The following is an 82,627-nucleotide window of genomic DNA, read 5'->3' as shown; positions in this document are numbered from 1 at the left end:
TTTAGAATTTTCAGGGTTTTACATACTGTCTAATCTTCAATTATCAAGGTTCTTTGTTGTTGACTGTCTCAGCAGCAACTTTGATAGTTTATCATATTTGCAACTGTTTGTCAACAACTTTTTTTATTTCTTTTTCGTTGTCTGTTTCAGCAGCAACTTTTATATATTACCATATCGGTTACTGTTTGTCAACGACTTTTTCAACTCATTTTCCAGAGTTGTCCCACCGTTTTTCGCGGTGGACCTTTAATATATCACTACTTTCTCAACTTGTCAAGGGAATTTGTGCCATTTTTTTATACAATTTTCAACTTTATTTTCGCGCCACTAAATGTGCTTAATTTTTCTGTATTTCTCTATATTTTGTGGTTAATATAAAAATCGCTGTTTACAGATGTTTCCATCCCCTCCCAGCGATTTGTTTTAATTATATATATTAAAGGAACAATTATATTTTTTTCTTCTATAGAATACCCCGGATAATGCCGCCCAGTACAATATTAATCAGATTATACTGATATATAAACCGCAGCCAGGTACTTGCGTTGATCTGTTCCTCCAATGTCATTCCCAGAGGTGTTGCCGCAAAGATTCCTACTAAAAAACAGCCAATCCACAGAAACAGCAGTCCCTGGATCAATCCCAGGACAGCACCTGCTATGTGATTCAATCCATACAGTATGGGCAGCCGCGCTATGAGATCCAGCCACCGCACCACCAGATGAATCAGGATATAGACGACTGCAAACAGGATGATGGAGCTGACTGCATTGATAAGAATATCAGCCAGATATGTGCTGACGTATTCCGCAAACTGGTCCACTCCCAGCATATGATAAAACTCGCTGTTATTGTTTTCAAGCAGCATTTCCTTTACGGATTGGGGCAGGTTAAGGTTCTCAATGGCAATGCGCTGCGCTGCCGGAAGCTCCGTGTTTTCCGTGGACGGTTCCTCCCAGCCAGCTGCATTCAGTATGGCCTCTGCCGCACTCTGGCGTATGGAGGGATTATCCTTGATAAAACCCGTCATATACGGAGTGGCAACCTTTACCAATATAATGGTAAGTAACAGCGCTCCCAGGGAAACGCACTGCTTCAGCGCCCCCCTGTAATGCCCATACAGCACCATGCCAATGAGAAAAACACCTGCACCGGCAGACAGCCAATGTTCTAATATCATGTCCATATAATTTCAGTCTTTCTTTTAGTTGAATATCAGGAGTTCTATAGCGTCCGCAACTCCATCCTCGTCATTTGTCAGAGTAATCCGATCTGCCGCGTTTTTAGCTATGTCCAGTCCATTTCCCATGGCAATGCCCACTCCGGCTGCTACCAGCATGGAGATATCATTTTCCCCATCACCAAATGCCATGGTGGCCTCAGGGGCAATCCCAAGATAATCTGCCAGCCACATGAGCGCAATACCCTTTGTGGCTCCCAGGGCATTGATTTCCAGATTATTATACAGGGATGAACTGATGACAATGCCTTCTACCGTGGAGAGTTCCTTTCGCAGCGGCACTATGTCATTCACATCAGCCAGATATACGTTGACCTTCTCAACATCCTTCTTACAATCTGTCACGTACTGCAGGATATTAGGCACAACATCCCTGGTGGAGAGTACCATCTTCTGAATCACAGGACTCAGGCCGTAGTCTTCCATATGTTCGATGAACTCAGGCTGCGAAATCCCCCTTCCATCTATATACGGATCATACATTGCCCTGTACTTTTTCACGATATCCATGACTTCCAGCGCCTTTGCATTGGACAGTGTACACCGCTTCAGACTGATTCCCTTAACAAGGTCCGCCACCGTTCCGCCGTTGGTGGTTATGGCGTAGTTGACCCCCGGCAGGGACCGTACTGCCTGCGTGATACCATCCACTGCCCTGCCCGTGGTCGGTACAATCTGTATGCCCATACGGGCACAGCGCTCCAGCGCCCTGCGGTTGCGCTCTGACAGGTTCTTCTGGCTGTCCAGCAGAGTACCATCAAGATCCAGTGCAATCAAACCTATGGTCATCATATAAAATGCTCCTCTTTCAATATCAGAAGACCGTCCCTGTCATACTTGGACGAGAATATTCCTGTAATCCGCTTAAAGAAGGATGGATTCTCCGCCTTATCAGCAGCTTCCTCTATTAAGTCTTCAGCATTTACCTTTGTAAGAGGTACGCCGTCCTCCTCCATAATTTCAATCCGCTCATAGAGGGCCAGCATGCTCTTTCCTGAAATAGTGCAGTCAATGTCGCTGGCATATTGGCATGCATATTGAGCAAATTCATCAATATCCATCTCCTGCTGGTCATCATAATCCGGTTCATCCGGCTGAGGCAGGACCGGTGGGTTTTCCACCGCCTTTAGAGGAACTTCTTTCTTAGGAGGAGCTGTCTTTGCCGCATCTGGCTTCTGCTCTGCCTCTGGTTTTGGCAGGCTCCTGGGTGCGGCTGGTTCCGGTACAGGCTGAACCTTACTAGCGGCTGGTTCTTGGGACCGGCCCTGGACCTTCCTGGGCACAGCCGGTTTTTCTGTCCTGCGAAGCTGCACAGGACGCACGGGGCGGTCATCTCCTTCCGGCCCCACATAGGCAGCCTCTTCCGGCCCCATCTTCCCTACATATTTAAACCGTTTGGCTAATCCCGGATATACCTTATGGATACGGGTCAGATTACCCGCCACATCTATAAGGACTACATTCATGCCGGTCTCATCCCTGGCCATCAGCTGATTCAGCTCCTGAAGGGTGGATTCCTCCATGGCGCCCGCCTGTTCAATAATCAGGTCCTTGCCTGTCAATTTGTCCGCAATGGCAAATACGCCTTTGCTGTTAAGCCTTTCTCCTGTTATCTTGGCAGCCTGGTTCTTAGCCCCTGTCTCCTTATGAATCTTCTTAAGAAGTTCAATGGCCCGGTCCAGACCCGAACTGGAATACTCAGCTTCTATCATGAAATGATGCGATTCCCGGACAGATGACTCTCTCCCCAAATCCTTTATGTCGGTCAGCACCCGCGTCTGGGCAGATGTTGTCTCCGGCCTGTGACGTCCATCTGATATCCCGGACATCTCCTTGGCCAGATTTGCCTGAACCTCCGCCTCATGCATCCTGGCCCGCACTGCTTCATCTGACAGAATCCGGGGCTTCTCCGGCATCCATCGGGACTGTGTCTCCATTACAGGCTCCTCTTCTTCATCCGAATCCTCAGGCTCTATGGTAACCCGGACGTGTGCGCCCTCATCCTCATATGGTTCCTCATCCCCGGCGGCATTCCCGTGGTGTTCCTCCGGGTACCCGGCTTCAGCGCCGTCTTCTGTGTCTTCCTGCAGGTTCTGGTCCGGATATTCATTTCCGTAATGGTCCCGCTGTCCATATGCCTCCTCGGAACCATCTTCATCCGTATAGGCATCTTCCTGATATGCCTCTGCCTGATATCCGTGTTCCGTATATCTCTCCTCCGGATATTCGTCTTCCGCGTATCCGCCTTCCTGATATCCGCTTTCTGCGTATCCATTTTCCCGGTATCCGTCCTCCGGGTACTCAGCTTCCGGCTCCATGACAAAAGCGGCCTCCTGGCGGGCCATATAGGACTGGGGAGAGACTTCCGTTTTCCTCTCAGGCATGGGTTCATAGTCCGCGGGCCGTTTTCCGGCGCGATACTCCTGCTCCACTGCCTTGAGACGGGCCTCATACTTATCCCTGTTTTCCACCAGATCCATCTGATACTTTGTCAGAGGCGCAAACTGTATCTTAAGCTCCATGGCCTTCTCTACATATTTCCCAAGGCCGAACATAAGCATAATCTTGTCGCAGGCCATGATGCAGAGTTCTCCCATACCAGCCTCCGCATACAGCTCTGCCAGCTCATAGAGCCATTTTTCATCCAGTTCAATGTTACAGTACTGCTCCAGGGTATGAATCAGCTGCTCTGCGGGCGCTCCCTTTGCCCCAAGAATCAGGTAGCGCAGAATATACTGCCTGGGGTCATCCGGCGCAAGGTCACAGAACTCCCTGTAGTAATCCTCTGCCTCCTGAAAGCTGCCCTCCTTGATAGCCAGCTCCGCCAGCTTGAACAGCAGGCGCTTTCCTATGGGTGCCCGTTCAAATGCCAGCAGCAGAATATCCTTGGCCTCCTGGTACTCTTGGTTCTTCTCATAGATGGTTGCCACCATGGACAGGATGTTTACATTCCGAACTCTGCGCCAGTCTATGGTATCGGCTATCTTCATGGCCGTTTCATAGTCGCCGCGGCTTACCATCTTCTTAATCTGCTCAACTTTTATGTTAAACTCGTATTTATCCATCTTTTGCATCTCCCTATCGCTAGTTCCCGGTATGGAAATCTGCTGTCTAAAGTTCCGTCCTGCCTTCCAATGCCCGAAGAAGTGTTACTTCGTCTATGTATTCCAAATCTCCGCCAACGGGTACTCCGCTGGCAATTCTGGTCACTTTAATCCCTGTAGGCTTTATCAGCTTGCTTATGTACATAGCTGTGGTCTCGCCTTCCAGGCTGGAATTGGTCGCAATGATGACTTCCTCTACATCCGACTGGAGCCTCTGCATCAATTCCTTCAGCTTTATATCCCCCGGGCCAATCCCCAGCATAGGAGAAATGGCTCCATGCAGCACATGATAAACCCCATCGTATTTGCCAGTTTTCTCATAAGCAGCCAAATCCCTGGTATTCTCCACCACCATAATGGTCTTATGATTCCGCCTGTCACTGCTGCAGATAGGGCACAATTCCTTATCCGTCAAGGTGAAGCATTCCTTACAATAGCGCACGTTATTCCTGGCGCTCGTCATGGCTCCTGCCAGCTCCTCCACCTGCTCCTTTGGCATGTTGATGATATGGAATGCCAGGCGCTGGGCCGACTTGGCCCCAACTCCGGGGAGCTTAGACAGTTCCTCTATTAACTTGGTAATCTGACTGCTATAGTAATCCATTAGAAGGGGAAACCTCCGCCCAGTGCTCCGCCTAAGCCGCCTGTCAGCTTAGACATGGCCTCGCTGCTCTCAGCCTCCATCTGGCGGAATGCCTCATTGGCAGCCGCCACAATCAGGTCCTCTAACATCTCGATATCATCCGGGTCCACTACATCAGGAGACAGCTTAACGGATACCACTTCCTTTTTGCCGGACACGGTCACGCTGACCGCACCGCCGCCGGAAGCAGCCGTGTATTCTTTATTCTCAAGCTCCTTGGTGGTCTCCTCCATCTGGCGCTGCATGCGCTGCGCCTGCTTCATAAGATTATTCATGTTGCCAGGCATTCCGCCTGGAAATCCGCCACGTTTTGCCATGGTGTATTATCCTCCTATCATTTCCACTTATTAATCTTTATATTATTCATCCTCATATGTAATATCCATATGAATCTTTTCTTCCAATTCTTCCTGGGTCACGTAAATTGTATTAAGGCGCTCCCCCCGGCCGGCCAGTCTTGTCTTAAAGTAAATGGACCTGCCGAAATTAGCTTCCACATAGCGCTCCAGTTCCCCTATAACAGTAGGCCGCTTACCCATATCGTAGTTCATGGGATCCATAAACACGATGGTCAGGCAGCCTTCTCCCCCAGGCTCCACCACGGTGTCCCGCAGATATGACCTGGCGCCGCCTCCCATGCTGCGGACTATCTTGGCCCATTCGTTTCTCACCAGCTTTAAGTCTTCCAGCTGGGCCTGGGGAAGAGCCACCTTTTCCGGCATAACCCCCGGCTCTGGCTGAAGTCCCGGAGCATAAGGCACCGCTGCCTGGGGTACTGTTCCCCCATCCTGCCCTGGGCCTGCCCCTGTCTGGGGCACCTGTCCGGCAGGCGCGCTGCCTGCCGCCTGATAGGATGTCATGGGGATGGCCATACGGCCTGCCTCCAAATCCTCCATCTGAGCTTCCAAATCTCCTAAACGCTGCAGGATGGCATCCAGGTTGGGCTCCATGGAAGGATGCGTCAGCTTGATAAGAGCCACTTCCACCAGCACCCGCTTCTGGCTGGCATAGCGCAGCTGGTTGGACAATTCGGAAAAGATACGGATAAACCGCATCAGCGTGGTTCCGTCCGCCTTGCCTGCATCGCTTCTCAGCTGCTTTAAATTCTCCTCCGACATATCCACCAGGCCCTCTGCATCGTCAGCGCTCTGGATTAAAAGGAGGTTTCTCATATACCATATAAAATCAGTGACAAACTGGCCCAGCTCCCGGCCCTGAATAACAATCTCCTCCAGGCTGCATATACAGTCCTTTGTCCTGCCCTCCACAATGGCGCCAAACATCCGGCTGAACACGCTGGAATCCACTGCCCCCAGAACCTCCAGGGCATTGTCATAGGTCAGCACCTTCCCGTAATGAAAGGCCACGCACTGGTCCAAAAGGCTTAAGGCATCCCTGAGGGAGCCGTCCGCTGCCTTTGCCACATAGAGAAGCGCTTTGTCCTCCACCTGTATCTGCTCGGCCTGAGTCAGCTCCCTCAGGCGGTCCGCTATGGTCTCTAGGGATATGCGCTTAAAATCATAGCGCTGACAGCGGGACAGAATCGTAATGGGAATCTTATGCACTTCGGTGGTGGCCAGTATGAAAATCACATAGGACGGCGGTTCCTCCAGTGTCTTTAACAGAGCGTTAAAGGCGCCTATGGAAAGCATATGGACCTCGTCAATGATATAGACTCTGTACCGTCCCTCTGTGGGAGGATACTGCACCTGATCCCTTATATCACGTATGTTCTCCACACCGTTGTTGGATGCAGCATCGATTTCCACCACATTCATGGAGGAACCCGACTGAATGGACCTGCAGGTGGGACACTCATTGCAGGGACTCCCATCCACCGGATGTTCGCAGTTCACTGCCCTGGCAAATATCTTGGCTATACTGGTCTTACCTGTTCCCCTGGTACCGCAGAACAGGTAAGCATGGCCGATACGCTCCGACGTTATTTGGTTTTTCAGTGTCTGCACAATCGGGTCCTGGCCTTTAACATCCTCAAAGGAAACAGGACGCCATTTGCGGTATAACGCCGTATATGACATATTAGGCAACTCCTATTATTATATCTTGTTCATATAAATTTATTTTCAAATAAACGTTCATTTTCATCATCATGCAATTATTCATCGCCAAAGCTGATGCCCACCATCTTGGCTTCCTTAATCATGGAACACTCCGGGTCCACGGTCTTAAGCCTTCCCGCAACCTCAGAGAGGGGTACCTGGGTAATATCGTTGTTTTTCACCGCCACCATGTAGCCATACTGCCCCTGGGCAATCAGTCTGGCTGCCGCAGCTCCCAGCCTGGTTGCCAGCACGCGGTCATAAGAGCATGGCTCGCCGCCGCGCTGCATATGGCCCGGAACCGTAACCCTTACCTCGCTGCCGATGACTTCCTGTATCTTGGCCCCGATTTCATAGGCCACAGACGGATATACCACTCCGCTTTTCTTCTTTTCCTTCAGTTCCTTCTTGCTCATCTTGGCATCTTCCTTGGAAATGGCGCCTTCGGCCACTGCCAGTATGGAGAAGCGCTTGCCTGCCTTGGACCGCTTGGTCAGGGCATCGCACACAATATTGATATCATATGGTATCTCCGGAAGAAGTATGATGTCCGCCCCGCCTGCAAGACCCGCATACAGGGTCAGCCAGCCCACCTTATGTCCCATGACCTCCACGATGAATACACGCCCGTGGGACGCAGCCGTGGTATGAATGCAGTCAATGGCATTGGTGGCCACATCCACCGCGCTCTGGAACCCAAAGGTCATATCTGTGCCCCACAGGTCATTGTCAATGGTCTTTGGAAGCGATACCACATTGAGTCCTTCTTCGCTGAGCATGTTGGCTGTTTTCTGGCTGCCGTTTCCGCCCAGCACCACAAGACAGCTGAGCTTCAGCTTTTTGTAGGTGTGCTTCATAGCCTCCACCTTATCCAGTCCATTCTCATCAGGAGTACGCATGAGCTTGAAAGGCTGGCGAGAAGTGCCGAGAATGGTACCGCCCTGGGTGAGAATCCCTGAGAAATCTGATGATTTCATGATTTGATAATCTGCATACATAAGTCCCTTATATCCGTCTTCAAAGCCAATTATTTCCACGTCGTCAAACATATTATATAAGGACTTTGCCACACCTCTCATGGTGGCATTCAGTGCCTGGCAGTCTCCGCCGCTGGTCAGCATTCCAATTCTTCTCATATTGCACTTCCTCCTTATAGAGCTTCTTCGCTTTCTGTTATGTTTCCTGGGAATGGTTCTATTATACCCATTTTGTAATTATAACGCAAAGGTGTTTTCGGGGCAAGTATAATTTCGGGCAACCGGCCATTCTGCAATTGCCCCGCCTGCAACAGGCCAGAACCGGCACACGCCATGCAGAAATACAAATGGGACATAAATCCGGTGATACAGTAACGTATCCTCAGATTTATATCCCATTTTTTAATTCCACGCACCTTGCTTTGTGCTGCTGCCACGAACGTTACTCATGCAGTTAACTCAATCCAGGCTGCCTCACGGCACACGGGAGGTTCCGCTTAGTGCTGCTGCATTCCTGCCCTGACACGGTTCACAGATTCCCGTTGCGTAAGACCCAGACGTCAACGCCACTTACACAAGGCAGCTTCGCAGCAAACAGCCCGAGGCAAGGTATCACCCCTGCTGGAGCGGATTGCAGGTACAGGGCACCGCTATCTCCCCGGCTGCGTGGAAACTTTATGACATATTAGGCCGTACATACGCAGATGTATCAACAAATGCCGGCATGGGCAGTTGTTGCAAACTGCCTGTTAAGTATAACCTGCCGGGACGCTTTTGTCAAGGCTGTGCCTCCACCAAAAATAACCTGGACAGATAATCTCCCTGGGGCACCGGACTGGTCCGTACGCCGCTGGCCCCGTCCGAAAGAATCAGGCCCGTGCTCATTAGTTCGTCCCCATACGTGGTATAGTCCATCTTATGCTCTGGACTCCCTGGTGAAGTCCATGGCAGTCCACCAGCCGCGTCCATGCTCCCTTGCATTGAGCCAGGTATAATTGGGATATACCCCAAGCCAGGGCGTCCCCTCTGTGAATCCTGCCTGCTCCGTATCATCCCACTGCATGGGCGTCCTTGCATTGTCTCGTCCCATGTGGCTGATGCAGCGTATCATCTCCTCATGGGAAATACGTCCGCTGCCCACCATCTCACGGTATACATTAAGGATTTCTATATCCTGGAAATCCTCTATGCTCTGCCCTGAAAATTCGTCATTCCCAATTCCTGTCCCTCATAGATATAGGGTGTCCCCTTCATCATATAGAGACAGACTGCCAGCATTTGGCAGACACCTCCCAGAACCTTGGGCCGTCATTGCCAAAGCGGGACACCGGGGAACGATAGCATTGTAATAATGCTCGTACTCTTCCCCAGGTCATTGACCTCCTGACTTCCCACATAGATGCCCTTGCCGTTCTTTACTTCCAGTACGTTCCTGGCTTCCAGAGGCGGTCACCGGGTTTTAAACCATTTTCCTGGATGTAATTCTGTATATATCGGATTATCTCTGATTGAAGAGTTGTACGCTGTATTTTACTGTCCATTCTGCTCACTCTCATGATGTTTTTGTTCAAGTTTATTAGATTAACATATTGCACAATTATCTATTTCTTTTTACGTTCACGCAGGTTCTGGAAGAAATCCGACATCAGCTTTGAACATTCCTGTTCAAGCACCCCCTCCACCACCTCTGCCTGATGGTTAAATCCCGGCACATGGAGCATGTCCAGTACGGACCCCGCACAGCCGGCCTTGGGATTCATGCATCCCATTGCAATCCTGGGTATACGTGCCTGCACAATCGCCCCGGCACACATGGGGCATGGCTCCAGTGTCACATACATGGTGCAGTCCTCCAAACGCCAGTCGCCCATTTTTTTGCATGCCTTTTTAATGGAGATGATTTCAGCATGGGACAGCACACTCTTATCCGCGTTACGCCGGTTATATCCCCTGGCGATGATCCTGTCCCCGCGGACAATCACGCATCCTATGGGCACGTCCCCGATAGCGGCCGCCTTTTTGGCCTGGCGAAGAGCCTCTCTCATAAACCCAACATCCCGCTTTCTCTGCTTCAAACGCTGCTCCTCTGCCGCAAGAGCTGCAAGGCGCTGCTTCTCCATTCTCTTTTCATAATTCCTGCGCCGTGTTTCCTGCCCCTTTAAACGGGCTGCTTCTGTTTCTGCTGCTTTTCTGTTGTGATTTTCCTGGTTTGGTATTAGGATTTGCTGGTTTGGTTCTAGGGTCTGCTGGTTCGATGTTAGGGTTTGCTGGTTTGATTCTATGGGTTCCTCGTTTGATGCCATATCTTCCTGATTTAATACCATATTTTCCTCTCCTATATCAAATGGCCCTTTTGCCATGATTTGATTCCTCTTTTTTTAAAGCTTCATGTGTGTTATACTTTTTTATTATACAGAATAAATCAAAAATTGAAAAGGGACAGGTTAAGAGGCCATGAAAATATGCGGACTGCAAAAGACTACGCTGCTGGACTTTCCGGGCAGGGTGGCCGCAACTATATTTACAGGAGGGTGTAATTTCCGGTGTCCCTTCTGCCATAACAGCGGACTTCTGGGTTCAGACGCAGAAGAATATGAAACCCAGGAGGATATCCTGGCGTTTCTGGAAAAACGCAAGCGGGTACTGGAAGGAGTCTGTATCACCGGAGGGGAGCCTACCCTGCAGCCGGACCTGGAGGATTTCATACGGATGGTGCGAAGCCTGGGTCTGGCTGTGAAGCTGGATACCAATGGCTACATGCCCGGAATATTGAAAGATTTGTGCGCCAAAGGGCTTTTGGATTGTGTTGCAATGGACATTAAGGCTGGACGGAATCACTATGAGAATGTAGCCGGAGTATCCGGCCTTTCCATGGAACGGATAGATGAGAGCATCGAATTTCTGCTGTCAGGCAGCATTCCCTATGAATTCCGGACCACCGTTGTCCGCGGTCTTCACACATCTGATGATTTCAGACAGATTGGACCGTGGATTAAGGGTTGTCCTGAGTACTACCTGCAGTGCTTCACGGAATCCGGAGAAGTACTTGTCCCCGGAGTCTATTCAGACTATACAAAGGATGAAATGATGGCGTTTGCTGATTTGGTTCGCCCCTATGTGGGGCAGGTTTCCCTGCGGGGAATTGATTACTAAGCCGAATATAGGATATTGGGGAAATTCAGTACAGAAATAAATTAATTGTATCGCCCCTTTCGGCGCGGTCTGACTGCGCCGGAAGGGGTGAAGTATTCTAATCCTGGTTTTCTAACCGCACATCCGTATACCAGTATCCAAAGCGGCCGTTCTGTGACGGCTGTTTTCTCGCCAGCACAAAATGCGGGAAGCCGAACATGGATGCCATGTATTTTTCATTGCTGTAATAATTGCCGGGGACCCCAAGTATATAACGGGTGCGCCCCTTTGTCTCATCACCGATGCGGGCTAATATCAGATAGCGGTAATTATAATATCCGTGCAGCAGGAAGCTGTTATTACCATAATTCCAGTTCTCCCTTGGAAGCAGTCCGATATCCTGAGGCTTAATTGTCAGAATCTCACACCCATTGGCGCTGTCAAATGCCTGTATCTTGGGATACCGCTTGCGGAAGCCATCCCACAGCCTGCCCGGGAAGTCAGACTGCTGCTCTTCCTGCTCCAGCCGTTCTAACCCCTGGGGATTTCCCAGTATCAGGGTTTCCTCGCCTGCATCAACCACAGGTACTCTTTCCTCTGCCTGCCCAGCCGCTTCGCCGCTGTCACCTGCCTCCGGCCCGGCCGGCCGCTGCCTGCCCTGGGATGCCTGCTGGTTTCCCGGACGCCGTTTTTGCATCGGCTGCTGGTTTGACATTGGCTGCTGGTTTGGCATTGGCTTCTGGTTTGGTACCGGCTGACGGTTTGGCATTGGCTGCTGGCCCGGCATCGGCTGCTGGCCCGGCATCGGCTGCTGGCCCGGCATCGGCTGCTGGCCCGGCATTGGCTGCTGGCACGGCATCGGCTGCTGGCACGGCATCGGCTGCCGATTTGGAACTGGCTGCTGGCTCATCGAACTCTGGCCCGGTGTATGTTGACGTGACGGCATTATCTGATTGCCCGGCATCAGCTGGCGGGGCGGCCTTGGCTGTTGATTAGACATTGGCTGCTGTCCTGACATTGGCTGCTGTCCTGACATTGGCTGCTGTCCTGACATTGGCTGCTGCCCTGACATTGGCTGCCGATTCGATGTTGGCTGTTGACCTGGCATTGGCTGCTGCCCTGGCATAGACTGCCGGCTCCGCATTGGCTGCTGATTCATCGGCCCCATGCCCTGGTATGGCTGCTGATTCATCGGATACTGGTCTATCAGCCGCTCCTGGTCCAACTTTCCCCCGGAGGAACCCGTATGCACTGTTCCCGCAGGCATATGCCTGCGTGGCATCCCAGGCCTGGTCATAATGTTTGGTCTGGGAACCGTCCTGTTTTCCGGCATATTATCAGGCTGCAGGGGAATACGGGTATCAGGAACCATACCTTCCTGCCTGGGCTCTCCCATATTCAGCGGGTCATGGGCGGTCTGAAGCTCACGGGGCATGCTTCCATTTTCCTGATAAAGCTGTTTTCTGATAGATGTCACATTCTTTTCATCCCAGCTGTCCTGAGGCTGCTGCTCCCCAAAATCCCATTTGCCATTCCAGGCTCCACGGTCTGGTTCCTGCTCTCCACCCGAGTTAGGCGTCATCATGCCATCCGTCTGTTCCATATCTTCTATTGGCGTGATACCTGCCAGACCTCTATTTCGTAAAACTACCGTTTTCTCCGACTCCGCCGCTTTCTTCGATTGGCACTCTAATTGGGAATCCGGAATGCCTCCTGATTCCTGTGCTTCCTCTATTCCATCCGGCATTTCGTCCGGCAGGGATTCCGGCTCCAGCTCCATACTGCATTCTGCATCAGGTAACAGCTCCGGTTCCAGCGCCAAACCGTCCCTGGCCTCCGGATTCCCAAAAGCCTCCATCTGATTTACAGATTCCTCTGACTCCTGATTGATTTGCAGGCCGCTGTCATCCTCCTGATTGGACATTCCGGCCGGCTCTGCCTCTACTGACTCCGATAAAATTTCTTCTGCCCCGACTACTTTTTCCGCTATCTGATCCGATGCTTCTGCCGTTTGATTGGCTTCTGCCGTCTGATTAGCTTCTGCCGTCTGATTAGCCTCATCCTCCGCCCGGAACACCTCCTCTGACGTTCCGGCCGATACCTCTGCCTCCTGAACGGCCTCCGCAGTCCCCGCACCCCCATGACTGTCAGACATTTCCGAGGAATCACCCATCATTCCACTGTCCGCAGCCCGTTTTAAAGAGGAATTCTGAATCCCGCTCTGTTTGCCGGCAGCACGCATCTGACGCGCTCCTGCCGGAGAGCTGCTGAGCACAGGGCCATCCCCGTCTTCTGCTGCTTTTTCCCCAGACCGCAGCTCCTGATTCAGTTCTTCCACTTTTCTATGTATCTGAGCCTCTGCATCTCCCACTTTACTGGAGGTCACATCCGCCAGCTCCACTTCCGCCGCATGGGCTACTGCATCCTCCCAGATGGTTGTATATGCCCGCCATGTATCCCCCTGTTCATGTATGGTCAGGCCATAGCACTGGTCCATGCTGCAGCCGGAATCAGCGGCATTTTCCACATTTACCACGGCACGGAACTCACCGCCGCCGCTGCGGATAAATATACTGCCCAGGAAAATCTCCTTTCCCGGAGCCAGCAGATAAACCCCCAGGTCGCTGCTTCCAACGTAAACTTTCTTTACATTTACGCTGAGTTTGCATTGCCCATTCCGGGATTCCAGCTTGGCAAACCCAATATTCTTTCCTTTTACCTCGCCTTCATAGGCGTAGATATAAGATATCAATCTCCGATAATTGGTCATACTTTCACTCCTCGCACCCATAATCTGCAGCTGCCCTGTACACGGCCTATCTGCTTTTATAAATATTTTATGCATTTACCCCTTGAAAGTATGTTAGGAAAATGTTATCCTATATTTAAAGATTAATAGAAATTTTTTTCAAAACAGTGACCTTCTGGATATCCGGGGCACCGCAACTACTAATAATGTATGGAAAGGTGGCAATTATTATGAAAATCTACAAAGCAAAAGATTACGAAGAATTAAGCCGCAAGGCAGCCAGCATCATCGCTTCCCAGGTACTGATGAAGCCTGACTGTGTCCTTGGCCTGGCAACCGGTTCCACCCCAATCGGCACTTATAGGCAGCTGATTGAATGGTACAACAAAGGCGATTTGGATTTCTCCAGTGTAAAGAGCGTGAACCTGGATGAATACAGAGGTCTTACCAGGGATAATGACCAGAGCTACTACTACTTCATGTATAACAATCTCTTCAAGCACATTAACATCAACATGGATTGTACCAATATTCCCGACGGCACCCAGTCTGACAGCGATAAGGAATGCTCCCGCTATGAGGACGTGATTAAGAGTCTGGGCGGTATTGACCTGCAGCTTCTGGGCCTGGGACATAACGGCCACATCGGTTTTAACGAGCCAGACGAAGAGTTTGCCAAGACCACTCACTGTGTGGACCTGACCCAGAGCACCATTGAGGCCAATAAGCGTTTCTTTGCTTCCATTGATGAGGTTCCGAAGCAGGCTTATACCATGGGTATCGGAACCATTATGAAGGCTGAAAAAATTCTTCTGGTTGTCAGCGGCTCTGACAAGGCTCAGATTCTCCATGATGTGCTCTGCGGCCCTGTAACCCCTCATGTTCCTGCATCCGTACTTCAGCTACATAACGATGTGATTGTTGTTGCAGACGAAGCGGCCATGGCTAAATTATAATCAGGCCTGCTTATCACCGGCATACTTAATAATGATATTTTATCATCGGAAATCTTATATTATAAAAACCATGCCTCTCCCCCCGACCGGAAAGAGGCATGGTTTTTTAACTTCACATCACATATCAACAAAGCTCAAGACGGCTGCTCCTGGCCAATCTGTTCCTGGCTCATCTGCTCCTGAGCCAGCTTATTCCGGGACAGCTTCATGCATCCCAGGCCCCGCCAGGGTAAATGCCATCTGGCCTTGGTATCGGGAAACGTCTGGCCTCAGCGGCTGTCATGCCAGTAACCTGCGCATCTTCCTCTCCCGGCTGAGACAAAAGCTTTACAGTTCCCTCCAGGGCATCCTCATTCTCCTTTAGCATTCTGGCAGCTCCCAACTCACGGCGGCCAACACCAACCGCTTCCTCAACGCCCTTCAGCAGAATGGCTTCGCCCTGCCTCTTTCACTTATTTATTCAACAGACTCATAGTCTGCATTATAGGTAAGATAATCATTATCTCCCTGCTTAATGTCATCGCCTTCATAGTTGGCGCCGTTCACCTTAAGCTTAAGCTTGGACAGCTCAAAGTTCTCCGTAAAGGTATTGCCAATCTCAGTGAGGAACATCTTGTCGGAACAGCCCTCTGCGCTCTCAGCCTGATTTAAATCCAGGGTTCCAACCGCGTTCTCATCCTTGCCCTCAACGTCAAAACCAAGGACCTCTGTGCCGTCAGTCAGCACGCCGTATTCAATCAGCTTGTCTACCAGAAGCTGTGCGTCCAGCCCTTCCGTGTCAAGGGAATCCATATCCTGCACCAGGCTTCCTCCGCCGCCGTGATATACGGAAATCACAGCTACCGGCATAACGTTGGGGTCCGGAACTTTATCGCTGGCTCCGCCTGTGCTTGGCGGTATCATATCCTCCTGGGATTTAGCAGCAGCGGTGGTTTCTTTTTTCTGTTTTTCAGTGGTAGGTGTACAGGCTGCCAGGGATACTGCCATCAGGACGGTCATAACACCAATCAACCATTTTTTCATAATTGTAAAGCCTCCTTAAATAATCCTCTTAAAAGCTTCTGAACCAGTTATTGAGCTTTGTCAGCGCCTTTACCAGGGCCTCCAGCTCTTCCTCTGTCAGTTCTTCTACTACGCTGTCTATCATCTGTTCATGGAACTTCTTATGATGATAATATGCCTTAACTCCTTTTTCTGAAAGGGATATGAACACGACCCTGCGGTCCTCACTGCTGCGGTTACGGACTACATAGCCCTTTTTTACCAGGCTGTTCACGGATATAGTCAATGTTCCCACCGTAACCGACAGTTCCCGGGCTATGGATGACATGTTCTTTGGCCTGTCTATGCCTATAACGTCTATGACATGCATATCGTTATTGGTAATATCACTAAACTCCGAGGTGATAATTGCCTTCTGCTCTATATCATTGACATCGCGGAACAGGCTAACCAAAACTTCATTCAGCGTCTCGTAAGCTCCCACGTTTCTCCCTTTCACTTTCTGCTTCAAAAGCTTCTTACTGATTGTACAGTATTTTAAGTGTTCGCACAACCCCCTAAATCCTTATAAAATTCTTAAAAGGTTGTGATTTTTTTGTTTCTTTTACATGTTTATCCTGATTTACTTTTTAAATACAAGACGTGAAAATGTTTCTCCCCGTTCCTCAAAATTCCTGAAGATGCCATAGCTGGCAGCGGCCGGTGACAGCACGCAGCTTGTACCGGGCCTCGTTATCTGACGCGCCCGCTTGACCCCGTCCTCCAGATGCTCCGCCAGTATAAGCCTGGCCCTGTTCTTAAATTCAGGATAATATTTATGTATCTCCTGGTATATCCTCTTGCCCGTGGCCTCCATCAGGATAATATGTGGCACCGGACATTCCGACAGATACTCAATCAGTTCCCTGTAGTCGATTCCCCTGTCCATGCCGCCTATGAGTACTGTATCCGTATCCTTCAGCGTCTTAAGGGCCTGGATGGTGGTGTCGCAAATCGTGGAGATGGAGTCGTCATAATATTTCACGCCCTCCTGCTCCCCAATATACTGCAGCCGGTGGGGAAGGGGTTCGTACGTCTTAAGCCCCCGGGCAAATACCTGGTCATCCATTCCCAGTATGCTGCACACCCCATAGGCCACGCCGATGTCAAAATAATTATGCTGTCCCAGCAGCTTGATTTCATCCGTGGGTATACAAAAGGCCCTTCCCCGGAAGTGAACCCAGATGCCGTCCTGCTCCTGAACCACATCCAGCTCTTTGCCGCTGCCGTCCATACCAGCCCTTATCAGCCTGGAGGGACAGGTTCCCTCCTTTGGCAGGCACTGTACGTTGCAGATCAGGATGTCATCCGGGCGCTGGTTTTTAAAAATATGATGCTTGGCCTCCACATACTTTTCCATGGTGCCGTAATGGTCCAGATGCTCCTCATGGATGTTCACCAGAATTCCTATATGGGGTGAAACCGTCATATACTCCAGCTGATGGCAGGAAAGCTCAAACACAATCCTGGTGTCCGGCTTCACTTCCTCCATATGGTCCAGGGCCGGTATGCCTATATTCCCCACCAGAAGGGCATCCATGCCCGCCTGCTTAAGCAGGTGATACAGAAGGGTCGTGACCGTACTCTTACCCTTCGTTCCTGTGATTCCGATAATCTGATCCCGGAAACACTGGAAAAACACCTCTGTCTGCGACAATATACTGCACCTGTATTCTTCCGCAGGCCGCTCCAGGACAATGCCCGGACTTTTAAATACAACATCGTAGTCATCCATACATTTCTGGTAATCCGGGCCGGTATGCCACACCGTACCGTCTTCAGGCCTGGCGGCCGGAGCCTTTAAATCCGCTATATCCAGGACTTCATATGTTCCCAGCTGTCTGAGGACATTCCACGTGGACTGCCCTTCCCTGCCATAGCCCAGAAGCAGTATGCGCTTCCCCTTAATCCAGGGCTCTATCTTCTCTATCACGTTTGTTCTCCTTATAAGCCATCTGCACAGTATTTCCTCACCAGCCGTGCCAGGTCATCCGGAACCATGTTATTCCCGTCATAAAAGGATGAGTACTGGTCTCCCTTGGCCTCATAGGTCCCGTACAGGTCCGTGGTTCTATAATAGGAAAGAAGACGCGGCAGCGCTTCACCTGCTTCCTCCAGCCCCTTGATTGTAAGCACTATGGCCGTATTTATTTCATCGCGGCTGCCCACACACTCAAACGGTTTCTCTTCCTTTATCCCAATCAGCTGGTCCAGGGTTTCCTTCATGTCCCAATCGTCCAGCATGTTCCGGCCAAAGATATCCATGACCTCCTGCGGCGTAAGAAAGGGCGACAGAATCAGGTACACAAACAGGCACTTGGGGCAGTGTCCGCACCAGGAATCAGTCTTGCTTCCGGCATTACAGCTTCGGAATATGCCGTGGTACTGCTTCTGTCCCGCAAAATACCTGGCAATCTGGAATTCGCTCAAAGGGCGCAGCATACTGAAGTAGTACGCGCTCCCCTTCAGATATGTGGTCTGATAATAGTTGAAATCCTCCTCAAACTTAAAGCTCTTGGAATACTGGTGGTTTACCGTGCTTCCCTGGACCGTGCTCTCGTTGGCACTGGATTCATTGGACAGGGCCACCATGGACAGGCCATGCATCCTGGCCGCTATGATGCCGGAAAATGCCACCAGCGCGGAAAACGGCGTATGCCCATTCAGATATCCCTGCCGGTTGAGCTCCAGCATGTTGGAGTCCAGGGTACGCTTTGCACTTATGACATGGGCCGCGTCCAGGCCCGCCGCCTCGGTGGTGTGTATGGTAGCTCCCCTGGGATTGATGATATAGGCGTAGATGGTCTTTCCCGCCAAGCGCAGAAGCTCCAGCGTCACCGCGGAATCCTTTCCTCCGCCAATGGGAACCAGGACCCCGTCGGATGCCAGGGAATCACTGTTTACGGCGCTGATGCCCGCCGCTTTCCCATTCCCATCTATTTCCGCACCGCATGCTGCATGCCGCTCTTTACATTGGCCTGCACACCGCTCTTCACATTGGCCTGCACACCGGATATTCATAAAATGATTGGGATCCGCTTCCTCTATGCCATTCACATAGAAAAATTCACCCAATCCGTTAAAATACAGATCCTTCCACCAGTCAATCTGGTCCTGGTTCAGCCATCCGGCCTCCACTGCCACTGTGGGCGGGCAGGCAATTTTCCAGTAGCTCACCAGCTCCACCATTCCCAGGGAAAATATCATGTCCTGCATGAGCCTGTCTTTTGACCATCTGTGACAGTCCCCCTCTGCCTTCGGAAACACCCACACCGGCGCAAACTCGGACAGTCCCACTGTCTCAAACCGGTATGTGATCCTCAGACAGCTGTCATTTTCCTCTATCTCATATCCTCTGTAAGCAAAGCGGGGATACTGCTCCCGCAGGCTCAGATACTGTTTCATTCCTTATTCCTCTTCTCTTCACAGCATAAACCCGCTGTACGATAGCATATGTCCGGATCGTCCAGCCGGAATGTCCATTCCAGCTGCCCGCAGGCACACCCTAAGGCCCTGATATAATCATATACAGGGCGCACATACAACGGATTCCCTTTTTCTATGGCTATTATAGTCAATAACCCTTGATATTGCAATGTTTTTTTATGCTCCGGACAGCACCGGCCGCAGCTTTATCTAACCGCACCGGCCAGTACCACGCTGGCCGCCACTCCCGCCGCCGTGGCAATCATCCCCCCGGCCAATGCGTACCTGGTCCTGGTAATGCCTACACTGCCAAAATATACGCTCAGACAGTACAGCACTGTCTCCGTACTGCTCATGAGCACGGATGCAATAAGTCCCAGAGAGGAGTCTGTACCGTACTCCTTAAATATGTCCAGCACCAGCCCTGTGGCCGCTGAGTTGGATACCAGACGCACCAGGACCACAGGTACGATTTGGGGAGGTATATGCAAAAGGGCCGCAGGCATCTTAAGCAGCTCTCCCAGAAAATCCAGAAAACCGGATGCCCTGAGGACTCCCACCGACACCATAAGTCCCACCAGGGTTGGCAGGATACCGGCTACTGTCTTCATGCCGTCCTTTGCCCCGTCGATGAAATCGTCCAGCACCGGACGCCCGGACAAAAGGCCAAAGCCCACAATATAAAAAATCATCAGAGGGACCATTGCCTCTGACAAAAAAATCAGGAATTTCATATATCAGTTCCAGGTCCGTTTGTTTATTACATCTTATTCCATTGATGTTTGTTTCATGACGGGAAAAGACTGCCCGCTTGGACCACCTTATCCTTGGGCGCCGGGGCCGTCACAGCGTCCGGCGCATCCGCAAACCGTGTGATTCTTATTAATATCTAATCCTGATTACTCCACAAACAGCGCTGTGGAATAATACCTGTCCCCGCTGTCAGGAAGCAGCACGACAATGGTCTTGCCCTCATTCTCAGGCCGTCTGGCAACCTCAATGGCTGCGTACAGGGCTGCTCCCGATGAAATTCCGGTCAGAAGTCCCTCTGTCCTGGCCAGCATCTTCGCAGTGGCAAAGGGCGCCTCATTGTCCACGGTTATTATTTCATCATATATATGGGTGTCCAACACCTTGGGAATGAACCCGGCTCCGATTCCCTGAATCTTGTGGGGGCCGGCGCTTCCTCCGGAAAGAACCGGTGATGTGGATGGCTCCACGGCTATAACCTTGATGCGGGGATTCTTTTCCTTCAAATATGTTCCGGTACCTGTAAGGGTTCCTCCTGTTCCCACAGACGCCACAAATATATCTACCTGCCCGTCCGTGTCATGCCAGATTTCCGGCCCCGTACTCTCCATATGCGCCCTTGGGTTCACCGGATTATCAAACTGCCCAGGAATGAAGCTGTCCGGTATCTCCCTTGCCAGCTCCTCCGCCTTTTGAATGGCCCCGCTCATTCCCTTCTCACCGGGTGTCAGAACTATTTCGGCCCCGTATGCCTTCAGTATATTGCGGCGCTCCACGCTCATGGTATCGGGCATGGTCAGTATCATCCTATAGCCCTTGACCGCAGACACAGCAGCCAAGCCAATGCCTGTATTGCCTGACGTGGGCTCAATGATGACAGAACCCGGTTTCAGCCTGCCGGTGCGTTCCGCATCCTCAATCATGGCTTTCCCAACTCTGTCCTTAACGCTCCCGGCCGGATTGAAGTATTCCAGCTTCACCAGAAGACGCGCTTTCAGCCGCTCCTTCTTCTCGATATTGGTCACCTCTACCAATGGGGTGTTGCCTACCAGTTCAATGGCTCCCTTATAAATCTTAGACATAGCTTCCACCGTTCCCTCACAGGCGTGCAGGGCCTTTCTTTTTTATTCATAGTTAATCACTAGGTTTTCTAGGATTATATGACCGCCGCAGGGATTTGTCAAGCATTAATTCCCTGCGCCGGCTAAAAATTAGAAAACTGTTGGCGGCAGGCTATATATTGATATAAAGGCGTTTGGCCAGTTCAATAAAATCATTGGCAAAAGATGGGAGATAACTGTTTTTGCGGGTTGCAACGACTAATGCGGAGGTAGTCCGCGGTTCTCCGAAGCTGAAGCATGAGATGGGATTTTTAAAATTATGATGTAATATATGAGGTTCAAATAAAAAGCTGACACCATATCCAACAGAAATAAGCTCCATGATTGCAGGAATGTTGCTGGTATGCAGGATATTTTCAAGAACAACGCCCTGCTGGTGAAGATACTGGTCGATAATCTGGCGGGTCCGTTGATTTTTCAGCATTAGCAGAATGGTTTCATTTTGCAGCAGGCGAACATCAAGTCTGGGATATTTGCTGGCAGGATTTGGCTGGGCAAAACGTTCCATAGGGTGGCCTTTTTTTACACAGATCAGAAGTTCTTCTTCTCCGAGAATTTCTGTCTGGATTAATGGATTGGTGTCTCCAAAACGCTGGTTATAAAAAGCAAGATCCACTTCCATGTTTAACAGTTTTTTGTCAAGCTCAGCGGAAGGTCCTTCCACAATCTGGATTTTTACATTGGGATACATCTCCTGAAATGCGGGAAGAATGGCTGGCAGCATATAGGTACAGCGCATGGTGGGAAAACCAAGACGTAATACGCCTACATTTCTTTTAACGATATCAGCCAGTTCCACATCCAGATCGGATTTTAACTGCAGGATCTGCTCTGCTTTTTCCAGATATCGTTCTCCGACATAGGTCAGGTGATATTTATGACCGGCTTTGCGAAAAAGGCTGACGCCAAGTTCGTCTTCCAGATTTTTGAGAAACTTGCTTAATGTAGGCTGTCCGATATACAGAGATTCGGCAGCTTTTGTTATATTCTGATATTTGGCAATTGCGATGACATATTGAAATTCCCGAAATTCCATAGAAAAACCTCCTTTTCAAAAGTATAACATACCTAAAAACGGAATTCAATAAATATTCCTTTTATGAATGAAAAATATAAAAAATATGAATATTAGTGAAAGCGCAGGACTTGGATAAAAAAAACTTAGGAATTCTGATATAAAAACACAATTTTTGTGAGTTTTACATAAAAAATAGATAAATGTTTGTAAACATTCCACATAATAAATGAGTAAAATGAATGACTTTTATGAATACTATGAATTTGATTATCAAATATTGTTTTGTTATGATGGATTCATAGGCAAGGTACCTTTGCAGTCAGGGAATTGTGCACTTCCCGGATAAACGTACAGTAAAGGAGAAAAACCATGATTAAGCTTTATGATGAAGGCGTCTATCTTTTGAACGGCAATACATTGGTTCCGGAATCTCAGGCAGCTCCTGAATTGATGAGAAAAAAAGAAGATGCTCATAAAGGAACTATTTCTTACAGTATCTTACAGGCTCATAACGTCAGTGGAAATGAAGAACAGTTAAAAATCAAATTTGATTCTATAACCAGTCATGACCTGACTTATGTGGGAATTATACAGACAGCGAAAGCTTCCGGTCTTGAAAAATTCCCGCTTCCATATGTACTGACCTGCTGTCATAACAGTCTTTGTGCAGTTGGAGGAACAATTAATGAGGATGACCACTTATTCGGTCTTTCTGCATGTAAAAAATATGGTGGAATTTATCTGCCGCCGCATATGGGGGTTATTCATCAGTACATGCGTGAAAGCATGGCTGGATGCGGAAAAATGATTCTTGGTTCGGACAGTCACACTCGCTATGGTGCACTGGGAACGATGGCAGTCGGTGAAGGCGGCGGTGAGCTGGTTAAGCAGCTGTTGGAACAGACCTGGGATGCAGAATATCCGGAAGTTATCGCCGTGTATCTGGATGGAAAACCAAATCCGGGTATCGGACCCCAGGATATTGCAATTGCCGTTGTAAGTGCCGTATTTAAAAACGGCTATGTAAAAAATAAAGTTATGGAATTTGTAGGACCTGGAGTTTCTTCCATGTCAACAGATTATCGTAACGGTATCGATGTTATGACAACGGAAACAACCTGTTTATCCAGTATCTGGCGCACGGATGAAGATACAAAAGCGTATCTGGACAAACATGGCCGCCCGGAAGATTACAGACAGCTTGATCCGGCACAAACTGCCCATTACGACGGATGTATTTACATAGACCTATCCACTATTCACAGCATGATCGCTCTTCCCTTCCATCCGTCAAATGGGTATGAAATACGTGAATTAAATGAAAATATGGATGATATTCTTCATGAAGTTGAAGAATATGCTTCTAAACTGATTAAAAATCCGAACCTGCGGCTGAATCTCAGAGATAAGGTGCGAAACGGAGCGCTTTATGCTGATCAGGGAACTATTGCAGGATGTGCCGGAGGTACATACAGCAACATTATGGAAGCGGCACATATTCTGAAAGGCAAGAGTACCGGAACGGATGAATATGCACTTGGAATTTATCCAAGCAGTCAGGCCGTTATGCTGGAATTGACACGAAATGGAGCACTGGCGGATCTGATTGAAGCAGGAGCAACCATTCGGACAGCATTCTGTGGCCCATGCTTTGGAGCAGGTGATACACCAGCACATAACGGACTTTCTATCAGACATACCACCAGAAATTTCCCGAACAGAGAAGGTTCTAAACCAGGTAATGGACAGCTGGCAAGTGTTGCATTGATGGATGCACGTTCCATTGCAGTTTCTTCAGCAAATGGAGGACGGATTATGGCAGCGGATGAAGCTGGTTATGAGTTTGAATGTCCGGAATATCGTTATGATCCAAAAGCATATCAGCATCGTGTGTTCCAGGGTGTGGGCAAAGGGTGTTCAGAAGAAACCGTTATCTGTGGACCGAACATTAAAGACTGGCCGGAACTTCCGGAATTAAACGACCATATGCTTCTGAAAGTATGTGCATATATTACAGATCCGGTTACTACTACGGATGAATTGATCCCTTCCGGTGAAACAGGTTCTTTCCGTTCCAATCCGATGGGACTTGCAGAATTTACACTCAGTCGCCGTGTTCCGGAATATGTGGGAAAAGCAAAAGCGGTAATGGAAAATGAAAAGGCAAGAAAAGCAGGAAATTGTCCGGCAGAAGTTGCAGATATTATTTCCAGGATTCGAAATATTTCCGGATTTGAAGAAATTCAGGAAGAAAAAATTGATCTTTCCAGTACGATTTATGCTGTAAAGCCTGGCGATGGAAGTGCCAGAGAACAGGCTGCTTCCTGTCAGAGAGTTCTTCTTGGCGGAGCAAATATTACCGTGGAATATGCAACTAAAAGATATCGTTCCAATCTGATCAACTGGGGCATGATTCCGTTTATCATGAATGGAAATCCTGACTTTGAAGACGACGATTATATCTTTGTCCCGGATATTAAAAAAGCACTGGATGGTGACATGAGTGATATTCCGGCATATGTAATCGGAAAAGAAATAAAGAAGCTTTCCCTTGCAATTGCACCTTTGACAGATGAAGAAAAAGAAATCATTCAATGTGGTTCTCTGATCAATTATAACAAAGCTCATAAAGCATAGACATGGGAGGGAAGAAAAATGTACAATGAAGATAAAAACAGATTCCTTCTTCCGGCTATGATTATTCGCGGAGGAACAAGTAAAGGTGTTTACCTTCTGGAAGAAGACCTTCCGGAAGATAAGAGCCAATGGGATTCCCTGCTTCTTAGCATGATGGGAAGCCCTGATAAAAAACAGATTGACGGACTTGGCGGTGCGCAGTCCGTTACCAGCAAAGTTGCAATTGTAAAAAAATCCTCAAGAGAGGATGCGGATGTGGATTACACATTTGCACAGGTTTCGGTAGATAAGGACCTGGTAAGTTATAAAGGAAACTGTGGAAATATTTCTTCCGGTGTGGGACCATTTGCCATTGAAAAAGGTCTTATTCAGACAAAAGAGGGAACAACTCCGGTAAGAATTTTTAACACAAATACCAATAAAGTCATTATTGCAGATGTTCAGACAGAAAAAGGCAGTGTGGTGTATGATGGTGATTTTGCCATTGCCGGTGTTCCGGGCACAGCGGCTCCGATCAAACTGAAGTTTGTTGAACCGGCAGGAACTCTTGGAAACGGACTTCTTCCCACAGGAAATGTAGTGGATATTCTGGAGGTTCCCAATTTTGGAAAAGTAGAGGTATCAATCGTAGATGCAGCCAATCCGCTTGTATTTGTAAAAGCGAAGGATCTGGGGATGACAGGTCTTGAACTTCCGGAAGAAGTAAATGCAGATGCGGATAAGCTTGCTTTACTGGAAACAGTAAGAGGACTTGCAGCTGTGATGATTGGTCTGATTGAAGATTACACCCGTTCCGCCTGGGAAACTCCAGGGATTCCGAAAATGACATTTGTTGCTGAGGCAGCAGATTATGTGACAGCAGAGGGTGTTTCTATTTCCAAAGAAAACGTTGATCTGCTTTCACGAATGATGTCTATGCAGAAAGCACATCCAAGCTATGCCATGACGGGGGCCATGTGTACAGCAGCTGCTGCGGTTGTTCCGGGAAGTGTTGTTAATCAGGTGCTTTCTGAAAATGTGGATACACAGTTTATCCGTATCGGACATCCCAGCGGTGTTCTGGAGTGTGGCGTAGATTATGAGGAAAACGGCGCAGAGCCGGTTGTAGCAGATACATTTGGATTCCGTACAGCAAACCTGCTGATGGACGGAACCGCACATATTAAATAGGGGGAGTTCATCATGAATCTTGCAATTATTAGTTTGATCGTATTGGTGATGGTTGTTGCTATTGGATTTATTAAAAAAGTTAATCTGGGTTTTCTTTCTTTAGGGGTAGCATTTATTTTAGGTACCATAGGTGATATGAGTGCAAAAGAAATCTCTAATGGTTTCAGCAGTTCTATGTTTGTAACACTTGTTGGTGTCACCTTTTTGTTTGGTATGGCGTCGAATAATGGAACGCTGGAACTGTTTTCAAAGAAAATTGTAGCACTTGTAGGAAAAAAAACCGTATTGATTCCAATCCTTATGTTTGTACTGTCCGCTTTTATTTCCGCAATCGGACCGGGACATATTGCAGCCGGAATCCTAATGACTACATTTGCAATGTATCTTGCATTTGAAATGAAAATCAATCCAATTGCTACTGCGTTGTATGCAAAACTGGGTGCGAATGCAGGATGTGCATCACCGTTGTCTTTGACTGGTGTTCTTGCAAAAAGTCTTTCTGATCCGTTAGGATATTCCGGATTTGGCCTGCACCTGTTTCTGAGTACACTGATTTCCGGTTTTATCTTTACTTTGATTTTATATGTGGCATTTAAAGGTTATAAAGTAAAAGCAGACAACCCTCTGAAGCTTTCTGAAATTCCTAAATTTAATCGTGAACAGAGATATACCATTATCGGCATTATTGTTATGGTAGTTTGCTGTATCGGATTTAAATTAGATACAGGTCTTTTTGCCTTTGTTGTAGCTGCAGTACTGATTCTTCTGGGATGTGCAGATGAAAAGAAAGCCATTAAGAGCATTCCATGGGGAACACTGGTATTTATCTGTGGCGTAGGTACACTGATCAATGTAATCAACACACTTGGCGGTATCGAACTGATTTCAAATTTCCTGACAGGAATGATGAATGAAAAAACAGCAACTCCGATCCTTTCTGCAACTTCCGGTATTTTATCCTGGGTAAGTTCTACAACAGGTGTGGTTATGCCGGCATTGTTCCCGATCGCAGCAGATGTAGCAGCCTCTTTTGCAGGCAGTGTAAACTATGTGGAATTGATTTCCGCAATTGTAGCGACTTCCTTTGCAGCAGCAATCAGCCCATTATCAACAGGCGGTGCGATTATCATGTCTTCCTATTCTGCAGCAAAAGAAACAACAAATGACGAGCTGAACAAAATGTTTAAACAGCTGTTTCTTCTTTCAGTTGGAAACGTATTGCTGAATGTTGTTTTATCAGCTCTTGGCCTCTTTAATCTGGGCGGACTGTTTTATTAAGAAAAGGAGATTTTATCATGGAAATTATCAGGCCGGCAATAGCCGGAACATTGGAATCCAGTGACTGTCAGGTTACTGTAGAGGCTGGAAACGGCAGTATCGAGTTTGAACTGGAAAGTTCTGTGCTGAACCAGTATGGAAATCAGATTAAAAAAGTTACAATGGAAACATTAAAAAATCTTGATATTGACAGTGTGAAAATCAAAATTGTGGACAAGGGTGCATTAGACTGTACCATCAAAGCCCGTATTGAGGGTGCTGTATATCGTTCTATGCAGCAGTTTAAGGATTTGCCATGGGGAGGTGCGATCAGATGAATTGTCCAAATAAAAAACGTCTGAGAAGAACCATGATGTTCTTAAATGCTCAGAAACCAGGTCTGATTAAAGACCCGTATATTTATAAACCGGATTCCATTATGCTGGATCTGGAAGATGCAGTAGCAGAAAATCAGAAAGACGCAGCAAGATTTTCCCTGTACCATGCGCTGAAAACACTGGACTATCATGGATGTGAAAGAGTTGTCCGTATTAACGGTCTCGATACAGAACTCTGGAGAGAGGATATCCGCTGTGCAGTGGCAGGTGGCTGTGATTCCATTCGTATTCCGAAAACTGAATGTCCGGAAGATGTGGCAGCAGTGGAAAAGGCGATTGTAGCCGCTGAAAAGGAATTTGATCGTCCGGAAGGAAGCGTTTTGATCATGGCTGCTATTGAATCCGCAAAAGGTGTTCTGAAATCCTATGATATCTGTACTGCTTCTGAAAGATTGTTTGGTATTGCGCTTTCCGGCGGAGATTATACAAAAGATCTTCAGACCAACATTACAGGTACCGGAATTGAGCTGATGGGAGCCCGTTCTCAGATGGTGATTTCTGCGAGAGCTGCCGGCGTACAGTGCTTTGACACTGTTTACACAGATCTGGATAATATGGAAGGTTTCCGTAAAGATGTAGAAGGAATTCACTTAATGGGCTTTGATGGAAAATCTATTATTAATCCACGTCAGATCAATATTGTACATGAAATTTTTACACCATCTCAGAAAGACATAACCTTTGCACAGAAGGTTGTTAATGAAATTGAAACCAAGAAGGCACAGGGCATCGGGGTGTTTACCGTAGACGGCAAGATGATCGATATTGCATTTTATGATGGTGCAAAACGTACACTGGAGCTGGCTAAGGCATCCGGCGTGTATAAGGAGGTGCAGTAAAATGATTAATGCAGTAGGAAGAGACATTCCGGAACAAATTCTGAAAATTACCGGAAAAGAAGTATTCCAGGGCAATCATTATAAAGATGGTGTGGAATTTAAAAAAGTAGGTTCTAATGTAAAACCGATTATGAATAACACCGAGAGTAAACTGGCAGATTCCATTCATGATGTTCTTGTAAAATGTGGAGCACATGATGGAATGACAGTCAGCTTCCATCATCATTTCAGAGATGGAGATAAAGTTGTAAATATGGTAATGGAAGAAATTCATAAAATGGGACTGAAAGACATTACTATTTGTGCGAGCTCTCTTGGAAAAGCGCACGCTCCGCTTGTTCCGATGATTGAAGACGGAACGGTTACCAATATTGAATCATCAGGTGTGCGTGGTGCGATCGGTGAAGCTATTTCACAGGGAAAACTGAAAGGTCTTGCAATCATGCGTTCTCATGGCGGTCGTGTAAGAGCCGTAATTACAGGTGAAGCGCACATTGATATTGCATTTATCGGTACACCGACCTGCGACGATTATGGAAACTGTCGTGGTATCGGCGGTAAAGCAGACTGTGGTGTTCTTTCTTATTCTCATGTTGATGGAAACCATGCAGATAAAGTAGTTGCGATTACGGACTGTCTTGTGCCGTTTCCGAATTATCCGGCACATATACCGATGCAGAGAGTGGATTATGTATGTGTTGTTGATGAAATCGGTGACCCTGCAAAAATTGCAACAGGAGCGGCAAAACCGACAACAGATCAGAGAAAGCTTCTGATGGCGGAATACTGTACACAGGTAGTTGCCAATACTCCTTATTTTAAAGATGGTTTTTCCTATCAGACAGGTGTAGGCGGTGCTTCGATTGCTTCTACGATTTCTCTTACCAAAATAATGGAAGATCGTGGAATCAAGATGGGCTTTGGTGTAGGCGGTCTGACAAAACCTATGTGTGATCTTCTGGAACGCGGTATGGTTCGCTGTCTGCTGGATACACAGGATTTCGACCTGGATGCGATCAAAAATGTGAAGAATCCGAATCATTTCAGAATCAGTGCGGGAGCGTATGCAAATCCGTTCAACAAAGGTTCTTTTGTTAATAAACTGGATTATGTAATTCTGGCGGCACTGGAAGTGGATGTAAACTTTAACTGTAATGTAGTAGTAGGGTCTGACGGTGTCATTACAGGAGCACAGGGAGGACATCCGGATACAGCTGCCGGAGCAAAATGTACGATTGTACTTGCTCCGCTTCTGCAGGGAAGAATCCCGGCAATCTGTTCTGATGTTACCACTGTTACAACACCGGGAGAAAGCATTGATATTGTGGTTACAGATTATGGTGTGGCTGTTAATCCGCGCAGACCGGACCTTCTGGAAGCGTTGAAGGCAGCAGATTGTATTCCGTTAAAGACGATCGAAGAATTGCGCGACATCGCATATTCTATTGTCGGAGAACCGGAAAAGGTTCAGTTTGCAGACCGTGTAGTAGGTATAATTGAAGCACGTGACGGCACAATTATGGATGTGGTTCGCCAGATCAAACCATTTGAATTTGCAGAATAATTTAAATCGTATCTGTTACAAAAAGCAGAGTGGTCCGTCCTCCTATCGGACCCTCTAAATAAGAAACCGGAAACAATGTGAAAAAGGAGACGACAAAATGACAGGAAAAGAAGTTTCACTAATGGAAATGCTGGATGCAAGAGAATTGCGTGTGCATCGTCAGCTGTCTTTGCAGCAGAAATATGCTTCTGTTCTAATCTGCTTTACTATGAATATTGCCGGACCGGTTAAAAATAACAGGTTAATATACCGGGCGTTTGAATATGGCTGTGATATTTTAAGACATCAGCTTGTAAGTGCAGGAATAGAATGTCTGCATCAGGAATGTTATTCCGAAAATACGGGAAATGTATGTTATTATTGTGTAAAAGGCAATGCTGTGGAGATAAAAAAAATAACAGTGGAAATAGAAAATAATCTGTCGGTTGGGCGTCTCTTTGATATGGATGTTCTTGATGAAAATGGCAATCATATAGAGCGTATGGAAATCGGCGAAAGTCCGAGAACCTGTCTGCTCTGTGGTAACCCGGCAAAGGAATGTGCCAGAAACAGAACCCATTCTGTTGCAGAGCTTGAGCAGACCACAAAGGAACTCCTGCTGAAGGAATTTCAGGAGCAGGATAGCCGGAAGATTGCAGAACTGGCTTGCAGAAGCCTGTTGTATGAAGTGTGCACTACTCCGAAACCGGGGCTTGTGGATCGGAGAAACAGTGGAAGTCATAAAGATATGGACTGCTTTACTTTTATGTCCAGTACAGTTTCTTTATGGCCTTATTTTCAGAAGTGTGCACAGATGGGAATGGAAACAGCCCAGGAACCTCCAAAAGAAACTTTTCGCAGACTGCGCTGGGCAGGAAAAATTGCTGGTTATGATATGAATCAGGCTACAAATGGTGTAAATACACATAAAGGTGCGTTGTTTTCTATTGGAATACTTTGTGGTGCTCTTGGTCGTCTTCCCCGGGAAAAATGGAAAAATGTCAAAGTTGTATTGGGGGAATGTGCAGCGATGACAAAAGGAATTGTTGAACATGATTTTCGGGGAGTGACAGAAGAAAATGCCGGAACAACAGGAGAAAAACTGTATGTAAAATATGGAATCACAGGAATCCGCGGTCAAGCGGAAAAAGGGTTTCCGGCAGTTATGGAGGCTGGATTACCGGCTCTGGAAAGAGGACTGAAAAAAGGTTTATCTCTGGAACAGGCAGGGTGCATAGCTTTGTTGGCATTGATGGTATCTACGGTAGATACAAATCTGATTGCACGAAGCAATCGGGAAACTCAGCTTCAGGTGACAGAAGAAATAAAAGAAATTCTGGAAAGAAATCCTTATCCGGAGGAAGATATGCTGGAGATTCTTGACAGGGCATTTATCAGTAAAAATCTTTCGCCCGGAGGAAGCGCGGACCTGCTGGCCTTTACATACTTTTTGTATTTCTTAAAGGAGCAATAGATTATGGGATTTGTGATTTCACAGATTTATCCAAATGACCATCGGGGGATAAAACAGGTAAAAGTGTTACTGGAAAATGAAGGAATTACTTTGGATAAAAATCTGGATTATACATGTTGTTTATATGATGACGACTATAATCCTGTTGCAACAGGAAGCTGCTTTGGAAATACCTTACGTTGTTTTGCAGTCAGCAAAGCTCATCAGGGAGAAGGACTGCTGAACCAGGTGGTGAGTCATTTGATTCAGATTCAGTTCGAACGGGGAAATTATCATCTGTTTCTTTATACGAAATGTGATTCAGCAAAATTTTTCGGGGATCTTGGTTTTTATGAGATTGCAAGGGCAGACAACCGTGTTGTATTTATGGAAAACCGTCGGACGGGATTTCGTGATTATTTAAAAAAGTTGGAAAAACCTGTCTTTGAGAGCAAAAAAGCAGCAGCGATTGTGATGAATGCCAATCCTTTTACGCTGGGACATCAATATCTGGTGGAAAAAGCGGCAGAAGAAAATGATATTGTGCATTTGTTTGTAGTCAGTGAAGATGCAAGTTTGGTACCGTTTGCGGTTCGGAAGAAACTGGTGCAGGAGGGTGTGGCGCATCTTCCAAATGTAGTGGTGCATGAAAGCGGTCCGTATATCATCAGCAACGCTACGTTTCCAAGTTATTTTCTAAAGGATGAGGAAACGGTTATGGAAGGTCATGCCAGACTTGATTTGGCAGTGTTTTTTCAGATAGCCCGGGAACTGCAGATCTGTCGCAGATATGTGGGTGAAGAACCTTTCAGTCAGGTGACGGGGATTTATAACCGGATTATGATGGAAGAACTGAAGAAAAAAGATATTGACTGCATTGTGGTACCGAGAAAAGAAAAGGAAGGAACAATTATCAGTGCATCAACAGTGCGTCAGTATATAAAAAATATGCAATGGGAAGATTTAAAAAAGATAGTTCCGGATACAACCTGGAATTACTTTACTTCAGCAGAAGCACAGAAAATAATTGCGGCAATTCAGAATTCGGACAACGTAATACATTATTAAATCAGCAAAAGTGCAGCGGCGGTGGTCGGGGAATGGGAATTGGATTTTCGTTGATGTCCATCATACAGGCTGTGGGGATATGGCTTCCCATAGAGCCGTTCCCACAGCCTCCCTTCATCTGTTGTATCCAGTATAGCGTTTCTTTCGTCATACTTCAATGCACCGCCCGCACCTACCGGTCCATAACCCTGCAGAATATCACCGCAACCACTGTGCTGATAAAGGTAGCCGCCAGGGCCGGACCTACAATGGCAGTAGGATTCACGCTTCCGTACTGGCTCCGGTATGCAATCATGTTCATGGGTATAAGCTGCAGGGAGGATATGTTGATAATGAGAAATGTACACATCTCATTGCTGGCAGTCCCCTCCCGCCCGGCCGTATCTTTCTGCCCGGCCGCACCTCCCTTCCTGCGCTCCTCCTCCACCTTTTTCAGCTCCTCCATGGCCTTTAAGCCGGCCGGCGTTGCGGCCCACCCCAGGCCCAATATGTTTGCAATCATATTGACGCTTATCTGCTTCCTTGCCTCTCCGTCCGGGTCCAGCCTTGGAAAAAGGAAGGTGAGTACCGGTCCCATTCTTCTTGCCAGCTGTTCCACCAACCCGGAGCGGTGTCCGATCTCCAGCACCCCGGTCCACAGGGTCATGACGCCCAGCATGGTGATGCACAGAGTCACCGCCTCCTTTGATGCCTGGATTGCCCCATCGGTCACAGCCGTCATCTGACCGTGAAGCGCCCCCCAGAGTATTCCCGTCAGTGTCATTCCTGCCCATAGATAATTCAGCATGTTTCTCCGCCTGTTTCATGGCATTCTTATTCCATTCTATTCCCGGTCCAGTGGCATATGCCCATACAGTACTACAAGACAGACAGCAAGGGCAGAATCGTGGATTCCGGCACGGAAAAGCTGGACTGATAACGGTCTGTGAAGTCCCCACTTGACAGCCCCCGGGGTACATGAGGTATACTGGTACTACAGCATAACAGGGCGGCCCGGAATCCCTTGGATTCCCGGACCGCCCCTAACCGGTTTTATAACCCATTTACAGAAAGGACGTTTTATTATGAAGCAGCTGAAGAAGCTGGCTTGCCGCGCTGTACAGGAATTATCCTTAACCTTTCACCCAAAGACTGTGTTATCCATCATCCTGGGTACAGCCATTACCACCTTTGGCATTTACAATATCCACCAGCAGGCGGATATAACGGAGGGAGGTATTCTGGGATTGATTCTGCTCTTTCATTTCTGGTTTGGCATGTCATCTTCCATACTGTCACCTGTGCTGGACGCCTTAAGCTATGCCCTGGGCTTTCGTTTCCTGGGCAGGGAATTCCTTAAGACCTCCGTCTTTGCAACCTTATGTATGGCCGGATTCTTCCGGCTCTGGGAACTGTTTCCCCCGGTACTTCCAAGTCTGGCTGATTACCCCCTTCTGGCGGCTCTGGCAGGCGGATGCTTCATCGGTACCGGCTGCGGCCTTGTGGTCCGCCAGGGAGCTTCCTGCGCCGGGGACGATGCCCTGGCCCTGGTCATCTCCAAGGTAACGGGCTGCCGTATATCCAGGGCATACCTGCTGACGGACGTATCCGTGCTGGTGCTGTCCCTGTCGTATATCCCGGCAGTACGTATCGTATACTCACTTATAACAGTGATCGTATCCTCCTTTATGATTGACTTCATACAGAACTTCGGCGTTCACAAGGAGGATGAGAACAGCGGCAAGGAAACACTGGCTGATAACGGGTAAGGATAAAGATACGGGCAAGAACCCTTACCAGTATCATACCGGCGACGCAATCCTCTTAAAAGGCATGTAGATTTCCAGACAGTACGTAGTCTTGTCCTTTGCGAAAAAGGAAGTCATATCATTGGCGTATACGCGCTCCATGGGCTCCAGGCCATGTTTATGGGCCCACTGGACCATCTTGTGAATCATGTCAAAATCCGGATGAGTATACTCTGATTCAATAATGGTATAGATACATTCCGGCTCCTCCGTCATAGAATACAGACTCCGGTTAAACTCCTGGCCCAGCCCCTTCTCCAGTCCCTCATAGAGCAGAAGCTGGGTTTCTTTTTCTTCCAGATCCTGTCCCGTGTAGGTGAGTACATTATAAAAATAAGCCATATCCAGTCCCGGAATGGTAGAGGACAGCTTAAACCACGTTCCTAACCCCTCCTGCAGGTCAGAACAGTTGGCAATCACATATGCTTTGGGGAATTTCCTTATGGAATACCTGCCCATGCACGCCTCTATGCGGCTTATATCCTTTTCAAACAGCTTAAGCCTCATAATTGCCTGGTTGTGCCGCCTGAGGGCTTCCTCCTCCTCGGCCATGCGCTGCCTGACATGCTGTCTCATAGCGGATGTGGAGTTCTGCCCGCTCATAAGGCCCCCTATCTCTTCCAGGCTGGTATTCATCTTTCTGTGATAAAGTATATACATCAATCTGTAGATATCGGCCTCTGAATAATATCTGTATCCGTTTTCCTTCTTATCTGCATGGATGATTCCCTTTTTCTCATAAAAACGCAGGGCATCCCTGCTCAGGCCAACCATATGGGCAACGTCGCCTATGAGATACCCCCCTGTTTTCTCCGCCAACGCTTTTTCCATCTTCACCCCCTCTGTTTCATTCAGTTTCTTCATAGCTACATTTTAAGATCTTCCCTTTTGAGGGTCAATGGGCAGAGGGAAAATGAAAGAGAACCGTAATAAAAATGACAGATAGAATGGCCATGGCACAGCTCCGGATATCCGGTGGTGGATAATGTGGATATCTTGTGGATATCTTTGTTAATTATCTGGGGATAAGGGTTGTCCGGCTGTTCCCGGCAGCGGAAATTCCTTGTAAAATAAGGAAAAAAGAGCCGGCATTAAGCCAGCTCTCCTGTTAATTCCTTCATGACGTTATCCACAGTATCAATTTTCTCCGCACGGTAAGCATTGCTTCCGCAGAATAAAAGGCCATGGTCTGTATCCCCCTCTGCCGCATTTACCAGCGCCATGGTAATGCAATAGGGAATGGTCCTGATGTCACAGTGCTCAAGACACTGGAAACAGGACTTGATAGCCGGCCTGCCGCCGCCCTTTATCTGGCTTAAGAAAGGATTTAAGATTGCCCTTCCAGGCATGCCCACAGGACTCTGGGTGATGACAATATCTTCCTTGCCGGCATTTATATAAGCCTGCTTATAGGCGTCAGAGGCATCACACTCCTCGGTCGTCACAAACCTGGTGGCAACCTGGACGCCGTCAGCTCCCAGTTCAAGCTGGTGCATCACGTCCTCGTGGGTGTAGATGCCGCCTGCAGTGACCACAGGTATATGCCTGCCGTACTTGGCTCCATATTCCTCCACTACCTTTATGACAGCCTTTACTTCCCTGTCATAGGCATCCCGGTCATAGGTGGCCGGCACATCGGCGGTGTCTGCGCCATAGGCGGATAACTGGTCCGGTGAGAATCCCAGATGGCCTCCGGCCAGCGGTCCTTCCACCACAACCAGATCAGGGGCAATGTGGCATTTTCTGTCCCACATCTTGCAGATGACCATGGCCGACTTGGCGGACGACACAATGGGCGCCAGCTTAATCCTGCGGGCCGGCTTTTCCTCCATCTCAGCATAGGCAGCTTCCACGTATTCAGGCAGGGATACAGGAAGTCCGGCACCTGATATGATGATGTCGGCGCCTGCCTTCACAGCCTCCTTAACCCACATGTCATAGTGCTTGGTAGCCACCATGATGTTGAAACCAATCGCTCCCTGGGGTGCGATTTCCCTGGCCAGCTTCATCTCCCTGCGGATGGACCTTAGGTTTGCTTCCACGAAATTGGTGGTGAAATCCGGCTCCCTGAAACCAATCTGGGCGGCAGATATGATGCCCATGCCGCCGGCCTTTGCCACGGCTCCGGCCAGCCTGTGCAGGCTGATGCCCACGCCCATTCCTCCCTGGATGATTGGTTTTTCAACTACTAAATCACCGATTACCAATGGTTTTAACTCACTCATTACATTCTCCTAAATCTCTGGTACCTGTGCTCCCTAAGCTCCTCATCGCTCATGGCGAGATACGTTTTAAAGAACTCTGCCATGGCGCTGTCCATATATTCAGCGAGACGGTAGAGATTATCCGTGCATGCTGGTTCTTCCTCAGGCACGATACGTTCAATCAGCTTAAGCTGTAAAAGGTCCTTAGCCGTCACCTTCATGACCTTGGCGGCATCCGGCGCCTTCTTGCTGTCCTTATACAGAATGGAGGCAAATCCCTCCGGTGAAAGGATGGAGTAAATGGCATTTTCCAGCATCCACACCTCGTCGGCCACAGCCATGGCCAATGCGCCGCCGCTTCCGCCCTCTCCGATTACAATGGAGAGCACCGGCACCTTGAGGTCGGATATCTCGAAGAGGTTCCTGGCAATGGCCTCGCCCTGTCCCCTCTCCTCCGCCTCCAGTCCGCAGAAAGCTCCCGGCGTATCCACAAAGCAGATGACCGGACGTCCAAAGGTTTCTGCCTGCTTCATCAGACGCAGCGCCTTGCGGTAGCCGTCAGGGGACGGCATTCCGAAGTTGCGGATGATGTTGTCCTTGGTGTTCTTGCCCTTCTGCTGTCCGATGACCGTCACAGGCATGCCGTGGAACATGGCAACGCCGCCCACAATGGCGCCGTCATCCTTAAAATACCGGTCCCCGTGTAATTCGATAAATTCATCAAACAGGGCGTTGATATAATCCGTGGCAACGGGACGGTCGGACTTCCTGGAGAGAAGGACCGTATCCCAGGCAGTTTTTCCACCATCCGCCTGTGACTTAGATGGTTTATCCACAAAAGTCCCGGCTGTCTCCACCGGATTCTTTAACTCTATATTCATCTTGTGGCTGCGGTGCATATACAGAATCTGTCCAATGACCCTTTTCTGGTCCTTCCGCTCCACAATCTTATCCACAAATCCATGTTCCAGAAGGAATTCAGAACGCTGGAACCCTTCCGGCAGCTTCTGCCCAATGGTCTGCTCAATGACCCTGGGACCCGCAAAGCCAATCAGCGCGTGAGGCTCTGCCAATATGATATCGCCCAGCATGGCAAAGCTGGCCGTGACACCTCCTGTGGTAGGGTCCGTAAGTACGCTGATAAACAGCTGCCCTGCCTCGTGATGGCGCTTTAAGGCAGCGGAGGTCTTGGCCATCTGCATCAGGGATACGATGCCCTCCTGCATCCTGGCTCCGCCTGAGCAGGCAAAGAGGATAACCGGCAGTTTTTCCCTGGTGGCGCGCTCTATGGCGTCGGTGATTTTCTCACCCACCACATGGCCCATGCTGCTCATGATAAAACGGGCATCGCAGACGCCGACTACAGCAGGATTTCCGTCAATTCTGCATTTGCCGGTGACAATGGCCTCGTTGAGGCGGCTCTTTTCCCTGGCAGCCAGAACCTTTTTCTCATATCCCGGAAAGTTCAGGGGGTTGGAGAAAGGCATTTCCTTGTTCCACTCTTCAAAGGTTCCCTCATCCGCCAGCATCTCGATACGGCGGTATGCATGAACACGGAAATAGCCGTTGCACTTTGGACATACGTAGTAATTGTTCTTTACGTCTTCCACATAGATTGGCTGCCCGCACTTGTTACATTTGCGCCATAATCCTTCCGGGATTGCCGGCTCCTGTCCGGAACCGGCCTGGGGCTTATATTTCGTATCTATTTTCGTATACGTTTTTTTGAACATGTTCCGCAACATAGCGATTTCCTTTCTGCATTGAGCACTTAGCGATACTTAGCGAGGTCTTTTCGGGCTTAGTATCGTCGAAGTTTCCTTTCCGCCAGGGGACCAAAATCACCGCACATAGTCCGGGAAATGCTTCTCAATAAAGCTGGTATCTGTATCTCCCTGCTGGAATGCGTCATTTTCCAGGATTTCGTACTGGAAGTTGATATTTGTCTCAATTCCCTCTATGATTACCTCGCCCAGGGCGCTGCGCATCTTGGAGATGGCTGCCTCCCGGTCCTTGTCATACACTATCAGCTTCATCAGCATGGAGTCATAGTTTGCAGGCACCTTATAATCATTGTAAATATGGGTGTCCACACGGACTCCGTTGCCTCCGGGAATGTGTACATTGGTGATGCGTCCCGGACAGGGCATGAAGTTCTTAGCCGGATTCTCTGCATTGATACGGCACTCAATGGCATGGCCTTCAATTCTCACATCCTCCTGGCTGACGCTTAAGGGTTCCCCTGCCGCCACCCGGATTTGCTCCTTAATCAGGTCCATTCCCGTGACCATCTCAGTAACAGGATGCTCAACCTGAATCCTGGTATTCATCTCCATGAAATAGAAGTTCTTATCCTTATCCAGAAGGAATTCAATGGTTCCCGCGTTCTCATATCCCACTGCCTTGGCTGCCTTTACAGCGGTGTCGCCCATGGCTTTTCGCAGGCCGGGGGAAATCACATCACAGGGGGCTTCCTCCAGCACCTTCTGGTGGCGTCTCTGGATGGAGCAGTCACGCTCTCCCAGATGTACCACATTGCCGTGCTTGTCGGCCATGATTTGGAATTCCACATGCCTTGGCTTTTCAATGTATTTCTCAATATACATGGTGTCGTCGGAAAATCCCTTCACCGATTCCATCTGAGCCGCGTTGAACAGCTCCGTAAAGTCCTCCTGGCTCCTGGAAATCCTCATGCCCTTACCGCCGCCGCCGGATGATGCCTTAATCATCACCGGGAAGCCGGTTTCTTTTGCCATAGCCAGACCGTCCTCAGCCGTGTGCACCGGTTCCCTGCTGCCAGGCACCACAGGCACCCCGGCTTCCATCATGGTCTTTCGGGCTTCGGATTTATTGCCCATCTTATTGATGATTTCCGCGCTGGGTCCGATAAACGCAATATTGCACTCGGCGCACAGCTTGGCAAACCTGGCATTCTCAGACAGGAAGCCGAATCCCGGATGGATGGCGTCCGCCTTCATGGCCACCGTGGCAGCCAGAATCCTCTCAATATTCAGATAACTGTCCGTGGACGGCGCCGGCCCGATACAGATGGCCTCGTCAGCCAGCATGGTGTGAAGACAGTCCCTGTCAGCCTCGGAATATACGGCCACGGTCTGAATTCCCATCTCACGGCAGGCCCGGATAACGCGGACCGCAATCTCACCTCTATTGGCAATCAAAATCTTGTTAAACATCGGCATTCTCCCTCGATTCCCTAACCTACCATGAATGTAAGCTCTGCGCTCACCGCCAGCTTTCCGTCAACCGTTGCGGTGGCCTTGCCCACGCCAACCGGTCCCTTCTGCTTGATGATTTCGCATTCCAGCTTTACCTTGTCGCCCGGCACTACCTTGCGTTTGAACTTGGCCTTTTCGATGCCGCCAAAATAAGCCACCTTTCCCTTGAACCCTTCCTGGGACAGAATGGCGACTGCCCCTGTCTGGGCCAGGGCCTCAATCAGCAGCACGCCCGGCATGACCGGCTCCTGGGGAAAGTGTCCCTTGAAAAATGACTCATCATAGGTCACGCATTTATAGCCAACGGCGCGCACGCCCGGTTCCAGCTCCTCGATACAGTCCACCAGCAGGAAAGGATGCCTGTGCGGTATGATTTCCTGGATTTCTCTAACTCCCATCAACATATCCTTAAATCCCTCCGTCTTTTGATGTTATTTGATGCGGAACAATGGCTGGCCGTATTCCACCACTTCCTCGTTGTTCACAAGGACAGCTTCCACTACGCCGTCGTATTCGCTCTCAATCTCATTCATCAGCTTCATGGCTTCGATAATTCCCAGTACCTGGCCCTTTTTCACGGTATCTCCCGCCTGTACAAAGGGTGCTGCATCCGGTGAGGAGGCATTGTAGAAGGTTCCCACTAAGGGGGAGGTAACTACCTTGTCTGAACCGATATCAGCGCCGGAAGCCGTATCCCGGGCTGCCTGAGGCGTCATCACGCCCTGGGGCATCATGGCCGGGGACATCATGGACGGGCCTGCCAGGCCGTTCTGCACAGCTGCCATCTGCATGGGCGGCGCGTCTGCGGACGGGGCGCTTACCGTCACAATCTGAGGCATCTCTTTTTCACGCTTCAGGGAAAGCTTAAGCTCCCCTTCCTTTAACTCCAGGCTGGTCAGCCCGTTGTCAGAAACTGCCTGCATCAATTTTATGATTTCATCTACGTTCATAGCTCATGGCCTCCTATTATTCGCTGAACTTTTTCACAATCAGGCTGGCATTATGTCCGCCAAATCCCAGGGAATTGCTGATGGCCACATCCACGTTCATGGATACGCCGTCTCCCATGGTGTAATCCAGGTCGCAGCCCTCTCCCGGCTTCTTAAGTCCTGCTGTGGCATGGACAAATCCGTCCTGGATGGACTTCACACAGGTGATAAACTCCACGCCGCCTGCTGCTCCCAGGAGATGGCCAATCATGGATTTGGTGGAGTTAATCTTCACCTTTCCCGCATGGTCTCCCAAAGCCAGCTTAATGGCCTTTGTCTCAAACAAATCATTGTGATGGGTGCTGGTGCCGTGGGCATTGACATAGTCAATATCCTCTGCCGTGATGCCTGCATCCTCCATGGCGTTCTCCATGGCACGGGCTGCGCCGCTTCCGTCCTCTGCCGGGGAAGTGATGTGGAATGCGTCACAGGTGGCGCCGTATCCCACTACCTCTGCCAGAATATTGGCTCCTCTGGCCTTTGCGTGTTCCAGGGACTCCAGTACTACCACGCCGGCTCCCTCGCCCATAACAAAACCATTTCTGTCCTCGTCAAAGGGGATGGATGCCCTGGAAGCGTCCTCTGTGGTGTTCAGGGCTGTAAGAGATGTAAAGCCCGCAATGCCGATTGGGGTAATGCTGGCCTCTGCTCCGCCGGCCACCATTACATCCGCCTCGCCGTACTGAATGGTTCGGAATGCCTCACCGATGGAATGAGTTCCGGTTGCGCATGCAGTTACAACGTTGAAGCATTTTCCCTTAAGTCCGAACTGGATGGCAACATTGCCTGCGGCCATGTTGCTTATCATAAGAGGTACCAGAAGGGGATTCACACGGCTGGGTCCCTTCTCGTTAAGCTTCTTCACATCCTTTTCCATGGCCTGGAGAGAGCCGATGCCGGATCCCACGCACACGCCTACGCGGTAGGGATCCTCCTTCTCCATATCAATGCCGGACTGCTCCAGGGCTTCCTTGGATGCAGCCACCGCAAACTGTGAAAATGCCTCCATACGGCGGGCTGCCTTGGCATCCATGTACTGTTTGGGGTCAAATCCCTTTACCTCTGCGGCCAGCTTGCACTTATAATCGGTTGTGTCAAAATAAGTAATGGGTCCGATTCCAACTGTCTTATCCTTAAGTCCCTGCCAGAAGCTCTCCACATCATTTCCAATGGGAGTAATGGCGCCCATGCCGGTTACTACTACTCTTGTTTTCATACTAATCTCACTCCTGTTCTTTTTCAGCCTGGGAAAATATTCCAGGTCATCCTACATGGCCATTCCGCCGTCTACGCTTAAGACCTGGCCTGTGATATATCCTGCCTTATCGGAAGCCAGGAAAGCAACTGCCTCTGCAATGTCTTCAGTGCCTCCGAAATGTTTCATTGGAATCTGCTCCGTGGCAGCTGCCTTTACGCTGTCACTGAGAACATCGGTCATCTCCGTGGCAATGAAACCAGGAGCCACTGCATTCACCGTGATTCCCCTGCTGGCCAGCTCTCTGGCAGCTGATTTGGTGATGCCGATGACGCCGGCCTTGGCCGCGCAGTAATTGGCCTGGCCCGCGTTGCCCAGAACCCCTGATACGGAGGAGATGTTGATGATTCTTCCTGCCTTCTGCTTTAACATCTGGCGGGAAATGTGCTTGATGCAGTTAAATACGCCCTTCAGGTTAGTGCTGATGACAGCGTCGAAATCTTCCTCTGACATCTTCATGAGCAGGTTGTCCCTGGTGATTCCCGCATTGTTCACCAGGATATCCAGACGGCCATACCTGGAAACCACGTCCGCCATCATCCTGCCGCAGCTCTCAAAATCGGAAACATTGCACTGAACCGCCTCTGCCCTGCCTCCTGCTGCTTCGATTTCCTTCACTACTTCCTCTGCCTTTGCCGCAGAGCCATTATAATTTACGATTACGGCTGCGCCTTCCCGGCCCAGTGTAAGGGCAATCTGACGGCCGATTCCGCGGCTTGCGCCTGTTACCAGTGCAATCTTTCCTTCCAGCATATGGTCTCTCCTCCTGCTTATGATTTAAGTGTTTCCGCTACTTTACCGATATCTTCTAACTTTTCCACATTGAGGGTCTTCACGTCCCGGCTTATCTTCCTCATGAAACCGGCCAGGGTCTTACCGGGGCCAATCTCGATGAAGGTGTCCACGCCGTCCCCAATCATGGCCTCCACGCTCTGCTGCCATCTGACTGAGGATGAAACCTGCCTTGTAAGCAGTTCCTTCACCTCTCCGGCGCTCTTTACATACTGTGCCGTCACATTGGCCACATAAGGAATCTGCGGCTCATGAAGCTCCACCTGGGAAAGGACCTGGCCCAGCTTTTCGCCTGCGGCTGTCAGCATACCGGAATGGAAGGGTCCGCTGACATTTAACATCACTGCCCTCTTTGCTCCGGCTGCCTTTAACTTCTCACACGCTTCTTCCACAGCTGCCTTCTCACCGGAAATCACAATCTGTCCCGGACAGTTATAATTGGCAATCCACACGCCTTCCATGGCTCCTGTCACTTCTTCAATCGCTGCCGCGTCCAGGGCCAGGATGGCTGCCATGGCCCCCTCGCCCACAGGTACGGCCTCCTGCATGAGAATTCCCCTCTGGCGGACTGTCCGGATGGCATCCTCATCACTCATGACTCCGGCAGCTGCCAGGGCGCAGTATTCTCCAAGGCTGAGTCCCGCCGCCACATCCGGCTTGATTCCCTTCTCTTCCAAAACACGCATCATGGCGATGCTGGCGGTTACCATGGCTGCCTGGGTGTATTCCGTGATATCCAGCCTGTCATTTTCCTCAAAACACAGCTCCGGCATGGAAAATCCCATTAACTCCGTTGCCTTGTCAAAGATTCGTTTTCCGGTCTCAGTCTGCTCATAGAAATCCTTACCCATTCCGCAGGCCTGGGCTCCCTGTCCAGGGAAAATAAATGCAATCTTGCTCATACCTGTAATCTCCTTATCCTAAATCCTGTCCCAATTCTCTAGTTCCAGCCCATCAGCTTTCCTGCCTGCGCCATGATTTCCTCAATCATCTCCTTGCAGGTCTGCTCCTTGGATATCATACCTGCAATCTGTCCGGCCATAACGGTTCCCCTGTTTACATCGCCTTCCATGACTGCCTTGCGCAGGGTTCCCAGAGTCAGGTACTCCAGCTCCTCAAAGGACTTGCCCTCCTGCTCCAGCTTGATGTATTCCCTGGTCATCTGGTTCCTGAGTCCTCTTACAGGATGGCCGTGGCTGCGTCCTGTAACCGTGGAATCAATGTCCTTGGCCTTGATAATGCGCTGCTTATAATTTTCATGTACAATGGACTCTTTGGCAACCACGAACCTGGTTCCCATCTGTACTGCCTCAGCACCCAGCATAAAGGCTGCGGCCATTCCTCTTCCGTCTCCGATACCGCCTGCCGCGATAACCGGGATGGAAACAGCGTCCGCCACCTGGGGAACCAGAGTCATGGTGGTCTGCTCTCCTATATGGCCGCCGGACTCCATGCCCTCAGCCACCACTGCGTCCGCCCCATACTTCTCCATACGGCGGGCCAGAGCCACGCTTGCAACCACGGGAATCACCCTGATGCCCGCTGCCTTCCACATTTCCATATACTTTTCGGGGTTTCCGGCACCGGTGGTAACCACCTTTATGCCTTCCTCCACAACCACCTTTGCCACGTCATCCGCATGGGGGCTCAGCAGCATGACATTGACGCCAAAAGGCTTATCTGTCAGCTCCCTGGCCTTGCGAATCTCGTCGCGCACCACTTCTCCAGGTGCGTTGGCACCGCCAATCAGTCCGAAACCGCCTGCCTCTGATACGGCTGCTGCCAGATTGTGTTCTGCTACCCAGGCCATGCCGCCCTGAATAATAGGATATTCAATTCCTAACATTTCTGTAATTCTTGTGTTCATTGTTCTACCTCCAGTTCTACATTTCCTGGGCTCTCCCCTATTAAAGTAACAGCGTGCTTCAATATCATCCACACGCCGTTGTCAAACCCCATCTGCTATTTATGCCTCTACGCCCTTGGCTTTTAAGTAGTTCATAACCTCTCCGACAGTGGTTAACTGCTCTAAGTCCTCAGCAGGAATCTCTACGGAGTACTCATCCTCAAGAGCCATAACCAGCTCGAACAGGTCTAAGGAATCAACGCCTAAATCTTCTTTGAAGGAGGAAGCCTCTGTAACAGAGTCTGCCTCTACGCTTAACTGCTCTGCAATAATTTCTTTCATTTTCTCTAACATGGTTGTTGTTCTCCTTTTACATTTTCTTAATTTATATTATAATTTTATTTTTACCACTCTAACAGGGCCGCACCCCAGGTAAGGCCCGCACCGAATCCGGACAGCACCACTTTATCTCCGGCTGACAGCATTCCCTTCCGGTTCATCTCATCTAACAGGATGGGAACCGATGCCCCTGATGTATTGCCATAGTGTTCCATGTTGACCGGGAAACGGTCCACATTTACCTTCAGGCGTTTTGCTATGGATTCAATGATCCGGTAATTGGCCTGATGGATTGCAAAGTACCTGACGTCCTCCGCCTTCACTCCTGTGTCTTCCAGCACCTCGGTTATGCATTGGGGTACTTTTTTCACCGCAAATTTGAATACCTCCTGGCCGTCCATGGTCATATATCCCAGCTCCGGCTTCTTGCCCAGAAGGAAATTGCCATTGGTCCTGGAACCGCAGGTCAGCGATCCGCCTTTTGTTCCGTCTGAGTGCATGTTCATCCCCAGGATACCGGTTCCATCGGCTTTTACCACCACTGCGCCTGCGCCGTCTCCAAATAACACACAGGTTCCCCGGTCCGTCCAGTCAATCAGCTTGCTGAGTACGTCTGCACCAATCACAAGGGCTGTCTTATAGATGCCGCTGCTTATAAACGCATGAGCTGTATTCAGCGCATAGACAAAACCGGTGCAGGCCGCGCTTATGTCACAGCAGGCTGCGTTTTTCGCGCCTATCCTGCCCTGCACCTCACATGCCCCATTGGGAAAACAGTAATCCGGCGATGAGGTGGCCAGCAGTATAAGGTCTATTTCCTCAGGTTTTACACCTGCATTCTCCAGCGCATTAACTGAGGCTTCAGCCGCCATATAGGAGGTACCTTCGTTGGTGGCAATCCTTCTCGCCCCTATCCCCGTTCGGCTGCGGATCCACTCGTCGTTGGTCTCCACAATCTGTGCAAGGTCGTCATTGGTCACAATCTGCTCCGGTACATATGAACCGGTTCCTACGATTCTCGTTGTCATTTTTCTTACCCTCCCGAATCCATCAGCAATCAGCGGACTCATGCCTTCCTTCTTTTGCTTGCTCAGAGGAAATACTTTGAACATCAAAGTAATACTACAGGAAACGTAAGTATTTGTCAAGAAATATTTTTGTCGCTTTTTGTTAACTTTACTGTTCTCTTACATTTCTTACCAAATCTGACATTTACATATATTGACTTTGCTTCCTGAATTTGGTAAGTTAAATTTGTACAAATGGGGCGAATATATTTTACAAGGGGGTATTAACCATGAAAACTACAGGTGTTATCCGTAAATTGGATGAACTCGGCAGAATCACCCTTCCCATCGAATTAAGAAGAAGCCTTGATTTGGATGTGAAAGATGGTCTTGAAATTACGGTTCAGGATGACTGTATTATCCTGAAGAAGGCAGAATGTGCTGACATTTTCACCGGAAGCACTGACGATTTGCTGGAATATGAAGGCAAGAAAGTATCCCGTCAGTCCGTTGTCGCGCTGGCTAAATTAGCAGGCCTTAATGTTACCGAGTAACCAAAACTCGTACATAGAGAGAACCTGCGGCTCCCTCTCAATATCAGAAGGCATGTAAGCCGCAGGTTCTTTCTATAATCTTATGCGTCCAATCACAGAAGCTGCCGGTACACATCCCGCTTTGTGATTCCCCGGTCCTTTGCCACCGCCTTCATAGCTTCCTTCCTATCCATGCCCTGGTCCGTATAGCAGGCCAGATGTTCCTGAATTTCCATCTCTTCCCAGCGGCTTATCTGCTCCTTTCGCAGCTCCTCCAGAGGCTTTCCTTCTATTACTATGACACACTCTCCTTTAGGCTCCTCCTCATGGCAGCGTTCCAGTGCTTCCCGGAATGTGGTCCTGTAAGCTGTCTCATATTTTTTCGTAAGCTCCCTGCATATGGTTATGTTCCTGTCCCCAAGAGCCTCATATAAATCTTCAAGTGTCCTCACCAGGTGGTGGGGCGCCTCATACACGATAATGGTCCTGGTCTCCTTCTTAAGCTCCTCCAGGATTCTGGCCCGCTCCTTCTTATCCCCCTTCTCAGAGGGCAGAAACGCCTCAAAGCAGAATCTCCTGGTGGAAAGCCCCGACATGGTGAGGGCCGTGATACACGCTGCCGGGCCAGGAAGGGAGGTGACCTGGATTCCCGCCTCATAGCACTGCCTTACCAGCTCCTCTCCCGGATCCGATATACCGGGGGTCCCGGCGTCCGTAATCAGGGCTATGTTCACCCCTTCCTCCAGCCGGCCCACCAGGTATCTGGCCTTGTCCACCTTGTTATACTCGTGGTAGCTGGTCATGGGCGTTTTTATATCAAAATGATTCAGAAGCTTGATGCTGTGGCGCGTATCCTCTGCCGCAATCAAATCCACTTCCTTTAATGTCCTGAGTACCCTGAAGGTGATATCCTCCAGATTGCCGATTGGCGTGGCGCAGAGATATAGTATTCCTGCCATGAGCCTCTCCCTTCTGTCCATTGAGCGCTTAAGCGTCTGTCCTTTGGACGCCTGCTATCATAAGTCGTATAATCCGTCAATATCCGTAGGTGGTCCGTATCTCCCGGGAATACTCCCCATTCTGGTCAAAGACAATGACCGGAGCTTCCATCTTAAGGAGAGGACCGCCTCCCCTCACGGCCTCTATAAGCACCATGTTGGCCTCCCGGTCCGCATAAGGATGGACCATCTTCATGCGCTTTGGCTCCAGGCCATGGCGCTTCATGACGGTGATAATTTCAATCAGCCGTCTGGGCCTGTGGACCATGCAGAAACGGCCTCCCGGCTTCAGTACCCGGGTGCCCTCCCTCACCACATCCTCCAGCGTACATTTCACCTCATGGCGGGCAATGGCTTTGGCATCCCCCGGATTCTTAAGGCCATGGGATTCATTCATATAGGGGGGATTGGTGGTTACTACATCAAAAGAAGCCAGGGCAAATAACCTGGTGGCCTCCACTATATCGCCGGTGACGATGTCCACCTTGCCTTCCAGATGATTATATGCCACACTCCGCCTGGCCATGTCCGCTGACTCTTCCTGTATCTCCAGACCGGTAAAGTGGCTTCCCTCAGACTTAGCGGTCAGAAGAATGGGAATGATGCCTGTGCCTGTTCCCAGGTCCAGCACCTTCTCCCCTTTTTTCACAACGGCAAAGCCGGACAGAAGGACGGCATCCATGCCAAAGCAGAATGCGCCCTTCCTCTGGATGATTCCATAATTATTGCGCTGCAAATCATCGATCCGCTCGTCGTCCCGCAGCATGATGGTTCCTTCCTGACGCCAAGTGTGTTTCACCGTAACTGTATCAGTTGTCATCCAGCTTCGACTTTCCTTCCTTCTTCTCAAGGGCTTCCAGCTGTTTAAGCTCTGCGTCCGGCGTGTCGCCTCCGTGCTTTTCCCCGCCGCCTTTGCCCTTCTTTTTCCTGGGCTTGAACTTGAGCTGGTCCACCTTGTATTCCCTGATTTCTTTCTCGTCCCGCTCCACGGTCACAATCACCTTAACCTGCTGGCGCAGCACGTTGACGCTGTGAACCTCGCCCTTTAACCCGTCGCTTGTGGTCACATAATCTCCCGGATTGGGAAGCTTGCTGTTTAAGACCTCGTATGTTTCCTCTTCATTCTTAAGGCAGCACATAAGGCGTCCGCACACACCTGATATCTTGGTGGGATTCAGGGACAGGTTCTGTTCCTTTGCCATCTTGATGGACACAGGAATGAACTCGGACAGATAGGAATGGCAGCACAGCGCCCTTCCGCAGATGCCGATGCCTCCCATAATTTTAGTCTCGTCCCTGACGCCTACCTGGCGCAGCTCAATCCTGGTCTTAAACACGCTGGCCAGGTCCTTAACCAGCTCCCTGAAATCGATTCTGCCGTCGGCAGTAAAGTAAAACAGGACCTTGTTGTTGTCAAATGTGTATTCGGCGTCAATGAGCTTCATATCCAAATGATGCTTTTTGATTTTTTCCTGGCAGATTTTAAAGGCATCCCTTTCCTTCTGCTTGTTCCTGGCCTCTGCCGCCTCATCCTCATCCGTCGCCATGCGGATGACTGATTTTAAGGGCGGAACCACCTTGGATTCATCCACTTCCCGGTTCCCCAGGACCACATACCCGTACTCAATACCCCTGGCCGTCTCCACGATGACGTGGTCGCCTGTCTTAATCCGGCGGCCTGCGGGGTCGAAATAATATATCTTTCCTGCGGTGCGGAAGCGCACCCCGATTACTGTAATCATTCTGTGTTCTCCTTCTCTTGCAGCCCTGACACGTCCTAATTCTCCTTCATGGTTAGAAGCATCAGCTCCATGACCAGTTCGGTGTTCACGTTGGCGTACAGCCTGATTCTGGCCTTGTCAATGGCTTCCAGAATTTTCTCCAGACCGTCATAGCCGCTTGTGGTGCTGACACTCTTAACGGCAGAGAATTCATCCTTGAATATCAGCAGGTTAATATCCTTTGTGGTTTTATACATCAGAATATCCCTGTACCACATCTGCATAAAGTCCAGGCATTCCCGGATATCCAGGTTCTCCTCCTTAACCTTGCGGATGTAGTCTAAAAGCTCCGATATGTCCGTATCCTTGATGTGCTTCAGGAGATGGAGCATCTCCCTGTACATCACCCCAAACTCCTCTGACCGGGCCAGATGGATAGCTTTGCCCAGATTGCCCCTGGCAAAGGCAGCGTAGATATCAGCCTTGCTTTCATTTTCTCCCAGAGACTGTACCAGGTATTCCTTTACAACGGAATCCTTTAAGGGTTTCAGCTTAAGCTGTACACACCTTGACAGGATGGTGGGCAGGAACGCGTCCTGATTCGTGGTCAAAAACAGGATAACCGCATAAGCAGGGGGCTCTTCAATGGTCTTAAGGAGGGCGTTCTGTGCCTGTACGGTCATCTTCTCCGCCTCATCCACTATATATATCTTATAATAACTGCTGTAGGGACGTACCTGGATGGTATCGTTAATCTGCTCCCTTATATCGTCCACTCCGATGCTGGCGGGCTTTTCATGTGTCACGTAAATAAGATCCGGGTGGTTTCCCGAAAGTACCTGCTTACAGGCATGGCACTGCATACAGGGCTCCGCCATCCCCCTCTCGCACAGCAGGCTGAGGGCAAATGCATTGGCCAGGGATTTCCTTCCCATTCCGGCCTCGCCGCTCAGTATATAAGCATGGGAAACCTTCCCTGTCTGCACTGCGCTGCGGAAATGTTCCTTTATCTGTTCATGTCCTAATATATCGTTAAATCCCAACATAGTGATTGGTTCCCCCTTGCGCTGCCGGCCTGGTTTCCAAAACCCTGAAAATGCCTTAAACCGGTATATCCGGACCTCCATCCCGGCAGGGACAGACATCCTCAATAAGTATAGCATAAGAATTTTTCAATGTATAGTACTACATTTTTCCCTGTTTTCCCTATTTATAACCTATCTGAACTGTTACAGCTATCTGCACCTGTCCTGATACTCCGACGGCGACACCCCCAGTATCTTTTTAAACTGCGCGCTGAAATACGCTGTGTCTGAATATCCCACCTGGTCCGCCACCTCGTACACCTTTACCCTGCAGTCCTTTAACAGGTTCATGGCCATCTGCATCCGGTAATAGGCCAGATAGTTGGTAAAGGTGTAGTCGGTTTCCTTCTTAAAGACCCGGCTTAAGTATCCTTCGCTGATTTCCAGATAGGCGGCCACGGTACTGATGGTGATATCCTCCCGGTAATGTTCCCTGATATACTGGGTGGCTGCCTCCACATACTTGTTCTTGGATTTTTTATCGGAATGAAAGCGCAGGACCGGGGCTGCGTCTGTTTCCTCCTCCTTTGCCGGACGTTCTTCCATCTGCTCTCTGATGTGCCCCACCGCATGTTCCAAATCGCCGTCCCTCAAAGGCTTCAGGAGATAATCGCTGACTCCCAGCCTCAGGGCGCTCTGGGCGTATTTAAAGTCGCTGTAGGCCGTCAAAATAATGAATTTGGCGCGGCAGCCCTGTTCCCGCAGTTTTGTTATCATCTCCACGCCGTCCATTCTGGGCATCTTCACATCCGTCACAATAATATCCGGGGACAGGCGGACCGCCAGCTCTGCCCCTTCTTCCCCGTTGGCAGCCTCCCCTGCAATCACACAGTCCAGGGCCGCCCAGTCAATGGTCAGGATAATCCCGCGCCTGACCATTGTCTCGTCTTCCACCACAATGACCTTATACATCCGGTACCTCCTTCTGAACCGGCAGCCTGAGGGTGATGGTGGTCCCATCCTCCGTGACAGATGCCTTCATACCGTACTCCTGTCCATAATATATTTTCAATATGTTGATAACATTGTATAATCCCAGATGGCCGTCCCTCTTTGCCGGAGCGTCGCTGTTAATCCAGTCCGCCATTTCCCGGCTCATGCCGCATCCGTTGTCTGTCACCGATATGTTCAGTATCCCCTCTTTCTGGAACGCGTAAATACAGATGTAGCCGTGCCCGCATCCGTCCAGCCCATGGATGATGGCGTTCTCAACCAGAGGCTGCAGAATCATCTTGGGCACCATACAGTCCTCCAGCTGGTCCGGTATCTCTGTCTCATACAGGAACCGTCCTGTAAAACGTATTTTCTGTATCTCCACATAGCTCTCAATGGTCTCCAACTCCTCCCTCAGGGTGATAAAGGGCCGGCTGGATATGCTCTTTCTCAGGATGACAGCCAGGTTTTCCGCCAGCACTGCAATCTCCGGCACCTGGTTGATTCTGGCGCTCCACTTGATGGAATCCAGGGTATTATACAGGAAATGTGGATTCAGCTGTGTCTGGTACAGCTTGAGAGTGGTCTTATTTAAATCCTTCTGCTTCTGCACCGTGTCATCCAGGTACTTCTGCAGGTCCCCGGTCATCTGGTTAAAGCTCTCTGTCAGCCTGCCCAGTTCATCCTGCCGGTTGGTATGGATGCGGATGGACAAATCCCCTTTTTTTACCTTTGCCATGGCCTTATCCAACAGGCTCACCGGCTGGCCGATGCTCCGGGACAACGCGCCTGCTATGATGAGGCAGAGCACCAGTCCCAGGCCGGACAGCGCAAGGCTCACCGTCCCCATGGTGCGCACGGCCGGAGCGCTGATGGGAGCGGAACAGCGCAGCAGGATGTAAAAGCCCCGGGAAGGCTCCCTGGTCCACAGATATCTGGTATATACCCCCTTTTTCTCCGTCCCGCCCTGGCCCGATATGGTGTGCCCGATAATATCACTGATTTCACGTTCCCCGTATTCCGGTCTGGAACAGTAAAGGGGCTTCTGGTGGGAATCCAGTACCAGCAGCGTATCGCCGGACGAATAAAAACCGTTCAGCAGGTTGTCAAAATTTTCCCTGGTAAAGTCCAGTACCACATATCCGGTCCTGGCCCCGTGGGTGCTCTCCAGTGAAAATGCCCCCTGCATCAGAACATCGCTGCCGGATGGCGGCAGATAAGGGTCCGTCCTGTAATAGGTAATTCCCTGTTCCCCCGACGCCTTGTTAAGCAATCCCCAATTCACAGGCAGACGGCTGCTCTTAGGCCCTGTATCCGTGGTAAAACGCAGTTTCCCGCCTGCATCATAAATGCTGAACTGCGCATGGCTGTAAATCTCCTGAACCGCCTGGTACATGGACAGATACAAATCCTTCTGGAACTCAATGGTCTTATTGTCAATCATGACCCAGGCCGCAGATCCATCCTCTGTCAACGTTTCACAGGCTTTCCGGCAATTCTCTAACAGCTGGGTAAACCGTTCCCTGACTTCTTCCAGCTGCTGGCTTCCGTCCACGGTTATCTGGCGGTTGATTGAGGCAGTGAACAGACGCATCATCACAACACTTGAAAATGTAAGGGGCACCAAAGCCACCAGAAGGCAGCCCAGGAATACCCTGGCCTTAAAAGAGAGTCTCCGGTACCATTTCATTCCACAGGCCTCCCTTCCCGCCGGGACAGAATACCGTTCCACCTGGCCAGTACGTCCTTCTTTTCCCTGGAAAGCTCCTCCAGGTCCATCTCAATCAGCGGCAGCCTGCCAATGGGCGACAGTCCCGGCAGAGGCGGCACATCGCTTCTCACGGAGCGGCGGTTTAAATCCGACACCAGAATCCTCTGGGTATCCCTGCTCACCGTAAAATCCAGAAACTGCCTGGCAGCGTCAGGATTCGCGCATCCCTTTACAATGGCCGTACCGTCCGGAAGGGCCGTGGTCCCCTCCTGGGGATAGATATAATCCACGTCGGCTCCCTCTGACAGCAGCGCCTGAGCGGACTCCTCCATGGTGACCCCAAGGGAATACCTCCCGTCCAGGATACCGGCATTTACCTCCTGCATGCTGTTCAGGGTGCCGTATCCCAGATTCTCCATAAACTGTTCCAGGTAATTCCCCTTTTTATCCCAAGTATGGACAGCCGTCACAAGGGCAGCCGAATACACATCAGACCGGCGCGGGTCCACAAAGGCAATCCTTCCCTTCCACCTGGGCTCCAAAAGGCTGTTCCATCCCGCCGGCAGTTCGCGGTAGGTCACCACATTTGTATTGTACATGATAACCATGGGCAGGGCGGAGAAGCTGGTCCATCGGTTATCCTCGGATTGGAAGCTCTCTGTTATGAATGCCGCTTCCGGGCTTTTATATACCTGCCAATGTTCCTTAGACTGTTCCAGTGTCTCTATCCCCACTCCGAACACCACATCCCAATCCGGCCTTTCCTCCTCATCCTCCAGCCTGACTGTCATTTCCTCGGAGGACCCCCGCTCCACCTTCACCATCAGGTTGGTGCGCTCCTCAAATTCCTTGATGATGGGTTCATATATCTCTTCCTCCTGGGCCGTATAGAGAACCAGGTCCGGCACAGCAGGCATGGGGGCTGTCTCCGGCCCTGACTGGCACGAGGAAAGAACAGCCATGCAGAAAAGGCACAGGATGCAGAATGTCAGATTTCGTTTTCCCCTGGCAGCCCTGTCTGCGCCAGCGGCAGCGGCTTTTATACCCCTCTCAGCCGCTTTTGTGCCCCTCATAGCCGCTTTTGTGTCCCTCATAGCCGCCTTCATACCCATGACAGTCTCTTTCATCTTCATGTCTGTTCCTCCCCTTAGCATTGGCGCCTCAATGCCAATCAGTCCCATTTGCTACATTATACCAAAGAAATACCTACTTTTCCAAACTATTACAAAAAGACCCTCAGTGCCTCCGGGAAAACAGAGGAACAAAAGGGCTTGTAAAAGGAAACCGGAGTTTTATTACCATTTTCATATCTCCTGTCTATCCGGCCGGTTCCTACAGTCCCAGATATTCTTCAAACAGATTGCACATCCTGACCGTATCCGGTTCATGTTCCATCTCACAGAATATGCGAAGCAAAGGTTCCGTACCCGAGAACCTGGCGATAACCCAGCCGCCGTTCTTAAAGTATACCTTGCATCCGTCCATATAAGAAACATGGTCTGTCTCAAAGGGCATTTCCGGCAGCTTTCTTTCCTCCATGAGGATGTTATGGATTCGTTCCTTTTCCTCAGGCGTGAACCTGTAATCCCGCTCCGCCACATGTATGGCTCCATATTCCTTCATGATATCCGCCGCAATCTCCGACAGCTTCTTACCGCTGACAGCTATCATCTCCACCAGAAGGGTCGCCGCATAGATGCCGTCCTTTCCGTGTATATGGCCCTTTACCGTCAGTCCGCCTGAGGACTCGCCGCCTATAATGGCATCCGTCTCCTGCATTTTTGCGGATATATGCTTGAATCCCACCGGCGCCTCGTAGCATTTCTGCCCAAAGCTCTCCGCCACCTTGTCCAGCACATGGGTGGTTGCCAGGTTGCGCACAGCAGGTCCCCGCCACCCCTTGTATTTCAGCAGATAGTAATAGAGCATGACCAGTGTGTCGTTTGCGTGGAGATAATGTCCCTGGTCATCAATGACCCCCAGCCTGTCCGCATCCCCGTCCGTGGCAATGCCGATGTCACAATACCGGTCCAGCACATAATTCTGGAGATTTCGCAGAGTCCGCTCCGTGGGCGCCGGCATCTTTCCTCCAAACAGGGCGTCGTGCCTGGAATTAATGGTTTCTATGGTGCACCTTGCAATGGAAAGGATGGTGCTCAGTGCAGTCAGGCTCACACCGTACATGGGATCAATGGCAATGCGCAAATCACGTTCCTTGATGGCGTCCATGTTAATCACGGAAATGATGTTATCCAGATACTCATTCATGGGATTGATTTCCCTGACCATGCCCTGCTTTACAAGCTCCATGTAGGATGGCGGCGGCATCTGCCCGTTTTCCTCCTCATTGGGTGCATAGAGTTCCTCTGCCTGTTCCAGGTAATACTCAATCTCCGCTGTCTGCTTCTCATCCGCATCCCGGCCCCCGTATGTAAACACCTTGATTCCGTTATAGATGGCCGGATTATGGCTGGCTGTCACCATCATGCCGTAGCTCAGCTCATGCTTCATCACATAGAACATTACCAGGGGAGTAGGCGAGCTGCGGTTTACGAACCACACCCTGATTCCCTGGCTTCCAAATATTTCGCAGGCCCATATGATGGCCTCCTTTGAAAGGAACCGCCTGTCATACCCCATGACAACGCCCTGGCTCTCCACGCCCTCTGCCTTCATCTTAAGGCATATGGCCAGCGCCAGCTTCTGTATGTTCTCCTTTGTAAATTCTTCCCCGATGATGGCTCTCCAGCCGCCTGTCCCGAACTTTACCATATGTTTTCTCCTCATTTTCCTCATAAAAGCCTGAAGGTTTCCACAAAACGCTTCAGGCTTTTGCACATACTACACGATTGACACCTTTCCTTTGCTCACCTTCAGGAATATCAGCAGCATGACAACCGTGCTCACAGTCAGAATCGATGCCAGCGCAGCGGCCGTGCCATAGCTGTTGCGGACCACCTCAGTATAGATAGCTACGGAGATGGTACTTGTCTTGCCGCCATAGAGCATAACGCTGGATGACAGCTCATTGATACAGGTAATCCAGCTGAGGATGGCTCCGGACAGGACACCGGGCGCCATGAGCCTAGCGGTCACCTTGCCGAAGGTCTTCATGGGTGACACTCCCAGACTGATGGACGCCTCCTCCACACTTGGGTCCAGCTGCTGCAGGAAGGCGCTTCCGGACCGCACCGTATAGGGTAACTTTCTGACCACAAAGGCGATAATGATGATCAGGGCCGTACCTGTAAGAACCACCGGAGGCTTATTGAATGCGACGATTAAGCTGATACCAAGAACAGCTCCGGGAATGACAAATGGGAACATAATAATTAAGTCCATCAGCTGCCCGGCCACGCCCTTCTGGCGGACCACAATATAGGAAATCAGCATACCCAGCGCTATGATGAACACAATGGCAACAGTGGAAAATACAAAGGTATTCCTGATGTTGGTCCACAGGCGGTTAAATATGGTGATATAGCTGCCCAGGCTGAACCCTTTCCGGAAGCCCGTGAAATCACATTTGATAAAGCTGGTGATGAGCACCACAATCTGAGGCAGGATTCCCACAAAGGTAACCATCATCACAGGGAATGTGACCAGGAAACGCTTGAATCCGTGAAGCACTTCTTCCTTGGGGGGACGCATGGCTGTCATGACGTAATTCTTTCTAGATACATAATACTTCTGCACCAGCAGCACCGTGGCGGAACAGATTACGATGATAACAGACAATGCGCTGGCCAGGTGGGCGTTGCCGCCAATCTCACTCATGTATTCATTGTATACCAGAACCGGAAGGACCATGTAGCCCTCGCCGATGAGCATGGGTGTTCCGAAATCAGCCAGACTGGTCATGAATACCATGATGGCCCCTGCCGCGATGGACGGAAGCACCACTGGCAGGGTAATGGTCCACAGCCTGCGAAACTTATTGCTTCCCAGATTCTCCGCGGCCTCCTCCAGGCTGGAATCAATGCTTCCCATGGCGCCTGAGGCGTACAGATACACATAGGGGAACAGCTTAAAGGTAAATACGATGATAATACCCATCTTGCCGTAAATACTGGGCAGATGGATGCCGATATCTGCAAACAGGCTGGTGATAAAACCGGAGCGTCCAAACAGTGTAATCCAGCTGTAAGCCCCGATAAACGGCGGGCTCATAAGGCTCATGATGATGAAAATGTGGATGAACCTTTTTCCCACCACATTATATCTGGACATGACATAGGCGATGGGCACACCCACCACCAAGGTTGTGAGGGTAGTGACTACGGACACGAACAGGCTTCGCCCAAGGGCATTGTAATAGTATTTTTTTGTAAAGAACCGGACATAGTTCTCCAGGGTAAAACCGGCTGCGTTTTTTGAAAAGAAGCTTCGTGTTATCAGGGTACAGAACGGGTAAAACAGGAAAATCAGCATAAATCCCACTACCAGTACCTTGACCCAGAACCAAAAGTCCAGCTTTTTTTGCGACTTTACCATGAAATCACCTCCTGGGTCCGGGCGTCGTAAACTCCTACCGCGTTGATATCGAAGTTGACCTTGACCCGCTGTCCGTCCGGGCGCAGCTCCCGGACATCCTTCGTGTACTCGTTGAGCTGTACGGTCTGTCCGTTATCCAATCCAATCTCATATTCAATGAAATCTCCCAGGAAGGTGGAGATCACGATTTTTCCCGGCAGACCTTCCTTTTCGTCAAAGAACAGCTGCTCCGGCCTGGCTGAAATGATTCCCTTTCCCTTAAAGGGAGCATTCAGACTGCATGTAATCGTGCATTCGCCCTTAATGTCAAGAACTGCTGCTGCCGGATTTTCACCGTTCACATCACATTCCACGAAATTGGAGACCCCTATGAATCCTGCCACAAATGTATTCTGTGGTTTTTTGTATATACTCTCCGGGGAGCCCACCTGCATCACCTCGCCCTCTTTGATGACCGCTATACGGTCAGAGATGGCCAGTGCCTCCTCCTGGTCATGGGTCACGTAGATGGTGGTGATTCCCAGCCGGCGCTGCAGCTTTTTGATCACCGTCCTCATCTGCACCCTGAGCTTTGCATCCAGATTGGACAGCGGTTCATCCATCAGCAGCACGCCAGGCTCTATGACAAATGCCCTTGCCAGGGCCACCCTCTGCTGCTGCCCGCCTGACAGCTCGTTGGGCCTTCTGTCTTTCAGATTCTTAATCTGAACCAGGTCAAGGGCCTCCTCCACCTTGCCGGGAATCTGGTCTTTGGGATATTTCTTTGCCTTTAAGCCATAGGCCACATTTTCTGCCACGGTCAGATGGGGGAAAATGGCATAGTTCTGAAACACCATGCCGATATCCCTTTTGTGGGCCTCCAGGTTATTGATAACCTTGTCGTCGAAGCAGATCTCTCCGCCATCCACGCTGTTAAAACCCGCTATCATTCTAAGCAACGTGGTCTTGCCGCATCCGGAGGGCCCTAACAGTGTAAAAAATTCGCCCTGTTTTATCTCCAGATTCACTCCCTTTAACGCTGTAAAATCACCGTACCTCTTAACGGCGTCCTTTATGATAACATCATGGCTCATACCAGTTTCCTCCTTATATGCTGACGCTGCCTGTCTCCCGGCCCATCTTCCAATCCCGATACAATTATACCCTTTACGTGAAAGACTGTCCCGCCCTTCCGGGTCCGGACAGCCTTTTCACCGTGTTACTCTGATTCTATATCTCTACTGCTTATATATACGCAATACTCCCACAGTTTTAATCTACCATGATGTCATTGAAGCGCTCAATGATGACTTCCTTCTCATTGGCTGCCCAGTCAAAATCATAGTCAACCAGCGGAATATCTTCCAGTTTAGCCATGCCTTCCCCAACTTCCATGTCGCTTCTTACAGGACGGCGTCCCCAATTTCCACTCTGCTCTGTCTGGCACTCTTTGGATGTAACGAAATCAATAAACAGCTTAGCGTTCTCCTCATTGGGGCATCCCTTAACCAGGGCCACGCCATCCGGTACAGCGCTGGTTCCATCCTTAGGATATGCAAATCCTACAGACGGGTCATCCTTGTACTGCACAGCAGCCTTCTCCAGGGTCAGTCCTACATAGAACTCTCCGTCAGCCACCATCTTATGGCACTTGCCTGAAGAGTCAACAATCTTTCCGTCCAGGTTATCATATAATTTCTTGATGAAATCCCATCCGTCTTCCTTGCCGCCATGGCCCAGAATCATGGTACATAACTGTGTATAAGCGGAACCTGATTTGGATGGCAGACAGTACGCAATCTTGCCCTTCCACTCAGGCTTTGTCAGGTCTTCCCATGTCTCAGGAATGGTCAGGCCGTCCTTCTCAATCAGGTCCTTGTTATAGAAGATAACCATTGGCAGCGGACTCTCGCCAATCCACAGTCCGTCCGGGTCCTTGTAAGCAGCGCCTATGAATTCGTCGTTAGCGCATACATAGGGCTCAAAATATTCCTTGAAAGCTGCCAGGGAGTCAGCGCCTCCGCCCCACAGTACATCCGCGATGGGATTGGCTGTCTCGGCAGCAATACGGTTGCACAGCTCGCCGGTACCTGCCGCCACTACCTCAACCTTAACATTGGGATATTTCTCCATGAACAGGTTAACGCCTGCATTCAGAGGATCTGCGTCATGGGGCGAATATACCACTACGGTTCCCTTATAATCCTCAGGAGCCTTCTCGCCTGCGGCTTTAGCCTCTGCCTTGGTCTCCTCTGCCTTGTCCTCAGCCTTGGTATCAGCCGGCGCCTCTGTGGCTGCAGGAGCTGCCGTGATATCGGCCGCCTTTTCGCCGCCGCAAGCTGCCAGGCTTAAAATCATCATTGTTGCCAGTGAAGCTGCTAAAAACCGTTTCTTCATAATACACCTCTCCTTTTATATCATATTTTCAGTTCACGTATTCATTGGGAGTTTTTACCTCCGATAGTCGTATTATATGATTTTACTGTGCATTTTTCCATTTGTTATTCTTACATTTCTTTTGTTATTCTGAACTATTGCATATTTTTTACTATATTTTCAATATTTATATATGCATATTATCCAACTGAAAGTGCGCCTTAAATTTGTCCAATGATCCGCTCAGATGCCCGGAGTGTGGCACTTCTATGATGGTTTTAGAAGTTTACCACAAAAAAAACCGCACTATTTGAACGCTATCGAAAGGTTATGGGATATGGATAGCTCCATACGCCTTATTCTTTCTCTATCGTCAGATAGTGCAGCTAAACCAAAAAGCTACATAGATGCCTCTTATAGTATCTGTCTGTGAATATCATATTGTTTAAAATTAATCCAGCAAAGCCCCATACCGCCCCAAAAAGCTCTGGGTCCTCTCATTATCCGAAGCAAACACCTGCTCCGGCGTCCCCTCCTCCACAATAACGCCGCCCGCCATGAATACCACGCGGTCCGATATATCCCTTGCAAAGGCCATCTCATGGGTGACTATGACCATGGCGATGTCAAGGTCTGCCAGGGACTTAATCACCTTAAGAACCTCCCCGGTCAGCTCCGGGTCCAGGGCCGAGGTGGGTTCGTCAAAAAACAGTATCTTGGGATTCAGCGCCAATGCCCTGGCAATGGCCACTCGCTGGCACTGGCCGCCGGACAGCTGGCATGGAAACGCATTTTCCTTATCCTCCAGACCCATCTTCCTAAGCAGTGCCCTGGCTTCCTCATATACCTGCGCCTTATCCCTTTTCTGCACATGGATGGGAGCATCCGTGATGTTCTTCATGACAGAGTAGTGGGGGAACAGGTTGAAATTCTGGAATACCAGTCCATACTGGCTCTGAATTTCCTTTAAATCCTTCTTTGACGCGTACACGGCCTTTCCGTCCTCTGTCCAGGCCGCCCGCTTTCCCAGGTATATCACTTCCCCGCTGTCCATGGTCTCCAGCATGGTAGCGCACCGCAGCAGGGTGGATTTTCCCGAACCGGAAGGACCGATGACAGACACGATTTCCCCCTCCTCCACACTGAGGGATATATCCTTTATGACGCTCAGGCCGTCAAATGACTTTTCCACATGATTTAATTCCAGCAGCTTCATAATCCACAATCCTCCTGTTCCTAACGGTAATAATCCATTTTTTTCTCAACCCACTCCATTCCAACTGCCACTACCAGGTTGAAAATATAGTAGAACAGACCGGCGGCCACAAAGGGAATCATGTTGGTCTGGGACGCTGCCAGGGCTTTGGCTATGGAGAACATCTCCGCCACGCTGAGAGTAAAGGCCAGGGAGGTGTCCTTGACCAGGGTGATGACCTCGTTGGTCACAGACGGAAGAATCCGTTTGATGACCTGGGGCAGTATGATTTTGAAAAAGGTCTGGAACCGGCTGTAGCCCAGAATCTGAGCCGCCTCGTACTGGCCCACAGGCATGGACTGGATGCCGCTTCTGTAGATTTCAGCAAAATAGGCAGCATAGTTGATTACAAATCCAATGAAGGTGGCCCACAGCCGGTAGCCGCTGCCCACCTTGATGCGGAACAGATAATAGGGTCCGAAATACACCACCATGAGCTGCAGCATCAGGGGCGTACCTCTCATTATGGATATGTATACCTTGACAATGGCCTGAAGCAGCCGGTTTTTGGACATGCGCCCAAAGGCCACCAAAAGGCCCAGTGGAAGGGAAAATATAAGTGTCACCAGGAATATCTGGATACTGGTTCCCATACCTCCTGCCAACTGAATCATCATCTGTTCAATTGTCATTTTACCCATAACTTCGTACCTGCCTTTAATATTTATGCCGTATAAAGCCGCTGTGGAACAAGCTGCCGCCGGATTATCCGGCAGGACAGCAGGTCCAGACAGCGGCCTTTATTACTTACCAATCGTAGTTACGTCCTCGCCAAACCATTTCTCAGATATGGACTTAAGTGTGCCGTCCGCAGCCATCTCTTCCAGGGTAGCCTGTACCTTGTCACGAAGCTCCGTGTTGCCCTTCTTGAATCCAACTCCGTACTCCTCTGCGGACAGGCTGTCCTCCAGGATAACGAAGTCTGCGTTTCTCTGCTGAATCTGATATCCGGCCACGATTACGTCCATGGCTATGGCGTCCACCGCGCCCTGCTCCAAATCCATGAAAGCTGAGTTATAATCAGCCGTGGTAAGCAGCTGCTTGAAGGTAGCTGTCAGGTCGGGGACTTCCTTTAACGCTGCCTCTGCGGAAGAATCCACCTGGCACTCTACAATCTTGCCTGCCAGGTCCGCCTGGCTGGCTATACCGGAATCCTTAGCCACAACAAATACCTGGGTGTTGGCCATGTACGGCTCTGTCCATGTATAGTCGTCCTCACGCCCTGTCATGGTAAATCCGTTCCAGATACAGTCAATGTTGCCTGCCTCCAGCTCCATGTCCTTGGAATCCCATGCAATGGGCTGTGCCTTGTACTCCAGTCCCAGACGCTTTGCCACCTCCTGGGCCAGCTCCAGGTCAAATCCTGTATATTCACCGTCGTCTCCCATGAATCCCATAGGCGGGAAATCCTGGTCAAATCCTACTATCAATGTTCCTCCTGCGCTTCCTGCAGCGGCCTCTGCCTTTGTGTCCGCCTCCGTGGCTGCATCCTCAGCCTTGGCAGAGGTGTCTGCTGCTGTCTGCGCGGTTTCTGCCTTTGTCTCTGCCGCTGTGGCTGCTTTCTGTGAACCGCCGCATCCTGCCAGGGATAATGCCATCACAGATGCAAGGGCCAGGCTAAAAAGTCTTTTTTTCATTATATACGTCCTCCTCTTTTTCCGCTGTTTCGGGTCCAGCGGCTCCTTATGCTCTTTTGACACGCTATCATATTAGCACACTAAAGCGTCTGTGTAAAGGACATTTTATATGGAAAAACCGACAAAGATCCGCGGCACTGTCCCCCTCCCCAAAAATCAGGGCAAAACAGGAGCCTACAAAAAATTCATAAGCTCCTTAATGAAGCCGTCCAGGCCGGAAGCAGCCAGCCGCTTGTACTGGGTGGACGATGTCCCGTAGACGGCCAAAAAACGCCTCAAACCTCTGCCACACCAAATCATCCTTGGTCACTTCCCCCCGCTCAAAGGCGGACCAGAATCCCTCATTGATTTCATGGTACAGCAAAAGACGTTCCTCTGTGGGCTCAAATCCATACTGTTCAAGGACCACCTTCATGCCCTGCCTCTCAGACATGCCAAAATCCAAAAGCGAAACCGTCCACATCCAGAAGAATCACATCAAACTTCCGTTTACCGTTCTCCATAAACCACCCTTCCTTTGCAAACCGTATACATTACCTTGCCCGTCAATGTCTCGCCCAGGAAGGGGCTGTTGGCTGACTTGGATTCAAACCCTTCCACCGTCCACTGCCTGTCCGCATCAAAAAGCACCAAATCCGCCGGCGCTCCTGCTTCCATGCGCCCGCAGTCCAGCTTATACAGTCTGGCCGGATTAAGGCTCATCTTTTCCATGAGCTCCATTAGCGTGAGATGGCCTGCCTTCACCAAATTGGTGATTCCCAGGGCCAGGGCAGTCTCCAGTCCCAGTATGCCGCTGGGCGCCTGGGTCAGGGGCCGCTCCTTTTCCTCCCTGCTGTGGGGCGCATGGTCCGTGGCAATCATGTCAATGGTTCCATCCTTAAGTCCCTCAATCAGCATCTGCCTGTCTGTCTCTGTCCTTAACGGCGGGTTCATCTTAGCCAGGGTTCCGTGCTTTAACACGGCTTCCTCTGTCAGGGTAAAATGGTGGGGCGTCACCTCGGCCCATACCTTTGCCCCCAGCTTCTTGGCCAGGCGCACCATCTCCACGGAATGCCCTGAGCTGATATGCTGGATGTCCACGGTTGCCCCTGTATCCAGGGCTATCATGCAGTCCCTGGCCACCAGGGAATCCTCTGCCAGGGCCGGAGAGCCGTAGATTCCCAGTTCATCCGAAATCCTGCCGTGGTTAATTCCATTTTCCCTGATAAAATGCTTATCTTCCTCATGGAAGCTGAGAACCGTATCCAATCTGGCCGCTTCCTCCATGGCCGCCCTGACAAACGTCCCCTCCATCAGGGGGATTCCGTCATCCGTAAATCCCGCTGCCCCGGCCGTCAGAAGTCCCTCCATGTCGGTCAGCTCCCTGCCTGCGAATCCCTTTGACACAGCGGCGCAGCTTAACACATGGATGCCTGTCTTTTTTCCCTCTTCCAGCACATAGCGCAGGGTTTCCTCGTTATCCACAATGGGATTGGTGTTGGCCATACACACAACCGTGGTGAAACCGCCCTTTGCAGCAGCCCTTGCCCCTGTATGGATGTCCTCCTTGTACGTGGGGCCCGGATCGCGAAAATGCACATGGACATCCACCAGTCCCGGCGCTGCCACCAGTCCCTCTGCCTCGATTATCTGCTCATACGTCCTCTCCCGCGGGCTAAAGCCGGGCGCTCCCTCTGCTCCGCCCTGGTCCGCCGGAAATATCCCGGCAATCCTGTCACCGTCCAAAACCACATCCGCCTTTATATCCAGCCCTTCTGCGGGTCCCAGGACCCGTCCTGCGCGAATCAAAATCATAATCCGTTCCTCTCTTTATTCCATCATTTATTTCATTGGTTTCTCAGAATCTATGTCCGGGGCGTGTCTGAAAACCGTTCTCCCGCCGTCTGCCTGTCACACAAGGAATTCCTCTCCCCGCCTGTGTATCTCCCGTATCCTGTCCTTATACCCATCGGCGCAGGCCAGGGCCTTAAATCTGGCAGCCGCCTGAAAGTCCTCCCAGAAATGCATGGGGAACACCACGTCCGCCCCCACCATTCTCATAAAGTCATCCATTCCCAGGTAAAAATCCTTCTCCTGTCTCGGGTCAATGAGCATAAAGGCCACATCGATATGGCGTCCTGCCAGCTTGTCCATTTCCCGGTGAAAATTTTCACTCATCCTGCGGTTGTCCGCCTCCGGCTCACCCTCCCATACCCAATTGTTCAAATCGCCTGCATGGTAAATGGTCCTGCCCTCCAGGCTGACCAGAAAGGCCACCCCCTCGTCCGTGGACTTAAACGCCTGGATGTCCACCGGATTCCCGGCTCCGTCCTTCAGGCTCACTTCCTCCCCCGGTCCAAGGAATATGGTTCTGCCCAGAAGGTCATCCGGCACCTGCCTTGTCCAGATATCATCGGACAGCACATAGGTCACATTCCCGCGTCTTTCCTCCAAATCAAATATGGAACGGGAAAAATGGTCTCCATGCCGGTGGCTGGCAAACACAAACAGAGGCTTGCCCCTGTCTGTTTCCGGAATGTTTCCCTCAAAATAGTCAAACAGAAGTACGGCATGGTCAAGCTCCGCCATAAAACTGCTGTGATGGATATACGTTATCTTCATATCGGTCATCTCCCATCCGTTCTTATATGTCTAATAGTAACACAAACCGCAATCCCCGTATAGTTATTTTATCCCGTTTTCCATTTATATGCAGAAATGGGCAGCGCCCGCCAGTTACGCAAAACCGGAGTCCCATGATAATAAGCAGCAAAGAGGCCCCTGAGTACGGCTACCACGGCGGCGGCAGCCCTTTATTATACACTTTAGATAAAAAATCCCAAAATCTCCTCAAGCTGCTGTCATTGTTCCAAAAGACTTTGTGCCTTAAAATACAGGCATACAGGACATGAGAACGTGAAACAAAATGTTAGTACAAGGCACAGTCCACAGGAATCCAGCTGACCACCTATCAAATGGGAATGGCCATCCTGCTGTCATGTCTGATGTGCATGGGAACTATCGTTGTGCCGGGAGGTTCCGTAATCGTGTATACCTTCCTTGCCTCCTCGCTGGGACTGCCATTGGAAAGTATCGCAATACTTATTGGTATTGACTGGTTCTCAGGAATGCTCAGAACACTTATGAATGTTGGCGTTGATGTTATGGTAGCCATGCTTGTATCCAGCAAGCTGGGTGACCTGGACAGAGAAGTGTATAATGAGACGAAAGTAGCAGAGTACTGTTTTTTCCATCACAGCTTCTTCCTTATGGCCAGCTCCTGTTCATCAAAGAGCAGCTCCTTATTATACTGGTAATAACGTTCACACTCATATTCATTCAGGAACCGCACACACGCCTCGCTGGTATTCAGCTCCGTGACAAATATGACCATTTCCTGGCCGTTTCCAAAGGCTGCTTCCATAAAGTCAAAGGCGTGTTCCAGACAGCTGCCGCAATCCTCCTTCATGGCCTCATAGCAGTCGCTGTGCTCCATGAATTTCCCGCGCACCCATTCCCAGGCCTGCTCCCTGTCATCAATGGCTTCCTTTCTCATCTGCTGGGCATATTCCTCCAGCATGATTCGCACGCTCATCCACAGGCGGTCCTCCCGCCTTCCTGACAGTCCGCTTTTCTTCCTGTGGAGACGCTCCTTCTCCAGCTCCTGAGCCAGGTACTCAAGAACCATGGCAGGCGCTCCGGATTTATCCGGCATTTCAGCCTGTTCCGGCATTTCGGCCTGTTCCGGCATCACGCCGTTCACAGACTTTTCCGCCCTGCCTGCCATCTCCTGGCGGTATCTCTTAAGCTGCTCCATCAGAAGTTCCATGAAAGCATTCTTATCCCACAGTTTCCTAAACCCTTCGGCCAGCTTGGACAAAAGCAGGCCTGTAACACTGAGACGCTCATCAAAGGGCGCCCTGGCTACCCGGTCGCACAGCTCCTCCCGTATGTTGCCCCGCAAAATCTCATCCACCTGATATTCATTCTGATATTTATAATACAGTTCCAGATAATTGGCAAAATCCTTTGCGATTCTGGGATGCTGAATATACTGGCTGATCACATCCCTGTCAGCCCTTTTGTCCAGCCTCTCATAGACAAGGATCAACTGGGATAAGTCCTCCCAGCCCCTTGGGGTGGCGAACAGTTTTCCGTCTACCGTTGTCTCTATCTGGCAAAAATTCTGTCCCTTGATGCTGAGATAGGAGATAATGGCCGGATGGATATTCTCAGCATATGCATACTCCTTCCACACCCCCAAATCCGGCTCCACGTCAATCCGCTTAATCCGGTCCAGGGTGACCACATCGAATTCCCTCACAGACTTGTTATACTCCGGCGGGTTGCCGGCAGCAGCGATAATCCAGCCCTCCGGTATCTTATGGCTTCCAAAGGTCTTGCACTGGAGAAACTGCAGCATAGTCGGAGCCAGGGTTTCGGATACGCAGTTGATTTCATCGATAAAGAGAATCCCTTCCTTAAGTCCTGTTTCCTCCATCCGGTCATAGATGGAAGCCACAATCTCACTCATGGTGTACTCCGTCACCGCATACTCCCTGTCTCCATAGGTCTTTTTCTCGATGAAGGGAAGGCCCACCGCGCTCTGTCTGGTGTGATGGGTGATGGTATAGGATATCAGGCCAATCCTGCATTCCCTGGATATCTGCTCCATTATCTGGGTCTTTCCCACTCCGGGAGGACCGATAAGCAGCACCGGCCTCTGCCGTATGGATGGTATGACGTACTCCCCATTCTCATCCTTTAAAAGGTAAGCTTCAATGGTATCCTTTATCTCTTCCTTAGCCCGCTTAATATTCATATCCTGTTCTCCTGCTCTGTGGGATAATCAATGCATCCCTGTTTCTATTGTCCATGTCCGTTCCTGCTGTCCCGGTCTGCCTCCATTTCCCCATTCCTGTTTCCCGTTCGGTACTCCATGAGCTGTTCCTCCTCCAGCACCACTTTCATAGCCCAGGGAGGCACGGATTCATCGGAAAACATATTCTCGATGAACACAAAGGCCGTGTCGTAGGAAGGGGCCTGAACCGGATAGATTCCCTTGCCGTCCGTGAAATAAATAAGCCCCTTGAGGGAGGCTGCCTGACGGCTTTTCTTAAGCCCGTTCACATATTCAAATGCCGGTCTGAAATCCGTTCCCCCCCTTCCTCTAATCTCGAAATCATTCATATAAGCCTTCAGTTCCTCCTGGCTTGTGACCAGCACGTCTGACTGCACCGCATCATCACACTGTATGATGTGTAAATGGACCTTCTTAAAATAACTCTCAGTCTCAGACAGCACGTCGTAAGTCTCTTCCAGGAACCGCCTCACCAGCTCCCCGGAACAGGACATGGACGTATCGATGACAATGGCAAAATCCTCCACCCGGTAAACCTCTCTGGACTCCAGGGGCTCGATGAGGGGCATATTGCCGTAGAGGGACAGGCCGTAGGTATAAAATGCATAGTCAAATGAATCCGGGTCCACCTGCATTTCTTCCTTCAGAACCGCAAACTTTTGCAGGAACCGGCTGTAGTCGTATCTCTCCCGGTTTTCCACCCGCACTTCCTCCAGCAGGCTCCGGTTGTCCTCAGACGCATCCTTTGAACCGGTTTCCAGCTCCGTCTGCATCTTTTCCCGGTTATCATTCCATTGGTTCTGCCTGGACCGGGCGATTTTGGGGCTGTCCTCCTGCTCCCACAGATCATGGCTGTCCACAAAGAATTCCGCCTTCAGCATGTCCAGGCGGCGTTCAGGAAGTTCCATCTCCAAAAGGGCTCTGTAAATCCGCTCCGCTGTCAGGACCGGCGTGACGGCAGAATCACTGCGGCCTGCTTTCCCTTCCGCCGCACTCCCCTTCGCTGCTTTCCCTACCGCTGTTTTTCCTGCCGGCCCTTTTTCCGCCAGAGCCTTCTCAAGTCTGATATATATCTCTCTCCTAAGGGCGCTCCTTGGCACATAGACACATTTCTGGTATAGTCCGTCAATGACGTACTCCATGGCAATGTCGCAGGACAGATCCCAGTATCCCTTATCCCTGTCCTTCCGTGTATACATATGGCAGAACAGACAGTGGAACAGCATATGGAGATACCCGCGGTTTACCAGCGTCCTCCCCCTTTTATACAGGCCCAGCAGATAATCCGGCCCATAGTAAATCAGATGCCCGTCCGTCCCCAGTCCCTCTCTTGCCCAGTCAGCCTCAAAGCCCAGACTGCTGAGGGACACATCCAGAAACTTCATGTTCACATACAGCTCACTTCTGGCCTGGCAGAGAATCCTGGCACACAATGTCACCTGGTCCAGTTCCTCCAGCTGCCTTTTCCTGGTAGGGTCTGTCATGACTGCTGCCCTGCTGTCATGGTCTCGTGTTCTTCCTTTAATTCCTGGTACAGATGGTAGAAGGTCCAGTCACTGTTATGTTCTGTCAGCACTGCCTTCAGGGCAATCCTGGGCACACCGGCCCTGCGCAGTCCTGACAGCAGCATGTCCAGTCTCTGGCCTGAGAACTGTTTTAATACCATGACCTCCTCCGGTATGACCGGAAGCTCACCCGGCCCTGCCCCGGTCCCTTCCGCCCCGGTTCCTTCCGCCCCGGCACTGCTTCCCGCAGCCTCATAGCCATCCATCCCGGCAAGATATCCAACCTTTTCCAGGACCTGTTCCGGTCCTATATTCTTTATGCGCACGCCCATGCGGACCAGCACGCTCTTCATCATAGCCACATGCTTCACTGTCTCCGGTCTGCCCGGATTGTAGTACAGCACAGTCTCCGTCATCTTTGCCATGTCCTGCCATCTCCTTTCAACAGGGCCTGTTTACAGCCCCTTACCGCACTATGTTATGCGCCGCGTTCCCGCCGCCGCGTTCTTCCCACTGCCTACTCGCCGAACAGCTCCTGGCTGTCAAGCATCAGGGTAAAGGGTCCGTCATTGAGAAGCTCCACCTTCATGTCTGCTCCAAACCGCCCCTTTTCCACCACATCCACATGGTCCCTGCACCGCTCCATGAAATGCTTGTACAGGGACTCCGCCATCTGGGGCGCGCCTGCCTTTATAAAGCTGGGCCTGTTTCCCTTGCGGCAGTCCGCGTACAGGGTAAACTGGCTGACCACCAGAAGTTCCCCCTCCACATCCTCCAGTGATAGGTTAGTTTTTCCATTTTCATCCTCAAATATCCGCAGACGGCAAATCTTATCCGCCATCTTCTCAGCCATCTGCCTGGTGTCTCCGTCGGCCACTCCCAAAAGGATTAGGAAACCTTTTCCAATCCTTCCCAACAATTCTCCGTCCACAGTCACGCTGGCCTGCGTCACCCGCTGTACCACTGCTCTCATATGCTTTTATCTCCTTTTATCTCAGCATCATTTTCAGATATTCCATAAGCGTCTCGGTGGTTTCCTCACTGTAGAGTATCTCCCTGGCCCGCACCGGATAATCCGTGATGATATTGTCCACGCCTAACAGTTTCATTTGTTCTATCTCAGTCTTGCTGTTCACGGTCCACACATGGACCGCCTTGCCCTTTTCATGGGCTGCTTCCACCAGTTTCCTGCCCACAAAGCTGGAACGGATGCTGATGAAGTCAATATACTCATTGTCGTAATACGTTCCGTAGGCAGCCGCCAGGATGTATCCTGTCCTCAGCTCAGGAGCCATCTCCTTCACCCGCTCCAGATATCCCAGCTTAACCGAAGTGATGACACACTGGTCCTCCATTCCATATTCCCGGACCAGGGCAGCCACCTGCTCCGGCAGACTGGAATCATTGCCTATATTCTTAAGCTCAATATTCAGCTTCATGCGGCCCTTGCAGGCTTCCAGCACTTCCTCCAGGGTGGGTATACGCTCCCCGGCAAACTTCGGGCTGAAATGACTTCCCACATCCAGGCGGCTTACCTGGTCATAGGTCATGGTTCCCAGCCGGCGGTCCACCCCTGCCACCCGCTTAAGGTTCAGGTCGTGGCATACCACCACGATGCCGTCCGCAGTTGTCTGTACATCAATCTCACTGTAATCCGCCATCTCTTCCATGGCCGCCTCAATGGCCGCCATGGTATTCTCCGGGGCCATCCGGGAACTTCCCCTGTGGGCCGTCACCTCTGTCTGCCCCAGCACATCCCAGTCAGGAGATGTACCGTTATATACCATATCGAATATGAGAAACAAACTGGCTCCTGCCAGCGCCCCTGTTATGGTCAGTATCCATTTTCTCTTAAAATGCAGCTCATAGGGCATGGTAAAATCCCAGGGCGCCGCATGGGCATTTTTCATGCCATACTGGTAATATATCACGGTCAGGGCCCCAAAGTCCACCAGGGGAGCCAATATTCCTCCTATGAACAGCACCACCAGCTCCAGTCTGGTGCACACGGCTGACAGAACAGCCATGGCCGCATAGCTGTCCACAAACAGGGTGACTATCACGGCGGATACCACCACAATGACCAAATGCATGAGAACCAGACCCACGGCCAGCCCCAGATTCACAACCAACAGCAGGACCACCGCCCTGAGGCTGCGTCCCTTTAAAAGCTCCATGCTCCTTCTGAAACCGTCGTTAAACTGCTTCTGCTCAATCATGCAGGCAAAGAACACCAGCATGGTAGGTATCCCTATGAGCACCAGGGCAGCCACCAGCATCACCAGGCCCAGCCGGGCAGCCGGCGAATGCAGGATTTCATACATGACAAAATTAAGAGGCTTTATCCTTGTGAGAATCCTAAGCAGCAGATAGCTGTTCATCATCACATAATCAGCCAGAGCCAGGGGCAGAAGCTTCCAGTTCCTCCCCTTGCACGCATCCCATGCCTTGCCCAGCGCGCCCTTTAAAATGTAGACGGAATCCACCCGCATGGAATAGGCCGCAGCCTGATAGGCAGTGATAAGACCCCCGATTTCCACCACCATGAGCACCATCCCCAGGGCCGCCGCTGCCAGGGCGCAGACAATGGTTGCCGGGCGCAGAAGAAAGGCCCCCATATTACTCATAGTCAGATAACTGTATCCTGCCATGCGCAACGAGAACCTGAGGAGCTGGTTTACCAGCCTGATATAGAATGTACCTGCAACCAGCCGGAACAATACTTCAAAAATTGCCAGCTGGCGCAGGTTCAGTTTAATTACCTGGTCTGTTTCTTTTATCCATCGGTTCACTTAAGATTCTTCCGACCTTTCTTTCTGCTCCCTGGCAAATGCCGTGATGGCCTCGTTAAGTGAAAACATCTTGGCATCCAGCATATCCACCATATCGGCGCAGGCCTTTAGTTCCTTCAGCAGGTTCTCCGGGGCATTGCCCTCGAACTTATACGCAATCTTATGCTCCAGACTGGCCCAGAAATCCATGGCAACGGAACGTATTTGAATCTCCACCTTGGTCTCCACCGGTCCATCCGTGAGATAGACCGGCACAGTTACTACCATATGATAACTCTTGTATCCGTTAGGCTTGGGGTTCTTGATATAGTCCTTTACATGAAGGACAGTCACGTCCCCCTGAGCCGCTATCATGTCGGCTATCTGATAGATATCCGACGTGAACGAACATATAATCCTGATACCCGCGATATCGCTGAGGCACTCCATCATATTCTCAATGGTCACCTCATATCCGTCCTTCTTAAGCTTCATGACAATGCTTTCAGCTGTTTTCAGTCTGGATTTGATATGCTCGATAGGGTTATAATCATAACGGTTCGCAAACTCGTTGTTCAATATTTCAATCTTTGTATTGACCTTTTTTAGTGCTGAATCATAGAGAAACATCACTGAACGCCATTGGTCAACCTGGTCGTCAACTTTGGGGATATTGGTCATTCCTATCCCTCCTTACCTTAAGCCTAGAGTTTAAGCCCTTTTAACAGGTCGCCTAACCCTGTGGATACCGAACCGGTCTCCTTGTAGTCAAATGTCTCATGCTCTTCTTTGTCTGCCTGCTGTTCTGCCAGAACCTTCATGCTCAGGCTCAGCTTGCCCTCCTGTGCTGAGAGAATCTTTACCTTCACGGTCTGTCCCTCGGTCAGGACTGCGCTGGGATGCTTGATTCTCTGGGTGCTGATTTGGGAAATGTGAAGCAGTCCATCCACGCCGTCGTCCAGCTTAATAAAAGCGCCGTATGGCTTAATACTGTCCACAGTGCCTTCCACGATATCCCCGGCCTTGAACTGAGCCATGCGCTCCTTCTTCTGCGCTTCCTTCTTCTCCTTCTCCACCTCGCGTCCGGAAAGCACCAGTCTCTTCTTCTCCGGGTCAACCGTGATGATGACGGCCTCCACATACTTGCCCTGCCAGTCCTCCAGTTTCTCCACATACTCTGTGGACAGCTGGGATGCCGGGATGAATGCCCGCACTTCCTCCAGGAATGTGACCACGCCGCCCTTCACCGCCTCGGCAATCTTAACCTTGACAACGGTCCTGTCCTCCATCATCTGAGCGAACCGGGCCCATTTCTCCCCCTCGCCGTTCTCCCCCTCGGCAATCTCGATGTGTCTCCGGTTCAGGGTCTTATAGGAAGCCTCCAGTTCGGCCGCATAATCCTCCATGGTCTCCACGGGTGCAGCCTCCTTTACCTCTTCCGTCACTTCATTCTCCAGCTCTTTGTTCAGTTCTTCACTCATAATTACTCTCCTCGCCTTCTGTACATTTTACCAAAATATATTCCTTACCATTATATCAACAACCCACCTAATATTTCTATAGTTTTATGACGAAAATTATACCTTTTTTATTTTTTATCCTCTTTTTACGCCTTTTCACTGTCCTGAAAATATGATATGATGCATTCAGCGGCTAAAATGTCTCAATGTACGCTAGAAAGGACCTGCATTCCATGATAGATTTACTGGACCTGCACACACATACAACGGCCAGCGGCCATGCCTATAATTCCCTTTACGAGATGGTTCACTCGGCTTCGGCCAAAGGATTGTCACTGTTTGGATGCTCCGACCATGCCCCTGCCATGCCCGGCAGCTGCCATTCCTTCCATTTCATCAATTTCAAAGTCCTGCCAAGGACCCTTTACGGCGTCAGGCTGATGATGGGCGTGGAACTGAATATTATGGATTATGGGGGAACCGTGGACCTGGAACAGAGCGTCCTGGAACCCCTGGACTATGCCATAGCCAGCCTGCACCACCCCTGTATCCACAGCGGCACGGCGCTTCAGAATACCAACGCTTACCTGGGGGCGCTTAAAAATCCCCTGATTCACATTATCGGACACCCGGATGACAGCCGTTTCCCCATAGACTATGACACACTGGTGGCTGCCGCCGGGGAACACCATAAGCTTCTGGAGGTAAACAACAGTTCCTTAAACCCCTTAAGCTTCCGCGTGGGAGCAAGGAATAATTATATAAAAATGCTGGAACTGTGCAGACACTACGGCACCAGCATCATCATAAACAGCGATGCCCACTGCGAAGCGGACGCGGGCAATCACGCCTTTGCCCACGCTCTCCTGGAGGAAGTGGACTTTCCCCGGGAGCTGGTAGTCAACACATCCCTTGACCGGCTGTGCGGCTTTCTGCCCAAAGCAGCTGCCATCCTGGCCCAGCAGGAGGATGAACGCTGCGGGCACCTGTACCGGCCCGGGACAATGAGGGAAGGGGACGCTTTGGGAGGAAATGAGTCATGATTAATTTCCTGAACCTGGAATATTTCCTGGTGGCTGCCGAGGAGCTCAATTTTACCCGGGCAGCCAGGAAGCTCTACATCTCCCAGCAGTCCCTGAGCAACCATATATCCAACCTGGAAAAGGAATTTGACGTGATTCTCTTCAACCGCACCTCCCCTCTGACTCTTACCTATGCGGGAAGGGCCTTAAAGACCAGGGCCAGGGAGCTTCTGGACCTGCGGGATGAGACCTACAAGGAAATCTCCGACATAAAGGATTTTTCCACGGGACAGCTTTCCATCGGCGTATCCCATACGCGCGGCAGGGTCATCCTGCCGGAAATCCTGCCCGCCTACCAGTCCCAGTTTCCAGGCATTGAGCTTCACCTGGCGGAAGGAAATTCCAGCCAGCTGGCCTCAGACCTGCTCCATGGGAACATCGACCTGATGATTGACCTGCTGCCCTTTACAGCGGAAAATGTGGAAACAGTTCCTATCTGTAATGAAGAGATTCTCATGGTTGTCCCGGATGAGACACTGGAAAAAGCATATCCCGGCCAGGTGGAGGAAATAAAGGAAAGGCTCCGCGCCACTTCTGATATCCGTCTTCTGGAGCACTGCCCCTTTGTACTGCTTAAAAAGGGAAACCGTGTGCGCACCATAGCGGATGAGATTTTCGAGGACGCCCAGATGAGTCCCCGGATCGTGCTGGAGACAGAAAACATTGAAACCGTGCTGGCTCTCAGCGGCAAGGGTATGGGAATCACATTTTATCCCAAGATGTTCATGTCCCCGGACCCTGCCTCCCATTCCTACCGCAGCGCGGTCCTGGAGCAGAACCACCTGAACCTGTACTCCTTGAACTACACGCGGGTCCACGGCGTCCTGGGAATAGGCTACCACAAAGGCCGCTACATGTCCCGGGCTGCCCACGAATTTATCCGCATTGCCAAAGAACGGCTGGACTATGCCCCCAAAAAATAATACTTCATACCTGATATATGTATTGGATACCCTGCCTCCTTCATAAGATGGATGCAGGGTATTTTCAGCACTTGACAGGGTATTCATCTTCTGCTAATATATATAAACAGTAACTATTATTATCTTTGCAAGAGAAGGAGATGCGATGAAAGCTCTAAAGTATAGCCGTCAGAGGGAATCCATCAAAGCCTGTCTGATGAATCGTCACGACCATCCTACGGCAGACGCCCTATACGCCAGCATCCGTGAAGAATTTCCCAATATCAGTCTGGGAACGGTTTACCGTAACCTGAATCTGCTGGCTGAGACCGGCGAGATACGAAAGCTGACCTGCGGGGACGGTGCTGTTCACTTTGATGGAGATACCCATCAGCATTACCATTTTGTGTGCAGCGAGTGTAATCAGGTTTACGACATGGAATTAGGCGCCATGGAGGACCTGAATAAGGAAGCCCAGGAGCATGCGCCAGGCATCATCGACAGCCACTGCGTACTGTTCTACGGACGGTGCAACAGCTGTTTACAAAAAAAAGTTGATAAAGCTATTGACAAACCAGCCTAAATGATTTATATTGATATCAGTAATAATTACTATTATTGATTATCAACAACACGGCGGGATGCACGGACATCCATTGTCCGGTTCCTGGCCATCATTATAAAAAGGAAAAGGAGAATATTGATTATGAAGAAATGGGTATGTACAGTCTGCGGTTATGTTTACGAGGGAGAGAATGCACCTGAGAAATGTCCACAGTGCGGAGTTCCGGCTTCCAAGTTCAAAGAGCAGGCTTCCGAAGGAATGACTTGGGCATGCGAGCATGAGGTTGGCGTGGCTCAGGGCGCTCCTGAAGATATCATGATGGATTTAAGAGCTAATTTTGAAGGCGAGTGCTCCGAGGTCGGCATGTACCTGGCTATGTCACGGGTTGCTCACAGAGAAGGCTATCCTGAGATTGGCATGTACTGGGCTAAGGCTGCTTTCGAGGAAGCAGAGCATGCCGCCAAGTTTGCCGAGCTGTTAGGCGAGGTTGTGACCTCCTCCACCAAGAAGAACCTGGAGATGAGAGTTGCCGCTGAGAACGGCGCTACCGCCGGCAAGTTTGACCTGGCTAAGAGAGCAAAGGCTCTGAACCTGGACGCAATCCATGACACCGTTCATGAGATGGCTAAGGATGAGGCCCGTCACGGCAAGGCATTTGAGGGTCTGTTAAAAAGATACTTCGGCTAATAAACAGCCGGTATCCGGCTTATGACTTTTACAGAATCAGGAGAAGATCACGCTCTTCTCCTTTTTTGCGTATGAAATCCACCGGCCCGGAATGTGTCTGGCAATTGCTGTTTTGTATTGTATCCCGCAATTGTCATAGAATCTTCATAATTAAAGCCTTGAACCCATTATCCATCTGTGCTAGACTAAGCACGAAAATGCTTGAAAAATACTTGCTGCCGGAGGTCCTATTATTGATACAGAATGTCCTTTGTTTTCTTGAAGAATCCGCAGAAGCTTATCCCCATAAAACGGCTTTTGCAGATGAACATACAAGCCTTACCTACCGCCAACTGTCAGACCTGTCCATGAGAATCGGCAGTGTTCTGGGACAGAAAACAGGCCCGCGCCGCCCTGTTCCCGTGCTGGCAGAGAAGAATGTATTTACCCTGAGTGCCTTCATGGGCATTGTCCGGGCAGGCTGTTTTTATGTTTGCCTGGACGCAGGCCAGCCTGCCGAACGTCTGAACCGGATTCTGGACACCCTGCAGGCGGACCTTATGATTGCTGATAAGGAAAGCCTTGACCTGGCCGGTCCTATCTCCTTTTCAGGCGAGATACTCCCCCTGGAGGACTTAAGGTCTCTGCCGGACGACGCTCTGAATCCCGGTCTCCTTGCATCCATCCGCAGGCAGGCCACAGATACGGATCCTCTGTACGGAATCTTTACCTCCGGCTCCACCGGCGCGCCCAAGGGTGTGGTGGTGAGCCACCGCTCCGTCATTGACTTCATCCAGCATTTTACGGACCTGTTCCATATAACACAGGATGATGTCATCGGCAACCAGGCGCCCTTTGACTTTGATGTATCTGTAAAGGACATCTACTCCGCCCTTAAGACAGGAGCTGCGCTGGAAATTATTCCCAGAAGGCTGTTTTCCATCCCCACCGGCCTTCTGGACTACCTGTGTGACAGGAAAATCACCACGGCCATCTGGGCAGTCTCCGCCCTGTGCATCATCACCACCCTGAAAGGCTTTACCTACCGCGTACCCTCCCATCTGAATAAGATTCTCTTCAGCGGGGAGGTCATGCCGGTAAAGCATCTGAACACCTGGCGCAGCTGCCTGCCAAAGGCCCTGTTTGTAAACCTGTACGGCCCCACGGAGATTACCTGCAACTGCACATACTATGTGGTGGACCGGGAATTTGAACTCGGAACCCCCATTCCCATCGGGAAGCCATTTCCCAACGAAACAGTATTTCTGCTGGATGAGAATGACAGGCTGATTACAGAACCCGGACAATACGGCGAACTCTGTGTGGCAGGAACCGCGCTGGCTCTGGGCTACTACAGGGATCCGGAACGCACTGCCATGGCCTTTGTCCAGAACCCCTTAAATCCCTGCTATCCTGAGACCATATACAGGACAGGCGACCTGGCCTGCTACGGCAGGGACGGACTTCTGTATTTCAGCGGCCGGAAGGATTTTCAAATCAAACACATGGGACACCGGATCGAGCTTGGCGAGATTGAGGCTGCACTTGAAACCGTGGAGGGTGTGGACAGGGCGGTATGCCTGTTTCTGGAAGAAAAAAATAAGATTGCGGCCTTCTATGAGGGAACCGCCGTCAAAAGGGACATCGCCATTGGCCTGGAACATCTCCTGCCGCGCTACATGTTCCCCAATTTATACAGAAACCTGACGGAACTCCCCCGTACCAAGAACGGCAAAGTGGACCGGCAGGCACTCAGGAGGCTCTATGGATAACCATATATTGCAGGAGGCTGCCCGGACATACAATACGCCGTGCTATATCTTTGATTTAGACGCGTTTATCTCACGCATCCGCCGCATGGAACAGATCCTTGGAAAACAGGTGAACATCTATTACGCCATGAAGGCCAACCCATTCCTGACAGCTGCCGCTGCCCGGGCTGCCGGCGGCCTGGAGGTCTGTTCCCCAGGAGAGTATGCCATCTGCCGCCGCGCCCGTGTGCCGGCCCAAAAAATCGTCCTCTCCGGGGTCAATAAGGAGGAAGCCCACCTCCGCTTGGTCATGACAGAGCAGGGAGCCGGCACTTACACGGCTGAATCCTTAAATCAGCTCAGGCTTTTAGAAACTTGTGCCGCCGCCGCAGGCCGTACCGGGGTCAGGGTGCTTGTGCGCCTGACCAGCGGCAACCAGTTTGGCATGGATGAGGAGGATATCCTTGCATCAATCCGTAATCGCGGCTCCTATCCCCATCTGGACCTGGCAGGCCTCCAGTACTATTCCGGAACCCAGAAAAAGGGAATGGAAAAGATAAAAAAAGAGCTGGAAAAACTGGATTCATTTCTGGATTTTGTAAGGGAACATTTGGATTTTAATTTCCGGGAGCTGGAATATGGCCCCGGATTCCAGATACCTTATTTTGAAGGACAGGAGCAGACGGACGAAGAAATTCTTTTGCGTGAATTTAAAAAAAGCCTTGATTCCCTGAATTTTAAAGGTATAATCTTTCTCGAGGCAGGCCGTTTCCTGGCCGCTCCCTGCGGCAGCTATCTGACCCGCGTGGCGGACGCGAAGCGCAGCCAGGGACAGAATTACTGCATTGTGGACGGCGGCATTAACCACGTCAACTATTATGGCCAGACCATGGCCATGAAGGTGCCTGCTTACCGGTATCTGCCCCAGGACAATCCGGCCCGGCTCCCTGCGTCCGAAGCCTCCGGTGACCGGTGGACCGTGTGCGGCTCCCTCTGCACATCGGGAGACATACTTGTAAAAAATCTTCCCCTGAGAGGCCTGATGACAGGGGATTTACTGGTATTTGACCGCATTGGCGCTTATTCCGTAACCGAGGGTATTTATCTTTTTCTGAGCCGTCAGCTTCCCGTGGTACTCACCTACACACAGAAACAGGGGCTTTCCCTGGTGCGGGATGCCTTCCCCACGGATATACTCAACGACGGCTCTGCCATGGAGATATATCAATCACAGAGCGGTTCCTAAGGATGCTCTGACACATAAAAGGAGAACAATAAAATGGATGAATTATTAGAACTGTTAGAAGACATAAAACCAACGGTGGATTTCAGGACATGCACGGGCCTGATTGATGACGGGTATCTGGATTCCTTTGATATCCTGTCCATAGTCAGCGAGCTGAACGATGCCTTTGGAATCGAGATATCTCCGGTGGACATTATTCCGGAGAATTTCAACTCTGCCCAGGCCCTCTGGGACATGGTAGAGCGCCTTAAGGACAATTAGAGAGGTACATCATGTCTTTTCTTTCAATGAAATTCCTGCTGTTTCTGGCCGCAGCAGTGGCAGGATATTATGTGATACCAGGACAGCTCCAGTGGGTATGGCTGCTCATATTCAGCTATATATTCTATCTGGCCTCCGGCCCGGCGGCGGTAGTGTTCATCCTGACCACTACCGCCACTACCTTTCTGGGCGGACTGTGTCTGGAGCACATGGACCGCGCTCTGGAGCGCGCCCTGCACTCTGACGGTACTCTCCGGCCCCTTTCCACGGACGAAAAAAAAGCATTGAAGGGGCGCAGCAAACAGCACAAGAAATGGATTGCCGCCCTGGTCCTCTTCATAAACTTCGGCATTCTGGCAGCGTTAAAATACCGCAATTTTGCCGCGGATAACATGAATCTTCTCTTCGGCACCCATTTTTCATCAGCAAAGCTTCTGCTGCCGCTGGGAATATCCTTTTATACCTTCCAGTCCATGGGATATCTCATTGATGTGTACAGAGGTAAATACGCTCCGGACCGCAACCCTTTCCGTTTTGCCCTCTTTGTCTCCTTCTTTCCCCAGATTCTGCAGGGTCCCATTGGACGGTATGACCGCCTGGCATCACAGCTCTACGGACAGAAGGGCTTCAGCCTTACCCGGATAGAGAGAGGACTTCAGCTCATGCTCTGGGGCTATTTCAAGAAAATCGTAATAGCAGACAGAGCCGCGGTGGTTGTCAGTGAAGTATTCGGCAATTACCAGTCCTACCACGGAATCCCGATAATAGCCGGCGTACTGTGCTATTCCCTTCAGCTCTACGGTGATTTCTCAGGCGGCATGGATGTAATCATGGGCGCCGCAGAGTGCTTTGGCATATCCCTGGACGCCAATTTTAAACGCCCCTATTTTGCACAGTCCATATCAGACTTCTGGCACCGCTGGCACATCACACTGGGCACCTGGATGAAGGACTATGTGTTCTATCCCTTTTCTCTTTCAAAGGGCATGAACAAATTCGGAAAATACTGCAAAAAACATTTTGGAAAGCATGTAAGCAGGGTACTGCCGGTGTGCATCGCCAATCTGCTGGTATTCTTCCTGGTAGGCGTGTGGCACGGACCTGCCTGGAAATTCATTGTCTACGGACTCTATAACGGAATCATCATTGCCGCCAGCAACCTGTTGGCCCCCATTTACGCAGGAATGGCGCGGAAACTGCATATACCGCTAGAATCCAAACCCTGGATGGCGGTCCGGATTTTAAGGACCTTCCTTCTTGTAAATATCAGCTGGTATTTTGACATGGCAGAAAGTCTGGAAGCCGCATTGACCATGATGAAGAAGACCATTACCGGATTTTCCCTGTCCGCCCTGACGGACGGCAGCCTTCTGAGGCTGGGCCTGGACCTGAAGGACTATGCGGCTCTGGTCCTTTCCTGCGCGGTCCTGTTCGCAGTCAGCCTTCTCCAGGAAAACCATGTCAACATGCGGGATACCCTGGCCGCAAAGCCACTGGCTGCCAGATGGTGCGTCTATCTGATGCTGCTCTTTTCCGTACCGCTGCTGGGCCAGATCACCATGACGGGAGGAGGTTTTATATATGCGCAGTTCTAACCAAATGGCTGACCGGTTTCACAAATGGCTCTCAAGGTGGCTGAAAGCCATCCTGTTCCTGACCCTGTGCGTATGCATCACGGCAGCTCTCAACTATGGTTTTATACCCCCAAGCTCCGTGAGAATCAATCTTCATAACCTTAGAAACGGTGAGACATACGACACAATTTTCATTGGCACCTCCCATGGACAGTATGGCATTGACCCCTTCTCCGTGGATGCTTCCTCCGGCGGCAGCTCCGTCAGTCTCTGTATGGCGGACGCCTACCCCGATGATATGTACCATATGCTGCGGCTTGCCTGTGAAACGCAGTCGCCTTCCCGCGTTGTATACGAGCTGGACCCCTCATACTGGATGAATGAACAGCGAAGCGGATCCACCCAGATTTTCTTCTATCAGGAGTTCCCTGCTTCCAGGTCCAAGGCTGCCTACTTCCTGGACAAAATCATAAATCTGGATTTCCGCTCTGCACTGGCCCCATGGAGCTACTACCGCAACCTCATAGGCCAGGTTCCGGACCATATACGCCGCAAGCAGAGCCCTTCCTATAAAAACTATGACCCTTCCGTCCTGGAAATCCCCGGAGGCCATTACGCGGGCCGGGGCTTTATCTATCGGGACCGGGTGGAGGGCGAGGATAAAGGCACCTTCAACAACATCCCCTGGGATGAGAGCCAGGTAAAGCCTAATGCGGAGCTTTATGTTAACCGCATTGCCGGGTTCTGCCGGAAAAACGGCATTGAACTGACTGTCATTACCACCCCCGTCCCCCAGGAAACCCTTGATAAGTTTGCCGGTTCCTATTCACAGTCCCACCAGTATTTCAAGGACCTCTTAGAAGGCTGGGGCCTGGAATATTATAACTTCAACTATATGAAGCCGGATCTTATGGACCGCAGTATGGAGGGGTACTGGGACTACGACGGCCACATGGACGGCATCAAGGCTCAGGAATTCAGTACCCTGTTAGGCCGCTTCCTGGGCAGCCTGGACCAGGGCAATTTAAAATACGGTGACTATTTTATTAACTGAACACACATCATGATATTAATTTTCTCAAATATCTATTGACAAATACCTTTAAGTAGTATATATTAATATCAGTAACAATTACTATTATTGATGAGGGTTGCCGCTGAGAACGGCGCTACCGCCGGCAAGTTTGACCTGGCTAAGAGAGCAAAGGCTCTGAACCTGGACGCAATCCATGACACCGTTCATGA

The 82,627-nt window shown here is 50.3% G+C and carries 74 protein-coding genes, 1 other RNA gene and 7 pseudogenes; 24 read left to right on the top strand and 58 right to left on the bottom strand.

Annotated elements, in window-relative coordinates; all coding sequences use genetic code 11:
• Positions 1–463: 463 nt before the first annotated feature.
• From G614_RS0111760 to tadA, 12 genes and pseudogenes are all read right to left on the bottom strand, one after another.
• Entirely contained in the window at positions 464–1,186 is a 723-nt protein-coding gene (locus G614_RS0111760) for a CvpA family protein (protein ID WP_027642101.1), read from the bottom strand.
• Between the two features lie 18 nt (positions 1,187–1,204).
• Positions 1,205–2,032, bottom strand: a complete 828-nt coding sequence (locus G614_RS0111755; protein WP_027642100.1) for a Cof-type HAD-IIB family hydrolase — start codon at positions 2,030–2,032, stop codon at positions 1,205–1,207.
• Positions 2,029–4,305, bottom strand: a complete 2,277-nt coding sequence (locus G614_RS0111750; protein ID WP_027642099.1) for a tetratricopeptide repeat protein — start codon at positions 4,303–4,305, stop codon at positions 2,029–2,031. Before G614_RS0111750 ends, G614_RS0111755 begins: the two co-directional genes overlap by 4 nt.
• A gap of 46 nt (positions 4,306–4,351) precedes the next feature.
• A complete protein-coding gene (gene recR, locus G614_RS0111745; protein ID WP_002584483.1) occupies positions 4,352–4,948 on the bottom strand; it encodes a recombination mediator RecR in 597 nt (198 codons plus the stop codon).
• Positions 4,948–5,304, bottom strand: coding sequence for a YbaB/EbfC family nucleoid-associated protein (locus G614_RS0111740; protein WP_027642098.1), 357 nt, complete (start codon positions 5,302–5,304; stop codon positions 4,948–4,950). Before G614_RS0111740 ends, recR begins: the two co-directional genes overlap by 1 nt.
• A 42-nt stretch (positions 5,305–5,346) precedes the next feature.
• Entirely contained in the window at positions 5,347–7,026 is a 1,680-nt protein-coding gene (gene dnaX, locus G614_RS0111735) for a DNA polymerase III subunit gamma/tau (protein ID WP_027642097.1), read from the bottom strand.
• 77 nt (positions 7,027–7,103) lie between these two features.
• On the bottom strand, positions 7,104–8,183 hold the full coding sequence (locus G614_RS0111730) for a 6-phosphofructokinase (protein ID WP_027642096.1): 1,080 nt from the start codon (positions 8,181–8,183) through the stop codon (positions 7,104–7,106).
• A gap of 249 nt (positions 8,184–8,432) precedes the next feature.
• An RNA gene (ffs, locus tag G614_RS29935) (signal recognition particle sRNA large type) lies at positions 8,433–8,694 on the bottom strand.
• A 107-nt stretch (positions 8,695–8,801) separates the two neighbouring features.
• Positions 8,802–8,939 (bottom strand): annotated as a pseudogene (locus G614_RS31935) (hypothetical protein); the annotation flags it as partial.
• A 1-nt stretch (position 8,940) separates the two neighbouring features.
• Positions 8,941–9,364 (bottom strand): annotated as a pseudogene (locus tag G614_RS34390) (alpha-amylase family glycosyl hydrolase); the annotation flags it as partial.
• A gap of 28 nt (positions 9,365–9,392) precedes the next feature.
• Positions 9,393–9,565, bottom strand: a pseudogene (locus G614_RS34385) (FadR family transcriptional regulator); the annotation flags it as partial.
• Positions 9,566–9,625: 60 nt separating this feature from the next.
• Positions 9,626–10,384, bottom strand: coding sequence for a tRNA adenosine(34) deaminase TadA (tadA, locus tag G614_RS0111710; protein ID WP_027642094.1), 759 nt, complete (start codon positions 10,382–10,384; stop codon positions 9,626–9,628).
• Between the two features lie 94 nt (positions 10,385–10,478).
• On the opposite strand from tadA, the gene G614_RS0111705 reads away from it, so the two are divergent.
• Positions 10,479–11,177 carry an anaerobic ribonucleoside-triphosphate reductase activating protein gene (locus G614_RS0111705; protein ID WP_027642093.1) on the top strand — a complete coding sequence of 233 codons (699 nt, stop codon included), beginning with the start codon at positions 10,479–10,481 and terminating at the stop codon, positions 11,175–11,177.
• A gap of 97 nt (positions 11,178–11,274) precedes the next feature.
• Here G614_RS0111705 and G614_RS0111700 read toward each other — a convergent pair whose 3' ends face one another.
• A complete protein-coding gene (locus tag G614_RS0111700; protein ID WP_027642092.1) occupies positions 11,275–13,926 on the bottom strand; it encodes a DUF6128 domain-containing protein in 2,652 nt (883 codons plus the stop codon).
• Positions 13,927–14,135: 209 nt separating this feature from the next.
• Between G614_RS0111700 and nagB the strand changes: the two genes are divergently transcribed.
• Complete coding sequence (gene nagB, locus G614_RS0111695) at positions 14,136–14,861, top strand: glucosamine-6-phosphate deaminase (RefSeq protein ID WP_027642091.1); 726 nt, start codon at positions 14,136–14,138, stop codon at positions 14,859–14,861.
• 205 nt (positions 14,862–15,066) lie between these two features.
• Here the strand turns inward: nagB and G614_RS31255 are convergent, their stop codons facing one another.
• From G614_RS31255 to G614_RS0111650, 8 genes are all read right to left on the bottom strand, one after another.
• Complete coding sequence (locus G614_RS31255; protein ID WP_162142747.1) at positions 15,067–15,228, bottom strand: hypothetical protein; 162 nt, start codon at positions 15,226–15,228, stop codon at positions 15,067–15,069.
• 89 nt (positions 15,229–15,317) lie between these two features.
• Positions 15,318–15,884 carry a lipoprotein gene (locus tag G614_RS0111685; protein ID WP_027642090.1) on the bottom strand — a complete coding sequence of 189 codons (567 nt, stop codon included), beginning with the start codon at positions 15,882–15,884 and terminating at the stop codon, positions 15,318–15,320.
• A 28-nt stretch (positions 15,885–15,912) separates the two neighbouring features.
• On the bottom strand, positions 15,913–16,362 hold the full coding sequence (locus tag G614_RS0111680; RefSeq protein ID WP_330694718.1) for a transcriptional regulator, SarA/Rot family: 450 nt from the start codon (positions 16,360–16,362) through the stop codon (positions 15,913–15,915).
• Between the two features lie 123 nt (positions 16,363–16,485).
• The gene (gene murD, locus G614_RS0111675; RefSeq protein WP_027642088.1) at positions 16,486–17,835 is read right to left on the bottom strand and encodes a UDP-N-acetylmuramoyl-L-alanine--D-glutamate ligase; all 1,350 of its coding nucleotides are present in this window, start codon (positions 17,833–17,835) and stop codon (positions 16,486–16,488) included.
• Between the two features lie 11 nt (positions 17,836–17,846).
• Positions 17,847–19,307, bottom strand: coding sequence for a hypothetical protein (locus tag G614_RS0111670; RefSeq protein ID WP_027642087.1), 1,461 nt, complete (start codon positions 19,305–19,307; stop codon positions 17,847–17,849).
• Positions 19,308–19,534: 227 nt separating this feature from the next.
• Positions 19,535–20,062: a spore maturation protein gene (locus G614_RS0111660; RefSeq protein WP_027642086.1), complete on the bottom strand. Its 528-nt coding sequence runs from the start codon at positions 20,060–20,062 to the stop codon at positions 19,535–19,537.
• Between the two features lie 165 nt (positions 20,063–20,227).
• Complete coding sequence (gene cysK, locus G614_RS0111655) at positions 20,228–21,160, bottom strand: cysteine synthase A (protein WP_027642085.1); 933 nt, start codon at positions 21,158–21,160, stop codon at positions 20,228–20,230.
• A gap of 151 nt (positions 21,161–21,311) precedes the next feature.
• The gene (locus G614_RS0111650; protein ID WP_027642084.1) at positions 21,312–22,235 is read right to left on the bottom strand and encodes a LysR family transcriptional regulator; all 924 of its coding nucleotides are present in this window, start codon (positions 22,233–22,235) and stop codon (positions 21,312–21,314) included.
• A 351-nt stretch (positions 22,236–22,586) separates the two neighbouring features.
• Between G614_RS0111650 and G614_RS0111645 the strand changes: the two genes are divergently transcribed.
• The 8 genes from G614_RS0111645 (at position 22,587) to citC (ending at position 32,582) form a co-directional block, all read left to right on the top strand.
• Positions 22,587–24,854 (top strand): hydratase, encoded by a 2,268-nt coding sequence (locus G614_RS0111645; RefSeq protein ID WP_027642083.1) that lies wholly within the window; start codon positions 22,587–22,589, stop codon positions 24,852–24,854.
• Between the two features lie 18 nt (positions 24,855–24,872).
• On the top strand, positions 24,873–26,024 hold the full coding sequence (locus tag G614_RS0111640; RefSeq protein WP_022202149.1) for a 2-methylaconitate cis-trans isomerase PrpF family protein: 1,152 nt from the start codon (positions 24,873–24,875) through the stop codon (positions 26,022–26,024).
• Between the two features lie 12 nt (positions 26,025–26,036).
• A complete protein-coding gene (locus G614_RS0111635) occupies positions 26,037–27,302 on the top strand; it encodes an SLC13 family permease (RefSeq protein WP_022202150.1) in 1,266 nt (421 codons plus the stop codon).
• 17 nt (positions 27,303–27,319) lie between these two features.
• Positions 27,320–27,619, top strand: a complete 300-nt coding sequence (citD, locus tag G614_RS0111630; protein WP_022202151.1) for a citrate lyase acyl carrier protein — start codon at positions 27,320–27,322, stop codon at positions 27,617–27,619.
• Positions 27,616–28,518 carry an aldolase/citrate lyase family protein gene (locus G614_RS0111625; protein ID WP_027642082.1) on the top strand — a complete coding sequence of 301 codons (903 nt, stop codon included), beginning with the start codon at positions 27,616–27,618 and terminating at the stop codon, positions 28,516–28,518. Before citD ends, G614_RS0111625 begins: the two co-directional genes overlap by 4 nt.
• A 1-nt stretch (position 28,519) precedes the next feature.
• On the top strand, positions 28,520–30,082 hold the full coding sequence (gene citF, locus G614_RS0111620; RefSeq protein WP_027642081.1) for a citrate lyase subunit alpha: 1,563 nt from the start codon (positions 28,520–28,522) through the stop codon (positions 30,080–30,082).
• A 97-nt stretch (positions 30,083–30,179) separates the two neighbouring features.
• Positions 30,180–31,535, top strand: a complete 1,356-nt coding sequence (gene citG, locus G614_RS0111615; protein ID WP_027642080.1) for a triphosphoribosyl-dephospho-CoA synthase CitG — start codon at positions 30,180–30,182, stop codon at positions 31,533–31,535.
• 3 nt (positions 31,536–31,538) lie between these two features.
• Complete coding sequence (gene citC, locus G614_RS0111610; protein ID WP_027642079.1) at positions 31,539–32,582, top strand: [citrate (pro-3S)-lyase] ligase; 1,044 nt, start codon at positions 31,539–31,541, stop codon at positions 32,580–32,582.
• A 172-nt stretch (positions 32,583–32,754) separates the two neighbouring features.
• Here citC and G614_RS0111605 read toward each other — a convergent pair whose 3' ends face one another.
• The gene (locus tag G614_RS0111605) at positions 32,755–33,369 is read right to left on the bottom strand and encodes a nucleoside recognition protein (protein WP_027642078.1); all 615 of its coding nucleotides are present in this window, start codon (positions 33,367–33,369) and stop codon (positions 32,755–32,757) included.
• Positions 33,370–33,646: 277 nt separating this feature from the next.
• Between G614_RS0111605 and G614_RS0111600 the strand changes: the two genes are divergently transcribed.
• Complete coding sequence (locus G614_RS0111600) at positions 33,647–34,330, top strand: YitT family protein (protein ID WP_027642077.1); 684 nt, start codon at positions 33,647–33,649, stop codon at positions 34,328–34,330.
• A 33-nt stretch (positions 34,331–34,363) separates the two neighbouring features.
• Here the strand turns inward: G614_RS0111600 and G614_RS0111595 are convergent, their stop codons facing one another.
• The 12 genes from G614_RS0111595 to G614_RS0111535 all read right to left on the bottom strand — a co-directional run bounded on the left by G614_RS0111595 (position 34,364) and on the right by G614_RS0111535 (position 46,058).
• Complete coding sequence (locus G614_RS0111595) at positions 34,364–35,200, bottom strand: MerR family transcriptional regulator (protein WP_027642076.1); 837 nt, start codon at positions 35,198–35,200, stop codon at positions 34,364–34,366.
• Between the two features lie 260 nt (positions 35,201–35,460).
• Positions 35,461–36,594 carry an NAD(P)H-dependent flavin oxidoreductase gene (locus G614_RS0111585; protein WP_027642075.1) on the bottom strand — a complete coding sequence of 378 codons (1,134 nt, stop codon included), beginning with the start codon at positions 36,592–36,594 and terminating at the stop codon, positions 35,461–35,463.
• Positions 36,594–38,318, bottom strand: coding sequence for an acetyl-CoA carboxylase carboxyl transferase subunit (locus tag G614_RS0111580; RefSeq protein ID WP_027642074.1), 1,725 nt, complete (start codon positions 38,316–38,318; stop codon positions 36,594–36,596). The genes G614_RS0111585 and G614_RS0111580 overlap by 1 nt, the downstream gene beginning before the upstream one ends.
• 96 nt (positions 38,319–38,414) lie before the next feature.
• On the bottom strand, positions 38,415–39,767 hold the full coding sequence (locus tag G614_RS0111575) for an acetyl-CoA carboxylase biotin carboxylase subunit (protein WP_027642073.1): 1,353 nt from the start codon (positions 39,765–39,767) through the stop codon (positions 38,415–38,417).
• A gap of 20 nt (positions 39,768–39,787) precedes the next feature.
• On the bottom strand, positions 39,788–40,213 hold the full coding sequence (gene fabZ / locus G614_RS0111570) for a 3-hydroxyacyl-ACP dehydratase FabZ (protein ID WP_027642072.1): 426 nt from the start codon (positions 40,211–40,213) through the stop codon (positions 39,788–39,790).
• A gap of 27 nt (positions 40,214–40,240) precedes the next feature.
• Positions 40,241–40,759, bottom strand: a complete 519-nt coding sequence (gene accB / locus G614_RS0111565; RefSeq protein ID WP_027642071.1) for an acetyl-CoA carboxylase biotin carboxyl carrier protein — start codon at positions 40,757–40,759, stop codon at positions 40,241–40,243.
• Positions 40,760–40,775: 16 nt separating this feature from the next.
• Entirely contained in the window at positions 40,776–42,014 is a 1,239-nt protein-coding gene (gene fabF / locus G614_RS0111560) for a beta-ketoacyl-ACP synthase II (protein WP_027642070.1), read from the bottom strand.
• Between the two features lie 51 nt (positions 42,015–42,065).
• The gene (gene fabG, locus G614_RS0111555) at positions 42,066–42,806 is read right to left on the bottom strand and encodes a 3-oxoacyl-[acyl-carrier-protein] reductase (RefSeq protein ID WP_027642069.1); all 741 of its coding nucleotides are present in this window, start codon (positions 42,804–42,806) and stop codon (positions 42,066–42,068) included.
• A 17-nt stretch (positions 42,807–42,823) separates the two neighbouring features.
• Positions 42,824–43,747 (bottom strand): ACP S-malonyltransferase, encoded by a 924-nt coding sequence (fabD, locus tag G614_RS0111550; RefSeq protein ID WP_027642068.1) that lies wholly within the window; start codon positions 43,745–43,747, stop codon positions 42,824–42,826.
• A 38-nt stretch (positions 43,748–43,785) separates the two neighbouring features.
• Positions 43,786–44,712 (bottom strand): enoyl-[acyl-carrier-protein] reductase FabK, encoded by a 927-nt coding sequence (fabK, locus tag G614_RS0111545; protein WP_027642067.1) that lies wholly within the window; start codon positions 44,710–44,712, stop codon positions 43,786–43,788.
• A gap of 99 nt (positions 44,713–44,811) precedes the next feature.
• A complete protein-coding gene (acpP, locus tag G614_RS0111540) occupies positions 44,812–45,045 on the bottom strand; it encodes an acyl carrier protein (RefSeq protein ID WP_027642066.1) in 234 nt (77 codons plus the stop codon).
• Positions 45,046–45,095: 50 nt separating this feature from the next.
• Positions 45,096–46,058, bottom strand: coding sequence for a beta-ketoacyl-ACP synthase III (locus G614_RS0111535; protein WP_044917635.1), 963 nt, complete (start codon positions 46,056–46,058; stop codon positions 45,096–45,098).
• A gap of 269 nt (positions 46,059–46,327) precedes the next feature.
• Between G614_RS0111535 and G614_RS0111530 the strand changes: the two genes are divergently transcribed.
• Positions 46,328–46,591, top strand: coding sequence for an AbrB/MazE/SpoVT family DNA-binding domain-containing protein (locus G614_RS0111530; protein ID WP_002565794.1), 264 nt, complete (start codon positions 46,328–46,330; stop codon positions 46,589–46,591).
• A 92-nt stretch (positions 46,592–46,683) separates the two neighbouring features.
• Here G614_RS0111530 and rsmI read toward each other — a convergent pair whose 3' ends face one another.
• The 11 genes from rsmI to G614_RS0111475 all read right to left on the bottom strand — a co-directional run bounded on the left by rsmI (position 46,684) and on the right by G614_RS0111475 (position 59,888).
• Positions 46,684–47,529, bottom strand: a complete 846-nt coding sequence (gene rsmI, locus G614_RS0111525; protein WP_027642064.1) for a 16S rRNA (cytidine(1402)-2'-O)-methyltransferase — start codon at positions 47,527–47,529, stop codon at positions 46,684–46,686.
• Between the two features lie 76 nt (positions 47,530–47,605).
• On the bottom strand, positions 47,606–48,388 hold the full coding sequence (locus G614_RS0111520; RefSeq protein ID WP_044917632.1) for a tRNA1(Val) (adenine(37)-N6)-methyltransferase: 783 nt from the start codon (positions 48,386–48,388) through the stop codon (positions 47,606–47,608).
• Positions 48,378–49,310, bottom strand: a complete 933-nt coding sequence (locus G614_RS0111515) for a PSP1 domain-containing protein (protein ID WP_027642062.1) — start codon at positions 49,308–49,310, stop codon at positions 48,378–48,380. The genes G614_RS0111520 and G614_RS0111515 overlap by 11 nt, the downstream gene beginning before the upstream one ends.
• Positions 49,311–49,345: 35 nt before the next feature.
• Positions 49,346–50,335, bottom strand: a complete 990-nt coding sequence (holB, locus tag G614_RS0111510) for a DNA polymerase III subunit delta' (RefSeq protein ID WP_027642061.1) — start codon at positions 50,333–50,335, stop codon at positions 49,346–49,348.
• A gap of 189 nt (positions 50,336–50,524) precedes the next feature.
• Positions 50,525–51,286 (bottom strand): response regulator transcription factor, encoded by a 762-nt coding sequence (locus G614_RS0111505; protein WP_027642060.1) that lies wholly within the window; start codon positions 51,284–51,286, stop codon positions 50,525–50,527.
• On the bottom strand, positions 51,279–52,997 hold the full coding sequence (locus G614_RS0111500) for a cache domain-containing sensor histidine kinase (protein WP_027642059.1): 1,719 nt from the start codon (positions 52,995–52,997) through the stop codon (positions 51,279–51,281). Before G614_RS0111500 ends, G614_RS0111505 begins: the two co-directional genes overlap by 8 nt.
• Positions 52,994–54,145 (bottom strand): ABC transporter substrate-binding protein, encoded by a 1,152-nt coding sequence (locus G614_RS0111495; protein ID WP_027642058.1) that lies wholly within the window; start codon positions 54,143–54,145, stop codon positions 52,994–52,996. Before G614_RS0111495 ends, G614_RS0111500 begins: the two co-directional genes overlap by 4 nt.
• 205 nt (positions 54,146–54,350) lie before the next feature.
• Positions 54,351–55,790 (bottom strand): phosphoglucomutase/phosphomannomutase family protein, encoded by a 1,440-nt coding sequence (locus G614_RS0111490; RefSeq protein WP_027642057.1) that lies wholly within the window; start codon positions 55,788–55,790, stop codon positions 54,351–54,353.
• A 69-nt stretch (positions 55,791–55,859) separates the two neighbouring features.
• Positions 55,860–57,512, bottom strand: coding sequence for an ABC transporter permease (locus G614_RS0111485; RefSeq protein WP_027642056.1), 1,653 nt, complete (start codon positions 57,510–57,512; stop codon positions 55,860–55,862).
• Positions 57,506–58,585, bottom strand: coding sequence for an ABC transporter ATP-binding protein (locus tag G614_RS0111480; RefSeq protein WP_027642055.1), 1,080 nt, complete (start codon positions 58,583–58,585; stop codon positions 57,506–57,508). The genes G614_RS0111485 and G614_RS0111480 overlap by 7 nt, the downstream gene beginning before the upstream one ends.
• 178 nt (positions 58,586–58,763) lie before the next feature.
• Entirely contained in the window at positions 58,764–59,888 is a 1,125-nt protein-coding gene (locus G614_RS0111475) for an ABC transporter substrate-binding protein (RefSeq protein WP_027642054.1), read from the bottom strand.
• A 200-nt stretch (positions 59,889–60,088) separates the two neighbouring features.
• On the opposite strand from G614_RS0111475, the pseudogene G614_RS35015 reads away from it, so the two are divergent.
• Positions 60,089–60,212: pseudogene (locus G614_RS35015) on the top strand (IS91 family transposase); the annotation flags it as partial.
• A 106-nt stretch (positions 60,213–60,318) separates the two neighbouring features.
• Here the strand turns inward: G614_RS35015 and G614_RS0111470 are convergent.
• From G614_RS0111470 to G614_RS0111445, 6 genes and pseudogenes are all read right to left on the bottom strand, one after another.
• Positions 60,319–61,083 carry an amino acid ABC transporter ATP-binding protein gene (locus G614_RS0111470; RefSeq protein ID WP_027642053.1) on the bottom strand — a complete coding sequence of 255 codons (765 nt, stop codon included), beginning with the start codon at positions 61,081–61,083 and terminating at the stop codon, positions 60,319–60,321.
• 20 nt (positions 61,084–61,103) lie between these two features.
• The gene (locus tag G614_RS0111465) at positions 61,104–61,763 is read right to left on the bottom strand and encodes an amino acid ABC transporter permease (protein ID WP_027642052.1); all 660 of its coding nucleotides are present in this window, start codon (positions 61,761–61,763) and stop codon (positions 61,104–61,106) included.
• 102 nt (positions 61,764–61,865) lie between these two features.
• Positions 61,866–62,759 (bottom strand): amino acid ABC transporter substrate-binding protein, encoded by an 894-nt coding sequence (locus G614_RS0111460; RefSeq protein WP_027642051.1) that lies wholly within the window; start codon positions 62,757–62,759, stop codon positions 61,866–61,868.
• A 189-nt stretch (positions 62,760–62,948) separates the two neighbouring features.
• Positions 62,949–63,262: pseudogene (locus G614_RS27325) on the bottom strand (HAD family hydrolase); the annotation flags it as partial.
• Positions 63,249–64,553: a dihydroorotase gene (locus tag G614_RS0111450; RefSeq protein ID WP_027642050.1), complete on the bottom strand. Its 1,305-nt coding sequence runs from the start codon at positions 64,551–64,553 to the stop codon at positions 63,249–63,251. The gene G614_RS0111450 and the pseudogene G614_RS27325, both read right to left, overlap by 14 nt.
• Positions 64,554–64,649: 96 nt before the next feature.
• Positions 64,650–65,360, bottom strand: coding sequence for an MBL fold metallo-hydrolase (locus tag G614_RS0111445; protein ID WP_027642049.1), 711 nt, complete (start codon positions 65,358–65,360; stop codon positions 64,650–64,652).
• A gap of 311 nt (positions 65,361–65,671) precedes the next feature.
• On the opposite strand from G614_RS0111445, the pseudogene G614_RS29920 reads away from it, so the two are divergent.
• Positions 65,672–65,980 (top strand): annotated as a pseudogene (locus tag G614_RS29920) (cation:dicarboxylate symporter family transporter); the annotation flags it as partial.
• Positions 65,981–65,991: 11 nt separating this feature from the next.
• Here the strand turns inward: G614_RS29920 and G614_RS0111435 are convergent.
• The 7 genes from G614_RS0111435 to G614_RS0111405 form a co-directional block, all read right to left on the bottom strand.
• Positions 65,992–67,560, bottom strand: a complete 1,569-nt coding sequence (locus G614_RS0111435; protein ID WP_027642048.1) for an AAA family ATPase — start codon at positions 67,558–67,560, stop codon at positions 65,992–65,994.
• A 44-nt stretch (positions 67,561–67,604) separates the two neighbouring features.
• Positions 67,605–69,083 carry a VWA-like domain-containing protein gene (locus G614_RS0111430; protein ID WP_027642047.1) on the bottom strand — a complete coding sequence of 493 codons (1,479 nt, stop codon included), beginning with the start codon at positions 69,081–69,083 and terminating at the stop codon, positions 67,605–67,607.
• Positions 69,080–69,529 (bottom strand): DUF3783 domain-containing protein, encoded by a 450-nt coding sequence (locus G614_RS0111425; protein ID WP_027642046.1) that lies wholly within the window; start codon positions 69,527–69,529, stop codon positions 69,080–69,082. The genes G614_RS0111430 and G614_RS0111425 overlap by 4 nt, the downstream gene beginning before the upstream one ends.
• A 92-nt stretch (positions 69,530–69,621) precedes the next feature.
• On the bottom strand, positions 69,622–70,077 hold the full coding sequence (gene dtd, locus G614_RS0111420) for a D-aminoacyl-tRNA deacylase (RefSeq protein WP_027642045.1): 456 nt from the start codon (positions 70,075–70,077) through the stop codon (positions 69,622–69,624).
• A 16-nt stretch (positions 70,078–70,093) separates the two neighbouring features.
• On the bottom strand, positions 70,094–71,896 hold the full coding sequence (locus G614_RS0111415; RefSeq protein WP_027642044.1) for a glycerophosphodiester phosphodiesterase: 1,803 nt from the start codon (positions 71,894–71,896) through the stop codon (positions 70,094–70,096).
• Positions 71,897–72,556: a GTP pyrophosphokinase gene (locus tag G614_RS0111410; RefSeq protein WP_027642043.1), complete on the bottom strand. Its 660-nt coding sequence runs from the start codon at positions 72,554–72,556 to the stop codon at positions 71,897–71,899.
• 23 nt (positions 72,557–72,579) lie between these two features.
• Entirely contained in the window at positions 72,580–73,356 is a 777-nt protein-coding gene (locus G614_RS0111405; RefSeq protein WP_027642042.1) for a S1 RNA-binding domain-containing protein, read from the bottom strand.
• 212 nt (positions 73,357–73,568) lie between these two features.
• Between G614_RS0111405 and G614_RS0111400 the strand changes: the two genes are divergently transcribed.
• The 10 genes and pseudogenes from G614_RS0111400 to G614_RS34380 form a co-directional block, all read left to right on the top strand.
• Positions 73,569–74,378, top strand: coding sequence for a phosphatase (locus G614_RS0111400; RefSeq protein ID WP_027642041.1), 810 nt, complete (start codon positions 73,569–73,571; stop codon positions 74,376–74,378).
• Positions 74,375–75,340, top strand: a complete 966-nt coding sequence (locus tag G614_RS0111395) for a LysR family transcriptional regulator (RefSeq protein ID WP_027642040.1) — start codon at positions 74,375–74,377, stop codon at positions 75,338–75,340. Before G614_RS0111400 ends, G614_RS0111395 begins: the two co-directional genes overlap by 4 nt.
• 145 nt (positions 75,341–75,485) lie before the next feature.
• Positions 75,486–75,902 carry a Fur family transcriptional regulator gene (locus G614_RS0111390; protein ID WP_027642039.1) on the top strand — a complete coding sequence of 139 codons (417 nt, stop codon included), beginning with the start codon at positions 75,486–75,488 and terminating at the stop codon, positions 75,900–75,902.
• A gap of 123 nt (positions 75,903–76,025) precedes the next feature.
• The gene (locus G614_RS0111385) at positions 76,026–76,571 is read left to right on the top strand and encodes an NADH peroxidase (protein ID WP_027642038.1); all 546 of its coding nucleotides are present in this window, start codon (positions 76,026–76,028) and stop codon (positions 76,569–76,571) included.
• 233 nt (positions 76,572–76,804) lie between these two features.
• Positions 76,805–78,322 (top strand): amino acid adenylation domain-containing protein, encoded by a 1,518-nt coding sequence (locus tag G614_RS0111380; RefSeq protein WP_027642037.1) that lies wholly within the window; start codon positions 76,805–76,807, stop codon positions 78,320–78,322.
• Complete coding sequence (locus G614_RS0111375) at positions 78,315–79,547, top strand: alanine racemase (RefSeq protein ID WP_027642036.1); 1,233 nt, start codon at positions 78,315–78,317, stop codon at positions 79,545–79,547. The genes G614_RS0111380 and G614_RS0111375 overlap by 8 nt, the downstream gene beginning before the upstream one ends.
• 33 nt (positions 79,548–79,580) lie before the next feature.
• Complete coding sequence (locus G614_RS0111370) at positions 79,581–79,808, top strand: acyl carrier protein (protein WP_002586766.1); 228 nt, start codon at positions 79,581–79,583, stop codon at positions 79,806–79,808.
• Positions 79,809–79,819: 11 nt separating this feature from the next.
• The gene (locus tag G614_RS0111365) at positions 79,820–81,403 is read left to right on the top strand and encodes an MBOAT family O-acyltransferase (RefSeq protein WP_027642035.1); all 1,584 of its coding nucleotides are present in this window, start codon (positions 79,820–79,822) and stop codon (positions 81,401–81,403) included.
• The gene (locus G614_RS0111360) at positions 81,390–82,436 is read left to right on the top strand and encodes a hypothetical protein (RefSeq protein ID WP_027642034.1); all 1,047 of its coding nucleotides are present in this window, start codon (positions 81,390–81,392) and stop codon (positions 82,434–82,436) included. The genes G614_RS0111365 and G614_RS0111360 overlap by 14 nt, the downstream gene beginning before the upstream one ends.
• Positions 82,437–82,520: 84 nt before the next feature.
• Positions 82,521–82,627: pseudogene (locus G614_RS34380) on the top strand (NADH peroxidase); the annotation flags it as partial.

It is taken from the genome of [Clostridium] clostridioforme AGR2157, assembly GCF_000424325.1.
GTDB lineage: Bacteria > Bacillota > Clostridia > Lachnospirales > Lachnospiraceae > Enterocloster > Enterocloster clostridioformis_A.
Note: the sequence above shows the minus strand (reverse complement) of the source record. Positions and strands in the feature narration are given on the sequence as shown.

Bases quoted from the DNA above. Each gene is read 5' to 3' on its own strand.
- G614_RS0111760 (WP_027642101.1), bottom strand. From the start codon at position 1,186: ATGGACATGATATTAGAACATTGGCTGTCTGCCGGTGCAGGTGTTTTT.
- G614_RS0111755 (WP_027642100.1), bottom strand. From the start codon at position 2,032: ATGATGACCATAGGTTTGATTGCACTGGATCTTGATGGTACTCTGCTG.
- G614_RS0111750 (WP_027642099.1), bottom strand. From the start codon at position 4,305: ATGGATAAATACGAGTTTAACATAAAAGTTGAGCAGATTAAGAAGATG.
- recR (WP_002584483.1), bottom strand. From the start codon at position 4,948: ATGGATTACTATAGCAGTCAGATTACCAAGTTAATAGAGGAACTGTCT.
- G614_RS0111740 (WP_027642098.1), bottom strand. From the start codon at position 5,304: ATGGCAAAACGTGGCGGATTTCCAGGCGGAATGCCTGGCAACATGAAT.
- dnaX (WP_027642097.1), bottom strand. From the start codon at position 7,026: ATGTCATATACGGCGTTATACCGCAAATGGCGTCCTGTTTCCTTTGAG.
- G614_RS0111730 (WP_027642096.1), bottom strand. From the start codon at position 8,183: ATGAGAAGAATTGGAATGCTGACCAGCGGCGGAGACTGCCAGGCACTG.
- tadA (WP_027642094.1), bottom strand. From the start codon at position 10,384: ATGGCAAAAGGGCCATTTGATATAGGAGAGGAAAATATGGTATTAAAT.
- G614_RS0111705 (WP_027642093.1), top strand. From the start codon at position 10,479: ATGAAAATATGCGGACTGCAAAAGACTACGCTGCTGGACTTTCCGGGC.
- G614_RS0111700 (WP_027642092.1), bottom strand. From the start codon at position 13,926: ATGACCAATTATCGGAGATTGATATCTTATATCTACGCCTATGAAGGC.
- nagB (WP_027642091.1), top strand. From the start codon at position 14,136: ATGAAAATCTACAAAGCAAAAGATTACGAAGAATTAAGCCGCAAGGCA.
- G614_RS31255 (WP_162142747.1), bottom strand. From the start codon at position 15,228: ATGCTAAAGGAGAATGAGGATGCCCTGGAGGGAACTGTAAAGCTTTTG.
- G614_RS0111685 (WP_027642090.1), bottom strand. From the start codon at position 15,884: ATGAAAAAATGGTTGATTGGTGTTATGACCGTCCTGATGGCAGTATCC.
- G614_RS0111670 (WP_027642087.1), bottom strand. From the start codon at position 19,307: ATGAAACAGTATCTGAGCCTGCGGGAGCAGTATCCCCGCTTTGCTTAC.
- G614_RS0111660 (WP_027642086.1), bottom strand. From the start codon at position 20,062: ATGAAATTCCTGATTTTTTTGTCAGAGGCAATGGTCCCTCTGATGATT.
- cysK (WP_027642085.1), bottom strand. From the start codon at position 21,160: ATGTCTAAGATTTATAAGGGAGCCATTGAACTGGTAGGCAACACCCCA.
- G614_RS0111650 (WP_027642084.1), bottom strand. From the start codon at position 22,235: ATGGAATTTCGGGAATTTCAATATGTCATCGCAATTGCCAAATATCAG.
- G614_RS0111645 (WP_027642083.1), top strand. From the start codon at position 22,587: ATGATTAAGCTTTATGATGAAGGCGTCTATCTTTTGAACGGCAATACA.
- G614_RS0111640 (WP_022202149.1), top strand. From the start codon at position 24,873: ATGTACAATGAAGATAAAAACAGATTCCTTCTTCCGGCTATGATTATT.
- G614_RS0111635 (WP_022202150.1), top strand. From the start codon at position 26,037: ATGAATCTTGCAATTATTAGTTTGATCGTATTGGTGATGGTTGTTGCT.
- citD (WP_022202151.1), top strand. From the start codon at position 27,320: ATGGAAATTATCAGGCCGGCAATAGCCGGAACATTGGAATCCAGTGAC.
- G614_RS0111625 (WP_027642082.1), top strand. From the start codon at position 27,616: ATGAATTGTCCAAATAAAAAACGTCTGAGAAGAACCATGATGTTCTTA.
- citF (WP_027642081.1), top strand. From the start codon at position 28,520: ATGATTAATGCAGTAGGAAGAGACATTCCGGAACAAATTCTGAAAATT.
- citG (WP_027642080.1), top strand. From the start codon at position 30,180: ATGACAGGAAAAGAAGTTTCACTAATGGAAATGCTGGATGCAAGAGAA.
- citC (WP_027642079.1), top strand. From the start codon at position 31,539: ATGGGATTTGTGATTTCACAGATTTATCCAAATGACCATCGGGGGATA.
- G614_RS0111605 (WP_027642078.1), bottom strand. From the start codon at position 33,369: ATGCTGAATTATCTATGGGCAGGAATGACACTGACGGGAATACTCTGG.
- G614_RS0111600 (WP_027642077.1), top strand. From the start codon at position 33,647: ATGAAGCAGCTGAAGAAGCTGGCTTGCCGCGCTGTACAGGAATTATCC.
- G614_RS0111595 (WP_027642076.1), bottom strand. From the start codon at position 35,200: ATGGAAAAAGCGTTGGCGGAGAAAACAGGGGGGTATCTCATAGGCGAC.
- G614_RS0111585 (WP_027642075.1), bottom strand. From the start codon at position 36,594: ATGAGTGAGTTAAAACCATTGGTAATCGGTGATTTAGTAGTTGAAAAA.
- G614_RS0111580 (WP_027642074.1), bottom strand. From the start codon at position 38,318: ATGTTGCGGAACATGTTCAAAAAAACGTATACGAAAATAGATACGAAA.
- G614_RS0111575 (WP_027642073.1), bottom strand. From the start codon at position 39,767: ATGTTTAACAAGATTTTGATTGCCAATAGAGGTGAGATTGCGGTCCGC.
- fabZ (WP_027642072.1), bottom strand. From the start codon at position 40,213: ATGTTGATGGGAGTTAGAGAAATCCAGGAAATCATACCGCACAGGCAT.
- accB (WP_027642071.1), bottom strand. From the start codon at position 40,759: ATGAACGTAGATGAAATCATAAAATTGATGCAGGCAGTTTCTGACAAC.
- fabF (WP_027642070.1), bottom strand. From the start codon at position 42,014: ATGAAAACAAGAGTAGTAGTAACCGGCATGGGCGCCATTACTCCCATT.
- fabG (WP_027642069.1), bottom strand. From the start codon at position 42,806: ATGCTGGAAGGAAAGATTGCACTGGTAACAGGCGCAAGCCGCGGAATC.
- fabD (WP_027642068.1), bottom strand. From the start codon at position 43,747: ATGAGCAAGATTGCATTTATTTTCCCTGGACAGGGAGCCCAGGCCTGC.
- fabK (WP_027642067.1), bottom strand. From the start codon at position 44,712: ATGAACACAAGAATTACAGAAATGTTAGGAATTGAATATCCTATTATT.
- acpP (WP_027642066.1), bottom strand. From the start codon at position 45,045: ATGTTAGAGAAAATGAAAGAAATTATTGCAGAGCAGTTAAGCGTAGAG.
- G614_RS0111535 (WP_044917635.1), bottom strand. From the start codon at position 46,058: ATGACAACGAGAATCGTAGGAACCGGTTCATATGTACCGGAGCAGATT.
- G614_RS0111530 (WP_002565794.1), top strand. From the start codon at position 46,328: ATGAAAACTACAGGTGTTATCCGTAAATTGGATGAACTCGGCAGAATC.
- rsmI (WP_027642064.1), bottom strand. From the start codon at position 47,529: ATGGCAGGAATACTATATCTCTGCGCCACGCCAATCGGCAATCTGGAG.
- G614_RS0111520 (WP_044917632.1), bottom strand. From the start codon at position 48,388: ATGACAACTGATACAGTTACGGTGAAACACACTTGGCGTCAGGAAGGA.
- G614_RS0111515 (WP_027642062.1), bottom strand. From the start codon at position 49,310: ATGATTACAGTAATCGGGGTGCGCTTCCGCACCGCAGGAAAGATATAT.
- holB (WP_027642061.1), bottom strand. From the start codon at position 50,335: ATGTTGGGATTTAACGATATATTAGGACATGAACAGATAAAGGAACAT.
- G614_RS0111505 (WP_027642060.1), bottom strand. From the start codon at position 51,286: ATGTATAAGGTCATTGTGGTGGAAGACGAGACAATGGTCAGGCGCGGG.
- G614_RS0111500 (WP_027642059.1), bottom strand. From the start codon at position 52,997: ATGAAATGGTACCGGAGACTCTCTTTTAAGGCCAGGGTATTCCTGGGC.
- G614_RS0111495 (WP_027642058.1), bottom strand. From the start codon at position 54,145: ATGAAAGAGACTGTCATGGGTATGAAGGCGGCTATGAGGGACACAAAA.
- G614_RS0111490 (WP_027642057.1), bottom strand. From the start codon at position 55,790: ATGGTAAAGTTCGGGACAGGCGGCTGGAGAGCCATCATCGGGGAAGAA.
- G614_RS0111485 (WP_027642056.1), bottom strand. From the start codon at position 57,512: ATGGTAAAGTCGCAAAAAAAGCTGGACTTTTGGTTCTGGGTCAAGGTA.
- G614_RS0111480 (WP_027642055.1), bottom strand. From the start codon at position 58,585: ATGAGCCATGATGTTATCATAAAGGACGCCGTTAAGAGGTACGGTGAT.
- G614_RS0111475 (WP_027642054.1), bottom strand. From the start codon at position 59,888: ATGAAGAAACGGTTTTTAGCAGCTTCACTGGCAACAATGATGATTTTA.
- G614_RS0111470 (WP_027642053.1), bottom strand. From the start codon at position 61,083: ATGAAGCTGCTGGAATTAAATCATGTGGAAAAGTCATTTGACGGCCTG.
- G614_RS0111465 (WP_027642052.1), bottom strand. From the start codon at position 61,763: ATGGGTAAAATGACAATTGAACAGATGATGATTCAGTTGGCAGGAGGT.
- G614_RS0111460 (WP_027642051.1), bottom strand. From the start codon at position 62,759: ATGAAAAAAAGACTTTTTAGCCTGGCCCTTGCATCTGTGATGGCATTA.
- G614_RS0111450 (WP_027642050.1), bottom strand. From the start codon at position 64,553: ATGATTTTGATTCGCGCAGGACGGGTCCTGGGACCCGCAGAAGGGCTG.
- G614_RS0111445 (WP_027642049.1), bottom strand. From the start codon at position 65,360: ATGAAGATAACGTATATCCATCACAGCAGTTTTATGGCGGAGCTTGAC.
- G614_RS0111435 (WP_027642048.1), bottom strand. From the start codon at position 67,560: ATGAATATTAAGCGGGCTAAGGAAGAGATAAAGGATACCATTGAAGCT.
- G614_RS0111430 (WP_027642047.1), bottom strand. From the start codon at position 69,083: ATGACAGACCCTACCAGGAAAAGGCAGCTGGAGGAACTGGACCAGGTG.
- G614_RS0111425 (WP_027642046.1), bottom strand. From the start codon at position 69,529: ATGGCAAAGATGACGGAGACTGTGCTGTACTACAATCCGGGCAGACCG.
- dtd (WP_027642045.1), bottom strand. From the start codon at position 70,077: ATGAGAGCAGTGGTACAGCGGGTGACGCAGGCCAGCGTGACTGTGGAC.
- G614_RS0111410 (WP_027642043.1), bottom strand. From the start codon at position 72,556: ATGACCAATATCCCCAAAGTTGACGACCAGGTTGACCAATGGCGTTCA.
- G614_RS0111405 (WP_027642042.1), bottom strand. From the start codon at position 73,356: ATGAGTGAAGAACTGAACAAAGAGCTGGAGAATGAAGTGACGGAAGAG.
- G614_RS0111400 (WP_027642041.1), top strand. From the start codon at position 73,569: ATGATAGATTTACTGGACCTGCACACACATACAACGGCCAGCGGCCAT.
- G614_RS0111395 (WP_027642040.1), top strand. From the start codon at position 74,375: ATGATTAATTTCCTGAACCTGGAATATTTCCTGGTGGCTGCCGAGGAG.
- G614_RS0111390 (WP_027642039.1), top strand. From the start codon at position 75,486: ATGAAAGCTCTAAAGTATAGCCGTCAGAGGGAATCCATCAAAGCCTGT.
- G614_RS0111385 (WP_027642038.1), top strand. From the start codon at position 76,026: ATGAAGAAATGGGTATGTACAGTCTGCGGTTATGTTTACGAGGGAGAG.
- G614_RS0111375 (WP_027642036.1), top strand. From the start codon at position 78,315: ATGGATAACCATATATTGCAGGAGGCTGCCCGGACATACAATACGCCG.
- G614_RS0111370 (WP_002586766.1), top strand. From the start codon at position 79,581: ATGGATGAATTATTAGAACTGTTAGAAGACATAAAACCAACGGTGGAT.
- G614_RS0111365 (WP_027642035.1), top strand. From the start codon at position 79,820: ATGTCTTTTCTTTCAATGAAATTCCTGCTGTTTCTGGCCGCAGCAGTG.
- G614_RS0111360 (WP_027642034.1), top strand. From the start codon at position 81,390: ATGCGCAGTTCTAACCAAATGGCTGACCGGTTTCACAAATGGCTCTCA.